Annotated in this window: 112 protein-coding genes, 1 tRNA gene and 2 riboswitches (2 of these 115 only partly in view); of the genes, 67 read left to right on the top strand and 46 right to left on the bottom strand. The window is 67.2% G+C overall.

What is annotated here, in order from left to right:
• From JSQ98_RS05800 to JSQ98_RS05780, 5 genes are all read right to left on the bottom strand, one after another.
• Positions 1–206 carry the beginning of a FadR/GntR family transcriptional regulator gene (locus JSQ98_RS05800; protein ID WP_211648751.1) on the bottom strand. It extends 523 nt beyond the left edge of the window, so only the first 206 of its 729 coding nucleotides appear in the window; it begins with the start codon at positions 204–206; the stop codon falls past the left edge of the window.
• Between the two features lie 10 nt (positions 207–216).
• Positions 217–1008 (bottom strand): 3-oxoacyl-ACP reductase, encoded by a 792-nt coding sequence (locus tag JSQ98_RS05795; RefSeq protein WP_211648750.1) that lies wholly within the window; start codon positions 1006–1008, stop codon positions 217–219.
• A 64-nt stretch (positions 1009–1072) separates the two neighbouring features.
• Entirely contained in the window at positions 1073–2428 is a 1356-nt protein-coding gene (locus JSQ98_RS05790) for an aldehyde dehydrogenase family protein (RefSeq protein ID WP_211648748.1), read from the bottom strand.
• Positions 2425–3234 carry a gamma-glutamyl-gamma-aminobutyrate hydrolase family protein gene (locus JSQ98_RS05785; protein ID WP_211648747.1) on the bottom strand — a complete coding sequence of 270 codons (810 nt, stop codon included), beginning with the start codon at positions 3232–3234 and terminating at the stop codon, positions 2425–2427. Before JSQ98_RS05785 ends, JSQ98_RS05790 begins: the two co-directional genes overlap by 4 nt.
• Positions 3215–4585 carry a glutamine synthetase family protein gene (locus tag JSQ98_RS05780; RefSeq protein WP_211648746.1) on the bottom strand — a complete coding sequence of 457 codons (1371 nt, stop codon included), beginning with the start codon at positions 4583–4585 and terminating at the stop codon, positions 3215–3217. The genes JSQ98_RS05785 and JSQ98_RS05780 overlap by 20 nt, the downstream gene beginning before the upstream one ends.
• A 266-nt stretch (positions 4586–4851) precedes the next feature.
• Here JSQ98_RS05780 and JSQ98_RS05775 point away from each other — a divergent pair, with 266 nt between their 5' ends.
• The 7 genes from JSQ98_RS05775 to JSQ98_RS05745 all read left to right on the top strand — a co-directional run bounded on the left by JSQ98_RS05775 (position 4852) and on the right by JSQ98_RS05745 (position 15853).
• A complete protein-coding gene (locus JSQ98_RS05775) occupies positions 4852–6402 on the top strand; it encodes an amino acid permease (protein WP_211648745.1) in 1551 nt (516 codons plus the stop codon).
• Positions 6403–6531: 129 nt separating this feature from the next.
• Positions 6532–6633, top strand: a riboswitch (glycine riboswitch).
• A gap of 1 nt (position 6634) precedes the next feature.
• Positions 6635–6736, top strand: a riboswitch (glycine riboswitch).
• 48 nt (positions 6737–6784) lie between these two features.
• Positions 6785–9640: an aminomethyl-transferring glycine dehydrogenase gene (gene gcvP / locus JSQ98_RS05770; RefSeq protein WP_211648744.1), complete on the top strand. Its 2856-nt coding sequence runs from the start codon at positions 6785–6787 to the stop codon at positions 9638–9640.
• A gap of 11 nt (positions 9641–9651) precedes the next feature.
• Positions 9652–10764: a glycine cleavage system aminomethyltransferase GcvT gene (gene gcvT / locus JSQ98_RS05765; RefSeq protein WP_211648743.1), complete on the top strand. Its 1113-nt coding sequence runs from the start codon at positions 9652–9654 to the stop codon at positions 10762–10764.
• Positions 10765–10860: 96 nt separating this feature from the next.
• Complete coding sequence (gene gcvH / locus JSQ98_RS05760; RefSeq protein ID WP_090150606.1) at positions 10861–11247, top strand: glycine cleavage system protein GcvH; 387 nt, start codon at positions 10861–10863, stop codon at positions 11245–11247.
• Positions 11248–11266: 19 nt separating this feature from the next.
• The gene (locus tag JSQ98_RS05755; RefSeq protein WP_211648741.1) at positions 11267–12694 is read left to right on the top strand and encodes an L-serine ammonia-lyase; all 1428 of its coding nucleotides are present in this window, start codon (positions 11267–11269) and stop codon (positions 12692–12694) included.
• Positions 12695–12774: 80 nt separating this feature from the next.
• On the top strand, positions 12775–14328 hold the full coding sequence (locus JSQ98_RS05750) for an HNH endonuclease signature motif containing protein (RefSeq protein ID WP_211648740.1): 1554 nt from the start codon (positions 12775–12777) through the stop codon (positions 14326–14328).
• A gap of 127 nt (positions 14329–14455) precedes the next feature.
• Complete coding sequence (locus JSQ98_RS05745) at positions 14456–15853, top strand: MFS transporter (protein ID WP_200331512.1); 1398 nt, start codon at positions 14456–14458, stop codon at positions 15851–15853.
• Between the two features lie 7 nt (positions 15854–15860).
• On the opposite strand, the gene JSQ98_RS05740 is transcribed toward JSQ98_RS05745, so the two are convergent.
• Genes JSQ98_RS05740 through JSQ98_RS05730 form a run of 3 tightly spaced genes read right to left on the bottom strand, consistent with a single transcriptional unit; the run spans position 15861 to position 18870 of the window.
• Positions 15861–16811: a TAXI family TRAP transporter solute-binding subunit gene (locus tag JSQ98_RS05740; protein WP_211648739.1), complete on the bottom strand. Its 951-nt coding sequence runs from the start codon at positions 16809–16811 to the stop codon at positions 15861–15863.
• Positions 16808–18220, bottom strand: a complete 1413-nt coding sequence (locus tag JSQ98_RS05735) for a sensor histidine kinase (protein WP_211648738.1) — start codon at positions 18218–18220, stop codon at positions 16808–16810. The genes JSQ98_RS05740 and JSQ98_RS05735 overlap by 4 nt, the downstream gene beginning before the upstream one ends.
• The gene (locus tag JSQ98_RS05730; protein WP_211648737.1) at positions 18220–18870 is read right to left on the bottom strand and encodes a response regulator transcription factor; all 651 of its coding nucleotides are present in this window, start codon (positions 18868–18870) and stop codon (positions 18220–18222) included. Before JSQ98_RS05730 ends, JSQ98_RS05735 begins: the two co-directional genes overlap by 1 nt.
• Positions 18871–19016: 146 nt before the next feature.
• Between JSQ98_RS05730 and JSQ98_RS05725 the strand changes: the two genes are divergently transcribed.
• Together JSQ98_RS05725 and JSQ98_RS05720 are read left to right on the top strand one after the other, a co-directional pair.
• Positions 19017–20405, top strand: coding sequence for an MFS transporter (locus tag JSQ98_RS05725; protein ID WP_090150585.1), 1389 nt, complete (start codon positions 19017–19019; stop codon positions 20403–20405).
• A gap of 35 nt (positions 20406–20440) precedes the next feature.
• Positions 20441–21106 (top strand): dihydrofolate reductase family protein, encoded by a 666-nt coding sequence (locus JSQ98_RS05720; RefSeq protein WP_211648736.1) that lies wholly within the window; start codon positions 20441–20443, stop codon positions 21104–21106.
• A gap of 69 nt (positions 21107–21175) precedes the next feature.
• Here JSQ98_RS05720 and JSQ98_RS05715 read toward each other — a convergent pair whose 3' ends face one another.
• On the bottom strand, positions 21176–23221 hold the full coding sequence (locus JSQ98_RS05715; protein ID WP_211648734.1) for an NAD-dependent epimerase/dehydratase family protein: 2046 nt from the start codon (positions 23219–23221) through the stop codon (positions 21176–21178).
• A 171-nt stretch (positions 23222–23392) separates the two neighbouring features.
• Between JSQ98_RS05715 and JSQ98_RS05710 the strand changes: the two genes are divergently transcribed.
• Together JSQ98_RS05710 and JSQ98_RS05705 are read left to right on the top strand one after the other, a co-directional pair.
• Positions 23393–23884: a CinA family protein gene (locus JSQ98_RS05710; protein ID WP_211648732.1), complete on the top strand. Its 492-nt coding sequence runs from the start codon at positions 23393–23395 to the stop codon at positions 23882–23884.
• A 95-nt stretch (positions 23885–23979) separates the two neighbouring features.
• Positions 23980–25191 carry a zinc-dependent alcohol dehydrogenase gene (locus JSQ98_RS05705; protein ID WP_200331909.1) on the top strand — a complete coding sequence of 404 codons (1212 nt, stop codon included), beginning with the start codon at positions 23980–23982 and terminating at the stop codon, positions 25189–25191.
• On the opposite strand, the gene JSQ98_RS05700 is transcribed toward JSQ98_RS05705, so the two are convergent.
• Complete coding sequence (locus JSQ98_RS05700) at positions 25188–25916, bottom strand: DUF1206 domain-containing protein (RefSeq protein WP_346728723.1); 729 nt, start codon at positions 25914–25916, stop codon at positions 25188–25190. The two genes, JSQ98_RS05705 and JSQ98_RS05700, sit on opposite strands and share 4 nt — an antisense overlap.
• A gap of 146 nt (positions 25917–26062) precedes the next feature.
• Between JSQ98_RS05700 and JSQ98_RS05695 the strand changes: the two genes are divergently transcribed.
• The 4 genes from JSQ98_RS05695 (at position 26063) to JSQ98_RS05680 (ending at position 29073) form a co-directional block, all read left to right on the top strand.
• Positions 26063–26482: a GNAT family N-acetyltransferase gene (locus JSQ98_RS05695; protein WP_211648728.1), complete on the top strand. Its 420-nt coding sequence runs from the start codon at positions 26063–26065 to the stop codon at positions 26480–26482.
• A gap of 49 nt (positions 26483–26531) precedes the next feature.
• Positions 26532–26939 (top strand): hypothetical protein, encoded by a 408-nt coding sequence (locus JSQ98_RS05690; protein ID WP_211648726.1) that lies wholly within the window; start codon positions 26532–26534, stop codon positions 26937–26939.
• Between the two features lie 64 nt (positions 26940–27003).
• Entirely contained in the window at positions 27004–28362 is a 1359-nt protein-coding gene (locus tag JSQ98_RS05685) for an APC family permease (protein ID WP_211648725.1), read from the top strand.
• A 36-nt stretch (positions 28363–28398) separates the two neighbouring features.
• Positions 28399–29073, top strand: coding sequence for a Pr6Pr family membrane protein (locus JSQ98_RS05680; protein WP_211648724.1), 675 nt, complete (start codon positions 28399–28401; stop codon positions 29071–29073).
• A 23-nt stretch (positions 29074–29096) separates the two neighbouring features.
• Here JSQ98_RS05680 and JSQ98_RS05675 read toward each other — a convergent pair whose 3' ends face one another.
• The 6 genes from JSQ98_RS05675 to JSQ98_RS05650 form a co-directional block, all read right to left on the bottom strand.
• Positions 29097–29978: a manganese catalase gene (locus tag JSQ98_RS05675; RefSeq protein ID WP_090150559.1), complete on the bottom strand. Its 882-nt coding sequence runs from the start codon at positions 29976–29978 to the stop codon at positions 29097–29099.
• Positions 29979–30118: 140 nt separating this feature from the next.
• Positions 30119–31054 (bottom strand): glutaminase A, encoded by a 936-nt coding sequence (gene glsA, locus JSQ98_RS05670; RefSeq protein ID WP_090150556.1) that lies wholly within the window; start codon positions 31052–31054, stop codon positions 30119–30121.
• A gap of 148 nt (positions 31055–31202) precedes the next feature.
• On the bottom strand, positions 31203–31532 hold the full coding sequence (locus JSQ98_RS05665) for a DUF7882 family protein (RefSeq protein WP_090150553.1): 330 nt from the start codon (positions 31530–31532) through the stop codon (positions 31203–31205).
• An 84-nt stretch (positions 31533–31616) separates the two neighbouring features.
• A complete protein-coding gene (locus tag JSQ98_RS05660) occupies positions 31617–31976 on the bottom strand; it encodes a DUF7882 family protein (RefSeq protein WP_211648723.1) in 360 nt (119 codons plus the stop codon).
• 100 nt (positions 31977–32076) lie between these two features.
• Positions 32077–32730, bottom strand: coding sequence for a TetR/AcrR family transcriptional regulator (locus JSQ98_RS05655; protein ID WP_211648722.1), 654 nt, complete (start codon positions 32728–32730; stop codon positions 32077–32079).
• The gene (locus JSQ98_RS05650) at positions 32708–33283 is read right to left on the bottom strand and encodes a hypothetical protein (protein ID WP_090150544.1); all 576 of its coding nucleotides are present in this window, start codon (positions 33281–33283) and stop codon (positions 32708–32710) included. Before JSQ98_RS05650 ends, JSQ98_RS05655 begins: the two co-directional genes overlap by 23 nt.
• Positions 33284–33465: 182 nt before the next feature.
• On the opposite strand from JSQ98_RS05650, the gene JSQ98_RS05645 reads away from it, so the two are divergent.
• The 5 genes from JSQ98_RS05645 to JSQ98_RS05625 all read left to right on the top strand — a co-directional run bounded on the left by JSQ98_RS05645 (position 33466) and on the right by JSQ98_RS05625 (position 37344).
• Positions 33466–33882 (top strand): DUF6098 family protein, encoded by a 417-nt coding sequence (locus JSQ98_RS05645; protein ID WP_249290757.1) that lies wholly within the window; start codon positions 33466–33468, stop codon positions 33880–33882.
• Between the two features lie 60 nt (positions 33883–33942).
• A complete protein-coding gene (locus tag JSQ98_RS05640; protein WP_211648721.1) occupies positions 33943–34569 on the top strand; it encodes a hypothetical protein in 627 nt (208 codons plus the stop codon).
• Between the two features lie 248 nt (positions 34570–34817).
• Positions 34818–35516: a copper resistance CopC family protein gene (locus tag JSQ98_RS05635; RefSeq protein ID WP_211648719.1), complete on the top strand. Its 699-nt coding sequence runs from the start codon at positions 34818–34820 to the stop codon at positions 35514–35516.
• Between the two features lie 11 nt (positions 35517–35527).
• On the top strand, positions 35528–36100 hold the full coding sequence (locus JSQ98_RS05630) for a copper chaperone PCu(A)C (protein ID WP_211648718.1): 573 nt from the start codon (positions 35528–35530) through the stop codon (positions 36098–36100).
• A complete protein-coding gene (locus JSQ98_RS05625) occupies positions 36097–37344 on the top strand; it encodes a Dyp-type peroxidase (protein ID WP_211648717.1) in 1248 nt (415 codons plus the stop codon). Before JSQ98_RS05630 ends, JSQ98_RS05625 begins: the two co-directional genes overlap by 4 nt.
• A gap of 112 nt (positions 37345–37456) precedes the next feature.
• Here JSQ98_RS05625 and JSQ98_RS05620 read toward each other — a convergent pair whose 3' ends face one another.
• Positions 37457–37912: a VOC family protein gene (locus tag JSQ98_RS05620; protein ID WP_211648716.1), complete on the bottom strand. Its 456-nt coding sequence runs from the start codon at positions 37910–37912 to the stop codon at positions 37457–37459.
• A 143-nt stretch (positions 37913–38055) separates the two neighbouring features.
• Here JSQ98_RS05620 and JSQ98_RS05615 point away from each other — a divergent pair, with 143 nt between their 5' ends.
• Positions 38056–38265 carry an antitoxin gene (locus JSQ98_RS05615; RefSeq protein WP_090150513.1) on the top strand — a complete coding sequence of 70 codons (210 nt, stop codon included), beginning with the start codon at positions 38056–38058 and terminating at the stop codon, positions 38263–38265.
• A 79-nt stretch (positions 38266–38344) separates the two neighbouring features.
• Here the strand turns inward: JSQ98_RS05615 and JSQ98_RS05610 are convergent, their stop codons facing one another.
• From JSQ98_RS05610 to JSQ98_RS05580, 7 genes are all read right to left on the bottom strand, one after another.
• Positions 38345–38554 carry a helix-turn-helix transcriptional regulator gene (locus JSQ98_RS05610; protein WP_090150509.1) on the bottom strand — a complete coding sequence of 70 codons (210 nt, stop codon included), beginning with the start codon at positions 38552–38554 and terminating at the stop codon, positions 38345–38347.
• A complete protein-coding gene (locus JSQ98_RS05605; RefSeq protein ID WP_211648715.1) occupies positions 38551–39030 on the bottom strand; it encodes a hypothetical protein in 480 nt (159 codons plus the stop codon). The genes JSQ98_RS05610 and JSQ98_RS05605 overlap by 4 nt, the downstream gene beginning before the upstream one ends.
• Before the next feature lie 126 nt (positions 39031–39156).
• The gene (locus JSQ98_RS05600) at positions 39157–39417 is read right to left on the bottom strand and encodes a hypothetical protein (RefSeq protein WP_090150503.1); all 261 of its coding nucleotides are present in this window, start codon (positions 39415–39417) and stop codon (positions 39157–39159) included.
• A 114-nt stretch (positions 39418–39531) separates the two neighbouring features.
• Entirely contained in the window at positions 39532–39879 is a 348-nt protein-coding gene (locus JSQ98_RS05595) for an antibiotic biosynthesis monooxygenase family protein (RefSeq protein WP_211648714.1), read from the bottom strand.
• On the bottom strand, positions 39876–40781 hold the full coding sequence (locus JSQ98_RS05590; protein WP_249290756.1) for an EamA family transporter: 906 nt from the start codon (positions 40779–40781) through the stop codon (positions 39876–39878). The genes JSQ98_RS05595 and JSQ98_RS05590 overlap by 4 nt, the downstream gene beginning before the upstream one ends.
• Positions 40778–41503: a B3/B4 domain-containing protein gene (locus JSQ98_RS05585; protein WP_249290754.1), complete on the bottom strand. Its 726-nt coding sequence runs from the start codon at positions 41501–41503 to the stop codon at positions 40778–40780. Before JSQ98_RS05585 ends, JSQ98_RS05590 begins: the two co-directional genes overlap by 4 nt.
• Positions 41496–42101 (bottom strand): helix-turn-helix domain-containing protein, encoded by a 606-nt coding sequence (locus tag JSQ98_RS05580; protein WP_211648713.1) that lies wholly within the window; start codon positions 42099–42101, stop codon positions 41496–41498. Before JSQ98_RS05580 ends, JSQ98_RS05585 begins: the two co-directional genes overlap by 8 nt.
• Positions 42102–42258: 157 nt before the next feature.
• On the opposite strand from JSQ98_RS05580, the gene JSQ98_RS05575 reads away from it, so the two are divergent.
• The 3 genes from JSQ98_RS05575 (at position 42259) to JSQ98_RS05565 (ending at position 44331) form a co-directional block, all read left to right on the top strand.
• Positions 42259–42732, top strand: coding sequence for a transporter substrate-binding domain-containing protein (locus tag JSQ98_RS05575; protein WP_211648711.1), 474 nt, complete (start codon positions 42259–42261; stop codon positions 42730–42732).
• Entirely contained in the window at positions 42729–43727 is a 999-nt protein-coding gene (locus JSQ98_RS05570; RefSeq protein ID WP_211648709.1) for a cation efflux transmembrane domain-containing protein, read from the top strand. Before JSQ98_RS05575 ends, JSQ98_RS05570 begins: the two co-directional genes overlap by 4 nt.
• A 70-nt stretch (positions 43728–43797) precedes the next feature.
• Complete coding sequence (locus JSQ98_RS05565) at positions 43798–44331, top strand: GNAT family N-acetyltransferase (protein ID WP_211648708.1); 534 nt, start codon at positions 43798–43800, stop codon at positions 44329–44331.
• Here the strand turns inward: JSQ98_RS05565 and JSQ98_RS05560 are convergent.
• The gene (locus tag JSQ98_RS05560) at positions 44328–45080 is read right to left on the bottom strand and encodes an SDR family NAD(P)-dependent oxidoreductase (protein ID WP_211648707.1); all 753 of its coding nucleotides are present in this window, start codon (positions 45078–45080) and stop codon (positions 44328–44330) included. The genes JSQ98_RS05565 and JSQ98_RS05560 overlap by 4 nt on opposite strands.
• A 148-nt stretch (positions 45081–45228) precedes the next feature.
• Between JSQ98_RS05560 and JSQ98_RS05555 the strand changes: the two genes are divergently transcribed.
• Entirely contained in the window at positions 45229–46326 is a 1098-nt protein-coding gene (locus tag JSQ98_RS05555; RefSeq protein ID WP_211648706.1) for an N-formylglutamate amidohydrolase, read from the top strand.
• Between the two features lie 24 nt (positions 46327–46350).
• Here the strand turns inward: JSQ98_RS05555 and JSQ98_RS05550 are convergent, their stop codons facing one another.
• The 4 genes from JSQ98_RS05550 to JSQ98_RS05535 all read right to left on the bottom strand — a co-directional run bounded on the left by JSQ98_RS05550 (position 46351) and on the right by JSQ98_RS05535 (position 49666).
• Positions 46351–47694, bottom strand: a complete 1344-nt coding sequence (locus tag JSQ98_RS05550; RefSeq protein ID WP_211648705.1) for an anaerobic C4-dicarboxylate transporter — start codon at positions 47692–47694, stop codon at positions 46351–46353.
• Positions 47695–47848: 154 nt separating this feature from the next.
• A complete protein-coding gene (locus JSQ98_RS05545; protein ID WP_211648704.1) occupies positions 47849–48253 on the bottom strand; it encodes a hypothetical protein in 405 nt (134 codons plus the stop codon).
• 69 nt (positions 48254–48322) lie between these two features.
• Complete coding sequence (locus tag JSQ98_RS05540; RefSeq protein WP_211648703.1) at positions 48323–48733, bottom strand: hypothetical protein; 411 nt, start codon at positions 48731–48733, stop codon at positions 48323–48325.
• Between the two features lie 483 nt (positions 48734–49216).
• On the bottom strand, positions 49217–49666 hold the full coding sequence (locus JSQ98_RS05535; RefSeq protein WP_211648702.1) for an SRPBCC family protein: 450 nt from the start codon (positions 49664–49666) through the stop codon (positions 49217–49219).
• Between the two features lie 105 nt (positions 49667–49771).
• On the opposite strand from JSQ98_RS05535, the gene JSQ98_RS05530 reads away from it, so the two are divergent.
• Positions 49772–50236 carry a hypothetical protein gene (locus JSQ98_RS05530; protein WP_211648700.1) on the top strand — a complete coding sequence of 155 codons (465 nt, stop codon included), beginning with the start codon at positions 49772–49774 and terminating at the stop codon, positions 50234–50236.
• Between the two features lie 97 nt (positions 50237–50333).
• Here JSQ98_RS05530 and JSQ98_RS05525 read toward each other — a convergent pair whose 3' ends face one another.
• Both JSQ98_RS05525 and JSQ98_RS05520 read right to left on the bottom strand, forming a co-directional pair.
• Positions 50334–50603, bottom strand: a complete 270-nt coding sequence (locus JSQ98_RS05525) for a cysteine hydrolase family protein (protein WP_346728722.1) — start codon at positions 50601–50603, stop codon at positions 50334–50336.
• 161 nt (positions 50604–50764) lie between these two features.
• Positions 50765–50837 (bottom strand) — tRNA-Arg (locus JSQ98_RS05520).
• Between the two features lie 98 nt (positions 50838–50935).
• Here JSQ98_RS05520 and argS point away from each other — a divergent pair.
• Both argS and JSQ98_RS05510 read left to right on the top strand, forming a co-directional pair.
• Positions 50936–52606: an arginine--tRNA ligase gene (gene argS / locus JSQ98_RS05515; RefSeq protein ID WP_200331581.1), complete on the top strand. Its 1671-nt coding sequence runs from the start codon at positions 50936–50938 to the stop codon at positions 52604–52606.
• A 13-nt stretch (positions 52607–52619) separates the two neighbouring features.
• On the top strand, positions 52620–53387 hold the full coding sequence (locus tag JSQ98_RS05510) for an LmeA family phospholipid-binding protein (protein WP_211648699.1): 768 nt from the start codon (positions 52620–52622) through the stop codon (positions 53385–53387).
• A 1-nt stretch (position 53388) separates the two neighbouring features.
• On the opposite strand, the gene JSQ98_RS05505 is transcribed toward JSQ98_RS05510, so the two are convergent.
• Positions 53389–54825 (bottom strand): PucR family transcriptional regulator, encoded by a 1437-nt coding sequence (locus JSQ98_RS05505; RefSeq protein WP_211648698.1) that lies wholly within the window; start codon positions 54823–54825, stop codon positions 53389–53391.
• A gap of 162 nt (positions 54826–54987) precedes the next feature.
• Between JSQ98_RS05505 and JSQ98_RS05500 the strand changes: the two genes are divergently transcribed.
• From JSQ98_RS05500 to JSQ98_RS05490, 3 genes are all read left to right on the top strand, one after another.
• The gene (locus tag JSQ98_RS05500; protein WP_090150441.1) at positions 54988–56091 is read left to right on the top strand and encodes an alcohol dehydrogenase catalytic domain-containing protein; all 1104 of its coding nucleotides are present in this window, start codon (positions 54988–54990) and stop codon (positions 56089–56091) included.
• Positions 56092–56135: 44 nt separating this feature from the next.
• Positions 56136–57560 carry an APC family permease gene (locus JSQ98_RS05495; protein ID WP_090150438.1) on the top strand — a complete coding sequence of 475 codons (1425 nt, stop codon included), beginning with the start codon at positions 56136–56138 and terminating at the stop codon, positions 57558–57560.
• Positions 57561–57690: 130 nt separating this feature from the next.
• The gene (locus JSQ98_RS05490; RefSeq protein WP_249290750.1) at positions 57691–59049 is read left to right on the top strand and encodes a C1 family peptidase; all 1359 of its coding nucleotides are present in this window, start codon (positions 57691–57693) and stop codon (positions 59047–59049) included.
• A gap of 47 nt (positions 59050–59096) precedes the next feature.
• Here the strand turns inward: JSQ98_RS05490 and JSQ98_RS05485 are convergent, their stop codons facing one another.
• The 8 genes from JSQ98_RS05485 to JSQ98_RS05450 all read right to left on the bottom strand — a co-directional run bounded on the left by JSQ98_RS05485 (position 59097) and on the right by JSQ98_RS05450 (position 68568).
• Positions 59097–59900 (bottom strand): serine hydrolase, encoded by an 804-nt coding sequence (locus tag JSQ98_RS05485; protein WP_249290748.1) that lies wholly within the window; start codon positions 59898–59900, stop codon positions 59097–59099.
• Positions 59897–60739, bottom strand: a complete 843-nt coding sequence (locus tag JSQ98_RS05480; RefSeq protein WP_211648696.1) for a serine hydrolase — start codon at positions 60737–60739, stop codon at positions 59897–59899. Before JSQ98_RS05480 ends, JSQ98_RS05485 begins: the two co-directional genes overlap by 4 nt.
• Positions 60736–61692, bottom strand: a complete 957-nt coding sequence (locus tag JSQ98_RS05475) for a S66 peptidase family protein (RefSeq protein ID WP_211648695.1) — start codon at positions 61690–61692, stop codon at positions 60736–60738. Before JSQ98_RS05475 ends, JSQ98_RS05480 begins: the two co-directional genes overlap by 4 nt.
• On the bottom strand, positions 61689–63335 hold the full coding sequence (locus JSQ98_RS05470; RefSeq protein WP_211648694.1) for an ATP-binding cassette domain-containing protein: 1647 nt from the start codon (positions 63333–63335) through the stop codon (positions 61689–61691). Before JSQ98_RS05470 ends, JSQ98_RS05475 begins: the two co-directional genes overlap by 4 nt.
• A 3-nt stretch (positions 63336–63338) precedes the next feature.
• Positions 63339–64262 (bottom strand): ABC transporter permease, encoded by a 924-nt coding sequence (locus JSQ98_RS05465; protein ID WP_200331595.1) that lies wholly within the window; start codon positions 64260–64262, stop codon positions 63339–63341.
• A complete protein-coding gene (locus JSQ98_RS05460) occupies positions 64259–65302 on the bottom strand; it encodes an ABC transporter permease (protein ID WP_200331597.1) in 1044 nt (347 codons plus the stop codon). The genes JSQ98_RS05465 and JSQ98_RS05460 overlap by 4 nt, the downstream gene beginning before the upstream one ends.
• Positions 65303–65376: 74 nt before the next feature.
• Positions 65377–67221: an ABC transporter substrate-binding protein gene (locus tag JSQ98_RS05455; RefSeq protein ID WP_249290747.1), complete on the bottom strand. Its 1845-nt coding sequence runs from the start codon at positions 67219–67221 to the stop codon at positions 65377–65379.
• 222 nt (positions 67222–67443) lie between these two features.
• Entirely contained in the window at positions 67444–68568 is a 1125-nt protein-coding gene (locus tag JSQ98_RS05450) for a M20/M25/M40 family metallo-hydrolase (protein WP_211648693.1), read from the bottom strand.
• Between the two features lie 90 nt (positions 68569–68658).
• On the opposite strand from JSQ98_RS05450, the gene JSQ98_RS05445 reads away from it, so the two are divergent.
• The 14 genes from JSQ98_RS05445 (at position 68659) to JSQ98_RS05380 (ending at position 85599) form a co-directional block, all read left to right on the top strand.
• Positions 68659–69483, top strand: coding sequence for a GNAT family N-acetyltransferase (locus JSQ98_RS05445; protein WP_211648691.1), 825 nt, complete (start codon positions 68659–68661; stop codon positions 69481–69483).
• Positions 69480–70172, top strand: coding sequence for a MurR/RpiR family transcriptional regulator (locus JSQ98_RS05440; protein ID WP_200331603.1), 693 nt, complete (start codon positions 69480–69482; stop codon positions 70170–70172). Before JSQ98_RS05445 ends, JSQ98_RS05440 begins: the two co-directional genes overlap by 4 nt.
• Positions 70169–71308, top strand: coding sequence for an o-succinylbenzoate synthase (gene menC, locus JSQ98_RS05435; RefSeq protein ID WP_234037438.1), 1140 nt, complete (start codon positions 70169–70171; stop codon positions 71306–71308). Before JSQ98_RS05440 ends, menC begins: the two co-directional genes overlap by 4 nt.
• Positions 71305–72399, top strand: coding sequence for a dipeptidase (locus JSQ98_RS05430; RefSeq protein WP_211648689.1), 1095 nt, complete (start codon positions 71305–71307; stop codon positions 72397–72399). Before menC ends, JSQ98_RS05430 begins: the two co-directional genes overlap by 4 nt.
• 89 nt (positions 72400–72488) lie before the next feature.
• The gene (locus tag JSQ98_RS05425) at positions 72489–73124 is read left to right on the top strand and encodes a type 1 glutamine amidotransferase (protein ID WP_346728721.1); all 636 of its coding nucleotides are present in this window, start codon (positions 72489–72491) and stop codon (positions 73122–73124) included.
• Positions 73121–74629, top strand: coding sequence for a serine hydrolase domain-containing protein (locus JSQ98_RS05420; protein ID WP_211648688.1), 1509 nt, complete (start codon positions 73121–73123; stop codon positions 74627–74629). Before JSQ98_RS05425 ends, JSQ98_RS05420 begins: the two co-directional genes overlap by 4 nt.
• Entirely contained in the window at positions 74626–75897 is a 1272-nt protein-coding gene (locus JSQ98_RS05415; RefSeq protein ID WP_211648687.1) for an NAD(P)/FAD-dependent oxidoreductase, read from the top strand. Before JSQ98_RS05420 ends, JSQ98_RS05415 begins: the two co-directional genes overlap by 4 nt.
• A gap of 191 nt (positions 75898–76088) precedes the next feature.
• Positions 76089–77540: a diaminopimelate decarboxylase gene (gene lysA / locus JSQ98_RS05410; protein WP_211648686.1), complete on the top strand. Its 1452-nt coding sequence runs from the start codon at positions 76089–76091 to the stop codon at positions 77538–77540.
• A 70-nt stretch (positions 77541–77610) separates the two neighbouring features.
• Positions 77611–78930, top strand: a complete 1320-nt coding sequence (locus tag JSQ98_RS05405; RefSeq protein ID WP_090150432.1) for a homoserine dehydrogenase — start codon at positions 77611–77613, stop codon at positions 78928–78930.
• A complete protein-coding gene (gene thrB, locus JSQ98_RS05400; RefSeq protein ID WP_211648685.1) occupies positions 78927–79883 on the top strand; it encodes a homoserine kinase in 957 nt (318 codons plus the stop codon). The genes JSQ98_RS05405 and thrB overlap by 4 nt, the downstream gene beginning before the upstream one ends.
• Positions 79884–80035: 152 nt before the next feature.
• The gene (locus tag JSQ98_RS05395) at positions 80036–82243 is read left to right on the top strand and encodes a hypothetical protein (RefSeq protein ID WP_211648684.1); all 2208 of its coding nucleotides are present in this window, start codon (positions 80036–80038) and stop codon (positions 82241–82243) included.
• A gap of 108 nt (positions 82244–82351) precedes the next feature.
• Positions 82352–83428 (top strand): peptide chain release factor 1, encoded by a 1077-nt coding sequence (prfA, locus tag JSQ98_RS05390; RefSeq protein ID WP_211648682.1) that lies wholly within the window; start codon positions 82352–82354, stop codon positions 83426–83428.
• Between the two features lie 211 nt (positions 83429–83639).
• A complete protein-coding gene (locus tag JSQ98_RS05385) occupies positions 83640–84179 on the top strand; it encodes a GNAT family N-acetyltransferase (RefSeq protein ID WP_211648680.1) in 540 nt (179 codons plus the stop codon).
• A 28-nt stretch (positions 84180–84207) separates the two neighbouring features.
• Entirely contained in the window at positions 84208–85599 is a 1392-nt protein-coding gene (locus JSQ98_RS05380; protein WP_211648679.1) for an MFS transporter, read from the top strand.
• A gap of 16 nt (positions 85600–85615) precedes the next feature.
• On the opposite strand, the gene cysE is transcribed toward JSQ98_RS05380, so the two are convergent.
• Complete coding sequence (gene cysE / locus JSQ98_RS05375) at positions 85616–86182, bottom strand: serine O-acetyltransferase (protein ID WP_090150415.1); 567 nt, start codon at positions 86180–86182, stop codon at positions 85616–85618.
• Between the two features lie 38 nt (positions 86183–86220).
• Positions 86221–87156: a cysteine synthase A gene (cysK, locus tag JSQ98_RS05370; RefSeq protein ID WP_090150411.1), complete on the bottom strand. Its 936-nt coding sequence runs from the start codon at positions 87154–87156 to the stop codon at positions 86221–86223.
• A gap of 189 nt (positions 87157–87345) precedes the next feature.
• Between cysK and prmC the strand changes: the two genes are divergently transcribed.
• From prmC to JSQ98_RS05300, 14 genes are all read left to right on the top strand, one after another.
• The gene (prmC, locus tag JSQ98_RS05365; RefSeq protein WP_211648678.1) at positions 87346–88251 is read left to right on the top strand and encodes a peptide chain release factor N(5)-glutamine methyltransferase; all 906 of its coding nucleotides are present in this window, start codon (positions 87346–87348) and stop codon (positions 88249–88251) included.
• Between the two features lie 57 nt (positions 88252–88308).
• On the top strand, positions 88309–88974 hold the full coding sequence (locus tag JSQ98_RS05360) for an L-threonylcarbamoyladenylate synthase (RefSeq protein ID WP_211648677.1): 666 nt from the start codon (positions 88309–88311) through the stop codon (positions 88972–88974).
• A 1-nt stretch (position 88975) separates the two neighbouring features.
• Positions 88976–90184 (top strand): MraY family glycosyltransferase, encoded by a 1209-nt coding sequence (locus JSQ98_RS05355; RefSeq protein WP_090150403.1) that lies wholly within the window; start codon positions 88976–88978, stop codon positions 90182–90184.
• A complete protein-coding gene (locus JSQ98_RS05350; protein WP_211648676.1) occupies positions 90177–90647 on the top strand; it encodes a Cg1360 family ATP-synthase-associated protein in 471 nt (156 codons plus the stop codon). The genes JSQ98_RS05355 and JSQ98_RS05350 overlap by 8 nt, the downstream gene beginning before the upstream one ends.
• Positions 90648–90825: 178 nt before the next feature.
• Positions 90826–91629 (top strand): F0F1 ATP synthase subunit A, encoded by an 804-nt coding sequence (gene atpB / locus JSQ98_RS05345; protein ID WP_211648675.1) that lies wholly within the window; start codon positions 90826–90828, stop codon positions 91627–91629.
• A gap of 51 nt (positions 91630–91680) precedes the next feature.
• Positions 91681–91908, top strand: coding sequence for an ATP synthase F0 subunit C (atpE, locus tag JSQ98_RS05340; protein WP_010157574.1), 228 nt, complete (start codon positions 91681–91683; stop codon positions 91906–91908).
• A 39-nt stretch (positions 91909–91947) separates the two neighbouring features.
• Positions 91948–92499 carry a F0F1 ATP synthase subunit B gene (locus tag JSQ98_RS05335; protein WP_090150394.1) on the top strand — a complete coding sequence of 184 codons (552 nt, stop codon included), beginning with the start codon at positions 91948–91950 and terminating at the stop codon, positions 92497–92499.
• The gene (locus JSQ98_RS05330) at positions 92499–93275 is read left to right on the top strand and encodes a F0F1 ATP synthase subunit delta (protein ID WP_211648674.1); all 777 of its coding nucleotides are present in this window, start codon (positions 92499–92501) and stop codon (positions 93273–93275) included. The genes JSQ98_RS05335 and JSQ98_RS05330 overlap by 1 nt, the downstream gene beginning before the upstream one ends.
• Before the next feature lie 54 nt (positions 93276–93329).
• A complete protein-coding gene (gene atpA / locus JSQ98_RS05325; RefSeq protein ID WP_090150388.1) occupies positions 93330–94958 on the top strand; it encodes a F0F1 ATP synthase subunit alpha in 1629 nt (542 codons plus the stop codon).
• A gap of 79 nt (positions 94959–95037) precedes the next feature.
• Positions 95038–95928: a F0F1 ATP synthase subunit gamma gene (locus tag JSQ98_RS05320; protein ID WP_090150385.1), complete on the top strand. Its 891-nt coding sequence runs from the start codon at positions 95038–95040 to the stop codon at positions 95926–95928.
• A gap of 22 nt (positions 95929–95950) precedes the next feature.
• On the top strand, positions 95951–97411 hold the full coding sequence (gene atpD / locus JSQ98_RS05315) for a F0F1 ATP synthase subunit beta (protein WP_090150382.1): 1461 nt from the start codon (positions 95951–95953) through the stop codon (positions 97409–97411).
• A gap of 3 nt (positions 97412–97414) precedes the next feature.
• A complete protein-coding gene (locus tag JSQ98_RS05310) occupies positions 97415–97672 on the top strand; it encodes a F0F1 ATP synthase subunit epsilon (RefSeq protein WP_090150378.1) in 258 nt (85 codons plus the stop codon).
• Positions 97673–97755: 83 nt separating this feature from the next.
• A complete protein-coding gene (locus tag JSQ98_RS05305; protein WP_211648672.1) occupies positions 97756–98556 on the top strand; it encodes a YaaA family protein in 801 nt (266 codons plus the stop codon).
• A 30-nt stretch (positions 98557–98586) separates the two neighbouring features.
• Entirely contained in the window at positions 98587–99588 is a 1002-nt protein-coding gene (locus tag JSQ98_RS05300; RefSeq protein ID WP_090150372.1) for a protein phosphatase 2C domain-containing protein, read from the top strand.
• Between the two features lie 43 nt (positions 99589–99631).
• Here JSQ98_RS05300 and JSQ98_RS05295 read toward each other — a convergent pair whose 3' ends face one another.
• Entirely contained in the window at positions 99632–101002 is a 1371-nt protein-coding gene (locus JSQ98_RS05295) for an aminotransferase class III-fold pyridoxal phosphate-dependent enzyme (protein ID WP_211648671.1), read from the bottom strand.
• 49 nt (positions 101003–101051) lie between these two features.
• On the opposite strand from JSQ98_RS05295, the gene JSQ98_RS05290 reads away from it, so the two are divergent.
• From JSQ98_RS05290 to rsmA, 4 genes are read left to right on the top strand one after another with little or no spacing between them, the layout of a single operon-like run.
• Positions 101052–101528: an OsmC family protein gene (locus JSQ98_RS05290; RefSeq protein WP_211648670.1), complete on the top strand. Its 477-nt coding sequence runs from the start codon at positions 101052–101054 to the stop codon at positions 101526–101528.
• A 56-nt stretch (positions 101529–101584) separates the two neighbouring features.
• A complete protein-coding gene (gene metG, locus JSQ98_RS05285) occupies positions 101585–103171 on the top strand; it encodes a methionine--tRNA ligase (RefSeq protein WP_211648669.1) in 1587 nt (528 codons plus the stop codon).
• Positions 103168–104085, top strand: a complete 918-nt coding sequence (locus JSQ98_RS05280) for a TatD family hydrolase (protein ID WP_211648668.1) — start codon at positions 103168–103170, stop codon at positions 104083–104085. The genes metG and JSQ98_RS05280 overlap by 4 nt, the downstream gene beginning before the upstream one ends.
• On the top strand, positions 104082–104993 hold the full coding sequence (gene rsmA / locus JSQ98_RS05275; protein ID WP_211648667.1) for a 16S rRNA (adenine(1518)-N(6)/adenine(1519)-N(6))-dimethyltransferase RsmA: 912 nt from the start codon (positions 104082–104084) through the stop codon (positions 104991–104993). Before JSQ98_RS05280 ends, rsmA begins: the two co-directional genes overlap by 4 nt.
• On the opposite strand, the gene JSQ98_RS05270 is transcribed toward rsmA, so the two are convergent.
• Together JSQ98_RS05270 and JSQ98_RS05265 are read right to left on the bottom strand one after the other, a co-directional pair.
• Positions 104974–105510 carry a MarR family winged helix-turn-helix transcriptional regulator gene (locus JSQ98_RS05270; protein WP_211648666.1) on the bottom strand — a complete coding sequence of 179 codons (537 nt, stop codon included), beginning with the start codon at positions 105508–105510 and terminating at the stop codon, positions 104974–104976. The genes rsmA and JSQ98_RS05270 overlap by 20 nt on opposite strands.
• Positions 105511–105514: 4 nt before the next feature.
• Positions 105515–107212, bottom strand: coding sequence for an MDR family MFS transporter (locus JSQ98_RS05265; protein ID WP_211648665.1), 1698 nt, complete (start codon positions 107210–107212; stop codon positions 105515–105517).
• Between the two features lie 169 nt (positions 107213–107381).
• On the opposite strand from JSQ98_RS05265, the gene JSQ98_RS05260 reads away from it, so the two are divergent.
• From JSQ98_RS05260 to JSQ98_RS05250, 3 genes are all read left to right on the top strand, one after another.
• Positions 107382–108308: a 4-(cytidine 5'-diphospho)-2-C-methyl-D-erythritol kinase gene (locus JSQ98_RS05260; protein WP_211648663.1), complete on the top strand. Its 927-nt coding sequence runs from the start codon at positions 107382–107384 to the stop codon at positions 108306–108308.
• Between the two features lie 77 nt (positions 108309–108385).
• Complete coding sequence (locus JSQ98_RS05255) at positions 108386–109087, top strand: DsbA family oxidoreductase (RefSeq protein ID WP_211648662.1); 702 nt, start codon at positions 108386–108388, stop codon at positions 109085–109087.
• A 28-nt stretch (positions 109088–109115) separates the two neighbouring features.
• Complete coding sequence (locus JSQ98_RS05250; RefSeq protein ID WP_211648661.1) at positions 109116–109292, top strand: hypothetical protein; 177 nt, start codon at positions 109116–109118, stop codon at positions 109290–109292.
• Positions 109293–109321: 29 nt separating this feature from the next.
• On the opposite strand, the gene JSQ98_RS05245 is transcribed toward JSQ98_RS05250, so the two are convergent.
• Positions 109322–111187 (bottom strand): lipase family protein, encoded by a 1866-nt coding sequence (locus JSQ98_RS05245; protein WP_346728720.1) that lies wholly within the window; start codon positions 111185–111187, stop codon positions 109322–109324.
• A 113-nt stretch (positions 111188–111300) separates the two neighbouring features.
• Here JSQ98_RS05245 and JSQ98_RS05240 point away from each other — a divergent pair, with 113 nt between their 5' ends.
• Positions 111301–112469, top strand: the 5' portion of a protein-coding gene (locus tag JSQ98_RS05240; protein WP_211648659.1) for an ABC-F family ATP-binding cassette domain-containing protein. 664 nt of this gene lie beyond the right edge of the window; 1169 of the gene's 1833 nt are visible here — the first part of the coding sequence; the start codon lies at positions 111301–111303; the stop codon falls past the right edge of the window.

Genomic DNA, 112469 nt, shown 5'->3' with positions numbered 1-112469 from the left:
GCGTCGGCGAGCGTCGCGAGCGCCTCGCGCACCGTGTCGCGGCTCACCTTGAGCATCGTCGCCAGGTCGCGCTCCGCCGGGAGCCGCTCGCCCGGACCGATCATGCCGAGGCGGATCGATTGCAGCAGCCGCTGCATCGTCTCCTCGTACGCGTTGGTGGGCCGCGCCGCCCTGATGAGCAGCTCGATGCCCTCTGCCGCTTCCATCGTGCGGCGCTCAGAGCGGCGTCGTGTACGCGCTCGTCAGCCCGCCGTCGACGAGGAAGGTGGAGGCGGTGATGAAGGAGGCGTCGTCGCTCGCCAGGAAGGCGACGGATGCGGCGAGCTCCTCCGGCTGAGCGAAGCGGCCGACGGGAACGTGCACGAGACGTCGGGCGGCGCGCTCCGGATCCTTCGCGAAGAGCTCCTGCAGCAGCGGAGTGTTCACCGGCCCAGGGCAGAGCGCGTTCACGCGGATGCCCTGCCGCGCGAACTGCACGCCGAGCTCGCGCGTCATGGCGAGCACGCCGCCCTTCGACGCGGTGTACGAGATCTGCGAGGTGGCCGAACCCATGATCGCGACGAACGAGGCCGTGTTGATGATCGATCCGGATCCCTGCGCCGTCATGTGGCGGAGCGCCGCCCGCGAGCACAGGTAGACGCTCTTGAGATTCACATCCTGCACCTTCTCCCACGCGGGCAGTTCGGTGATCTCGATCGAGTCGTCGTCATCCGGGGAGATGCCGGCGTTGTTGAAGGCGATGTCGACCGCACCGTACTCGCGCGCTGCCGTGTCGAAGAGATGGTTGACCTGCGCTTCGTCGGTGACGTTCACCTTGACGAAGAGGCCGTCGACTGCGGCGGCGGCGGCTGCGCCGCTCGTCTCGTCCATGTCGCCGATGACGATGCGCGCCCCTTCGGCGCGCATGCGGCGGGCAGTGGCGAGACCGATGCCGCTTCCGCCGCCGGTAATGACGGCGACCTTGCCGGCGAGGCGCTGCGTGAGGTCGATGGGGGTGATGTCGCTCATGACGGATCCTTCCTGAGGAAAGCAGGGTACAGCGTGGGAGATGCGGGGACGGGCGGGCCCGGGGTTACTCGCTCGCGAAGAACACGTTCTTCGTCTCGGTGAAGTGCTCTGCCGCGTCAGGGCCGAGCTCCCGCCCGAGCCCCGACTGCTTGAAGCCGCCGAAGGGCGTCGTGTATCGCACCGAGGAGTGCGAGTTGACCGAGAGGTTGCCGCCCTCGACGCCTCGGGCGACGCGGATGCCGCGGCCGAGGTCGGACGTCCAGATCGAACCGCTCAGCCCGAAATCGGAGTCGTTCGCGAGGTGCAGCGCGTCGGCCTCGTCTTCGAAGGGCAGGACCGAGACGACCGGCCCGAACACCTCCTCAGTGGCGATGCGCGAGCCTCGCTCGGGAGTGACCACCGTGGGAGCGAACCACGCGCCCGGCCCGTCCGGGCAGGAACCCCGGAACGCGACGGGCACGTCGTCGGTGAGGAAGCCGGCGACGCTCTCGCGGTGCGCCTGCGAGACGAGGGGCCCGACCTCCGTCGATTCGAGCGTCGGATCGCCGACCCGCACACCCTGCACAGCCCGTTCGAAGTGCTCCATGAAGCGGTCGTAGACGCTGCGCTGCACGAGCAGTCGGCTTCGGGCGCAGCAATCCTGGCCGGCGTTGTCGAACACCGAGTACGGCGCGGTCGCTGCGGCCCGCTCGATGTCGGCGTCGGCGAACACGATGTTCGCGCTCTTGCCGCCGAGTTCGAGCGTGACCCGCTTCACCTGATCGGCGCACCCAGCCATGATGCGTTTGCCGACCTCGGTCGACCCCGTGAAGACGACCTTGCGCACCGACGGATTCGTCACGAAGCGTTCGCCGACGACCGAACCGCGCCCGGCCAGCACCTGGAAGAGGCCCTCCGGCAGCCCCGCTTCGAGCGCGAGCTCGCCGAGCCGCAGGCTCGTGAGCGGCGTCCACTCGGCCGGCTTCAGCACGACGGCGTTGCCCGCGGCGAGCGCCGGGGCGAAGCCCCACGAGGCGATGGTCATCGGGAAGTTCCAGGGCGTGATGACGCTCACGACGCCGAGCGGTTCGTGGAACGTGACGTTCATGCCTCCCGCGACGGGAATCTGCTGGCCGATCAGGCGCTCGGGCGAGCCGGAGTAGTACTCCAGCACGTCGCGCACGTGCCCGGCCTCCCACCGCGACTGGGTGATGGGGTGACCGGAATTGACGGTCTCGAGTTGTGCGAGGTGCTCGACGTCGGCATCCACCGCGTCGGCGAATCGTCGGAGCACGCGAGCGCGGTCGGCGGGTGCGACGGACGCCCAGTCGCGCTGAGCTCGGACCGCGTGCGCGATCGCGGCGTCGGTGGCGTCGACGTCGAGGTGGGCCACCTCGGTGACCGGGGCTCCGGTCGCGGGGTTGATGACGGTGTAGCTCACGGCTGCTCCTTCGATGCGTGCTCGGATGACGGGACGGGTGACGGGATGACGCTCTCGCGCCGGGAACGGTACGTCGCCGCGGCTGAGACGAGGCCGGCGAAGAGCCGGCGATCCTCACGGTTCTCCTCTGGATGCCACTGCACGGCGACCCCGAAGGGCAGGGCGTCGATCTCGATCGATTCGATGATGCCGTCGACGGTGCGACTGGTCGCGGTGAGCCCGTCGGCGAGCGCATCGATCGCCTGGTGGTGATACAGGTGCGCGCGGGCGTTGCGGTCATCGCCGAGCAGCTCTCCGATGCGCGACCCGGCGTCGACCTCGACATCGATCTCCGTGAACACCCCCTGGCCGGCCTGGTACCGGTCGTCGCCGACGATGTCGGGGAGATGCTGGATCAGCGTGCCCCCGAGCTCGACGTTGATGACCTGCGCTCCCCGGCAGATGCCGAGAAGCGGGAGCTGCGCGTCGATGGCCGCATCGAGCAGTGCTGCCTCGAACGCGTCGCGGTCGGTGCGCGGAGCTCCGGTGCGCTCGTGGGGGTCGGCCCGGTAGCGCGCAGGATCGACGTCGGCGCCGCCCGAGAGGATGAGCCCGTCGAGCCGAGAGACGATGCCCCGAGCGACACCGGGCTCGACCGGTTGCGGGGGCAGCACGATCGCGACGCCGCCGACGTCGGTCACCGCATCGAGATACACCTGCGGGAGGAAGGAGGCCGGGACATCCCAGACCCCCGTTTGGGCCTGCTCGAGGTAGCTCGTGATGCCGATGAGCGGCGGAGCCGGCGCGTCAGAGTCGTTCGAAGCCACGGACCCGCTCCCAATCGGTGACGGCGGCGTCGTAGGCTCGCACTTCCACGCGAGCCGCATGGGTGTAGTGCTCGACCACCTCGTCGCCGAAGATGTCGCGTGCGAGCGAGGACTGCTCGAAGAGGTCGGCCGCCTCGCGCAGGGTGGTGGGAACCCGGGCGACGTCGCTCGTGTAGGCGTTGCCCCGGAGCGGCTCACCGAGTTCGAGCTGCTGCTCGATGCCCGCGAGGCCGGAGCCGAGCATGCCTGCGACGGCGAGGTACTGATTCACATCGCCCCCTGGCACGCGGTTCTCCACGCGCATGCCCTGGCCGTGCCCGACGACGCGGAGCGCGCAGGTGCGGTTGTCGTGGCCCCACGCGACCGCGGTGGGCGCGAAGCTGCCGTCGACGTAGCGCTTGTACGAGTTGATGTTGGGTGCGTAGAGCAGCGTGAACTCGCGCATCGCCGCGAGCTGCCCCGCGATGAAGTGGCGGAACGTCTGCGACATGCCGTCGGGAGCGTTCTCGTCCGCGAAGACCGGGTCTCCTGCGGTGTTGCGCAGGCTCGCGTGCACGTGGCAGCTGTTGCCCTCGCGCTCGTTGAACTTCGCCATGAACGTGATGCTCTTGCCGTGCTTCTCGGCGATCTCCTTCGATCCGCTCTTGTAGATCGAGTGGTTGTCGCACGTCGGCAGTGCGTGCGTGTAGCGGAAGGCGATCTCCTGCTGCCCGAGGTTGCACTCGCCCTTGACGCCCTCGCAGTACATGCCCGCGGCGTCCATCGAATTGCGGATGTCGCGCAGCAGCGGCTCGATGCGGGTGGAGCCCTGCAGAGCGTAGTCCGTGTTGTAGTCGCTCGCCGGAGTGAGGTCGCGGTAGCCGCTGCGCCACGCGCTGCGGTAGTCGTCGTCGAAGACGAGGAACTCGAGCTCGGTGCCGATGAAGGGCACGAGGTCGTGCGCGGCGAGGCGATCGATCTGGTGCTTCAGGATCTGGCGCGGAGACACGGAGATGGGGGAGTGGTCGCTCGCGAGCGTGAGATCGGCCATGACGAGGGCGGTTCCGGGCAACCACGGGATGCGTCGCAGCGTGTCGAGGTCGGGGATCATCGCCATGTCGCCGTAGCCGCTCTCCCAACTGGTCAGGGCGTAGCCATCGACGGTGTTGAGCTCGACGTCGACCGCGAGCAGATAGTTGCAGCACTCGGCGCCGTGCGCCATGACGTCTTCGAGGAAGAGCCGGGCCGAGACGCGCTTGCCGACGAGGCGTCCCTGCATGTCGGTGAACGCGACGATGACGGTGTCGATCTCGCCGGCGGCGACCGCTCCGCGAAGTTCTTCGGGGGTGAGATTGCCGCTCGCGGGAATCATGTGCTCTCCTTGTGCTCGTCGTCGAGGTGAGAATGCGTGCTCCACCTGCCTGGCGCCGCAGCGCTGAAAAGGTAGGTTTCAAGACCATTACATCATGAAGCCCGGGGCTTGATGCAAGCTTCCCGCCGCAGCCAGCACACAAAGGTGGTTGCAAACGACCAATAGCTCGCTATAGTCGGCAGTGGCGCACCGCTCAGCCGATTCCCAGCGACGGGCATCGCAACGCAGCATCTCGTATCCATCACACCGTAGTGAAAGAGGTCGACATGGCCAAGGACACCCTGAAGGTTTCAGGTGCCACGTACACCACCGCAGAGTCGGGGTACTTCGAGAAACGCAAGCTCAAGCGATCGGCCGGCGTGTGGGGGCTCTGGGGTCTCGCCGTCGGCGCCGTGATCTCCGGCAACTTCTCCGGATGGAACTTCGGCATCGAGGCCGCCGGATTCGGCGGCATGCTCATCGCCTTCGCCATCCTCGTGGTCATGTACTACGGGCTCATCTTCTCGATCGGCGAGATGGCGGCCGCGATGCCGCACACCGGCGGCGCGTACTCCTTCGGCCGGGCGGCGCTCGGCCCGTGGGGCGGGTTCGTCACCGGCCTGGCCGAGACGATCGAGTACGTCGCCACAACCGCGGTGATCGTCTACTTCTCCGCGGGGTACGCGAACGGCGTCACCGAGGGGCTCATGGGCTTCAGCCTGCCGACGTGGCTCTGGTGGATCATCCTCTACGCCGCCTTCGTCGGCCTGAACACGGCCGGCGCGGCCATCTCACTGAAGTTCGCCATCGTCGTCTCGCTCATCTCCATCGGAGTGCTCGTGCTCTTCGCCGTCATGGCACTCGCGAGCGGGGCCATGAACTGGGGCAGCCTCTTCGACATCGAGCCCGACCCGGGCCAGAGCCTCTTCCTGCCGCACGGGGTGCTGCCGATCCTCTTCGCCATGCCGTTCGCGATGTGGCTCTTCCTCGGCATCGAGGAGCTGCCGCTCGCCGCCGAAGAATCGCACAATCCCGTGCGGGACATCCCGCGAGCCGGGCTGTGGGCTCGCGGCACGCTGATCGTCACCGGCCTCCTCGTGCTGGTGCTGAACACCGGCGTCCTGGGATCCGAGACGACGGGAGTCGCCGGCGAACCGTTGCTCGACGGCTTCCGCGCGATCCTCGGCGACGACCTCGCGTGGGTCGCCGGCCTCCTCGCACTTTTCGCGCTCTTCGGCCTCCTCGCCTCACTGCAGGGCATCATGTTCGCCTACGGGCGCAACATGTACTCCCTGTCGCGCGCGGGCTACTATCCGCGATTCCTGTCCCTCACCGGCAAGCGCCAGACCCCGTGGGTGGCGCTGATCGCCGGCGCGCTGATCGGTCTGGCCGCGCTGATCATCGTCGAGCTCACGGGTGGAGACAGCGGCGTGGGCGGCGCGATCGTGCTCAACATCGCCGTCTGGGGCGCGGTGCTCGCGTACTTCATGCAGATGCTCTCCTTCGTCATCCTTCGACGCAAGTATCCGAACGTGAAGCGCCCGTACCTGAGCCCGTGGGGTGTGCCAGGCGCCATCATCGCCGCCGTCATCTCGGCGCTCATCTTCGTCGGCTTCCTGCTGAACGAGACCTTCCGGCCCGCCATCATCGCCATCGTCGTCGTCTACGTTCTGGGTCTGATCATCTTCGGCGTCTATACGCGCCACCGGCTCGTGCTCTCCCCAGAGGAGGAGTACGCGGTCTCGGGGGGCCTGCACGGCGATCCGCAGAGCGACGGGTACGGCGGAACGGTTGAGGATCAACTGCTCGCGATGGACGGGAGAGACGAGGATCGCTGATGCGCCGCTCGGGGCGGGCGCTCACCCGCCCCGAGCGGTTTCGACGGCGACCGCGATTCGGCGCTGGAACGTCCGCGCCGCGATCCCGCCCCGATGCTAGAGTGAGCACACATTGTGAATACCGGCCATCAAGTTGTGGCGGGAGAGTTCAGGGCAGAACGAACCGACCCTGGCGCCGTAGGAGCAATCCCTCCCCGGGAATCTCTCAGGCCCCCGTACCGCCCCAGCACGGCAACTCTGGAAAGCAGCTGACGCGTGCGTCGGCTCACCGACGGTGCAAGGGACCCGCTCTGGCGGCGACCGAATCTCTCAGGTCCCATACAGAGCGGGGAGGATCCCAATACATCCGCGCGTTCGCGCGCGACAGCCCTCGGAGATCCTCGTGACAGCCCTTTCCGCACCCCGCACCTTCCCCGATCGACACATCGGGGTCACCGACCCGACGCATGTCGCGACAATGCTCGCCGAGCTCGGCTACGAGTCGCTCGACGCACTCGTCGACGATGCGGTGCCTGCCTCGATTCGCAAGTCCGAACCCCTCGACCTGCCCCAGGGTCGCAGCGAAGAAGAGATTCTCGCCGACCTCCGGGCGCTCGCCGCGAAGAACGTCGTCAAGACCCAGATGATCGGACAGGGATTCTCCGGAACGCACACTCCGCCCGTCATCCGGCGCAACGTGCTCGAGAGCCCGGCCTGGTACACCGCCTACACGCCGTACCAGCCCGAGATCTCGCAGGGGCGTCTCGAGGCGCTCCTGAACTTCCAGACGATGGTCTCCGATCTCACCGCTCTCGAGATCGCGAACGCCTCCATGCTCGACGAGTCGTCGGCCGCGGCCGAGGCCGTGCTGCTGATGCGGCGCGCCAATCGCGCTCCTGCCGCCGCACGCGCCGTGATCGACGCGAATCTCTTCCCGCAGACCATCGCGGTGATCCGCGGCCGCGCGGAAGCGCTCGACTTCGAGGTCGAAGTCGCCGACCTGTCGCAGGGGCTGCCCGAGGGTGACATCTTCGGCATCGTGCTGCAGCAGCCGGGCGACGACGGTGCCGTCGTCGATCATGCCGCAGTGATCGCAGCGGCGAAGGAGCGCGGCGCGATGGTCACGGTGATCGCCGACCTGCTCGCACTGACCCTCATCGTGCCGCCAGGGGAGCAGGGGGCCGACGTCGCCGTCGGCAACACGCAGCGTTTCGGAGTACCGCTCTTCTACGGCGGACCGCACGCGGCGTATCTCGCGGTGCGCTCAGGGCTCGAGCGGGCGCTGCCGGGCCGGCTCGTCGGCGTATCGAAAGACGCGGCCGGCCGCACCGCCTACCGTCTCGCACTGCAGACCCGAGAGCAGCACATCCGCCGTGAGAAGGCCACGAGCAACATCTGCACCGCGCAGGCACTCCTCGCCATCACCGCATCGATGTACGCCGTCTACCACGGCGCCGACGGACTGACCGAGATCGCGATCCGAGCGCATCGACACGCGCGCACGCTCGCCGCCTCGCTCGCCGCGGCGGGCATCCCGCTCGCCGCGGAGTCCTTTTTCGACACGGTGCGGGCGAGCGTGCCGGGACGGGCTGACGAGATCATCGCGTCTGCGGCGGAGCACGGCGTCAATCTGCGTCGGGTCGACGCGGACACGGTGAGCGTCTCCACCGACGAGACGACCACTCCCGAGCATGTCGCGGCCGTGGTGCGCGCCTTCGGGGCCGAGATCGTCGAGGCCCCCGAGGCCGAATCGGAGCGCTTCGGCTTCGCCGCGGAACTCACGCGCACGAGCGACTTCCTGACGCACCCGATCTTCACGACCATCAACTCCGAGACCCAGATGCTGCGCTACCTGCGTCGGCTCGCAGACCGCGACCTCGCGCTCGACCGCACCATGATCCCGCTCGGTTCGTGCACGATGAAGCTCAACTCCACCGCCGAGATGGAGGCGATCTCCTGGCCCGAATTCGCCGGAGTTCACCCGTACGCGCCCGAAGACCAGACGCGCGGCTGGCGCGAGCTCATCGCCGACCTCGAAGGGCGACTCGTCGAGATCACCGGCTACGCGGGCATCTCGTTGCAGCCGAACTCGGGCGCACAGGGCGAGTACGCGGGTCTCCTCGCGATCCGCGGATACCATCGCTCGCGCGGCGACGACCAGCGCACCGTGTGCCTCATCCCCGCTTCGGCGCACGGCACCAACGCTGCCTCCGCGGTGCTTGCCGGAATGCGCGTCGTCGTCGTGCAGAACACCGAGACGGGGCACATCGACCTCGCCGACCTCTCGGCGAAGATCGACGCGCACCGCGACGAACTCGCCGCCATCATGATCACGTACCCCTCAACCTACGGCGTGTACGACGACGACGTGCGCGAGGTGTGCGACCAGGTGCACGAGGCGGGCGGCCAGGTCTACATCGACGGCGCCAACATGAACGCGCTCGTCGGCCTGGCCCAGCCGGGGCGATTCGGGGGCGACGTGTCTCACCTGAATCTGCACAAGACCTTCGCGATTCCGCACGGCGGCGGCGGGCCCGGCGTCGGGCCCATCGGGGTGGCCGAGCACTTGCTGCCGTTCGTGCCGAACGACCCGACGGGCACGTACTCGGTGAGCGGCGGCGTTCCCGTGGTCGCAACGCTCTTCGGCTCGGCCGGCGTGCTTCCCATCTCCTACGCCTACATCTCGATGATGGGCGCTGAGGGGCTCACCCTCGCGACGAAGACGGCGCTGCTCAGCGCCAACTACATCGCCGCGAGGCTCACCGAGCATTTCCCGGTGCTCTTCACCGGGGCGACCGGGCTCGTCGCGCACGAGTGCATCCTGGACCTGCGCGCGCTCACCGCTCAGTCTGGAGTGACGGCGGAGGACGTCGCGAAGCGGCTGATCGACTTCGGATTCCACGCCCCGACGCTGGCGTTCCCCGTCCCCGGCACACTCATGGTGGAACCGACCGAGTCCGAGGACCTCGCCGAGATCGACCGGTTCATCGAGGCGATGGTGACGATCCGCGCGGAGATCGACGCGGTCATCGCAGGCAGGATCGCGGTCGCCGAATCGCCGCTCCGTCTGGCGCCGCACACCGCGGAAGCGCTGATCTCCGGTGAATGGGACCGCGCCTACGGCCGGGAGCAGGGCGCCTACCCGGTCGAGGCGCTCCGCGTCGACAAGTACTTCCCGCCGGTCGGGCGCATCGACGGCGCCTACGGCGATCGGAACCTGATCTGCGCGTGCCCCGCGCCCGAAGCCTTCGAGAACTGAGGATGATGACCATGAGCTCCCCGAAGCGGACCGCCCTGCACGCCGAGCACGCTGAGCTCGGCGCGGCATTCACCGATTTCGGCGGTTGGGACATGCCGCTCAAGTACGGATCCGAACTCGCCGAGCACCGCGCCGTGCGCAGCGCAGCCGGGCTCTTCGACCTCTCCCACATGGGGGAGATCCGCGTCGCCGGGCCCGATGCCGCCGTCTTTCTGAACACCGCCCTCGTCGGCAACCTCGGCGCCGTCAAGGTCGGACGGGCGAAGTACTCGCTGATCTGCGATGCTGACGGAGGGATCATCGACGATCTCATCAGCTACCGGCTCGCAGAAGACGTGTACCTCGTGGTGCCGAACGCCGGAAACACCGGCACCGTCGCGGCGGCCTTCGCCGAACGGGCGGACGGCTTCGACGTCGAGATCGAGGATCAGTCGGACGAACTCAGCCTCATTGCAGTGCAGGGTCCGAACGCCGCCGCGATCGTGCAGGCGCTCGTGCCGGAGGAACAGCGCGAGCTCGTGACGGGCATGAAGTACTACGCTGCCGAGCAGGCGGTCGTGGCCGGTCACCCCGTGCTGCTGGCCCGCACCGGGTACACCGGGGAGGACGGGTTCGAGCTCTACCTCCCCAACGCTGAGGCGGCGGATCTCTGGAACGCACTGCTCACCGCAGGGGAGCCGCAGGGTCTGATCCCCGCCGGTCTCGCCTCGCGCGACTCACTGCGCCTCGAAGCCGGTATGCCGCTCTACGGCAACGAGCTCAGCCGCGAGGTGACGCCCTTCGAAGCGGGTCTCGGCCCGGTCGTCTCGTTCGTCAAGCCCGAGGCGTTCGTCGGCCGCGCCGCGCTCGAGACGCGCCGGGAGCAGACCCCCGAGTTGCAGCTCGTCGGTCTGCGCGGCGACGGCCGCCGCGCGGCGCGCTCCGGGTACGCAGTGCTCGCGGGTGACGACGCGGTCGGGCGCGTGACCAGCGGCCAGCCGAGCCCCACGCTCGGGTACCCCGTCGCCCTTGCCTACGTCGCACCTGAGCACGCCGCTGCCGGAACGCGCCTGCAGGTCGATCTGCGCGGCAAGGCCGAGCCGTTCACCGTTGTGGACCTGCCGTTCTACCGCCGTGGCCAGTAGCGCGCGAGCGCATTCCGCAGCAGCATCCCGCATCATCCCGCATCATCCCGCATCATCCCGATTCCACCCGCACCCGATAGATAGGAACTTCGCATCATGAGCAACGTCAAGGCCGGACTCCGGTACTCCGCAGAGCACGAGTGGGTCACGAGCGACAGCCCGGCCGTCGTCGGCATCTCCGAGGTCGCCGCCGACGCGCTCGGCGAGATCGTGTACGTCGAGCTGCCCGAGGTCGGCGCCTCGATCACCGTGGGAGCCGTCGTCGGCGAGGTCGAATCGACGAAGTCGGTCTCCGAGATCTTCTCGCCGGTCGCCGGCGAGGTCGTCGAGGTGAACGAGGCCCTCGTCGCCGACCCGGCGCAGCTGAACGCCGATCCCTACGGCGCAGCGTGGCTGTTCAAGGTCGCCGTCACGGAGGAAGGTCCACTGCTCGACGCCGAGCAGTACGCTGCCGACAACGACGCCGAGGTCTCCGGCGCCTAGGCGCACACGGAGCGCGCTCGTGGCCGTCAGCGTCTTCGACCTCTTCACGGTGGGCATCGGGCCGTCGAGTTCGCACACCGTCGGGCCGATGCGCGCCGCGAAGGAGTTCGTCGAGCGCATCGCGCGGAGCAGCGACACCGGCAGCCGCGAAATCGGCCGCATCGCCTCGCTGCGGGTCGACCTCTACGGCTCGCTCGCGGCGACCGGCCACGGGCACGGCACGTTCACCGCGGTGCTCCTCGGGCTCGAAGGGTTCGACCCGGAGACGGTGCTCCCCGAGCAGGTGGACGCCGCGCTCGACCGCTTGGAGCGCACTGGCGAGCTGCGGGTGGGCGAGCGGCTGGGCGGAGCCCCGGCGATCCTGCGCTTCGCCGTCGGCGACATCGTGCTGCACCCCCTGACGCTGCTGCCACGGCACACCAACGGGATGCGCTTCGCCGCGGACGACGCCGCAGGCGCATCAATCGCCGACGAGACGTACTTCTCGGTGGGCGGAGGGTTCATCGTGCGCGACGGCGCCGAAGCATCGCTGCACGACCGCCTCGAGGAGCGATCGGCGCAGCAGCCGTACCCCTTCACGACGGCGGCCGAACTGCTCGCGCACGCGGAACGCGCCGGCCTCACCATCGCCGAGGTGATGCTCGCGAATGAGCGGGTGCAGCGGCCGGAAGCTGAGATCTACGCGGGCCTCGCGCACATCTGGGACGTGATGGAGGCCTGCAAGAACTCGGCGCTCGAGCGCACGGGAGTGCTCCCGGGAGGACTCGAAGTGCGACGCCGTGCGCCGGAGTGGCATCGTCGTCTCACCGAACGCGATCCGCATCGCGACCCCGTGTACTGGCAGGAGTGGATCAACCTCGTCGCGCTCGCCGTCAACGAGGAGAACGCGACCGGCGGGCGCGTCGTCACCGCCCCGACGAACGGGGCTGCGGGGATCATCCCGGCCGTGCTCTTCTACGCCACGCACTACGCGCCGGGGGCTCAGACCTGGTCCGAAGCTGAACGCCAGGGCGCAGTGGCCGACTTCTTGCTCGCTGCCGGCGCGGTCGGGGTGCTCTACAAGGAGCAGGCATCGATCTCGGGAGCCGAGGTGGGGTGCCAGGGCGAGGTCGGTTCTGCCTCGTCGATGGCTGCGGCTGGCCTCGCCCAGGTGCTCGGCGGAACGCCAGAGCAGGTGGAGAACGCCGCTGAGATCGCGATGGAGCACAACCTCGGTCTCACCTGCGATCCGATCGGCGGGCTCGTGCAGATTCCGTGCATCGAGCGCAATGCGATCGCCGCATCGAAGGCCGTCAACGCGGCGAAGATGGCGCTCATGGGCGACGGCGACCATCACGTCAGCCTCGACCAGGTCATCGCGACGATGCGCGAGACCGGGCGCGACATGAGTGACAAGTACAAGGAAACATCGATGGGCGGGCTCGCGGTCAACGTCATCGAGTGCTGAGGCCGGCGCCCGGGAGCGGCGTCGCTCGACGGGTGCGCGAAGGGGGCGTGAATGTCGGTGGTTGCCGGTTGACTGGGGGCATGTTCTCCCTCACGATCGGCACCGTCCCGGCGGAGGTGCCAGACGCTCCCGCTGATGCGGAGGCTGATGCGAGTCTGTCGCTTGGACAGGTCGTGAACTTGCTCGAGCAGATGGAGTATCGGCAGCGCGCCCTCGACGCGTTCAGGTACGAGCTCATGGCGGTCGCGGTGCAGATGGCGACCGGTGCCGCGCGTTCCGGCTCCGCGCGTTCCGGCGCCGCGCCCGCAGGCGAGAACGAGCTCGCCTACCGCTCGGTGCGGGCGGAGCTCGCGACCGCGTTGAACGTGAGCGAGCGCGCGGCGGAAGCCCAGATGGGCGCGGCGTGGTCGCTGCGATACGACTACGGGATGACGCATCAGATTCTCGCCGCTGGCGAGATCTCGGCCTCGCACGCGCGCGTGATCGCGGAGGCCGGGCGACGTCTCGGCGTCGGGGCTGCTCCCGAAGTCGTCGCGAGGCGGGAGGCGTATCAGGCGGAGGTGCTCGAGTACGCGCGTCGGGAGTCGGTGAACCGGCTTCGTCCGATCGCGCGCAGGATCGCCGAGCAGTACGCCGGTGACACCCTCGACGAGCGGCACTACAAGGAGGTGCGCAGGCGTCGAGTAGTCGTGCAGGAGCGCGAGGACGGGATGTCCGATCTGCTGGCGTATCTGCCCACCGCAGAGGCGTACGCGATACACGACCGGTTGACTCGGATCGCCCGCGAAGTCGAGCGCAGCGAGCGGGCTGAGTCGGCCGAGCGGGCTGAGTCGGCCGAGCGGGCTGGGTCGGCCGAGCGGGCTGGACTGCATGAGCGTGACGGGGGCGCCGAGCGGGGCCAGCGGGCGGCGGCGGAATCTTCGGCGCGACGCTCGCGCGATGAGATTCGGGCCGACGCATTCGCCGAACTTCTCCTCGGCTCAGACGCGAGCGCTGTGGCCTCGTGTGCGAGCAGCGAAGCGATACGGGCTCGGGTGCAGGTCATCGTGCCCGTCACGGCACTCGCCCCCTCCCGCCGGAGCGCTGCTCCTGTGGCAGAGCTCGTCGGGGCGGGGCCGATCCCGCTCGCAGCCGCCAGGAACCTCGCAGCGGCGACGCCGGTGTGGGAGCGGGTGACGGTGGATGCGGAATCGGGTTCGGTGCTCCAGGTCGATCGCTACCGTCCGAGCGAAGCGATGAAGCGCCGACTCGGGGCACGCGATCAGCACTGCCGGTTCCCGGGGTGCCGTGTGCCGGTCGCGCGGTGCGATCTCGACCACACCGTCGACGCGGCCTTCGGCGGCCCGACCTCGACGGCGAACCTCGCGCACCTGTGCCGTGGCCATCACGTGCTCAAGCACCACTCCGAATGGGCCGTACGCCAGAAGAACGATGGTGAACTGCACTGGACCAGCCCCACGGGCAGGCGCTACGTCGACCGACCGCCGAGCCGCGTGAGGTTCGCGCAGACCGGCCCGCCGGTCCAGACAGTCCAGCCGGTCCGGACAGTCCAGTCGGTTTCGCCACGCTCGCAGGACCCGCCTCGGAATATCGAGCGCAGCGGCCGCGATACACCTGACCGGCAGCCGTTCTGACCATCGATCCGCCCGGGCACAACAGGCGGTGGCGCCGATGCACGCAGCAACCATGCGCACTGTCGCGCCCTGTACGCCCTGTCGAACACTGTCGCGCCCTGTCGCGCCCTGCCTTTACGATGAGTCCATGCATGGAACTCCGACCGCCGAGCGGCGCTCGCTCTCGCAGCGCCTCGACGCGCTGCCCTTCACCCGCAAGCACGGCAAGGTGCTCGGCGGATCGGGCATCGGGTGGGCACTCGATGCGATGGACGTCGGACTCATCTCGTTCATCATCGCCGCGCTGGCCCAGCAGTGGGGCATCGACAAGGGCCAGAGTGGGCTGATCGCATCGATCGGGTTCGCAGGCATGGCGATCGGCGCCAGCCTCGGCGGCCTGCTCGCCGACCGCTTCGGACGTCGTCAGGTGTTCGCCGTCACACTGCTCGTCTACGGCGTCGCGACCGGCGCGAGCGCCCTGGTCGGCGGCATCGGATTGCTGCTGGTGCTCCGGTTCTTCGTCGGACTGGGCCTGGGGGCCGAGCTCCCGGTGGCGTCGACGTACGTGAGCGAGTTCGCTCCGGCGCGCATCCGCGGTCGCATCATCGTGATTCTCGAAGCGTTCTGGGCCGTGGGGTGGACGGCTGCCGCGCTCATCGGCTACTTCGTGGTTCCCGCCTCCGACGACGGATGGCGCTGGGCGTTCGCCCTCGGCGCCGTTCCCGCGGTGTACGCGCTCATCGTGCGCTGGGGGCTTCCGGAATCCCCGCGCTGGCTCGCCGGCCGCGGGCGCACGGAGCAGGCCGAGACGATCGTTGCATCGTTCGAGAGCGCTGCGGCCTCCCGGGGCGGCAGAACCGCCGCGTCCGAGCCGGCACCTGCTCCGGCTCCCGCAGCGACACCCGATGCCGGCGGTCCCGCCGCCGCGCCGATCGCGATCTCCAGCGGCGGCCGCCTCGCGGCGCTGTGGTCGGCGGAGTTCCGCGGCCGTACGCTGTCGATCTGGGTCGTCTGGTTCTGCGTCAACTTCGCCTACTACGGCGCGTTCATCTGGATTCCGAGCATCCTCGTCGATGCGGGATTCAGTCTCGTGCGCTCGTTCGGCTTCACCCTCATCATCACGCTCGCGCAGCTTCCCGGCTACGCCGTCGCCGCATGGCTCATCGAGGTCTGGGGTCGGCGGCTCACACTGTCGGTCTTCCTCGTCGGCTCAGCCGTTTCGGCGATCGTGTTCGGCACCGTGCACGCCGAAGCGGCGATCATCGCCTCAGGCATGGCGCTCTCGTTCTTCAACCTCGGCGCATGGGGCGCGCTGTACGCGGTGACGCCGGAGATCTACCCCACATCGCTGCGGGCGACGGGCGCGGGCTGGGCCGCTGGCGTGGGACGGATCGCGTCCATCGTCGCTCCGCTGCTCGTGCCAGTGCTGCTCATCGCGGGCGGCTCGGGGCTGACATTCTCCGTGTTCGCCGTCTTCTTCGTCATCGCCGCGGGCGCCGCCTGGGGTCTCGTCGATCGCAGAGGCACAGCGCTCGACGACCGGTAGACCCGGCTCACCGATAGCGTTCGCGGTAGCGAGCCCGTGCATCGCGGTGCAGGGGCACCTCGCCCGTGTCGATGAGAGTGTCGAGGGCCAGATACTGCAGCCCGACCGACCCGGTGGGCACGAGCCTCCTGGCATCATCCACGAGCACGTCGACGAGCGCACGCGCTGCATCGCGTGCGAGGTCCGCGCGACACATCAGCAGGTTCGAGATCCCGATGGTCGCGGTCGACCCCTCCGTGCCGTACACGCCAGCAGGAATGCGGGCGTCGAGGTACTCCTGCGGGTGCGCCGCGCGGAGCGGGGCGACCACATCCCCGAGATCGATCACCCGAAGCGGAGTGACCGCCGCGACGTCGGTGATCTCCGGAGTCGGAATCCCGCCCGACCAGAACAGTGCGTCGATGTCGCCCGCCGCGAGAGCGGTCAGCGCGTCGGAGAGCTCGAGTTCCGTCGCCGCCGGAGCACCGCTGCCCGATGCCCGACCGGTCGCTTCGAGCAACCGTCGTGTGGTGCGCGTGCTCCCCGAACCCGGGGCGCCGATCGACACCCGTCGTCCGGCGAGATCCGCGAACGATCGGATATCGCCGGCGTCGCGCACGAGGCACTGCAGGTAATTCTGATACACCCGCCCGATGGCCGTGAAGTCGTGCGATGCCGCGGTCTCGTTCGCCGAGTCCGCGAGCGAGAGCGCGAGATCGACATCGCCGCGCGCGAGCATCTCGAGATTCTCCCCGCTGCCATGCGTCACGCGGAGCTCGAGCGCTACCCCCGAGCGATCCTGCAGCGCGGCACCGAGCAGCTCCCCGAATTGCAGGTAGGCGCCGCCGGGCTCGCCGCACGCCAGCGCGATCCGCTCAGTCCGGGCGGGCGCGCACCCGGCAAGCGCGAGAGTCCACGCGGCCGCGCCTCCGATGAGCACGTTCCGGCGGCTAAGGCCCGCCTCACGACGCCCGGTCACGCCGCACCCGCGATGATCATGATGCGCAGACCGCCCTCGGGTGCACGATCGACGGCGACCTCTGCGTCGTTCGCCCGCGCGAGCTGCTCGACGATCGCGAGCCCGAGACCGCTGCCAGGCAATTGCGCGTGAACGGCAGCGCGCCAGAATCGCCTGCCGACGAGCGGGATATCCGAAGAGGCGAGCCCGGGGCCGGAGTCGCTCATGACGAGCACCGTGCGCGTCCCATCGCCCTGCCCCCGCAGTTCGATGCGAAACGTCGAACCGGCGGCGTACTTCGCGGCATTGTCGGTCACGAGCTCGACCACTTCCTCGAGATCGCTCCGGCGGAAACGGACGGGGCGCGAGTCATCGTCGGCGACCACGGAGATGCGGGCGTCGGCGAGCTGCTCGCGGTGCGGGGCAATGAGGCGTGCAGCCGACGTCGTCACCAGCGCATCATTGTTCGGCCGCGGCGATGCGTCGTTCGCCGCCCCTCCGTGCCCGCTGCCGGCGGCCGTCGCACGATGCTCGGCGTTCGCGAGCGCGAGCATGCGGGCGACGGTGTGCTCCAGGCGATTCAGATCTCGTTCGATCGCCGCCACCTCGGCATCGCTGCCCGGGTCGCCGAGGCCGCGCGGCAGGCCGTCGATGCGCAACCGGATGGCTGCGAGTGGATTTCGCAACTGATGCGATGCGTCGGCGACGAGACCGTGCTGCTGGTCGAGCGCGAGCTCCACGCTGCGCGCCATGCGCGCGAATGAGCGGGAGAGCCGGCGAAGTTCGGGCGGTCCAGCATCGGCGTCGAGGGCGTACTCGCGGTTCTCTGCGAGTGCGTTCGCCGCGGCGTCCAGCGAGGAGACCGGGCGCAGCACCCATCGCGTCCAGAACACCGAAGCGAGGAGCACCGCGAACAGGAGTGCCGCTCCGATGGCCACGATCGACGCCCATCCCGCTCCGACATCGCGCTGCGCGACCTGTTGATCGATGCGGAGCGCCACCGCTCCTTCGGGCGTGCGGCCGTCGAGTGTCACCGGTGCGGCGAGCGTCGCGGTTCGGGAGCTCCACGGCGTGACGATGGCGAGATCCCGCTGCGGCACTCCGCGAAGTGCGCTGGAGATGACGGCGAAGGTCTCCGGGTCGCTCGCGAAGTCGCCCGAAGCCGCGATGCGCTCGCCGGCGCCGTCGACCACGATCGCGGTTTCGCCGAACGTCTCGGTGAAGCGATCGAGGTAGCTCTCGAGCTCGCGCGCGTCTCCCGATTCGAACGCCGGGGTCGCTCGCTGCACGATCTGCTGCAGCGCAGCGCCGCGTTGGAGCTGCAGTTCCTGCGTGCGCGACTGCGCGATCGCGGCGCCGACGGGGATGAGGATGGCCGTGACGGCCAGCACTCCGAAGAGGAACAGGGGGAGCAGCACGCGAAATCGCATCAGGGCCTCTCGAGGCGGAACCCGCGGCCTCGGATCGTGGTGATCCGAAGCATCGGCACCTTCTGCCGGAGGCCCGCGAGGTGCACATCGAAGGCGCGAGAGGTTGCCGAATACGCTTCGCCCCACACGGCGTCGAGCAATCGCTGGCGGCTGACGACCGCACCGACGTGTCGCGCGAGCATGGCGAGCAGTGCGCACTCCGTCGGGGTCAGCGCGATGGTGGCGCCGTCGTGCAGCACCTGCCGCTCCGTCTCGTCGATGATGCAGTCGCCGAGCTCGATGCGATCGACGGCGAGTCCCGCGTAGCGGCGTGCAACGGCGGCGAGCCTGGCGAGGAGTTCGTGCAGGCGCACGGGCTTCACGAGGTAGTCGTCGGCGCCGAGCCTGAGCGCTTGCACCGTCGAGCGCTCATCTCCGCGAGCCGTGACGACGATCACGGGGATCTCGCTCAGCGCGCGCAGCTGTTCGAGGGCGGTGAGACCGTCCATGTCTTCCAGGCCGAGATCGAGCAGCACGATGTCGGCGCTCCGGTACTGCTGCAGCAGCGCGGCACCGCTCGCCACCCGGTCGCACGTGTGCCCGGCTCGGGTGAGGGCGCCGGCGAGTGCAGCGGAGACCGAGGGGTCGTCTTCGGTCACCAGTACGCGCATGCCATCCAGTATGCCGCTGCCGATACCAGCCGCGAGTGTTAAGGCAGTGTTAAGAGTTTCGCTCGCGGAGGTGTCGCCGCTCGCAGAATGGGTCTGCTGCTCGAACTGAGCTTCCCCCGTTTCCTCCCATGATGATTGGACTGTCAATGTCAACGTCGACTGCGACCTCACCGACCCTGCGCAGGTCGATCTCGAACACCCTCAAGGGCTCGGCGGGCAACCTCGTCGAGTGGTACGACGTCTACGTCTACTCGGTATTCGCAACGTACTTCGAGTCGCAGTTCTTCGCGGCGGACGAGAAGAACTCGTCGATCTACATCTGGGCGATCTTCGCCGTCACCTTCCTCATGCGCCCGATCGGCTCGTGGTTCTTCGGCCGCTTCGCCGATCGCCACGGGCGCCGTCTGTCGCTCACCGTCTCGGTCTCGCTCATGGCTGCGTGCTCGATCCTGATCGCGCTCGCCCCGACAGCCGAATCGATCGGCGTCGGCGCGGTCGTGATCCTCGTCTTCGCACGTCTGCTGCAGGGCTTCGCGACCGGTGGGGAATACGGCACGAGCGCGACGTACATGTCCGAAACCGCCATCTCCGGTCACCGCGGGTTCCTGTCGTCCTTCCACTACGTCACGCTCGTCGGCGGGCACGTGCTCGCGCAGCTCACGCTCATGATCATGGTGCTCACGCTGCCCGAAGCAGCGATCGCCTCATGGGGATGGCGCGTCGCCTTCGTGATCGGCGGTGCGGGAGCGCTCGTGGTGATCTGGCTGCGTCGCACCATGGACGAGACCCTGGAGACCGCGACGCTCGAAGCGGTGCGCTCGGGAGCGTCCCGTGAATCCGGCTCCATGCGCGAACTGCTCGTGCACCAGTGGCGTCCGCTGCTCACCTGCTTCCTCGTCACCGCTGGCGGTACGGTGGCGTTCTACACCTACTCCGTGACCGGCCCGTCGATCGTGAAGAGCGCGTTCGCGGGGAGCGACGTGCTGGCCGGAACCGTCATCAATCTCATCGCCCTCACGATCCTCATGCTGCTCCAGCCCCTCGGCGGCTGGATCTCGGACCGCGTCGGCCGCAAGTCGCTGCTCGTCTTCTTCGGGATCGGGGGAGTGCTCTACACCTGGGTGCTCCTCACCCAGCTGCCGCAGCAGCAGAACCCGATCATCGCGTTCACGCTCCTCGTCGTCGGCTTCATCATTCTGACGGGGTACACCTCAATCAATGCCGTGGTGAAGGCGGAGCTCTTCCCGACGCACATTCGCGCGCTCGGCGTCGGGTTCGGGTACGCCCTCGCCAACTCGGCATTCGGCGGGACCGCGCCGCTGCTGTACCAGGCGGCCGGCGAGACGGATCGCGTGACCTGGTTCATCGTGTACGTGACCGCGGTGATCGCCGTGTCGCTGCTCGTGTACATCTTCGTGCTGAAGAACAAGAGCTCGAACTGGCTGGACGACGAGGCCGGGATGCGCTCTCGGGTCCGCGGTGCATCCGCCGCTCGCGCGGGCGAGATCGCAGACACCGCTTCCGCCCGCGCGTAGACTGGCCGCCTCACTCGCTGGGGAAGGAGTCGCTCATGCAGCTGGCGCGCGTGCACAATCTCGCCGTCTCGCTCGACGGGTTCGGTGCGGGGGCGGACCCTTCACTGGACGCGCCGTTCGGCCATGCGGGGATGCGACTGATGGAGTGGTTCTTTCCGACGCAGACCTTCCAGGCGCAGACCGGGCAGCGGGAACGCGTGGACGTGCAGGGGGCGAGCGATCCCGATGATCGGTATGCGAGGCTATCGTTCGTCGGAATCGGCTCCGAGATCATGGGCGCCGGCAAATTCGGCCCGCCCGGCTGGCAGCACGACCCGGCCTGGACGGGGTGGTGGGGCGATGAGCCGCCCTTCCACTCACCGGTCTTCGTCTTGACGCACACGCCTCGGCCGTCCGTGACCCGCGGCGACACCACGTTTCACTTCATGAGCGCTTCGCCCGCCGAGGCTCTGGAAGCCGCACGCCAGGCCGCCGCCGGCCTCGACGTGCGCATCGGCGGCGGCCCCACGACGGTGCGCGAGTTCCTCTCCGCCGGCCTCATCGACCACCTGCACGTGGTCCAGGTGCCGATCCTGCTCGGGCGAGGGGCGCATCTCTGGCGCGGCCTCGAGGGGTGGGAGCGCGAGTACGATGCTGTCTCGGAGACCACGCCGAGCGGGGTCACGCACCTCACGTTCACGCGGAAAGACGCCGCTCGTTAGCTATCGCCTGCGTCCCTGTCTCTCACCGCTCGCGCGCGGGGAGAGACAGGGAACCCAGAGCAGGTCTCGTCAGTAGTTGGAGGGCGGATCGCTTCCCGGGAACGACTCCTCGCCCCATTCGTCGGCCAGAGCGTCGTCATGCTCCCCGCGCAACCGCCGCGCCGCGCTCGAGGCGCTCTCAGGCGCCTCGGAACCGCCCTCCGCTGCGGCATCGGGATCGGCGGGAATGGCCGGCGTCTCGTCGACGGCATCCGCGTCGGCGCCGAGCGGTGTAGCGCCGGACGGGACTGCGGCGTCCGCATCGCTGTCCTCGCCGAACACATCCCGGTCCTCCCGGAACGCGCGACTGCGGGCATAGGCGTGCGCGGCACCGAGCATTTCGGCTTGCGCCAGCGCGCGCTCCCCGAGCTCGTCGAACACCGCGGCGTCGAGGTCGAGGTCGGCGGCGTGCTCGCTGAGCACCTGCCACAGGCCGAGCTTCCCGATCACCGCACTGCGCAGCAGTTCGAGCTCCAAGATGAGGGAAAGCGGCGAGCGCGTGAACGTGCGTCCGTTCAGCTTCAGCCTCCCGACGCGCTCACCCACCCACGACGCGGCCTGACGGTAGAAACGGCGCCGCACCTCGAGGTCGTCGATCAGGTGAGCGAGGAAGGCGCGCTCGAGCCGGAGCTCTTCGGCGAGTTCTGAGAGCCCGGCGTAGACGGGAGTGTCGATGTACGCAGCAGACATGCGCTCCATGCGCTCAGCCCCTGCGGTCGCCCCGGTCAGATGGTCGGAGAGGTAGAGGCCGAACAACTCCCAGTCGAGGTCGCCGGCCTCGTTCGAGACGCCTGCGGAGGGGGCGTCCGCGGTCGCCGACGGCTCGTCGGACGTCGAGGCAGCCTCGGCGCCTGCTCCCACACGTCCGTCGAGTGACGAGAGACGCGCCTCGTCGACATCCCGAGCTCGAAGCGGCAGCGATCCCGTCCCTCGACCGTCGATCATGCCCTCGAGCAGCTCTCGCAGGGCATCCGCGGCCGAGTGCTTCGGCTGCCAGCCGAGCTCGCTCTTGGCGCGACCGTTGTCCATGTGCGGCGCCCCCAGCGCGAGGTCGAACCAGCCCGCGTCGACCGACACGATTCCGGCGCGGTGCGCAGCAGTGACGAACCCGCGCACCACCGCTGTCGGAAGCTCGAAGAAGCGTCCGTGGTCGATGATGTCGGCCAGTTGTTGCGCTCCGAGCACGTCGTCGGCGCAGATGTTGAAGGCCCCAGGAGCGCGCTGCACGATCGCGGCGACGTACGCGTCCGCCGCGTCATCGGCGTGGATCGCCTGGACGCCGCGCAAGCCCTTCGGCAATGGGAGGGCTGGAGGTTTCGCACGACCGAGTGCCTGCACCGGGACGGCGCTTCCGAGGAAGTACCTCTGAATGGACGATGCAGCATCGCCTTGGAAGGTGAGCGCCGGTCGCATCCGCGTGATGGTGAGAGCAGGGAACTCGCGGGCGAACTCGTCGAGCACCTCCTCCTGCGCGGCCTTGTCGACGCTGTACTGCGACGACTCGATCCCGCCCCGTTCCCAATCCTCGGTGCGGAGGGACCGTGACGGATCGGCGGCATAGACGCCGACCGACGACGCGACCACGACGTGGCCGACCCCCGCCTCAGCCGCCGCGCGCAGCACGCGGCGGGTCCCCTCGACGTTCACGCGGCGCAGGAGTTCGCGTTCGGCGATGGGTTGGATGAGCCATGCCAGGTGGACGACGGTGTCGACTCCGGAGAACGCCTCCCGGAGGGCTTCGACAGCCGACTCCTCTGACGAGGCCGCAGCGATGTCGATGGAAGACCATTCGCACGACGCATACGGATCCACCGTGAGATCGGGCATACGCCGAGCGATGGCGAGCACCGACCCGACGTCCGGGGAAGCGGCGAGTGCGCGCAGCAGAGCGGTACCCGCGTTGCCCGTGGCTCCGACGACCGCTACGCGGAGCGGCGCGCTCGCGTCATCCGCGCGGCCGGCATCGGCGGCGCCCGCCTTCGAGGGTCGCGCTCCGTTGACGGGTACTGCAGGAGTGGCCGGCACCGCGTGCGCGGCTCCGGCCGATGCATCTTGAGACTGGGGTCGTTCGGGCATTGCTGTCCTCCTCGAATCGCTCGTGTCTTCAGAATGCCTCGTCGACGACGCGGTTGACAGGGGGTTGCGTGCTCTCGTCGGAGGCGTCAAGGCCCCTGCGGCGACGATTCTCCCCCCGTAACGTCGGCAATTGCGCCGTAGATCTCATCGGCGCGGAAGGAGCGAAACTCGATGGTTGAATCCGCTATTCAGGGCCGCGTCGACGACCTCGTCGAGCGCATCGCCGAGCGTGCGTCGGATGCAGATCGGTCTGTCGCAGTCGCCGAGTCGTTGACGGGGGGTCAACTGAGCGCGGCGTTGGCCGCGGCGCCCGACTCCGGCACCTGGTTCCACGGAGGGATCACGGCATACCATCCGGAGGTGAAGTACTCCCTCCTGGGGGCTCCGAGGGGGCCGGTGGTGACGGAACCGACGGCGGTGGCGATGGCGGAATCCGCCGCGCGTCTGCTGCTGGCCGATGTCGTGGTCGCAGTGACCGGAGTCGGGGGACCGGAACCCGACGAGGGCAAGCCGGCGGGGACGGTCGTGCTCGCGATCACCGGAGGGGACTCGCCGACGGGCGTCGAGCATCTCTCGTTCTCGGGCGATCCGATCGAGGTGATGCAGAAGACCGTCGAGGCCGCCCTCGAAGCGGTACTCGGACGCCTCGCCCCGACCGACTGAATCCGGGGTCTCGCCCGTCTCGGTGCGTCGGGCACGCAGACCGCACGAGCACCGATCCAGAGCAAGAGCAAGAGCGATGAGCAGAGGAGCACATGATGCGCGCAGTGACGTGGCAGGGCAAGCGGAAGATCTCGGTCGAGCAGGTGCCCGATCCGGTGATCCAGGAACCAGGGGACGCGATCGTTCGAGTGACTTCGACGGCGATCTGCGGTTCGGACCTCCACCTCTATGAGCTGTTCGGGCCGTTTCTCGACGCTGGTGACATTCTGGGCCACGAGACGATGGGCGTCGTCGAGGAGGTGGGCCCGGGCGTGACCTCGTTGCAGGTGGGGCAACGGGTGGTGATCCCGTTCAACATCTCGTGCGGAGCATGCTGGATGTGCACGCGCGGCCTGCAGTCGCAGTGCGAGCGCACGCAGGTGACCGAGTACGGTTCGGGGGCGGCGCTCTTCGGCTACACGAAACTCTACGGCCAGGTGCCTGGCGGGCAGGCCGAGCTGCTTCGGGTGCCCATCGCGGATTACAACACCATCCCCGTCGGCGAGACCCTCCCGGATGAGCGCTATCTCTTCCTCAGCGACATCCTCCCGACAGCTGCGCAGGGCGTGGCCTACGCAGGAGTCGGGCGCGGAGACACGGCACTGGTGCTCGGACTCGGCCCGGTCGGTCAGTTCGCAGCGCGTCTCGCCGCGCATCGCGGGGCGCGGGTGCTCGCCGTCGACCCGGTGCCGGAACGCCGGGAGATGGCTGCACGCCACGGCATCGCCGTATGCGAGCCCGGTGACGTCGACGAGGCCGCCGTCGACTTCTCCGACGGGCGCGGGCCCGACGCCGTGATCGATGCCGTCGGCATGGAGGCGCACGGGAGCCCAGGCGTGCACGCAGCGCACACGGCCATCGGTGCACTGCCCGACGTGCTCGCGAAGCCGATGATGGAGCACGCCGGCGTCGATCGCACAGCCGCCCTGCTGCAGGGGATCGATCTGGTGCGCCGCGGCGGGACCGTCTCCATCAGCGGAGTCTACGTCGGCAACGCCGACCCGCTGCCCATGAAGACGCTGTTCGACAAGCAGATCACGATCAAGATGGGCCAGTGCAACGTGAAGCGGTGGATCGACGATCTACTGCCCCTCGTCGAACAGCACGACGACCCGCTCGGCACGGCCGATCTCACCACCCATCGGGTTCCGCTCGCGAGTGCCCCGGAGATGTACGAGCTCTTCCAGAAGAAGGAGGACGGGTGCATCAAGGTCGTGCTCGATCCGGCGGCGGACTCCGCCGATACCGGCTCGGCGCCGGGTCGTTAGAGCTTCGCGAACCGCGCGCGGAAGAAGCAGAACACCCCGTATGCCAGGAACCCTGCACCGATGAGCACGATCCAGACGGGCCCGCCCGGCAGGTCGTAGAGCGAGGTGATGGCCGAGTCGAGGGCTCCGGCCGAGCTCGAATCTCCCCGGACGCCGGCGGCGGCCAGGAGCACGGCGACGACGAGCAGGGCTCCGCCCTTCGACACGAACCCCACCGCGCCCAGGGCAGCGATCGCGTGACCGACGCGATCGGACGGGAGCTCCATCTGCTTCCGGAAGCTCCGGGACACGCCCATCCAGATCCAGGCGATTCCGACACCGGCCACCCCGAGGCCGACCAGGACGAGCAGGACCGTTCCGCCCGGAAGGGTGAGCAGCCCGCGGCTCGCATCGCGAGTGGTGCGGTCGGGATCGGGGCGTGCGCCGACGGCGATCGCCGTCGCGATCCCGCCCATGACGCAGAACGCGATTCCCTGCCCCCACTCGGCGAGCCGGCGCCCCCAGCGCTGCTTCCGAGAGCTGCGGCTGAGGGCGAAGCCGTCGACGATGTGGAAGATGCCGAGGGCGAAGAGGAGCAGTGCGACCGCCCAGAGGCCCGCGAGACCGAACGGCGCCTCGGCGATGGATGTGAGAGCTCCCACCTGATCGGCTTCCGCGCGGCCCTGGCGCACGACGAGGGCGATTGCGAGGACCCCGATCAGCCCGTGCACGATGCCGGTCGCCACGTACCCTCCCCGCGCCAGTGCGCGAAAGGTCGTGGTGCTCTCGGTTCTGCGAGCAGCAGATTGCAATCGGTCGTCCATGGGTCGAGGCTAACGGATCAGAGCGCCCGGACCTGCGCTGCGCCGTTCGCCGCGCGTATCGTGGTCTCATGGACCATCGCATACTCGATCGCGTACCCACCGCTGCCGAACACGCTGCCCTCGCAGCTGCGGTCGGATGGCAGTCCCACTTCGATGACGAGGTGCGCGGTGCCTCGCTCGCCGCGTCCCTGGCCGGTGTTGTGTGCGTCGACGAGCACGGGTCGGTGATCGGCATGGCGCGGGCCGTGGGCGACGGACTGCAGTACGCGTACGTGCAAGACGTCGTCGTCGATCCGGAGCACGAGGGAGCGGGGATCGCGACCGATCTCGTCTCGCGTCTGATCGAACTGCTGCGGCCGGAGGGTGACATCGAGCTATTCGTCGGCCTCTTCGCGAGCGATGCCGCGGTCGGCGTGTACGAATCACTCGGATTCACCACCGATGACGCGACCGGCATGCATCGGAAGCTCCGAGGCTCCGGTTCGTGAGGAGCGCAACCCCCTCGTCCGAAATGGAAGCATTTCCTAGGCTCGACGCATGTCAGTGAACAAGCTCAAGCTCGTAGCCACCGGTGCCATCTCGCTCGCGCTCCTCGGCGGAACCGCCGGGTGCGGTGGAGTCTCCCCGACCGAGGGCTCAGGGGAAGTGCGCGACCAGCACGACGCACCGAACGGACTCGCGGACGAAGTCGAGGAGCAGATCGATGATCGCCTTGCGAACGGCGACCCCGAAGGCGTCAGCGCGGACGAGACCGACCTTCTCGAGCAGATCGACGAGTACGAGAACGTCTCGACGGACACCATTCGCGTGCTCGTCGAGGGCGAGCTCAGCGAGGCCCAACGCGACGACCTCGCCTCCGCCGTGTTCGCCGCGACGGAGAACGACGCGCTCGGCACCGTGCTGATCGTGGATGCGACCGGGGATGAGACGGAGCACACGAGCTAACGAACAGGGACCGCGGGTGTCAAGGGGCGTGCGGGTGACTTCTGCGCGACTCTAGGCTGGCGGGATGACGCGTGAACCCGAGGCTGCCTCGCAGCCCCTCGATACGAAGCTGCGCCGCTCGGTCTCCGGCCTGCTCCTCTTCGCCTTCATCCTCGGAGATGTGCTCGGGGCCGGCATCTACGCACTCATGGGGGTGCTGTCTGCAGAGGTCGGCGGCATGCTGTGGGCACCGCTCCTGCTGGCGCTGCTGCTCGCGCTCCTCACGGCGGGCTCGTACGCGGAACTCGTCACGAAGTATCCGAAAGCGGGAGGCGCTGCCGTCTTCGCGGAGCGGGCCTTCAAGAAGCCCGTCATCTCATTCCTCGTCGGGTTCTGCATGCTCGCGGCTGGCGTCACGAGCGCTGCCGGCCTGTCCATCGCCTTCGCAGGGGAGTACCTGCACACGTTCGTGGAACTGCCGACGACGCTCGTCGCGATCCTGTTCCTGGTCGTCGTGGCCCTGCTCAACGCTCGAGGCATTCGCGAGTCCCTCGGCGCCAACCTCGTGATGACGGCGATCGAGGTCAGCGGCCTCGTCATCGTCATCGTGGTGGTCGGCCTGCTCGTCGGGAACGGCGGAGGCGATCTCTCGCGAGTGGTCGAAGGGCCGGAGGGCGTCGGCACGGCGGCCGCGGTGCTCGGTGGTGCAATCATCGCGTTCTACTCCTTCGTGGGTTTCGAGACCTCGGCGAACATGATCGAGGAGGTGCGCAACCCATCTCGCACCTACCCGAGGGCGCTCTTCGCCTCCCTCGCAGTCGCCGGGGTCGTCTATGTGCTCGTCGGGCTCGCGAGCGCGATCGCGCTGCCCGCCGATGAGCTCGCCGAGTCGAGCGGCCCCCTGCTCGACGTGGTGGAAGCCTCCGGCTCGCACGTGCCGTCGTGGGTGTTCAGCGCGATCGCGCTGATCGCTGTAGCGAATGGTGCCTTGCTGACGATGATCATGACGAGCCGACTCGCCTTCGGGATGGCCGAGCAGGGGCTGCTCCCCGCCCAGTTGGGGCGGGTGCTGCCGAAGCGGAAGACGCCGTGGGTGGCGATCATGGCGACCACCCTCGTCGCGGCGCTGCTCACGCTGGTCGGTGACCTCGCCACGCTTGCGGAGACGGTCGTGCTGCTGCTGCTCTTCGTGTTCTTGAGCGCCAACGTGTCGGTGCTCGTCCTGCGCCGCGACCGCGTCGAGCATCAGCATTTCCGCGTGTGGACCTTCGTGCCCGTGCTCGGCATCGCCTCGTGCATCATGCTGATGACGCAGCAGAGCGGAACGGTCTGGCTCTTCGGGGCCGCCCTCGTCGGGGTCGGCGTCGTACTGCACCTGTTCGCACGCTGGAACGCACGTCGGAACGCGAGTCGGAGCGACGAAACTCCTGAGGTCAAGGCATGATGGGGTGACCGCGAACGCCGATGGAGGGGGCCGAAGATGACGTCGACGAAGAGCGCGGCTCGCGCCCCAGCCGTATCGGTGGGCCGCAGATTCGCCGTATGCGCCGCCTCCGCGGCAGTGCTGATCGCCGCCGCTGTGATCGGACAACTGGTGTTCAGTCTGAGTTTCGAACCCGATGAGCCGCTGTTCTTCTTCACGAACTTCTTCAGTTTCTTCACGATCCTGTCGAATGTGCTCGCGGTCATCGTCCTGACGGCGTCGGCCGTTGTCATATCCCTCGGGAAACGTCCGCCGCTCTGGTTCTGGGCGGTGTTCACGGCGATGTCCACCTACATGGTGACGACGGGAATCGTGTACAACGCCTTGTTGCGGGGCGTGTCGCTCGACCAGGAGTCGACACTCGGATGGTCGAACGAGGTGCTGCACCTCATCGGGCCGCTCCTCGTTGCAGCGCTGTGGTGGTTCGCGCCAGCGCGCGCGGGGCTCTCTTGGAGGCATCTGCGCCTCGCGGCCGTATTCCCCCTCGCGTGGGGGGTCTACACGGTGCTGCGCGGCGCCGTCGTCGGATGGTATCCCTACCCATTCATGAATCCTGCTCAGCCCGGCGGGTACGGCGCCGTACTCGGTTACATGGCTGCCATCGCCGCGGTGATCATCGGCGTCGATGCGCTGCTCGTCGGACTGAGCCGCAGGACGCGCGAGCGCGCCTGAAGCTCAGCCCGACGACGGAGCAGTTACTCCTTCCGCAGGACATCCTGAGCCCGGCCGGCGATCTTCTCGGCCAGGTTCGGCACGTCGGTCGTGCCATAGAAGCGCGCGTCCGGGTGCGTGGGCGGCGGCATCGGCACTCCGGCCTCCGGGGCCTCGTGGTAGCTGAACTCACCGAGTCCATCGGGAGTCGGCCCCGATGCCCAGCTGCCCTCGCTCGCGGCCGCTCCGTCGGAGAAGTTGATGTACTGGTACGACACGTCGCGCTCCTCCTTGCTGATCGGGAAGTTGCTCGGAACCGGAAGCGATTCCACACCCTCTTCCTGCAGTTCAGCGGCTGCCGCGAGCCACTGATTCTGGTGCATGGTGTCGCGGGCGAGCAGGAAGCCGAGCAAATCGCGCACTCCGTGGTCATCGGTCATGTGATAGAGCCGAGCGACCTGCACGCGCCCCTGCATCTCGGCGTTCGCATTGGCCTGGAAATCAGCGAGCAGGTTGCCGCTGCTCGTGATGAAACTGCCCTGCCACGGATTCCCGTTGCTGTCGACCGGGCGCGCGCCTGCGCCGGCGACGATGCCCTGCTGCACGTCGGTGCCGCCGATGATCGCGGCCACGGTCGGATCGCTCTGCACCGCCTCATCCGTGATGCCGAGAGGCGACTTCTCGAGGAGCTGCGCGATCATCACCGCGAGCATCTCGACGTGTCCCATCTCCTCCGCGCCGATGCCGAAGACCAGGTCGCGGTACTTCCCCGGGATGTGCATGTTCCATGCCTGGAATTGATACTGCAGAGCGACCGTGATCTCGCCGTACTGCCCGCCGAGCACCTCCTGCAGCTTGCGCGCGTACACCGCGTCCGGCTTGTCCGGGCTGGCCTTGTGCTGGAGTTCCTGCCGGTGAAAATACATCGTCCGTTTCCTCTCCGTCGCCGGTCGGAGGGCCGCGGTTCGACATCTGCTGCGACCGACGATGCCACCCAGCCCACACCGGATGCGGCGTGACCACGACGGGGTTGCAATCGGGAGAAGCGTGACGTAAACGCGGGGGCTCAGGGCGAGACGTCGAAGGCGTGCAGCCGGAGATCGTCGCTCAGGCGCGCACTCGCCAGGTGGCCGCGGACGCTCGTCCCCTGCTCGTCGAGCGGCGGGCTGAAGACTGCGGCGCCGAGGGCGCCGGGCGCCGAGAGCACGATGGCGCCCGAGACGCTCGACTTCGCCGGAACACCCACTTCGCGCATCCAGCGCCCCGAACCGTCGTACACGCCGCACGTCGCCATGACGGAGATGACGTCGCGCGCGACCTCTCGGGAGATGACGCGTTCGCCGGTGCACGGATTGACGCCTCCCGCCGCGAGTGTCGCTCCCATGACCGCGAGGGCTTCTGCGTCGACGAGCGTGGCGCACGCGCGGGCGTACACGGTGATCGCATCGTCCGCTTCGACGCGCAGCGTCCCCTCCGAGCGCATGAGATGCGCCAGGGCGAGATTGCGGTCCCCGAGTCGCTGCTCCGCCTCGGCGATCTCCTCGTCGACGCGCAGCGACCGCCCCGCGAAGGCCGAGAGCCCCGCGGCAATGCGCTCGGCGCGGGCAGCGGCATCGTCGCCGTCCACGATCGAGCTCGTGAGGAGCGCACCGGCGTTCACCATCGGATTCGGCGGTCGGCCCGTGCCGCTCTCGAGTTTGATCGCATCGAAGGCCTCACCCGTCGGCTCGATGCCCACCCGCTCAAGGGCGGCGCGATTCGTGTCGTGCAGTGCCAGCGCGAACACGAACGGTTTCACCGCCGACTGGATGCTGAACACCACGTCGGACTGCGCGCTCGAGCGAAGGTCGCCGTCCAGGGTGACCAGGGCGACGCCGCAGAGCCCGGGGTCGGCTTCGGCGAGTTGGGGGATGCTCTCGGTCACGGCACCGCCCCGATGGGGAAGCATCTGCTCGCGCAGTGCGTCGAGGTCGTAGCTGCGGGCGTCCGGGGCTCGGTTCATTCCTCTAGCTTGCGGGAGAGCCGGGCACCGGAGGCTCGATCGTGCGGCGCGGCGTTGAAGCCGGTCACGGCGCCGGCGCCTGCATGCAGAAGCGTCGCTCCTCCCAAGAGAATCAGGAGGAGCGACGCTCCGGTGATGTGCGACCGCGTCAGAGCAGATCAGGATTCTTCTTGACGAACTTCTCCGCTTCTTCCTCCGTGATCGCGATGAGACCGCGCGGTGTATGCGCGAGCGAGTTGAGCGCCCGCACCCACGCTTTGCTGAGTTCCGGCTCGCGGCTCCCTGAGAAATGGAAACCGATGGAGACGTACGGCGACAACCAGACCGACAAGCGCCCATCGCCCTGGTCGTGCGGCTTGTGCCAGCTGAGGAAGAAGCACTCCTGCTTCTTCAGTTTCTGCCCGATGACGAACTGCAGGTGGGCCAGCAGTCGATCCTCGAACTCGTATTCCCGTTCCCCGTGTTTCAAATACCCCATGATCAGCAGTTTGCCAGTGGAAACAATTCACGGCAGGGCTGTCTTTGCGGCGCTGAATGTGGTACCCCGATTCGGTTGAGTCGGCTACTTCACGGGTTCTGCGCGGAGGTTTCCGGGATAGCTGTTTCCGGTGGCTTCGGCGACGGCCAGGGTGCCGTCCTCTTTCGTTACGATCAACCCTGTCGTCGAACTCGCCGATTCCCCGAGTCGCTGCAACCACTCTGTATTGATCTCCGGTACACGGCTCCCCAGGAACTTGAACGTGAGCGTCGTCTGGGGCGAGACCCAGATCGCCGTGCGACCGTCGCCCACGCTCATGCTGTCCTTCCACGACATCAAGAACGCCTCGTCGCGCATCAGCTTCTGCACGATGATGATCTGGAGGTGCGCGAGCAGTCGGTCTTCGAAGTGGGTGGTGAGGCCGTCGTATCGAATGAATCCCATGAGCTTCTGGTCCTTTCATCCCGCGACATTCGAGTGGTCGCGGGGAAGCTCGTCAAGTGTCTCAGGAAATCTGGTGCACGAAGAGCCGCGGGAGAGAAGATTACCGCTTCTCGTCAGACGACGCGCGCGTCTGCGATCGCTCGGCTGCTCCACCGGTTCGATGAGGCGGCGGCAGGGCGAGCTCGTCGAGATGATGCGTGACCGTGTCGAGGGCATGCTGCGGCGCTTCCGCATCTCCGTCCCAGAGCCCGAGCATTGCGACTCCGTCGAGGAGTGCCCGCAATCGCCGCGCTTCGAACGCGGCGTCGCGATGAGCGTGGAACAAGCGCGCACCGACGAGGATCCCGATGGCGGCGACGCACGCGCGGTCGACCGCGGCGCTGAGCCGTTGCGCCGCGGGACGCAGCGCCTGGTCGGTGAGCGCGAGCACGCCGAGTTGCACCTGCGCGACGAACTCGAGGCGGCGCACCCCGTCCAGGGGGAGGAGTTGCGCGAGCAGCGCCTCCGCGAGCTCACGGCCCGAGAGGTCGAGGGCGGCGATTCTGGCCGTCGCGCGCTCCTCGATCAGTTCGAAGCAGTACTCGCGGAGGTCTTGCTGCGTCGGGAAGATCCTGCGCAGCGACGCGGGTGCGAGTCCGGTTTCGGCGGCGACTCCTCGTACTGAGAGGCTCGCGAGACCGTCGCGCTCGAGGATTCGCAGTGCAGCTCCGGCGATCTCCGCGGTACGCGCCTCAGTGTCGATTCTGCGGGGCATGGGTGTCAGCGTAGTGCGGAGGCAGCGTTGCGGGCGCTTTCGGCCAGAACGTGTAGCTCACCGCCCACACGAGATCGATCGCGAAGATGATGCCGAGGATGCTGAAATACCCGGAGAGCGCCTCGGTGCGTCGAGGGTCGTCGACGAGCGCGATGATCGCTCCGAGGATCACGGCGGCGACGGTCACGGCTGCGGCGGTCGTCAGCACGTCTCTCCAGCATTTGAGCGTGTAACGCAGCCCGGTCAGCTTCTCGGGGGGCGGGCCGTCGGCGAACCGGTGCTTGAATCGCGCGTCGGCCCAGGCGACCATGCGCTTGCCGTAAGCGACCGAGATGCCGATGTAGATCGCTGCGAGCCCGTGCTGCCACGAGGCGGTGCCCCCGCCGAGGAGGTCGAAAGTGACCAGGGCGAGCAGGATCACGTCGATGACAGGAGCGACGATCAGCAACGCCGCACCGAGCCCCGGGCGGCGGAAGAGATAGCGTGCCGAGAGACCGGCGATGATCGCCAGCCAGAAAGCGACCTCGCAGATCACGATCGCGGTCAGGATCATTCGTCTCCTCCATCTATAGCGCTGTTCTTCGTTTGAGTACAACTGTACTCAAAAAAAGGCCATCGCGTCGGGCCCTATCGCAGGTGCTGAGAAACGGTCTGCGCGGCAGGCGCAACATGCACAGGGGAAGGCGCTCGAGGAGACCATTGCGAGGCGCTTCTCCGGCAGCTATGAATGAGCGCATGAACGACATGCACCTGCTCACATTGGCGAGCCTCACCGACCTCGTGCGTTCGCACCCGGGCCTGCACGTGCGCTACTCGGAAGGACCGGAGCATGACGCAGCGCAGCGCAGCATCGACACCGAGAGCGGGCTCGAACTCCCCGGCCTCTCAGTGAACCCGCTCGATGCCGAGCAGTGGTGGACCCGGCCCCTGGAGGACTGGCTGTCGAGGCAGCTCTGTCAGTACAGCCACCTCGCCGAGAAGAACCCCGACCGCTACGCCTGGATTCTGCGCGGAACCCACGTAGGGCGAGGCCCTGACTGCGAGCCGTTGATCCGCGACGTTCACGCGGTCGCCACCCTCGACGATGAGCTCATCAGAGAAGCTCACGCCCACTACCGCACCCGTTTCGATGCCGGTCACGGTCCGGAGTGAGGGCCGGGCGCACGGCGGCGTCTGCGCACCATCGCTTCGATGATCTGAGAGAATCGATGCATGTCGTCGACTCGCTCCCGCATCGCCGCGCGCGGCGTCGCGGCGGCGGCGGTGTCGACCTTGGTCGCCCTGCTCTCCCACGTCGTCGTCGGCGGTGGTGCCGTGCCTGGCGCGATGGGAATCCTCGCGCCGCTCGTGCTCTCCACGTTGGTCTGCGTCGCACTCGCGGGGCGCACGCTCTCCCTCCCGCGTCTCTCGCTTTCAGTCGCCGCGAGCCAATTCCTGTTCCACGCACTGTTCGTGCTGGGCGCATCGCGGACGAGTGAGACGACGACGAATGCACTGCCGCATCACGCCCACGGCTTGACGGGCTCCGCCGCTGCACCCGCGATGCCCAGCGCTCATCTGGCGCACGCGGGCACGAGCATGTGGATCGCGCACGTGTGCGCTGGAGCGCTCACGGTGGCAGCGTTGTACTGCGCGGAGTCGGTGCTCGCGTCGATGGCGGTGCTCACCCGTCTGATCGTGTCGCGACTGCTTCCCGTTGCTCCCGCCACCGGCAGCCGAATCTCCGCAGCTCCGTCGCCCGCCGTCGTTCCGGACATCGCGTCGACGCTGCTTCCGCTCGGCGTGTATCCCTCGGTGACCGCCCGTCGTGGCCCACCCGTTCCCGTGCTGTTCCGCTGATCCACTCCGCCGACGCTCCGTCGCTGTGCTTCGCGCGCCTCATCGCTGCGCTGGGAGACCGCAGCCGCAGCGAATCGGGGAGTACCGTGCACCCGGAATCGTCGCGCCCGCCGCTGTGACGGCTCGCCCTCGAACGAACCGGTGCACGCGTTCCTGAACGCGCTGCTGTCTCAGACCGCACCATCGTGCGGTCGAGAACGGTGCCGCCTTCTTCGATGACCCCTGCCATCACCCGATGAGGCTCAGCCATGACCCCTACACCGTCCACTCGCCCGCCGACCACCCCGGCCCGTTCACCCCGCCGAATGCTCACGCGCCTCACGACGCTGGCGTTCGCAGCGCTGGTGATGATGCTGGGGAGTGCGAACCCCGCGTGCGCGCACGACCAATTGCTCTCCAGCGAGCCCGCCCAAGCAGCCGTGCTCGCTTCGTCCCCCGCGCAGGTCGCGCTCGAGTTCTCGGACAACGTTCTGACCGTCGGCGCCGTCATTCTGGTCGTCGATCAGGGCGGCAAGGATTGGGCGGGCGGTGCGCCGACGTTGGTTGGGCCCATGGTGAGCGTGCCGATCAACGGCTCGCTCCCCGACGGCTCGTACGAAGCGCGCTGGCGAGTGGTGTCCTCCGACGGGCACCCGATCAGCGGCATCGTTCCGTTCACCGTCGGCGATGCGAAGACGGCGGAACAGACGCAGCCGGAAGAGCTTGACTCGCTCGATGCGCGCGAACCTGCGCTTCCAGCCGGCTCGGATGCGTCGGCTTCGACGAGTCTTCCGAGCGAGGCATCCGAACCATCGGACTTCGGGCGGACCATCGCAATCGGAGCGGCGGGAGCCGCAATCGCGCTGCTCGTCTTCATCGTCTGGTCACTCAGGAAACGCGGCAAGAACGCTCCGTCGGATCCGTCCTCGCGACGATCCGAATCTGCAGAAACACATGAAGCACTGTGAAAGGCACTCGTATGTATACATGCACCACTCAGAACTCTCTTCTCGCACTCACTGCCGTCGCGCTCGTCGCGCTCACCGGGTGCAGTACCGCCGCATCCAACGCTCCAGAGACCTCGGCTCCTCCGGCCGGCGAGGCCGTCGTCATGGAGGACGGCTGGGTCAAAGCCGCCGACAGCGGCATGTCGGCCGCGTTCGGCGAGCTGGAGAACACCGGCTCCGATGACGTCACCATCGTTTCGGCGAGCACGGAAGCCTCGAGCGCTCTCGAACTGCACGAAACCATCGAGAACGAGGCCGGAGAGATGATCATGCGCGAGAAGACCGACGGCTTCACCATCGAAGCAGGAGACAGCCTGTCGCTCGAACCCGGCGGCAACCATCTGATGCTCATGGATCTCACCGACCCCATCGCGGCCGGAGACGAGATCACGTTCACGCTCACCTTCTCCGACGAGTCGACGTACGAGTTCACCGTTCCGGCGAAGGACTACGCGGGCGCCAACGAGAACTACGAGGGCGACGATGCGGGCGAGCACGACATGGAGATGAGCGGGGACATGGAGATGGGCGGACACTCGGAATGACCTCGGACCGTACCCCCGACACCGGGCGGACGGGCGTCAGCCGGCGGGGGCTCCTCTTCGGAGGAGCCGTCGCCGGCCTCGGCGCGGCCGCCGCCGTCGGCGCCGACGCACTGCTCAGCCGGGCGAGGCCCGGCCGCGCGCCCGGGGTCGCGAGCGATACTGCGGCGTCGATCCACGGAGGCCACACAGTCGATTTCCATGGCGCTCACCAAGCAGGGATCACGACGACGCCTCAAGCGCACGCCACCTTCGTGGCGCTCGACCTGCACGACGGGACCGACCGGGATGCACTGCGACGGATGATGCAGATTCTCACCGAGGACGCGGCCAGGCTCACCCAGGGTGAGCCTGCTCTCGCTGACTCCGAACCGGAGCTCGGTGCAGTGCCGGCACGGCTCACGGTCACCTTCGGATTCGGGCCGGCGCTCGTCGCACGCGCAGCGGGACCGTCCGCGATTCCCGAGTGGCTCCGCCCCCTGCCGGCATTCACCATTGACCGTCTCGAACCGGGTTGGAGTGACGGGGACCTCCTCCTGCAGATCGCTTCCGACGATGCATTCACCGTCGCCCACGCAACGCGCATGCTCCTGAAAGACGCGCGGAGCTTCGCGTCAGTGCGGTGGACGCAAGTCGGCTTCCGTCGAGCGTTCGGTGCCGAGAAGCCGGGTACCACGATGCGGAACCTCTTCGGCCAGGTCGACGGCACCGCCAACCCTTCGCCCGAAGATCAAGACTTCGACCGTCTCGTATGGGCGACCGACGGATGGTTGGCGGGCGGTACCGGATTCGTGCTGCGGCGCACGCACATGGATCTCGACAAGTGGGATCGTCTCGATCGGAGCGGGCGAGAGCAATCGATGGGTCGCACGCTCGCGAACGGAGCGCCACTGACGGGCGTGCACGAACACGATGAGCCCGATTTCGACGCGAAGACGAACGTCGGGTTCCCCGTGATCCCGGAGTTCTCGCACATCCGACGAGCGCGCTCGGAGAACGCGGATGAACGGATCTTTCGTCGCGCCTACAACTACGATCATGCTCCATCCGGCGGCGAGATATCGGACAGCGGGTTGCTCTTCGTCTCGTTCCAAGCCGACGTGACCAAGCAGTTCGTGCCCATTCAGCGTCGTCTCGACGAACTCGACCTGTTGAACGAATGGACCACCCCAGTGGGTTCAGCCGTGTTCGCGATTCCTCCAGGGTGCAGCGGAGGAGGATATATCGGTGAGACGCTCCTCGGGTGAGGGGAGCCTGGACGCGTTGCAAGTTCGTTCGGGCCGGAGCCCGCGGCGTAGGTATACGTCGGGTGTCATCACAGCTGTAACGGTCCCCGGAGCGCGGCTTGTCGTAGCGCGCTCATGCAGCGGGGGTGTCGGAGCCGCGATGCAGCTCCTGGGCGAGCATGACGATGATGCCGCTCGGGCCCCGCACGTATGCCAACTTGTAGATATCGGCGTAGTTCGCGACACCTCTGAGCGGATAGCAGTCATGCGTCGCCGCGATGGCCAGGGCTTCATCGATGTCGTCGACGGCGAAGGCGACGCGATGCATCCCGACCTCATTCGGCAGCGTCGGCTCTGTCTCGATCGCCTGCGGGTGCAGATACTCGAAGAGTTCGAGTTTCCCGTGTCCGTCGGGCACGTCGAGGACCGCGATGCGTGCGCGGTTCCCGTCGAGGCCGACGGCAGTGTCGGCCCAGTCTCCGCTGATCGTGTCGCGACCGGCGAGCACCAGGCCGAGGTCCGTGAAGAACGAGATCGCCTCCTCGATGTCACGCACCGCGATCCCGATGTTCGCCAGTGTGATCGCCATGAACCGCAGTCTACGGAGAAGGATCGCGAGCGGAAAGCATGTCCTCCGAATTGAAGCCGCTGTGCGTCTGTACGTGAGCGAACCGAGCGGGCATGATGGGAAAACACCCATGGCGCTTGCCGCGGGCTCACGAAGGAGGACTCATGGGCATCGAAGATCTCACCGCGAAGGCAAAGGAATTCCTCGGTGACAGCCGCGTTTCGGAGGCGCTGCAGAGCGAGCAGGCCGAGAACGCGAGCGATAAGTTGCTCGAAAGCGTTGCCGATGCAGCGAACAAGGTCACGGGAGGCAAGTTCGAAGACCAGATCGAGAGCGCTCGCGAGTCGGCGGACAAAGCAATCGGCAACGAGTAGAGGCTCTTTCAGGCGGTCCGCTCTGCGAACCGGGCGGACCCCTGAACTGAGACGTGTCTCGCCTGCCTCGACGCGTTCGTCAGTCGTGTGAGGTGTCGGGGCCGGGGGAGAAGACATCCTCAATCGCGCACTCGAATGTCTCTGCGATTCGAAAGGCGAGAGGAAGGGACGGATCGAAGCGCCCCTTCTCGATCGAGATCACGGTCTGTCGCGACACCCCCAAGGCTTCGGCGAGGGTGTGCTGCGACCAGCCGCGATCAGAGCGGAGTGCTGACAGCCGGTTCTTCATGCGCGTCCGCGACTCCGGGCGACGGTGTAGCGGATACTCGTGCTGAGGAAGGCGAGGATCAGCACGCCGGTAAGTGCCAGTACACCGTCGATGTGCGTTCCGGTGATCGCAAGGAACGTCAGTGCGAGTCCAGTGATGGCAATGGTGTCGTGGAATGCGCCGCGCGCCGCCTCGTCGTACCACTGCGACTCCACGGACTCCTCTGGCCGCTCCAGTGCCCCCGAGAGGGTGGTGCGATCGATGATGAGCGCCCACACGAGCAGAACGTTCGGTACGAGCACGCACGCCGAGAAGATGGTCGCGAGAAGCGGCGCGGGCAGAGGGCCGCCCACGAAGCGTGCGAAGAGGAGCGCTTCGGCGACCGCCATGACGAGCCCGATCGGGGTGGCGACTGCGAGCGCCGGAAGGCGACCCGAGCCGAACCTCGTTCTGCCCCATGTGGTGCGACGGGTGGTCGAGGACGTGCTCTCGCTCATGGGGCTCCTTCGTGGCGCGTGACCTGATGTAAAGTAAGTTTTACAGGTAAAGCTCACTTGACACAAGTGGAGTGCCTACGCGGGCGCCGTCGAACTGACACGCTCTGAGCGCTGTACCGGCGGGGGTCAGTAACCCCGCACAGAGACAGAGAACTTCCAGTCGATGACTCCGCGATCCGTCATGATGAAGCACTGACTTGCGCGGGTCCACGAGGAGTTCATCGTGACGCGCTTCGTGTCGCACGCCGCCTTCGAGGTGAAGTTCGTCGGGTACAGGTACGAGTACCCCGCTGCCTGTGCGGGTGTGGCGGCGGCGAACAGGCCTCCGGCCGCGAGTGCGATTGTGGCCGCAACACCGGCCAGAGTCTTCCGAGGCTTCGTAGTCATGTGATCCAGCTCCTTCGCTCGAGTACGGTGGACAGCCAGTGTATGCAGGTCGATCGCATTGGCACCAGCGCGCGAGTGCGGAACCGGGGTGCAGCGGGGGACGATGGCTGCGACTTAGTGGCGCTGCGACTCGGGCTGATGCTCGAGGGCGAGCGCGGGGTTTCCGTAGATCGACTGCACCTCGGAGATCACGACGCGGTACTCGCCGAGCCACTCGCCGTAGCGCTGCTTCGCGAGGCGGTGCGTGTCCATGCCCATGAGCTGCTTGAGCGCATCCATGTCCGTCCAGTAATAGACCTCGGCGTGCAGTCCGGTGTCCTGGTTGTGCCAGGTCTCCTCTCCGAGAAATCCGGGGATCTCGCGGGCCCGGGAGGCGATCTCGCTGTCGATGCGGTGGAATTCATCGGTCAGGTTGGTCGTCTCGAAGATGAAGGTGGAACTGTATTTCGGTGTGACGGTCATGGTGTCTCCTGAGCAGTCGTCGGGGAATGATGGGTCGCAACCGGTGCCGTGTCTCGTCGGCCGTTCCGCTGCGATGCGGCGCCCGCGATGATGACGATCGCGATGCCGACCAGCTGCATGGGCGTCGGCGATTGCGCCAGCACGAGGAGGCCGATGAGAATGCCGAACGCGGGCTCGATGGAGAGCAGCGTGCCGAATGCGGTGTGGGTCATGCGTTTGAGGGCGAGCATTTCGAGACCGAATGCGATGACCGGTGTGATGAGCGCGATCCCGGCCGCTGCTGCCAGCACCCACCAGGAGAACTCGCCACCGACCACCTGCGGGAGACCGATCGGCAGTGTCGCGAGTGCCGCGATCGGAATGGTGAGCGACAGCCCGGAGATTCCGGAGAAACGGTCCCCGACGTGCTGAGTGAGCACGTTGTACAGTGCCCAGCATGCTCCGGCTGCCGCGGCGAAACCGACACCGGCGAGGTCGATGCTTCCGTGCCAGGGCTCAGTCAGCAGCACCACGCCGATGAGCGCCAAGAGTGGCCAGGCGAGGGCCTTGCGCTGCGTGCTCATGACGCCGGCGACAGTGAGCGGTCCGAGGAACTCGATGGCGACGGCGGTGCCGAGGGGAATGCGGTCGACGGCGGCGAGGAAGAACGCAGTCATGAACCCGGTCACCACACCGAGGGCGACGAGGGCGGGAAGATCGCGGGCGCGGAGCGAACGGATCGCCGGGCGGGCGATCATCCAGAGGAATGCCGCACCGAAACACATGCGGAGCCACGCGGTGCCGGCCGGGCCGACCTGATCGATCACCGGCACGGACAGAGCATTCGACAGCTGCACGGCCAGCATAGCTGCGACGGCCATCGACCACGCCGGAATGCCCTTGGGTGTGCGCGGCGCATTCATGCAGCCACCAGCCGTTTCGAGACCTGTACGTTCCCCGTACCGCTCGACAGGGCCTCGACGAGAGCGTCGCCGGCGGCATGCAGCGCCTCGTCGGAGACGGGCGCGAGGGCGTCGAGGATGAAGAGTGCCGTGCGGGTGTCGTTGGAGAGGCTCGTGCGTCGGCCCTGTCGCCAGTTCCAGCGACGGCAGGTCACACCAGCGGCGTCGCACCACACGACTTCGCCCGGCTCCGGGTGTTCGAGGATCGTCTCGCCATTCACGACGGTGTCGAACGTTTCCGTGCCCGCGGCGCGCATCAGCCTCGCCGGACCCTGGTAGCGGTCGAGATCCTCTCCGCCGAGCGGAATCTGATGCAAGACCGAGATCGCGTTGGAGATGTCGGTGAGTGCATTCACGCGAGGCAGGGCGAGCTCGGCGCGGCGTGTGAGTGCCTCGAGGCTGTTTCTGGTGCGCTGCGGTTTCGCACCGAAGGCGCGGTACGCGTCTCTCCAGGACGCGACGTGCGGCAGCTCATCTGCCGAGCGTTCTGCGAGCAGACCCTGCGCACGCGTCTCGGCCGCAGACACGAGTGCGTCGACGGCATCAGCGTTGTGGTCGAACGCGTCTGCGGCACTGCCGTCGACCACGAGCAGCAGCGCACGGTAGTCCGGCCGCAGGAGAAGCACGTCGGGATCGACGGCGCACGCGTCCAGGAATGCGGCGGCGTTCATCGTCTCAGTCATGAGCGGACTCCTCTCGGTGTGCGGATCCGACACCCGGTTCGAATACCGTGAGCGAGAACCGGGTGGTAGCGCTCGTCGAATTCACGTAGGCGTGGACCACGTCACCTCGGAAGGTCAGAGCATCCCCGGTCGCCAGGTCGTACGTGATCCCATCCGCTTCGACGGCGAGTGCACCTTCTTGCACGTGCAGCAACTCGCGGGTTCCCGCCGTGTGGGCTTCGCTGTCGTGGCGCTCATGCGGCGCCAGCGTCCAATCCCAGAGTTCGACGACGTCCGGCGGCTCCGTGCCGGCGACGAGCACCGCCCGTCCGCCGGATTCGCCGTTCCACAGCACCGCGCCCTGGCCGTTGCGCGTGTGTCTCGCCGTGCGCGGAGACGGGGGTTCGACGAGGTCTGGCAGACCAACGCCGAGCGCGTCCGACAAGCGCAACAGTGTGCCGATACTGGGGTTCACCGCACCCTGTTCGACGTTCACGAGCATACGACGGCTCACTCCGGCGAACTCGGCGAGTTGATCGAGCGTCCAACTCCGACCGTTTCGCTCCTGCTTGACGCGCGCACCGATCACCCGCGCCAAGGACTCTGCAGTCACATCCATACAGTGCATCTTAGTGCCCTAGTCGGGCAAAGATGCGACCTGGGCCCATCAGTGTCCCGGATCAGTCGACCTCGGCGTATCGGACGCATCGACTAGGCCGAACCGGCGCGCGGCGCAACGAGTTGAGACCGCGGGATGAATCTGAATATGGTCGGGTATGCGCAGATTTCTGAGCCTGGCGGCGGTCGCCTGCCTGGCACTCCTCACGGGCTGTTCATCCACGGTTCCCGCCGATCCGGAGGGGACGCTCGAGCGCGCCACCAACGGAACGCTCCGCGTCGGCGTCTCCGACAGTCCGCCCTGGGTCGAGACGTTCGACGATGCGAGCCCGGCCGGCACCGAACCGGAGCTCGTGCAGACGTTCGCCGAGCGCATCGATGCCGATATCGAATGGACGGAGAATGGCGAGGAGCAGCTGTTCAAGGCCCTCGAACGCGGCGAACTCGATATCGTCATCGGTGGACTGACCGACGAGACTCCGTGGATCGATTACGGGGCTCTGACGGTTCCCTATGCTGAGCAAGAGCGCGACGGCATCGTTGAGAAGCACGTGATGGCCGTTCGCATGGGAGAGAACGCGCTGCTCGTGGCCCTCGAAGAGTTCCTGCTGGCCGAGGGGGCGACACCGTGACGACGCACTTCGGGCGCACCGAACTTCCTCCGGCGCAGGAGGCCGCACTTCGTCGTGCGATCCGCTTCGAGTGGTACACGCTCGCATTCCTCGCGGTCGCGATCACCCTCGTGTTCCTCGTCATGGGGAGCTCGCAGGCGATGAAGGCGGCCTGGATCGAAGACCTCCTATCGCTCGCTCCACCCATCGCGTTTCTGCTCGCAGTGCGCATGGTGAACAAGCGCCCGAGGGAGAAGTACCCGTACGGATTCCACCGAAGCGTCGGCGTCGCCCATCTCGTCGCCGGCGTCGCGCTGTTCGCGATGGGAGCCTTTCTCATCGTCGACTCGCTGACCGGCCTGGTCAGCGGGGAGCATCCTCCCATCGGCACGATCGTGCTGTTCGGTCAGCCGATCTGGCTCGGATGGCTCATGATTGCCGTGATGGCGCTCACCATTCCGCTCCCCATCTACTTCGGTCGCGTGAAGATGCAGCTCGCCCGAGAACTGCACGACAAAGTGCTCTACGCCGACGCCGACATGAACAAGGCGGATTGGATGACCGCCGCGGGTTCGATCGTGGGTGTCGCCGGCATCGGGATCGGTCTGTGGTGGGCGGACGCGGCGGCCGCGCTCTTCATCGCCGGCAGCATTCTCTGGGACGGCATGAAGAACATGCGGGCCGCGATCACCGACTTGATGGACACGCGGGCGACCACCTTCGACGACGACGAGCCGCATCCGGTCGCCCAGAAAGTCGACGCGTACCTGCGAGGCCTTCCGTGGACGAGCGAGGTGGGATCCCGAGTGCGCGATCAGGGACATGTGTTCCACGTCGAAGCATTCATCGTGCCCCAGCCGGACGAGTCGCCCACGCTGCGCCAGCTGATGGAGGCGCGGGACGGGTGCATCGACATCGACTGGAAGGTGCAAGACATCGTGCTCGTTCCCATCGACGAGCTCCCCGAAGAGGTCGGCGGTTCGCGCGACGTGCGCCAATCCGAGCGCAACAAGTGAGCGCGCGTCGAGGGCTGGGTGAGCGCCTCGGCATCACCGTCGCAGACTGAAGAAGCCGTACGCTGGGCACATGGTCCTCAGTATCCGCTTCGCGCATTCTCCGGATCTGTCTGAGATCGAGAAGGTCGAGAACGCGGCGGATCAGCTCCTCATCGATCTGCTGCGACCCGAACGCTGGGAACCGGCGCCAACGGGGGAGAGCCGGATTCGCGAGCCGGGGTACATACTGGTGGCCGAAACCGGACACGCAGCGGTCGCCGGGTTCGTGCACGTGCTGGAGATCGAGGACGGCTGCCATCTGGAGCAGCTCTCAGTCGCTCCTGCGTACACGAGGCAGGGCATCGGGCGTGCGCTCGTCGCCGCTGCGATGCGCGAGGCGGCCGAACGGGGCTACCCCACGATGTCGCTGCGCACGTACGCCGGCGTACCCTGGAACGCGCCGTTCTACCAAACGATGGGATTCGCCGAGCGAGATCCCGCGACACCGTTCCAGCGGGCACTTGTCGCCGTCGAAGAGTCGCTCGACCTCGACCGCTACGGTCGGCGGGTGCTCATGATCGCGGTGCCCTCCGAAGACTCGGAGGGCACCGCGCATCGAACTTAGACGGCCGTGTATCCGCCGTCGATGAGGTAGTAGGCCCCGGTGACGAACGAGGCGTCGTCTGAGAGCAGGAACCGCACGACCTTCGCGATCTCCTCGGAGCGACCGAGGCGTCCGAGGGGGTGCTTGGCGATGAGGCCGTCCTTCACCTCGGACGGGGCTCCGGCGAGGAGCGGCGTGTCGATGTAGCCGGGGCCGACGGCATTGATGCGGAGGCCGGCCTGGCCGTACTCGGCTGCAGCGTTCTTCGTCAGTCCGACAACCGCATGCTTCGTAGCGGTGTACGCGGAGTTGCCGGGTGCCGCGACGGCGCCGTGGATGGACGCCATGTTGACGATCGCACCCTCGCTCGCTCCCGCCTCCAGAATGGCCGGGATCTGGTAGCGGAGACCGTACGCGACTCCGCTGAGGTTGATCCCCACCACGGTGTCCCACCCGTCGATGTCGAGTTCGCCAGTCGGTGCCGAGGGTCCGCCGATGCCAGCGTTGTTGAATGCGTAGTTGAGCTTGCCGTATGTCTCGACGGCGAACTCCACCGCCTTGCGGCTGTCCTCAGAGTTCGCGGTGTCGCCCTGGATCGCCACCGCGGTCCCGTCGGCGGCCGTGATCTCGTCGGCGACGCGCTGAGCCGCGTCGAGCTTGATGTCCGTGATGACGACCTTCACGCCGTGCGCGGCAAGCTCCTTCGCGGTGGCCTCTCCAATGCCGGATCCGCCACCCGTAACGATCGCAACCTTGTCTGCAAATGCCATGTGTTGCTCCTCTACGTCCCGATCCACGGACCGCCTGCGCGTCGGATCGCGAGACTGTGTTCGCCCGCGTGGATCGCTGCCTCCAGCTTAACCGCGATCCCGCACCCCCCATCTAGTCAGCGAACAACCGCGGGGATACCCTGGGCAGATGACCGCCAGTGACCTCGATCTCATCCCGGCCGGCACCGTGTACACGCCGGAGCAGATCACCCACTACGCCGACCCCGACACCCGAACCCTGGAACAGGCGGTCGTCGAAGCCGATGTGCTGGTGAGCGCTCCGCATGCGGGTGCGGCGATCCCCGAGGAGGTCGCCGAGTTCCTCTCACCGGAGCTCACGCGTCGCCTCCAGTACGATTTCAGCGACGTGTCGACGGCGGCGGTGGTGCGGCGATGGGCCGAGATCGATCCGCGAATCGTCGCTGTGGTGAACCCGCATCCGAGACTCGTGCGGGATCCGAATCGCCCGAAGCCCTCAGACATCCGCGCCGACCTCACGACGGCGATCGAGCGCGTGCGCAAGGCGGGACCGTGGCAGCGGGTCGACCTCACGGGTGTCGACGCGATACGACCCGTCACCTTCTCGTTCTTTCCGATTCTTCAGATTCCCGAGACCGATGCCGAGGTGCAGCGGCTGGTCGAGGCGTTCGACTCGGCTGCTGAGCAGGGACTCGGCGTCTACGAGCGCACCCGCGACGAGCTCACCGACCTCTTCCTGGCCCACGGGCTCGCGCACGGCGGATCCTTCACCCGATTGTCGTTCCACGACACGATGAACACGACGACGACGCGGGAGGGCGCCGTGTCGGTGCCGCGCGCCGAGCAGGACCGCCTCCCGGCCATCGTCGCCCTCTCGAATCGGGGCGACCATGACGGAGAGGAGCGCGATCCTGAAGATCCGCCCACGATGCGGCCCGAGGCGCTGCGAGATCTCGCTGCTGCCCATCGCGAAGGCTTCGAGAGTGCTGACCCGGCTGCCGTGCTCTTGAATCAGCCGTACCTCGGCAGCCAGGAGATCCGTGCCGACGGTGCGAAGTTCCGTCTGCTCGCGCAGGATGCGGGGGAGGCGGGCTTGCAGTTGGGAGCGGTGCAGGCGGAGTTTCTGCGGGAGTTCTTACTCGGCACCGCGGCGACGGAGATCTTGCACGAGCCGGGAACCGAGTGGGTCACCGAGAACCGGGAGCACATCGACGCCCTCGCCTACGCGTGCAAGCGCTCCTGGGACGCGTTCCGAGACGTGCAATAGCGCGCTCTGGTCATTGAATCGCCGCTACCCACCCCACAGCGCCCCGAAGGCGGCTCCCGCAGCGATCGTCGTGGCCGCGAGCACGAGTGTCGGGACGAAGAACGAGTGGTCGACCAGCTTTGAGCCGAGCTTCGTGCTGCCGGAAGCATCGAAGTTCGCAGCCGCGATCTGCGAACCGTTCGTCGGGAGCAGATAGATGCCGGCAAATGCTCCTGCCCACATGCCTGAGAGCAGCCCCAGTGGAATGCCGGCTGCGAGGCCGATCGGCACGATGGTCCGTGTCGCCGTCGACTGGCTCGTCGTGAGGACGCACACGAGGAAGACGCCGAGCGCGAAGATCCAGGGGACGGCCGTCACAAGACCGCCGACCCCACCGGCGATGAGCTCGGTGTGCGCTCCGAGGAATGTGTCCGTCAGCCACGCGAGACCGAACAGAGCGATCGCCGACACCATGCCCGCCTTGAAGACCGTCATCGTCGGAATCTCCGACACCTTCGGGCGTGAGATCAGCAGGATCAACGTGCCAGCGACGAACATGACGATCTCGATGATCGGTGTCATCGCGATCGGATCACCCGCCGCGTCGAGCGGGCGAAGTCCTTTGAAGAGGCCGAAGACGACGATCGCTGCGACTCCCAGCAGGAAGATGGTCGCCGCGTTGCGGCCGGCGGTGGTCACCGTCACCTCGGCGCGCACCGCCTGAGCGTTGGCCTGGGGAGCCGCGATGTCGCCCGCTGCAATCTTCGCCTGGATCTCGGGATCGTCGGCGATGTCCTTGCCGAGTCGATTCACCACGATGCTGGAGAGCACGATGCCCACGACAGCAGCGGGAATGGTCACCTTCAGGATGTCGACGAGTTCGAAGTTCCAAGGCGCAGTATCGGTGAGGGTGACCATCGCCGCCATCGCCGCGGAGACCGGGCTGCAGGCGAGTGCCACGCCAGTGGCTACCACCGACAACGACAACGGCCGTGATGGCCGAATCCCGTTGCGATATGCGAGATCCTGAATCACCGGAAGCAACGGGTAGAGGATGTTCGATGTGCCGGCGCCCACTGAGAAGAGGAATGAGACGAGTGGTGCGACGAGCGTGATTTGCTTCGGGTTCTTCTCGATGAGTTTCGCCGCGATGGAGACCATCCAGTCGATGCCGCCCGCCGACTGCATCATGGATGACGCGAGCACGACGACGAGCACGATCAGCAATGCATCGACGGGCGGGTTGCCGGGTGCGAGCCGGAAGACGAAGACGAGGATCGCGACCCCCGTGCCACCCCACAGTCCGAGACCGACGCCGCTGGAGCGGGTGCCCATCACGATGCAGCCGAGCACCACCAAGAGTTGGGAGATGAACAGCACGGTTTCCATCGCAACCCCTACCTCGGCGCGCGGGTACGCGCCCTTGTGGGTCAGCGTACTGAGCGGAGAGGGAGTCTGGCCAGACTCTCATCAGAATTGGGCGACCAGAATCCATCGAGCCGGTGCCCCATGCTCTGTCGGCCGATGCATGAACGGCCGGACGCTAGTCGTTGAAGACTGCGTACCAGTCCGCCTCGTTGCTCGCCGTGACGTACACGTCGGCGCCTGGGAGTAGGTCGACCTCGGCGAACGCGCGCTCACCGCATGAGACCTCGACGTCAGCGACGACCTGCCACCCGGAAGACACCTCCAGGACCACCGAGTCCGCGTTTCGACACGCGGCACCCATCGAATACGAGCCTCCTGCGTCGAGCACGAACTGGACGGCTTTCCCCTCACGGCCTGATACGGCAGGGGCTCCGGGTGTTCTCGTGAGCTCGGGCCGGACGTCGTCTCCCCAGAGCTCGAAGGAGGCCTGGTCAGAACCTGCGGTGCATCCGGCGAGTATGAGCAGCATGCTCATACTCGCCGCAGCGGTGAGGATCGGGCGGCGCCGGGTTCGCTGCATGAGCCTATTGTCCCATGCGTGCCGTCACGCGAGCGCCTGGATATCGGTACTGCCGATCTCGTCGTATATTCAGTCGGGCAGGATCGGAGTGATCTGGACGGCGATCTCCTCGGCGATCTGGTCGACCGAATGCGAGACGTTGGCGGCGGCGGACATGGTGAGAAACATGATGGCCGAGATGATACGGGCGAGAGCCCTGGCACGGTCGATGGTGATGCCTGAGTTGCTCGCGATGACCTCCATGACGAGTTCTTCAGTCTGAGCGGTGAGAGCGAGCGCCTCGCGATGGTGCGGTTCGTCGGGATCGCCGAAGACGATCTCTCGGAGGTAGGTCCAGTTTCGTGCTTCGCCCGGGGATGCCGACAGTTCACGACCGATTCCAGACGTGCAGACAAGTAGCACGCCGATCGACGACCATAATAACCCCATCAGGTTTGCGTTTCGCGATGGGCGCGGTTTGCCTGTTCCCTCGTCGGTCATGATCCCACCGTACGCACATGCGATGGTTTTTGGTGGGTGTCCAAGCTCTATCGGGCCCCTGGTGCAATCGCGAGTTCAGTGCGATGCATGACCGCAAACTTGCTGCAGCACCTGTGCCCGAACCGACTGAGGCAGCACGCCCACGAGGGGACTGACCTGCGGAGATCATTGCCTCGTTCACCGGCTGTCAATGCACCGGCTGCGACCGCCTCCGGTCCTCGATCGACCGCACATTCCCACTCACGGACCCAGCCCTGAGCGAGCTTCGCCCGAGGACGACGGTTGAACCGGTTGATATTCGTGCGGATCTTCTCTTCTGCCGCGGGCCAATCACGCCGCAGATAGGGCAGGACAGCGCGGTGGAGCTCATAGCTCAGCTCCACTTCTCGGCGCATTGCCGCGTCTGCCATGACGTCATAATACGATCTGGTTCATACATTTCGCACAAACCATTGGAAACGAGACGCGCAGGTTTCGAGCCACTTATCGGTCGATGCTCTGAAGAAACGAATTCCGCTGTTCGATGAGTTTGCGCATGTACTTGGCGAGAACAAGATGCTCGACTACCTGGCCGAGAAAACCCAGAGGTGCCGCGAACGACACCCGGTCAATCATAATTGTGCCTTTTCCGTGCGGGCGGAATTCGTGCTCGTGGGTGAAGTAGCGGAACGGCCCGCGGGTTTGTTCATCTGTGAAACTTCGCGGTGGGCTCATCGCGGTGATTCGACTCGTCATTTGCAGGGGAAGCCCAAAGTGCCATGCGCGCCAGGTGACGTCCTCGTGGAGGCCGATGAGGCCACTTCGGACGCCACCGACTACCGTCTCCCGGAACACTGACATCGAATCCGTGTGAGCGCTGACGTCCCGTGCGAGATCAAACAGTCGTTCCGGCGCCAACACCGAATCGGTGGCGCATTCGAAGGAGACCGACATGTCGCACAACTTATCAGCGTGACACCGGCTGGCCCGTACCGCACGTTCGATCCCCAGACTACGAGGTGCTTTCGCGCAATGCCGTTGAGCGTATCGGATGCGCCTATGGGCGGCAACAGATTGCGTGAGTACCCCGTGCACTGGAGCCTGCTGGCCATCGTGTTGCTTCTCGTTCTCTCGATGATCGGCACATATGTCGCGGTGCACAACGTGAACAACGCCTCAGCACAGCAGCTTGAAGCACGGTTGCAGGAGATTCCGCTTCCTCCCGACACTAAGCTGGTCGACTCGGGATGGGCCGCGCAGCGGCTTGCCGGCGCCGGAAACGGGATGCAATATGCCGGAGCGCTTCTCATTCGCAGTGAACTCGGCCCTGCCGAGCTTGAAGAGTTCTACGATGAGCACGGAAGTGATGGGTACGTCATCGCGACGAACGATGAACGTCTCGGACGTGTCTCCCTGATTTTCGACGCAGAACACGACCTGGCTCAACCCGGCCTCTTCATGATCGTTTCCTCAGATGAACCCCAGGGTGGGTCGATCCGGCAGCTCGATCTCCGAGGTCATTGAGCTTTGCGAGTGCCGATAATCCCCGGACCCGATGCAAGGTTATGCACTCAAAGTTGCATGGCGAGGTGTGTCATGCAACTTTACGAGAGCAGACGGGTTACCTGCCGTGCCGGCCAGAAAGCCAGCCGCGCTTCTTCTTCGTCAGTTTCGCCGCAATCTGGTCGAGGCAGGGGAGGATCTCTTCGGGGCTCTCCGAATTCGTGTACCGCTTCCGAATGCTCTGCAGCGCGTTCTGATGCCACTCGGGGCTCATCGCCCCCATCGCGTCGTCGACCAGGGTGAGCCGGGAGCCGAGATCAGTGAGATCTCGAGCTGATGCGCTCACGCACTGGTCCGTGTAGAAACCCGTCATGATGACGTTCTGCACTCCGAGATTTCAGGGCCTCGATGACATGAAGGCCGTCGCCGCTGCCTGAGATACGACAGTCGGTTACCTGATCGGTGAGACCGACGACGATCGTCGCCCCGAGCATCTCCGGAGCATGAAAAAGGCTCCCACCGCTGATGCGATGGAAGCCAGTGTTGCAGTGCCCCCGGAGGGAATCGAACCCCCGACCTACGGTACCGGAAACCGGCGCTCTATCCCCTGAGCTACGGAGGCGAGCATGTGCAACCCCACCAGCCTAGCGCAATTATCGGGCCGCTTCGCACCCGTGCCGTGGACCGGGCACCTCGGTGCGCCGAGTAGAATCGATCTCTGTGACGCCTCAAGAACTCTCCCAAGCTCTCGCTGATATTCTCGCCGACCTCGTCGCCGCTCGCGGTTCCGACATCTCGGTCACGGTGCAAGACACGCAGGTGGAGCGACCGAAGAATCGGGACCACGGAGACTGGGCGTCGAACGTCGCGATGAAGTTCGCGAAGCGCGTTGGGGCGAACCCGCGCGAGCTCGCTGAGGAGATCGTGGGGCGCGCCCTCGAGATCGACGGCATCGCGAAGGCCGAGGTCGCAGGCCCCGGTTTCATCAACCTCACGCTGGACGCGGCGAGCGCGGGCGAGACGGCTCGCCGCGTCGTCGAGCAGGGCGAGAACTACGGCCGCACCGATACCCTCGCGGGTCAGAACATCAATCTCGAGTTCGTCTCGGCGAATCCGACCGGCCCCCTCCATATGGGCCATACCCGCTGGGCGGCACTCGGCGATTCGACCGCTCGCGTGCTGCGCGCGGCCGGTGCACGGGTGACGAGCGAGTACTACATCAACGATGCCGGATCGCAGATGAATAAGTTCGGGCGTTCCGTCTTCGCTGCGGTGCTCGGCGAGCCGGCCCCGGAAGACGCGTACCCCGGCGCCTACATCCAGGAGCTCGGGCGCAAGGTGCGCGAGCAGCTGCCGCACATCGTGGAGCTCGCCACGAGCGATCGCGCGCGCGCTCTCGAGGAAGTGCAGGAGGCCGCCTACCAGATTCAGCTCGCGGAGATCAAGGATTCGCTCGAGCGCTTCAACGTGCACTTCGACGTCTTCTTCTCGGAGCGGTCGCTGCACGAGGACGGGCCTGACGGATCGCCGAGCCCGATCTCCTCCGCCGTCGACCGGCTGCGCGAGCAGGGGTACGTCTTCGAGGAAGACGATGCGATCTGGGTGCGCACGACCGCCTTCGGCGATGACAAGGACCGAGTCTTCACGCGCGGCAACGGGATCTACACGTACTTCGCCGCCGACGCCGCCTACTACCTGTCGAAGATGGACCGCGGGTTCGGCGAGAAGATCTATCTGCTCGGCGCAGATCACCACGGGTACATCGGTCGCTTGACCGCGATCGCGGGTGCGGCGGGCGACAACATCGAGACCGACATCTCGGTGCTCATCGGCCAGCTGGTCAACCTCGACGGAGCCCGGCTCTCGAAGCGAGCCGGCAACATCATCGAACTCGACGACCTGCTCGAGTGGCTCGGCTCCGACGCCCTGCGCTACTGGCTCGCGCGATACCCGGCTGATTCGCCACTGTCGCTCGACGGCGAGAAGGTGCGGAGCCGCACGAACGACAACCCCGTGTTCTACGTGCAGTACGCCCATGCGCGCACGTGCGCCGTCGATCGCAACGCCGAAGCGGCGGGCATCGACCGGAGCGCCTTCGCGCCGGAGCTCCTGACGCACGCGACCGAGACCGACCTGCTCGGCAAGCTGCAGCAGTACCCGGGCATCGTCGCCGGTGCCGCAGAGCTGCGCGAACCGCATCGCGTCGCCCGCTACCTCGAAGAGCTCGCCGCCGCCTACCACCGCTGGTACGACAACTGCCGCGTGATCCCGCTCGGAGACGAGCCGGTCGAAGATCTGCACCGCACCCGTCTGTGGCTGAACGATGCCGCCGGCCAGGTGCTCCGCAACGGCCTCGACCTCTTGGGCGTCTCTGCGCCCGAGCGGCTCTGACCCAGGAGCCGTCGTGAGTGCGGAGCGGAACGGGTCCCGCTGGTGGACCAAGCTGATCATCGTGATCGTCGTCGTCGGGCTGCTCGCAGGTGCGGCCGAGCTGGCGCTCCGGCTGATCATTCCGGGAGTGGTCGCCGGCGCAGTGCGCTCGCAGCTGGACCTCACCGACGACCATCCGGTCGACGTGGCGCTGGGGGGATCCGCCCTGCTCAACGCGTTCCGCGGCGGAGTGGGTGATGTGACCGTCGACGTGCCGGACGCCCCGCTCGTCGAAGGGGTGCAGGCCGATGCCGCGCTGCACGCAGATCTGGTGCCGTTCAACCCGACTTCGGGTGAGATCTCGGATGGGGTGGTTGAGCTTCGCCTCGACAAGGAGCAGCTCGGACCGGTCATCGAGACCGTCACTCAGGGGGTCGCTCAGTCGGGCGAGGTCCGCGACGGCGAACTCGTCGTCGGGCGTGCGCTCGAAGCATTCGGGCAGCAGGTCAACCTCTCCGCGCGATTGAGCGTTGAGGCCGTGGACGGTGCGGTCGAGATCAACCCACTCGGGCTGCAGGCGGCGGGATTCGATTTCTCGGCGGAGCAACTCGCGCAGGCGACGGGAACACTGCTCGACCCGATTCTGCAGCCGCAGACCGTTTGCATCGCCGACCAACTCCCAGCCGGAGTCACGCTGACCGATATCGTGCTCTCGAGCACGGGAATGGTGACGATACGAGCGGACCTCGCGCCCGGCATCCTGTCGGATCCCGATCAGCGGGAGAAGGGCACCTGCGGCTGAGTCAGAGCCCGTATTCGCGCAGCGCGAGCCACGCGACGGCGCGATCGTCGGCGCGTTCGAGCGCGAGGCCGGTGAGAGCCTCGACGCGCCGAATGCGCGCGACCAGCGTCTGTCGGTGAATGCCGAGACGTGCAGCGCTGGCGCGGTGGGCGCCGTTCTCTGCGAGGAATACGCGGAGGGTGCGGGCGAGATCGCCGCTCGCGCCCGAGGGCTGGACGAGCGGTTCGAGGAGTCCGGCGAGCTGCCCCTGTGCTGCGGCTCCGAGCGCGGAGAGGACGAGTTCGACGGATGGCAGTTCGGCGTATCTCACCCCGGGCCGGCCGTCTTCGAGCGCGGCATCGAGCGCTTGATGAGCTTGCGTCGCGGTGCGCGACAGCGCGCCAACCGGAGCGGGGTCGCCGACGCCGATGTGCACGCGCATCCCCGCCACCGGGCTGAACGAACGAACTCGGTCGAGCAGTCCGGCCGCGAGATCATCGCGCACGAACCCGCGAATGTGCCCGTGGTCGGCTGCGAACACGTGTTCGGCGCCCAGCTCGTCGAACCAGCGGCGGAGCAGTCGCTCGAGGTCGATCGTGCGCGTTCGTGTACCCACCTCGAACGCTGTGAGCGTGCGCTCGTGCACGCCCCATCGATGGAGCAGCGCCTCGGCGCGCTGGCCGCCGTCGACGAGGATGTCGATGAGCGCGCCGCGGCCCAGGTGCTCGGTCAGCGTGGGATCGTGGCTGCGCAACAGCAGATCGAAGAGCGCCGCTGCGAGCGACGAGAGATCGCGTGCGTGGCTCGTTCGGCTCGAGCGGGTCGCGATCACGAGCGATCCCGCGAGATCCTGCTCCGAACCCACGCGGTGCAGTTGCAGCCCGTCGTGACGCACGCGTACGGGGCGCCCGAGCGCGAACGCCGCCGCGTCCGACACGTGGAGTCTTCCGGCTCCGGCACTCGCGATGACCTGGCCGTGCGCATCGAGGAGCACCGCCCACCCGTCGATGCGGCGCGCGAGTTCGGCGATGACCGCGGTCACGCCGCCACGCCGGGCGACCTGCGTGAGTACGTTCATTCCCGCCGTCACGAGACGGTCGGCTGCAGCGCGGTCATCCGCGATGAGCGCGAGCAGGCTGCTGTGCAGTGCGGTGCCGGAGAGGCGGGTCCCGAGGATCGCCGTCATGCCGTGACGAGCGAGGGTCGACCGGAGCTCGGCGTCGTCCTCCGGTGAGACGAACACCGCGCCCGGCAGCGCGTTCGAGGCCGGACCCGGTGTCGTGAGCGCGGTGAGGAGGACCTCGCGGTCACCCGTCACGAGTGTCGCGTAATCGGGATTGCCGATCACGACCAACGCCTCGACATGGGCGACGCCGTCGACGGGGGTGCGCTCCGGCAGGCGGGCCGTCACGCAGGTGCCGCCGACGGCGCGCCTGACGGCGGAGAGATCAAGAGCCACAGGAGGAGCGTACCAAGTGTCGATGACGCGATCGAGAAATCGACACCTGGTGCGATGACAGGCACCCGATCGGGTCCGTAGCATCCTTACGTCGCCGGCGTGGTCGAACCTGTGCACCGCGCCCCGGCGATCCGACGAAGCGAACGAACGAAGGAGTGCAGCATGCAGGCTGTCGTGTTCCGTAACCCCGAGACCCGCGCAGAGGTCACCGAAGTCACCCTGGACGCCCCCAAGCAGGGCGAGGTCCGCGTGAAGATCGCCGCCGCAGGCGTATGCCATTCCGATCTCCACGTGAAGCGCGGTGAATGGGATGCGCCCGCGCCGATGGTCATGGGGCACGAGGGCGCTGGCACCGTCGTCGAGCTCGGAGAGGGCGTCACATCGCTCGCCGTGGGAGACCACGTCGTGCTCAGCTGGGTGCCGCCGTGCGGAGAGTGCCGGTACTGCCTGCAGGGGCATGAGGCCCGCTGCCAGAAGGTGGTCGAGATCAACAACGCGCACGGGTCGCTGTTCGACGGCACCTCTCGCCTCAGCCGCACCGAGGACGGCGAGCCACTGCGCCACTACCTGAGCGTCTCCTCGTTCGCCGAAGAGGTCGTCGTGCCCGTCTCCGGAGCCATCAAGGTGCGCGACGACGCGCCGCTCGACGTCATCGCGGTCGTCGGGTGCGCGGTCGCCACCGGTGTGGGCGCGGTGCTCAACACCGCTGGCGTCGAGCCGGGCGCGACCGTCGCCGTCATCGGGTGCGGAGGCGTCGGCCTGAACGTCGTGCAGGGTGCGAAACTGGCGGGGGCAGAACGAATCATCGCGATCGACATCGTTCCAGAGAAGACCGCGATGGCCCTGCAATTCGGTGCAACGGACCGCATCGACGGATCCCAGCGCGACGCCGTCGAGCAGCTCTTCGAGCTCCTTCCGGACGGCGCCGACTACGTGTTCGACGCGATCGGCCGCACCTCGACGACAGAGCAGGCGATCCGCATGCTCGGCCTCGGCGGCGCCGCCGTGATCGTCGGACTGCCGCCGACCGGTGCGAAAGCCTCGTTCGAGCCGCTCGTGCTCGCCGAAGCCGATCAGCGCATCCTCGGTTCGAACTACGGGTCGGTGCGCCCCTCGATCGACATCCCGGCACTCGTCGACCGGTACATGGACGGCCAGCTGAAGCTCGATCCGCTGATCTCGGGCCGTCGCCCCCTGGCCGAAGCGGCCGAGGCGCTCGACGACCTCGAGACCGGCGGCGTGCTGCGCACACTGCTCATTCCGTAAGCACCTGTTCACCCTTCGCACCACGCACTCATAGGAGAGTACTCATGACCCAAACCGCAGCACGGAAGGCCGACGCCGGCCTTCGAGAAGGGGTGATGTCTGGGCCCGAACTGGCGGCACAAGCCATCGCCAGCATCGCCCCGAGCGCCGTCATCGCATTCACCGCCGCCTCCATTTTCCTCGGAGCCGGCAGCGGCACGATCTTCGCATTCCTGCTCGCCACCATCGTCATTCTGTGCGTGGGCTACATCGTGTCGATGTTCGCCCGCCAGCACGCTTCCGCCGGCTCGCTCTACACCTACGTGGCGAAGGGGCTCGGGCCCACTGGCGCCTTCGCAGCCGGCGTCGCCCTGCTCATCGGATCCTGGGGCATCGCCGCCGGTTCGCTCGGCGGCGCGGTCTCGTACGCCTCCGACCTGCTCCAGCTGTTCGGCGTTCCCGCGACCGGCACCGTCTGGCTGGTCGCGCTCGCCGTCGTGATCGGCGGCCTCGCGACGTTCTTCACGATCCGCGGCATTCGCATCTCGGCACGCATCTCTCTCGTGCTCGAACTGCTCTCGGTCTTCATCATTCTGGTGCTGCTCATCGCCGCGCTCGTCTGGCTCGGTCCCGAGGCGTGGGATCCGACGCAGTTCTCGTTCGAGGGCGTGCCGTTCCAGGGCGTCGCAGCCGGCATGGTGCTCGGCATTCTGGGGTTCGTCGGCTTCTCCTCCGCCGATGCGCTCGGGCGCGAGGCGCGCAATCCGCACACCGCAATTCCCCGTGCCATCATGTGGAGCGCCGTCGCCGTCGGCGTGCTCTACGTGTTCGCGGCGTACACCCAGATCGCCGTCCTCGGCGACGAGCTCGGTGAGGTCGCCAGCCCGTTGCAGGCGATCAACGATCGCATCGGAATGCCCGTCTGGTTCGCACCCGTGCTCGTGTTCGGCGTCGCGGCATCGTTCTTCGCGGTCGTCGTCGCGCCGCTGAACGTCGTCGGCCGCATCCTGTACGTGATGGGGAAGGAGGGCGTCGTCGCCGAGCGGTTCGGCCGCACCCACGAGACGCATCTCACCCCGCACCGCGTCCTGCTGATCGCGGGCCCCGCGGCGATCGCGCTCGACGTCATTCTGCTCATCTCGGGCACCCATCCGATGGACATCGTGGTGTGGGTCGACACCTATGCGACCTACGGCTACATGGTGGCGTACGCGCTCGTCGCCGTCGCGGGCGTCGTCTACACCCGTCGCCGCGGAATGCGGAGCGGAATGATCACGGTGACGGCGGTCGTCGCCGTCGTCGCCATGGCGTACGTGTTCTTCGCGAACGTGTGGCCGATCCCGGCGTTCCCGATCAACGTGCTGCCATATCTGTTCGCTGCGACGATGCTGCTCGCGTTCATCCGCTTCTGGTGGCTGCGCGCGAAGCGCCCCGAGGTGCTGCAGCGGATCGGGAACACGCACACCGACATGCTCGAGGGCGTCGGCTGAGCACGTATCCCGGGATGGTGCTCCAGCGAGAGTGGCCGGGCACCATCCCCGGTTCGCGTTCCCGGCATTCGACGACGTGGATACGTTTCAAATAGTGGATGAAAATCACCCCCACGGGTAGCATTCTCGTATGAGTACCAGTGTTGATACGAAACGTATGCGTCAGTCCTTGACTTCCGAGCAGCTGCGAGCGTGGTCCGGCGCGCTCGCAGCCGATCCCGCAGCCCGACTGGCGATGAATGCGGTGGCGCGAACATCGGTCGAAGAGGTCGCCGTCGACCGAGCTCGGCTGCTCGCGGTGCAGCCGAGCATGTCGAATCGGCTCGACGACTGGGACGCGGCAGATCAGAAGCGGTCGGGTCGGTGCTGGCTGTTTGCGGCCCTCAACCTCCTCCGAGCCGATGCCCGCAAGCACCTTGGCGTGAAGAACTTCGAATTCAGCCAGAATCACGCGATGTACTGGGACAAGATCGAGCGCGCGAATTACTTCCTCGAAGACATGATCGAGCTCGCCGGATCGGAACCGGACGACCGCGTGACCGCGTTCCTTCTCAGTAACGTGCTCGATGACGGCGGCCAGTGGAATATGGAGGTGGCGATCTTCGAGAAGCACGGCGTGGTGCCGAAGACGCTCATGCCAGAGACTGAGTCCTCCTCGAACACCTCGCGCATGAATGCGTCGCTCCGCACGCTGCTGCGCAAGGGCGCACGCCTCATCCGAGAAGCGATCGCCGACGGCTCGGCGCTTGACGACACCGATGAGCTCAAGCGCTCGATCCTGGCAGATGCGCACCGCATCCTGACCATCCACCTGGGCGTGCCGCCCGAGCGGTTCGAATGGCGCTGGAACGACGACGACGGCGCCTTCCACGACGGCGGTCACTTCACGCCCCGGGAGTTCCTCGCGAAGTACACCGACGTCTCCCTCGCCGACTACGTATGCCTCGTGGACGATCCCCGGTCAGAGCATCCCAAGAACCACGCGCTGACCGTCGCGCATCTCGGCAACGTCGTCGGCGGCGAACCCGTGCTCTATCTCAACACCGACACCGCGACGATGAAGCGCCTCGCGGCCGAGGCGATCGTCGAGGAGGAGCCGGTGTGGTTCGGCTGCGATGTCGATCCTCATATGGAGGACAAGCAGGGCATCTGGTCGGCGGATCTCATCGACTACTCGGCGGTCTACGGTGTAGATCTCGCTACGACGAAAGAAGAGCGTGTGCGCTACGGCGATTCCGCGATGACGCACGCGATGCTCTTCACCGGTGTCGATCTCGTGGCCGGTGCACCGCGTCGTTGGCGCGTCGAGAACAGCTGGGGTACCGAGAAGTTCGACAAGGGCTTCTGCACCATGGACGACTCGTGGTTCGACGAGTACGTCTTCGAGGTCGTGGTGAGGAAAGACCGGCTTCCCGAGGAGCTGCGGGCCGCGCTCTCAGCGGCACCCATCGTGCTCGATCCATGGGACCCGATGGGCGCGCTGGCATAAACGGGCCGGATCGGGCGGGGCTCGCGGAAGCCGCGAGCCCCGCCCGATCAAGCTTGCAGCGACGCCCGGATGCGGTCGCCCACCTCGCGCATCGAGGCCAGCACCCCGTCGCGCGCATCTGCCCCGCGTCGCCAGTTCGCGAGGACGGCGTAGGCGATCCTGCGTTCCCCGCTCATGACGAGACCCGCATCGGCGCGCACGTTGGAGATAGTGCCCGTCTTGTTCCACAGCCAGATTCCGCGATCGAAGAAGTAATGGGCGAGCGGGTCGAGGCCGAACGCGGAGGCGACCATCGAGAGATCCATCCCGGCCCCGAGCCAGCGCTGCAGCGTGTCGGCGGAGGCGGGGGAGAGGTCCTCGGCACGGGCGGTGCGCATGACGAACCGCACGAGTTCTTCGGCGCTCGCGTGTGAGAGCGTTCGAGGCGCCCCTGGCGGAAGCGGCCAGCGCACGACGTCGTCGAGCGCTGAGTCCACGTATCCGAGCGATCTGGTGTGCTCCTGCACCGTGTCGAGTCCGATCACCCGGCAGAGGGTGTTCGTCGCGGCGTTGTCGCTCACTGCACCGACGAGTGCGGCTGCGTCGTAGAGCGAGAGCGAATCGGCCTGGAGCAGATACCAGAGGCCGGAGTTGTCCATCCATTCGACCGGACGTCTCGTCACACGGTCCTCGAGTGACCGCGTGCCGGCGTCGGCCTCGGCGAGAAGACGATGCAGCAGGAAGACCTTGCCGATGCTTGCGGTGTCGAGCACGCGCGCCGCGTCGTGCCGGAGGAGTTCCTCTCCGGAGTCGACGTCGACTGCGAGCACCGACCATCTCGTGCCATGGGCATCAGGAAACAGGCCGCTCATCGCTTCCATTCCTCTCGGGGAAGACCTGTGACGAGCAGCCGGATCTGCTCGCCGATGTCACGCATCGCATCGAGCACCGGCGCGCGCAGATCGGAGCGCACGCCCTTCCAGTTCGCTGCAACCGCATAGGAGACCGAGCCGGCCGCGCCGCGCGCGTGACCGACGTCGACGCGCGCGAAGTCGGTGGTGCCGGTCTTGTGTCTGAGCACGATGCCCTGGTACTCCGCGTCCACATGGGCGAGCGGATCGAGCAGGAACGAGTCGGCGACCATGGAGGTGTCCGCGTTCGAAGCCAGCCAACCGAGCACCCGTTCGCTGACGGCCGCCGAATGCACGTCGCCAGCGTCGAGGCGTCGCATCACGTCGGAGAGCTCGCGCGCCGTGCCGAAGGAGGGCGTCCACGGCATCTCCGGCGAGCGGTGATCGCGGATGTAATCGTGGAGGGAGGTCCGCTCGTACCCGAGAGCGGGCGCGACCGCCCGAACTCTGTCGAGTCCGCACAGGTGGATGAGCGCGTTCGTCGCCAGATTGTCACTGTAAGCGCCGACGAGGAGGGCCAAATCCTCGACTCCCAACCGTTGCGCGCGCATGCGATAGAGGATTCCCGAGTCCGCCACCGCGAGGTGCGGAGGAATCTCCACAGACTCGTCGGGATCGAGAACCGCGGATTCGATGCGCCGCGCGACCTCGATGAGGAGGAAGATCTTTCCGATGCTCGCGGTTTCGCACTGCACATCGGGATCGTGCTCGAGCAGGGGGTCACCAGTAGAGGCGTCGACCACGCGGATACTCCACGTCGCCCGCGGGTCCAGTCGGGGCAGCCGCAGGGACGGGGTCATCGTTCTCGTCCGTCGACGACGAGCCGAGCAGTAGCTCCCGTCGCGTCGAGGGTGGCGTCGACGTTCAGCGGAACACTCAGTGCTTCGGGGTCGTGCCCGAACCCCTGCTCCCAGAGCACAGGAACGCCGAGGCCGCCGAGATACTCGTGCATGAGGTCGCGCACTTCATCGGGGTCGCCGCACTCGTGCCAGGAGCCGAGCACGATCCCTTTAGCCGCAGCGAGGCGCCCCGCACGCTGCAGCTGCAGCAGAAGATTATCGAGACGGTACAGGTCTTCATCGATGTCTTCGAGGAACAGAATGCCGCCTGGAGAACGTTCTGTTTCCGGCGATCCCAGCGCTGCCGCGAGCAGGCTCAGATTTCCGCCGGTGCAGCGTCCCGATGCCGCGCCAGCGACGAGCACGTCGGTCTTCGGACCCGTGAGTTCGCGATCGGCCCACGGCTCGAAGAGCCAGCGGCGGACGTCCGACCGAATGAACTCCGAATCGCGGAAGACGCCGTTGCCCGGCATCGGGCAGAAGAGACTCGGAACATCGAGGTGGACCCTGAACGCCTCGTGGAGGGCGGTGATGTCGGACGAGCCGGTGAGCAGTTTCGGTCGGCCATCGGCTCGCGCTCTGGCGGCTCGCATCTGCGTCCAGTCGATGCCGTCGAGCAGGCGCATGGCGCCGTATCCGCCGCGGAGGCAGACGACAGCGTCGACCTCTGGGTCGCACCATCCGTTGACGAGATCATCGCGGCGCGCATCGTCTTCTCCCGCGAGGTATCGGGATCGCGAGTGCCTGTCGAGCACGTGCTCGCCGACGCGAACGGTGAGCCCCCACGCCTCGTAGTAGGAGACGGCTCGTGCAAGGCTGGTTCTCGTGCTCGGCCCTGCGGGTGCGACGATCGCGACGGTGTCGCCCGGGGCGAGGGGAGCCCTGTCGAGATACGCGGTGCGAAGTTCGGTCATGCGGTTTTCTCCCTGACACTCGGCGCTGCCGCGAGCAGTTCCTTCGTGTACTCGTGCTTCGGGCGCAGGAGTACCTCCTCAGTGGGTCCTTGCTCGACGATCTCGCCGTGGTACATCACGGCGACGCGATCGGCGATGTTCCACGCCAAGCCGAGATCGTGAGTGATGACGAGAGCGGAGAGTCCGAGCCGTTGCTTCAGCGAAAGCATGAGTCCGAGGATCTCGCCGCGCACCGAGGCGTCGAGCGAAGCAACCGGCTCGTCGGCGATGAGCATCTCCGGGTGCAGAGCGAGTGCGCCGGCGATGACGACCCGCTGACGTTGACCCCCCGAGAGTTCCTGCGGGATCGCGCCGAAGAACCGCTCGGGAGGCGAGAGCTCGGCATCCACGAGGCTCTGGGCCACGCGCTCCCGTTCGTCACCCGAGATGCCCTGCACACGCAGTCCTTCCGCCACAGATTCGTACACGCTGAGCTTCGGGTTCAGCGCTGCGGATGGATCCTGCAGCACGAGCTGCACCCGTCTGCGGAAGCGTCGCAGTTGCTTTCCCTTGTCGGGCAGGGGCTCACCCGCAAAGCGAATGTCGCTTCCCTCGTCCGTCGGTTGCAGCCCCATGAGCGCTCGAGCAAGAGTGGTCTTGCCCGATCCCGATTGCCCGACAAGGGCGACGATCTCGCCGCGGTGTACGTCGAGGTCGACATCTCGTACTGCGCGCGTACCTCCGGCGCCGTGGTACGTCACATTGACTCCGCGCGCCGAGAGGAGCACCTCGTTGCTCGGCTCCGAACGGCCCGGCTCATGCGCTCCGGCGCCGTGACGAGTAACCGGTCGCATGCGCGATGCCGGGTCACCGATGACCGGGAACGCATCTGCGAGCTTGCGGGTGTACGGCTCGTTGGGCTCGGAGCAGATCATGCGCGCTTCGCCGATTTCGACGAGCTCACCATTGCGCATGATCGCGATCCGCTCGCATGCGGTTGCGAGAACCGACAGGTCGTGGCTGATCATGAGCAGTGAGATGCCACGCTCCGAGACGAGTCGGGAGATCATGTCGAGGATCTGCTTCTGCACAATCACGTCGAGAGCGGTCGTCGGTTCATCAGCGATGATGATGTCGGGCTCGCATGCGAGGGCCATCGCGATCATGACGCGCTGCTTCTGACCACCCGAGAGTTCGTGCGGAAATGCTCCCGCCTTCTCTGGCGGCAGGTCGACGATTTCGAGCAGTTCGAGCACGCGCGTCTCCCGCGCTTTGGCTGTCTTCCAGCGTTCGGTCACGTGGATCTGCAGCGCCTCGGTGATCTGAGCGCCGACCGTGTGCACCGGATTGAGCGAGTGCATCGCCCCCTGGAACACGATCGAGGCCTGAGCCCACCGCAGCGCACGCAGCTCCCCGAACCTCAGCGAAGCGACGTCGGTCTCTCCGATGAGGACTCGGCCGTCCAGACGTGCGTTCTTCGGGAGGAGACGGAGTGCGCTCATGGCGAGCGTCGATTTCCCGGATCCTGATTCTCCGGCGATGCCGAGCGTGCCCCCAGCGGGGAGTTCGAGTGACACCGACCGTACGGCCGCGATCTCTCCGCGGTCGTTGCGGCCAGAGGTGCGATAGGTGATCGATACGTTATCGAATGTCAGACCGGGCATGGCTCATCTGCTCCTGAGGGTGGGATTGACGATGTTCTCGACGGCGCGCCCCATGAGCGTGAATGCCAGCACGACCAGCACGATCGCGATGCCCGGGGTGATGACGTACCACCAGTAGCCGCTCGTGGCGGCTGAGACGTCCATGGAGTTCTTGAGGATCGTGCCCCAGGACTGAACGCGGGGGTCCCCGAGTCCGAGGAAGGCGAGCGTCGACTCGGAGATGATCGCTGAACCCACGGTGAGCGTCGTGTTCGCAAGCACGAGCGGCAGTACCCCGGGCAGCAGGTGCTTCGTGATGATGTGCCAGTGGCTTGCGCCGAGTGCCCGGGAGCGCTCGATGTAGCCGCGCGATTCGACGGTGAGGGTCTGCGAGCGCACGACTCGCGCCGTACCGGCCCACGACGTGAGACCGATCGCGATGATGATCGTGAGTACGCCGCGGCTGAGTACCGAGGAGAGCACGATCGCGAGGATGAGCGCCGGCAGAACGAGGAAGAAATCGATGAGTCGCATCAGTACGTTGCCCGCTGCGCCGGTGAAGTGGCCGGCTGCGATGCCGACGAGCGTGCCGATGACCATGGACATCGCAGTCGCTGCGAGTCCCACGAGCAGGGAGACGCGCGCGCCCCAGACCATGCGGACCCATAGTTCACGGCCCTGATGGTCCGTGCCGAGCGGATGGTCGAGCGATGGTGGGGCGAAGCGCTCCTGATCGACGAGAGTCGTTACATCGAGCATGTGCGCCGGCGCAAGGACCGGGGCGAGCACCGCGACGACTGCGATGAGCACGAGGAATCCGAGGCCGACCATTCCGGCGCGATGATGTCGGAACTGATCCCAGAAATCGTGCAGCGCGGCGCGGCGGCGCGCCCAGGCGTAGTACCGCGGAGAACGCTGTTGCTTCGGATCTGCGGTGAGCGTGGTCATGCGCGCCTCACTCTCGGGTCGAGTTGACGGTAGATGAGGTCGGCGATGAGGTTCATCGCGATGATGATCGCGGAGAACACCACGAAGGTGCCCTGCAAGAGCGGGAGGTCTGGACCCTTGATCGCCTCGAAGGTCAGCTTTCCGAGGCCGGGCCAGGAGAATACCGTCTCGACGGTCACGGCGCCCGCGATGAGTCCGCCGAGATGCATGAAGATGAGCGTGACGGTCGGGAGCAGCGCGTTCGGGACCGCGTGACGCCTGCGCACGAGGTCGTCCCGCAGCCCCTTGGCGCGGGCAGTGGTGAGGTAGTCGGCGCTCATCTCCTCGATGAGCGAGCTGCGCATCACCATGAGGTACTGCGCGTAGACCACGGCGACCATGGTGATGACCGGGAGCACCATGTGCGAGGCGATGTCGAGCGTCGCACCGAGCGCATCCGTCGGCGGGTTCGGGGAGCGCATGCCGCCCGTCGGGAACCAGTGCAATGTCCCGCCGAAGATCATCAGCAGGATGAGGCCGAGCCAGAAGGTCGGCACTGACCAGAGCACGAGCGAGGATGACGAGGCGAGACGATCGAATCGCGAGCCGTGCTTCCAGGCGGCCTTCTGGCCGAGCCACAACCCGAGGGCGATTGCGAGAATGGCGGCGGTGCCGGTGAGTAGGATCGTCGGCCAGAAGTACTGGCCGATGAGACTCGACACCGACGTCTTGTAGACGTAGCTCTCGCCGAAGTTGAGGGTGAACACGTTGACGAGGTAGTCGAAGAACTGCTGCCAGAGCGGCTTGTTCAGGCCGAACTGCTCGCGGAGCAGTTCCATCTGCTCCGGCGTCATCTGCCGTTCGCGCGCCATCGAGGCGACGGGGTCTCCGGGCAGGATCTTGAACGCGAAAAAGCCGAGCACGATCACCATGCCAAGGCTGATCGCAGCTCCGCCGAGCTTGGAGAGGACGTACTGTATCGCTGAGGTATCGCGCGGGCGTTCCTCTGCGCTCGCGCTGGTCGCTATTGCCGATGTGGACGGTGGCACCGAGTTGGTCATGAGAACTCCTGTGGATCGATCCTGGAGTGCTGCGGAGGACGCGGAGGCCGAGGCCTCCGCAGCACGAGCCGGGCCTATTCGACGTCGGCGAGGTTCTTTCGACGCATGACCATGTAGACGACGCCTCCGATGATGACGAGCAGTACGACGCCTCCGGCGATCAAGAGACCGGTGTTCGCGCCTTGATCGGACGAAGCGTCCGTTCCTTCGACGGGGGCGACTGTCAGGTAGCCCCAGTAGCCGGCCTGGTTCGCGATGATGCCGCCGTCCTCCGGCTGCAGCGTGAACCCATCGAAGCGGTCGGAGCGGTACGCTTCGAGGCCGTTGGCGTACCAGTTCGCGATCTGCGCAGTGTCCGTGTAATTCATCGCGAGCATCTCCTGCACGATCTCCTGACGCTTCCCCTCATCGAGCTCCGAGCGCTGCTCCGCGTACAGCTTGTCGAATTCGGGGTTGCAGTAGCCGTCCTGCGAGGTGCCGCCGGTGCCGTCTTCACTCGTGGGAAGGTTCGCACAGGTATTGATGCCGAGTTGGTAGTCGGGGTCCGGGTTCACCGACCAGCCCGTGAAGTAGATGTCGTAATCGCCCTTCACGGAAGCCGCGCTGACGGTATCGGCATCGGACGACTCGACGTTGATCTTGATCCCGATGTCTTGCATCCATGGGACGAAGAACTCGGAGATCGATTGCTCGTTCGGTTCGCCCGCGTCAACGAGGAGACGGAGCTCGAGCTTTTGACCATCCTTCTCACGGATGCCGTCGGTGCCTTCGACCCAGCCCGCCGCATCGAGCTTCTCCTTTGCGGCTTCCGGATCGAATTCGACGATGGCCGAATCGTCGTCGGACAGGTGCCATTTGGGAAATGACGCCGGAATGAAGCTCGTGGCTGGCACGCCCTCGCCCTCGAGCACCTTGTCGAGCAGGGTCTTCGTGTCGGTGCCGAGACGGATCGCCTGTCGCACTTCGACGTCCTTGAGGGCTTCGGCACCGGTGCCGTACGGCGTGCCTTCGCGGGTCTGCATGCCCGGGTTGAGACTGAACGACTGGTAGCGGCGGCCGATGCCGGAGTGCGTCGTCACTCCTTCGACTCCCTCGAGAGCCTTGAACTGGGTCGGTGTGAGGCCAGTGACCATGTCGACGTCGCCCGCCTTCAGCGCCTGCACCTGTGCGTCTGAGTTCGTGTAGTAGACGTACTGCAGCTTGTCGACCTTCGGTGCGCCTCTCCAGAAATTCGGGTTGGCCTTGAACGCGATGGATTCGTTGGCCTGATAGCTCTCCAGCACGAAGGGGCCGGAGCCCACGACATCGGCGTCATTCTGAAATTCGGCTGGATTGTCGATCTGCTCCCAGATGTGCTTCGGCACGACCGGAATCTCTGACCCGGGGTTCGGCGCTTGTGGGGCCTTCAAATTGATCACGACCGTGAGATCGTCGGGGGCTTCGACCGACTCGAAGCCCGAGACCAGGTTGCCGTTCGCGGTGCCGAGTTCGGGAACCGACATCATCTGGTCGTACGTGTATTTCACGTCGGCCGACGTGATCGGTTCACCGTCGGACCACTGCATGCCCTCACGGAGTGTGAACACCCACTGCGCACCGTCTTTCTCCGTGGTCCACGACTCCGCGAGACCTTCAGTGGGTGAGCCGTCCTCTGAGCTGTTCTGCACGAGCGACTCGTACATGTAGCGGATCGTGTTCGTGGGGAGCAGGTAGATCGAGATGAACGGATTGAAGTTGTCGACGAACCCCGAGGTCGCGATGCGCAACGTGCTCGCGTCTGCTGCCTCGTCAGCCGGGGCCTCGGCTAACGCGGGCGCGGCAAACGCGGTCGCTGGCGCCACGGTGAGTGCGGCGCATGCAACCGCAGCTCCCGCTGCGAGCGCGCGGAGCCGGTGTCTGCGTGGAGGAGTGTGCATCATTGCTTGGCATCCCTTCGATTTCGACCACATTCAACGCTGATGTGGGGTCGGTGCTCACCATCGAACCTCAAAACGGCATGGTGGTCAATAGATTCGTGACGTATCTTCTAAAAAGTTGTGCATCCGTATTACTCCATCATTGGGGAACGCCTGCGGCTGCGTGCCGATATGCGTAACGTATCGTTCATGGATCCGGACCGGTGTACGTTTCGGGGAGCGTGCTCACGCGGATGAGAGCAGTGCCGTGAGCAGGTCGATTCGCTCCCGGAGCGACTCCACGATGACGTGCTCCTCGAGCGCATGGGCACCGCCTCCCCGCGGACCGAAACCGTCCACCGTCGGAATGCGGAGACTCCCGAGCAGGTTCGTGTCACCCGCACCCGCTGCCGGGCGCCCGTCGATCCGTTGGCCAAGGCTTGCAGCCGTGGATGCAATGGTCGCTGTCAAAGCGGCATCGGGTGCCGTGGCACGCCATGCTGGCCGACTGCTCAGCGTCTCGACCTCGAGGCGGGAGCCGTGCCGGATCGGAGCGAGGCCGTCCAGGGCGTTCAGCACCGCAGTTTCGGACTCTCCGTCGATGAACCTCAGTCCGATTTCGGCCTCGGCGACGTCCGGAACGACGTTCGCACGGGTTCCCCCGGCAACGGTGCCGATGTTGCAGAGTACTGGCGCGGAAAGCGCGGGGTCCTCGACCAGCATGCGCACGCGCATGAGCTGATCGACGAGCTCGTCAATGGCCGAAATCCCGAGCTCGGGATCGAGCGCGGCGTGGGCGGATCGACCGACGGCTCGGATGATCACCCTCGTACTCCCGCGGCGTCCGACCTTGAGTGCCCCGTCGGGGTGCGGCGATTCAAAGCCGATGGCCGCACGTGCCCCGACCGCCTCCTGCGTGATGAGTGAGGCGGTGGTCGGGGATCCGACTTCCTCATCGCACGTGAGGATCACTCTCACCGGCATCGCCGGGGCTCCGCCGATGCGCTCGAGTGCCTCGCACATGACGGCTATGCCGCTCTTCATGTCGTAGGCGCCCGGCCCTCGGATGACGGTACCGTCGTGCGACCACGGCAACGCCTGATCGAGTGTGCCGCGCGGCCAGACGGTATCGGTGTGCCCCACGAGGAGGAGTGGATCGGGCCCGGCGCCGAAGTCGGCGAGGATGCTCGTGCCGGCATCGGTGCGAATGCGTCGAACGGCGCCGCCGATGGCGGCGAGTCGCTCGCTGAGGGGAGTCGCGATGCGCTCACTCGCTTCGGTGTCGAAGGACGGCGATTCGATTTCTACGAGCATGCGAAGAAAATCCACGACCGGATCGGTCTGGCGCGACATCCACGGCGCTGCGTTCATGTTTATGAAACGTATCCTAGGGTTGCAAGGGCCGCAAGACCCTTATAGCATCGAGCCATTCACTGATGAATCTCGTTGCATAGGAAACGTATGATGGCGCCCGGGTTGCTGACACTCACGTTCGAAACGCCCACAGCTGGCGATGCCTCTGCGACGCTTTCCGGGCGAGAGCTGCGTGGGTACGAGGAATTCAGGGCCGCAGCAGCGCTCTATGTGGACGTGTTCCAGTATCGCGCTCCTGAGTTCGCTCTCAACCCGAACCTGCTCAGCGCGCTCGCCCAAAACGGAGGATCGTCCGTCGGCGTATTCACGAGCCACGAGGAACTCGTCGGTTTCGCATACGGTTTCGCAGGGCGGGACACCGACGGAACCGAGTTCCACTACTCCCAGGCGGCGACCGTCGATCCACGGTTCCAGGGCCGTGGAGTGGGGCGCATGCTCAAGCATCTGCAAGCCGAGGTCGCCGAGCACTGGGGCCATCGCACGATGCGGTGGACATTCGATCCGCTCCTCGCGAGAAACGCGCACTTCAACTTCGATTCGCTCGGCGCATCGGGCATCGCGTACCTGCCCGATTACTACGCCCGAGCCGGCACCGATCGCATCCTGGTCGAGTGGGTGCTCGATGACCGCGGAGACCGCGAACAGACCCGGACGAGCCCCTCGAAACGTCGTGCTCCAGCCCTCGGGGTGCACGAGTGGGGCGAGATCGAAGCGGTCGACGACGCACTGTGGATCGCCTTTCCCGCGGTACCGCCAGTGCGCACCGAAGTGGCGAGCGAAATGCGGTCGCACCTCGCGGCCTCCCTCACCACGGCGATCGATTCCGGGCGTGTGCTCGTCGGATGTACGAGGATCAACGACGAGACCGCCGCCTATCTTGCGGTCCCCGATATCCGGATGGAGCAGCGATGACGAAAGAGACGCCGGCGCGTAGCGAGAGCGACCTCGACCGCACCCTGAGGTCGCCGGGAGACCGCTTCGGAGAGCGGATCCGTTCAAACCTCTCGGCCGAGAACATCCAAACACGAGTCATCGAGAGCGAGAAGCGATCGCTCCAGCGCACCCTCGACGAACTCGCAGCGAGCGGTGAGGTGCCGCAGGCCGCGGCGCTCATTCTTGGAGCCAGACGCCGTTTCATCGGCGGCGAGGGCAAGGGAGCCGCGTATGCGCAACTTTTGAACGCCGATCTCTCCGCGACCCTTTCGAACGTATTCCTGGTCGATGGGCGAGCGCTCTCTCCGATCACCGTGCTCACCGATGTGCGCGCGAGCGACGTGCTCATCGTGTTTTCGATGCGCCGGTATCGAGCTGAAACGGTGCGGCTCGGCGAGCTCTTCCATGAGGCCGGAGGTCAGCTGGTGGTCATCACCGACAGCGACGATGCGCCGCTCGCGCGCCTCGCGAGCGCGCTGATCAAAGTGCACACGGAGTCGGCCTCTTACGCGGACTCGCCCACCGCGGTGGCCGCGGTCTGCCACCTCCTCAGCACACTGACGACTGCAAGCGCAAAGGGGGCCAGACGGCGCCTCACGGTTCGCGACCAGTACGCCGCCGAACTCGCTCTCTACCTCCCCGAACACGAGCAGGAGAACGAGCGATGAAGATCGAGCGCGTGAGACTCTTCGCGCTCCGTCTGCCGCTGCTCCACAGCTTCGAGACGAGTTCGCACCGGAAGTCCGGCATCGAGCACGTGCTCGTGGAGCTCACGAGCGACTCAGGAACGACCGGTTGGGGTGAAATCGCTTCACCGAGCGACCCCTACTACTGTGCAGAGAACACGGATACTGCGTGGTACATCGCCACCAACTATCTGGTGCCGCGAGTGCTGGATACCGAATGGGACCGGCCGGAGGAGGTCGAGCGCGCGTGGTCTAACATTCGAGGGCACGAGTTCGCGAAGGCCGGATTCTCGGCGGCGGCCTGGGACCTGACCGCGAAGCACGACGGCATCTCACTCGCGCGAGCGCTCGGAGGCACACGGGATGAGATCGAGTCGGGAGTCTCGCTCGGCATCGAACGGTCGGAGCAGGATCTCCTCGCACAGGTAGGTCAGCAGCTCGACGCCGGGTACGGTCGTGTGAAGCTCAAGATCGCGCCCGGCTGGGATGTTTCCCCCGTCGCCGCCGTGCGCGACGCCTTTCCGGATATCGATCTGCATGTCGACGCGAACGGGGCGTATCCGCGCACGAGCGAGGCGCTCGAGGTGCTGCAGCGACTGGACCGGTTCTCGCTGACCATGCTCGAGCAACCTTTCGCCGCGCGTGATTTCATGGCCCATGCCGAACTGCAGCAGCGGATCGAGACGCCCATCTGCCTCGATGAGTCCGTGGTGACCGTCGCCGACCTCGAGACGATGATCCGGCTCGACGCGGGGCGCATCCTCAACATCAAGGTGTCCAGGATGGGCGGTCTCACCGAAGCGCAGAACGCGCATCGCGTCGCTGAGCAAGCCGGTATCCCGGTGTGGTGCGGGGGCATGCATGAGTTCGGGATCGGTCGCGCAGCGAACGTCGCGCTGGCATCACTGCCGAACTTCCATCTTCCCTCTGATGTCTCGGGATCGGACAAGTACTACGCGAACGATCTCATCGAGCCGCCAATTCGGGCGCGTGAAGGTCGCGTTGCGGTTCCAACGGCGGTGGGCATCGGGCACGAGGTGGATGTCGCTCGGGTCTCGGTCGACGCGAATCGCACGTTCGATTCTGCTTCGAGGGAGCTCGCGGGGGTGCCAGGGTGAATCTCCATCCAGTGATCGACGGGCACAACGATCTTGCCTGGGCTTGCAGGGAGACGCGTGCCTACTCAGTGAACGGGCTTGAGAGCGGAGCGACAGGTCTGCACACGGACCTCGCGCGCCTCGAAACAGGCGGCGTCGCGGGGCAGTTCTGGTCGGTCTGGGTTGATCCTGCACTGCAGGGAGCCGAGCAAGTCGTCGCCACCCTGGAGCAGATCGATTTCGTCCATCGATTCGTGGAGCGCTACCCCGAGCGGGCTCGTCTGACGCGCACGGCAGCCGAAGCGCGAACCGCGATGGCCGAGGGGCGCATCGCCTCCTTCATCGGCGTCGAAGGGGGTGCGCAGTTCGGCGGGTCTCTTGCGGCGCTGCGGCAGTTCGCGAGGCTCGGATCTCGGTATGTCACGCTCACCTGGTCCCGCACGACCGACTGGGCCGATTCGGCGACCGATGACGCGCGGCACGGCGGCCTCACGGAATTCGGCCGAGAAGTGGTGCGCGAGATGCAACGCATCGGCCTGCTCGTCGATCTCGCGCATGTCGCACCAACGACGATGCGCGATGCGCTTGCTGTCAGCGAGCGGCCTGTGATGGTGAGTCATTCCGGTTCGCGGGCAGTGTGCGATCACCCTCGCAACGTGCCAGACGACGTACTTGCCGAGATCGGATCGAGCGACGGTGTGATCATGGTGGCGTTCGTCCCCTCATTCCTGTCGGAGGACCGGCACGCGTGGGTGCGGGCCGGAGAGGAGGGTGATCCGCCACCGGTGGGAGTTGGAGATGTCGCCGACCATCTCGACCACATGCGAGATGTCGCGGGTGTGCATGCGGTGGGAATCGGCGCGGACTACGACGGAACCGACGCGATGCCCATCGGCCTGGGGGACGTCTCGGGCTACCCCCGGCTCTTCGAAGAGCTCGAACGACGCGGGTGGTCGGATGATGAACTCCGGGGTCTCGGTACCGACAATGTGCTCCGGGTGCTCGAAGCCTCCGACGGCGACTACCTCGACTTCCTCGCGGGCCGCGCCCCGCAGCCTCCGGCCTCCGCAATCGCCCCGGCGGTCGACCTCTCCAAGAAGAAAGCAGGATGATCTTGGTCGTGATTCCCCGTGTGCTGGTGGTAGTGAATTCTCCCGGCTCTGGACCTCGACGGCTTGCCGATTGGCTCGCGGATCGCGGCGTGGACGTCGTAGAGCGACTGGGACAGCACGGCCTCCCCAGAACGCTCGAGGGCTACCACGGACTGGTGCTGCTCGGAGGAGGATTGATGCCAGACGACTACGAACAGGCGCCATGGTTGGGCGACGAGCGCCACCTCACCGAAGAGGCCATCGAGCGTGACGTTCCGACGCTCGGAATCTGTTTGGGCGCGCAGGTGATCGCCGACGTGGCAGGGGGAGAGGTGCGCGAGAACTTCGGGCCGAAGGAACGAGGAAGCACCGTGATCCGCTCGACCCGAGCGGGTCGTGCCGACGCCGTGCTCTCCGCGATCGGCTCAGCCGCCCCCATGATCGAGAACCATCGGGACATGATCACGAGGCTTCCCGCGGGTGCGACGCTGCTCGCGTCGAGCGATGCCGTCGAGCACCAGGCGTTCCGCATCGGGGAACACGTGCGAGGCGTGCAGTTCCACCCCGAGGCGAGCGCCGCGAACCTTGCCGGTTGGGATGATGCAGCACTCACCGGTGAGGGGTACGACATCGGCATCCTGCTGGCGGCCGCCCAGCGGGACGACGCTGAGAACACCCGTGCGAGCCATGCGCTCGTCGACGCGTTCGCTGAGGAGATCCTCGAGCGCGCTCGGGCCGAAGCATGAATCGCGTCATCGACCGCACGGGCTTCGCGGAGATTCCCGCGACGTGCGCCGAGTCCGCGCTGCAGCGCGCTTTCGATCGGCACGATCTCGCGCTCGCTCCTGCCGCGCTCGCCGCAATCTTCGACCCCGAGGGCGTGATCTCGTGGAAGGCCACCGGTGAACCTCGGAGGGATGGGCGGCCTGTGACGCGCGGCTCGGTGTTCCGAATCGCGTCGATGACGAAGAGCTTTCTCGCCGCAGCGGCATTGGAGCTGCGCGACCGAGGCGAGTTCGATCTCGACCGCCCGATCGACGCGTACGTACCGGGCGTGCGGTTCGACTTCGCCGGCGAGGCGGTACCCGTGACCGTCCGGCAGTTGTTGACGAACCGGTCCGGCCTCCCCGAAGACAACGCTTGGGCGGACCGTCTGCTCGGGGCTGATCCCGGGGCCATCGACGCACTCGGAGCGGCCGGCCTGCGGCTCACGGCAGAACCGGATGATCGCTACCAGTACTCCAATCTCGGAATGTCGTACGTAGGACGCGCGATCGAGGCAGTGACGGGCCACGCGGTCGAGGACGAGATCACCGAGCGCCTGCTCGAACCGCTCGGTCTCGCGCACACTCGATTCGAGCCGGCAGCGTACTCTGCGGATCGGACGCTCGCCGCCGGGTTCCGCACCTTCGACGGGGGACGCAGCTTCTTGGATGAGCCGTATGTCGGCGCGGGCGCGCTCTCGTGCATCGGAGGCCTGTTCAGCACGGTGGATGACGTTGCCCGTTGGGCCGCTTTCCTGCAATCCGCGTTCTCCGATGCCCCTCTGCACCCCGAGGTGCTCAGCGCTCGGAGCAGAAGGGAGATGCAACGCATTTCCACAGCAATACCGCTCGATGCGGAGCCGTCGGCCGAGCCGCAGCTGCCGAAACTGCAGGCGATCGGGTACGGCATGGGGCTCGTCGTGGAGCAGGATCGCCGGTTCGGGCGCATCGTGCAGCACGCGGGCGGGCTGCCTGGGTTCTCGTCTCATATGCGGTGGCATGTCCCCAGCGGTTGCGGCGTGGTCGCTTTCGGTAACTCGGATGTCTTCGGGGCGGGCGGACTCGCGACCCGTGCGCTCGCCGAAGTGCTCGAGGCGGTCGATGCGCCATCGGAGCACCTCCCCCCATGGCCGGAGACGCTCGATGCCGGGAAGCGCATCGATGATGCAGTGCGGACGGGCGAACCCCTGGACGGTCTTGCCGGCCTCTTCTCAGCAAACGTCATGCACGACCTGCCCGCAGCAGTGCGGGAGCAGAGACTCGTGCACGCACGCAGCGACGCTGGCCCGGTGTCGCTGCGGCAGCAACCGTTCGAGGAACGCGTGCTCGCGCCGCGGGGGCCCGCGGAGCTGCGCTGGCGCATCGCGTGCGCTCGCGGTTCGCTCGTTTGCGAGATCCGGCTCGTGGGTCTGCGCGGTCCCCTCGTGCAGTCATTGGCCATCGAGTGCCGCGACGTCGGCGCAGCAGCGGGAGGGAGCACCATATGATCCGACATCACGTGGTCGTCGTCGGCGGCGGCCTCATTGGACTGAGCACGGCGCACGCGCTGCTGCGCGAGGGCCACAAGGTCACGATCGTCGAGAAGCGGGCACTGGGCAGCGGTGCGGCGACCGGCAACGCCGGGGAGCTGACCCCCCAGCAGGTCGCCCCGCTCGCATCGGCGAACACCGCGCGCGATGTCTTCCGCGGCGTGCTCAGCCGAAATTCGTATCTTTCGATCGATCCGCTGCAGCTGCCCCGTCTCGCCCGCTTCGGGCTCGGCTTCCTTCGCGCTGCCCGCACTGCGAATGCGAGCAGGGGAGCCGCCGCCCTCGCACAGTTCTCCGGAGGCATTCGCGCGGCCTTGCAGCGCATGGCTGACGATGGCGTCGACATCTCGGGCGGGGGCGACGGGTTCCTCATGACGTCGTCCGACGAGACGGAGTTGGATGCTGCGCATGCCGCATACCGGTCACGAGCGGAACGCGGATGGGGTGCCGGTCCGGGACCCGTACTGCGGGGCGACGAACTCCGCGCTGCGGAACCAGCGCTCCAACCGACGGTGGTGGGCGGGTTCATGCTGCCCGGAGAGTTCTCGCTCGATCCCGTGACCTTCGTCGCCAGTCTCGTCGAACGCGTGCGGGCGGGCGGCGCAGACATCCGCGAAGGACTCGCTGCAATGCGCATTGGAACGGGTCCGAGCGCGAGCATTGTCTGCGCGGACGAGAACGGCGCCGAGGTGACCGTCCGCGGTGACCGACTTGTGATTGCGGCGGGCGCGTGGACGACCTCGATCCTGCGCCGATCTCGGATTCGTTCCGCCCCCGTTGTCTCCGGCAAGGGATACAGCTTCACCGTGCCCGTCGACCGCATGCCGTCTTCGCTCGTGCACGCCATGGACCTCCACTGCGTCGCGATCCCGATGCACGGCCGCCTGCGCATCGTGGGCATGATGGAATTCGACGGCCACCCGGAGCGGGCGAATCCGCACCGGTTTGAGGTGCTCACCCGTGCCGCATCCCGGCTCATCGCCGACGCCGATTGGTCGGCGCGCACCGATGATTGGGTCGGAGCACGGCCCATGACCGCCGATGGGCTCCCTCTGCTCGGACGCGTTCCACGGCGGCCGGATGTCATCGTCGCGGCGGGGCACAATATGCACGGACTCTCGCTCGGACCCATCACGGGTGAGATCGTCGCGGCGCTCGTCGCTGACCGGGAACCGTTCGTCGAGGGACGTCGACTCGACCTCGCGCCCTTCGCAGTGCGACGCTGACCACACGGGCGCATGCGCATCGGCGCGTCCGTCCCGCTAAACTGGAGCGGTTCGTTCAGAGACAGGGTCTCCGTGCGCACGGCTTCAGGGGCCAATCCGGGTCCGCTCGCCATCGGCTGCCCGTTCGCGGCCCGCGAGCACGACGGACACCAGGCAGACCGACCCGAGGCAGACCGAACCCAGGAGCGACGATGGCACAGGTGAACCCCGCTGGTGCGACACCAGCCGCCGACCCGAACAGCATCGACCCGCGCGTCTTCCCCCCGTCTGCGCGTCGCGGGAGCGAGTGCCGAGAGTTGCATCTCGGCGGTGCGCGCGCGACCGAGCTCGTCGAGCAGTACGGCTCGCCGCTGTACGTGATCGACGAGGCGGCCGCCCGCGATCGGGCCCGCGAGGTCCGAGTCGCCCTCGAATCCGAGGCTGAGCGCATCGGGACGAGTGCGACCGTGTACTACGCGGGCAAGGCGTTCCTGTGCGTCGAGGTGGCGCAGTGGATGGCCGAAGAGGGCCTCGCGATCGACGTCGCGAGCGGGGGAGAGCTCGCCGTCGCGCTCGCCGCCGGAGTGGACCCGGCGCGCATCGGCTTCCACGGCAACAACAAATCGGAACGCGAGATCGCGCGTGCGGTCGAGGCGGGCGTCGGCACGATCATCATCGACAGCGAGGTCGAGACCGAGCGCATCGCGCGTGCGGCAGCGGCGGCGGATCGCCGCCAGCGCGTGCGGCTGCGCGTCAATAGCGGCGTGCACGCATCGACGCACGACTTCCTCGCGACGTCGCACGAAGATCAGAAGTTCGGTCAGCCGCTCAGCGAGGCGCCGCGACTGGTCGAGGCGATCCTCGCTCATGACAGCCTCGAGTTCGTGGGGCTCCACTGCCACATCGGCTCCCAGATCTTCGCGACCGACGGTTTCCGCGAGTCCGCCAGGCGCCTGGTGGGCGTGTACCCGGAGCTCGAGCGGATCGCCGGCCGGCCGATTCCCGAGCTGAACCTCGGCGGTGGTTTCGGCATCGCCTATACATCGGCGCAGGCGGAGCAGGCTCCCGAGGTCGCTGCCATCGCACGACAGCTCGCCGACATCGTCGCGGAGACCTGCGCTGAAGCCGGCGTATCGGTTCCGCAACTCGCGTTCGAACCGGGTCGCGCCGTCATCGGGCAGGCCGGGGTCACCCTCTACACGGTGGGAACCACGAAGCCCGTGCTGCTCGCCGGCTCCGATGCGGCGGCCGACCCAGCCGACCTGGGGTTCGCCGAACGCCTCTACGTGAGCGTCGACGGCGGCATGAGCGACAACGCCAGACCTGCCCTGTACGGCGCCGACTACCAGGTCCGCATCGCGAACCGCGAGAGCGACGCCGACCCGGCGCTCGTACGGGTGGTGGGCAAGCACTGCGAGTCGGGCGACATCGTCGTGCAGCGCGACGTGATCCCGGGCGATGTGCGCGCAGGCGACACGCTCGCCGTCGCGGTCACCGGAGCCTACTGCTGGTCCCTCTCCAGCAACTACAACTACGTGCCGCGACCGCCGGTCATCGCCGTGTCGAACGGCTCCTCGCGCGTCATCGTGCGGGGCGAAACCGAGGACGAGTTGCTCGCGAAGTCCGTGATTCCGGCGCCGGTGGCCCCGGCGAACGCCGGCTGAGGATCGCCGGCCCAGAATTCTCCCGCCGTTCTCGGCGGATCGAACACGACGCACTATCAAGGAGACGAACATGAATGGTTATCGTGACCTCCGCATCGGGCTGCTCGGCTGCGGCTCGGTCGGCGCACAGGTGGCCCGGCTGATCCTGGAACACGGAGACGAGCTGGCCGCGCGCATCGGGGCGCGTCTGACGCTCGCAGGCATCGCGGTCCGCAACGTCGACGCGCCGCGCGATGTCGAGCTGCCGAGGGAGCTGTTCACGACCGACGCCGAACGTCTCGTCCAGGGCTCCGATATCGTCATCGAGCTCATGGGCGGCATCGAACCGGCCCGCACGCTGATCACGCAGGCACTGCAGGGCGGCGCCGACGTCGTCACCGCGAACAAGGCGCTCATCGCGGCGCACGGTCCCGAGCTCTCGGAAGCGGCCGAACAGGTCGGCGCACAGCTCTCGTACGAGGCGGCCGTCGCCGCGGCGATCCCGATCCTGCGCCCTCTGCGCGAAAGCCTGGCCGGTGACCACATCACCCGCGTGCTCGGGATCGTGAACGGCTCGACCAATTACATCCTCGACCGCATGGACCGATTCGGCGACAGCGCCGAAGACGCATCGCGGGTGGCGAGCGAACTGGGCTTCCTCGAAGCCGATCCGACCCTCGACGTCGAGGGCTACGACGCCGCGCAGAAAGCGACCATCCTCGCGAGCATCGCCTTCCACACCGAGGTGCCCGTCGACGCGGTGCACCGAGAGGGCATCACGCAGATCACGGCGGAGCAGATCGAAGCGGCGAAGAGCGCTGGGTACGTCATCAAGCTCCTCGCGATCGCCGAGCGGTTGCAGGCCGCTGACGGCACCGACGGAGTCTCGGCGCGCGTCTACCCCGCGCTGATCCGCCGCGACCACCCGCTCGCAGCGGTGCACGAGGGCAAGAACGCCGTGTTCGTCGAGGCGGAGGCCGCCGGCGAATTGATGTTCTACGGCGCCGGAGCCGGCGGAGCGGAAACCGCTTCGGCGGTGCTCGGAGACCTCGTCTCCGCAGCGCGCAGGCACGTCGTCGGCGGCCCGGGCATTCCGGGGTCGCTGCATGCCGAGCTGCCGATCCTTCCCGTCGGCGAAGTGATGACGGCTTACCAGATCATGCTCGAAGTGCGCGACCAGCCAGGCGTGCTCGCGAGCATCGCGGGCATCCTCGCCGAGCGGGGCGTATCTGCCGCGAGCGTCGAGCAGACCGTCGCTCGAGGCGGGGCAGGCGACGAGCCGAGCGCGGCTCTGGTCATCGGCACGCACCGCGCGCGCGAAGCCGATCTCGCTGCGACGGTCGAAGCCCTGCGGGCCGCCGAGGTCGTGACCGCCGTGACGAGCGTGCTGCGCCTCGAGGGTCAGGCGTGAGCGCGACCGTGAGCGGGATCGGTCGCACCGTCAAGGTGCGCGTGCCCGCGACGAGCGCGAACCTGGGCCCCGGATTCGACACGCTCGGCATCGCACTCGCGTACGGAGACGAGCTGACGGTCGTCGTGCGCGACGCGCCCGGCGCGACCGTCGAAGTCACGGGCGTCGGAGCCGGCGAGGTTCCCACCGACGAGACGAACCTCGTGGTCCGTTCCGCCGCCCACGTCTTCGCGCAACTCGGACGCCGCATGCCCGGCATCGATGTCGCCGCCACGAACCGCATTCCGCACGGGCGCGGCATGGGATCCTCCGGATCGGCCATCGTCGCCGGCGTGATGATCGCCGCCGGCCTGCTGCAGAGCGACCCCGAAGCTCCTGTCGCGCTCACCGAGGAGCAGCTGCTCGCGTTCGCGACCGAACTCGAGGGGCACCCCGACAATGTCGCACCCGCGCTGTTCGGCGGATTGACCATCGCGTGGACGACGGAGCAGGGCCCGCGCTTCAAACGGTTGATGGTGCACCGCGGCGTGGCGCCGCTCGTGCTCGTGCCGAGCTTCACCATGTCGACCGAGCTCGCCCGAAGCCTGCAGCCGAAGCAGGTGCCGCATGAGGACGCCGTCTTCAACGTCTCGCGGTCGGCGCTGCTCATCGCCGCACTCACGCAGAGCCCCGAGCTCCTGCTCGAGGCGACCGAGGATCGGCTGCATCAGAACTATCGCGGTGCCGCCATGCCGGCAACGCGCGACCTCATCGGCGAGCTGCGCTCAGCGGGGCATGCAGCAGTGGTCTCCGGTGCCGGCCCGTCGGTGCTCGTGCTCTCGAACGGGCCCTTGGATCGCATGCAGGCAGCGGATTTCGTGGCTGCCCATCACCCGGATTGGCGCGTGCTCACCCTGGCCGTCGATACCAAGGGTGCTACAGTTGAAACGACCCCTGCGGGAGCGGCGCTCTAGCCTCGCCCGTCGATGTCCGTTCATGCGGAACCGTGGGTCGTTATCGCACCGTGAACACATCGCACGGTGATCCCGAAGCACACATGTGCACTACCGCGGGAATGCGCGCCCACTTGCGCGTGCAGTCCCGTCGGCGTTCCGAAAGGAAGAACGTGGAATCCAACGTTGAAGACAACACCACTCCCGCACCCGAGGAAGCCGCCGCGCCGACGCGTCGCCGTGCTTCTCGTCGCGTGAGCGCCGCCGCTGGGGCTGCCGCTCCCGAGGCCGCTCCGGCTGCTGAGGCGCCTGCTGCAGCAGCGCCGGCTGCTGAGGCGCCTGCTGCAGCAGCGCCTGCTGCTGAGGCTCCGGCCCCTGACGCAGCGGAAGCACCCGCCGCCGCTGCGCCGAAGAAGCGCGCGACGCGCAGCCGGAAGAAGGTCGATGCGCCCGCCGATGCGACGGCGCAGGATCCGGCAGCCGAGTCGGATGCCACGGCAACGACTGCATCCTCGAGCACCGAGGCGGGCGACGCATCGAGCGCGCCGGATGAGCAGCCAGCTGCTGCTCCGAAGAAGCGCGCGACGCGCAGCCGCAAGAAGGCTGAAGCGCCCGCCGAGCCTGCGACCGCTGCATCCGCAGACGCGAATGCCTCCGTCGATGCCGCCGCTGCCGCGACTGACGCGGCTCCGGCGCAGTCGACCGATACGGCAGCCGAAGCTCCGGCTCAGGAGGCTCCTGCCAAGCGCACGCGCAGCCGCCGGGCCTCGTCAGCGACGGCCGCGGCCCAGACCGCTGCAGCAGAGACGGGCACGGGGGAGACCGGCACGCCGGAATCGCTCGAGGGCGCCGCGTCGAACGCCGATGCCGCTCAGAGCAACGGCCAGCAGGCCGATGCCTCGGAGCAGTCGGATCGCGGTGAGAAGTCGGATCGCGGCGAGCAGTCGGATCGCGCTTCGGATCGCGGCGAGAAGTCGGAGAACTCCGATGGTGAGCGCTCGGGTCGCAACCGCCGCGGCCGCGGTCGAGGCCAGAAGAACGAGAACGCGGAGTCGAACGAGCAGACCGATGCTGCCGCCTCCTCCGACGACGAGGGCAAGCAGCGCGGTTCCGGCCAGAGCGGCAACGGGCCGCAGAACGGCCAGAAGAACGGCGACGCGAAGAACGGCGACAACTCGAGCCGGTCGAGCCGCACCCGGCAGCGCGACCGCAAGCGTCGCGGTCAGGGCGACGACCTCGAGCCGGAGATCACCGAAGACGACGTGCTGCTGCCGATCGCGGGCATTCTCGACGTGCTCGACAACTACGCGTTCGTGCGCACGAGCGGTTACCTCCCCGGCACGAGCGATGTCTACGTGTCGCTCGGGCAGGTCAAGAAGTACGGCCTGCGACGCGGCGACGCGGTTGTCGGAGCGATCCGTCAACCCCGTGACAACGACAGCGCGAGCCGTCAGAAGTACAACGCGATCGTGAAGATCGATACCGTCAATGGTCGACCGGTCGATGAGCAGCCGGAGGAGCGCGTCGACATCGCCGACCTCACGGCCATCTACCCCGAAGAGCGGCTGCGCTTCGAGACGACGCAGCAGGGCGTGCTCGGTCGTGCCATCGACCTCGTGGCACCGACCGGCCTGGGTCAGCGCGCAGCGCTCGTGCTTCCCGCGCACTCCGACGGCACTGCGGTGCTCGGCGAGCTCGCCGAGGCGATCAGCACGAACCGACCCGATGCGCACCTCGTGCTGCTGCTCGCGAATGCGCAGCCGGAGGAGATCACCCGGCTGCAGCGATCGGTGCGCGGTGAGGTCGTCGCCGCGAGCTTCGACCGCGGCGCCGAGGATCAGGCGATCATCGCCGAACTCGCGATCGATCGCGCGAAGCGACTCGTCGAGCTCGGCCACGACGTCGTCGTACTCGTCGACTCGTTGAACCGATTCGCGCGTGCCTACGCTCAGGCCCAGCACGCGCAGAGCCGCCCGGCCCTGGACGAGATCGACGAGCTCGCGCTCGCCCAGATCAAGCGTCTGCTCGCCTCGGCTCGCAACGTGGAGAACGGCGGCTCGCTCACCGTGCTCGCGACGGTGCACTCGAAGACCGGTCTCGCAGCCGACAAGCTGCTGCTGCGCGAGGTGCGCGCAGTCGTCAACAGCGAGGTGCGATTCGCGAAGTCGGCCGCCGGCCTTCCTCCGGTCGTCAAGCTCGCCGCGTCGCGTACGCGCAACCCCGAGTCGGTACTCGGTGCTGATGAGACGGCGGCGCTGGCAACGCTTCGTGCGGATCTCGGTTCCGACGGCGCGGAGGACCGACTCCGCGAGCGCCTGAGCGCGACGGCGTCGAACGCCGCGCTTCTCGCAGAGGTGCAGCGTTCGGGCGGTCTGGCCTAGTACGCACGAGCCCGCCCCGGTGATCCGGGGCGGGCTCAGTCGTCGCCGGATGCGGCGCTAGATTGGGGGCGGCGACACCATCGCAGCCGCGAGACGTTAGGAAGATACATGTTCGAACAGGTCGAAGGGCTGATCGCGGAGCACGCGCGGCTGCAGGAAGAACTCGCGGATCCCGCACTGCACGCCGACGCGTCCCGTGCGAAGAAGGTCAATCGGCGATACGCCGAGCTCAGCAAGATCAAATCGGCTCACGAGCACTGGCAGCAGGTGGGCGACGACCTCGAGGCGGCGCGCGAGCTCGCGAAAGAAGATGAGGCGTTCGCCGAGGAGGTCCCGGAGCTCGAGGCCAGCCTGGCGGAGGCTCAGGAGCGCGTGCGGCGCCTGCTCATTCCGCGCGACCCCGACGACGCCAGAGACGTCATCCTCGAGATCAAGGGCGGTGAGGGCGGCGCCGAGTCGGCCCTCTTCGGCGCCGACCTGCTGCGCATGTACATGCACTACGCGGAGTCCAAGGGCTGGAAGACGGAGATGATCGAGGCCGACGAGAGCGACCTCGGCGGGTACAAGAACGTGCAGATCGCCATCAAGGCGAACGCGGCGGATCCATCGCAGGGCGCCTGGGCGCACCTCAAGTACGAGGGAGGCGTGCACCGCGTGCAGCGCGTTCCCGTGACCGAATCGCAGGGACGCATCCATACGTCGACGACCGGTGTGCTCGTGTACCCCGAAGTGGACGAGCCGGAGGAGGTCGGGATCAACCAGAACGATCTCAAGATCGACGTGTACCGGTCGTCGGGCCCCGGCGGTCAGTCGGTGAACACGACCGATTCGGCCGTGCGCATCACGCACCTCCCGACGGGCATCGTGGTGGCGATGCAGAACGAGAAGAGCCAGTTGCAGAACCGCGAGGCCGCGATGCGCGTGCTGCGAGCGCGACTGCTCGCGCGTCAGCAGGAGGAGGCCGCGGCAGAGGCCAGCGCGCACCGGTCGAGCCAGATCCGCACGATGGATCGGTCGGAGCGCATCCGCACGTACAACTTCCCCGAGAACCGCATCGCCGACCATCGCACCGGATACAAGGCCTACAACCTCGACCACGTGATGAACGGCGCGCTCGACGCCGTTATCGAGTCGTGCATCCGTGCCGATGAGGAGGCGCGCCTGGCCGACCTCGGACAGGCCTAGGCGCGCCAGGCCCTGGCCGTGGCCCAGGGCCAGGTGCTAGTCCTGGTTCTGGTTCTTGCCCTGGGCTTGGCCCTGCCTCTCACCGAAGCGCACCCGGGGCCACCCGCCGAGCCGCGACCCCGCAACCCGAACCGCGAACCGCGACCCTGCACCCTGGAGAAATCGCGCACCACAGGCCCGGGGAAGGGCCGGAGGCCGGTACGCTGAACCCATGTCAGATGCCGTGCTGCCGCTCGTCGGTCCCCTGGTCACTCTCCGCGCCCCCGGCCCGGCGGATCTCGAGCCGCTCGTCGCGATTCTCGACGAGCCGGAGGTCTCGCTCTGGTGGGTGGGCTACAGCCCGCAGCGCGTGCGCGCCGAGTTCATCGACGCCCCGGACGTCGCGCGCATCATCGAGGTGGAGGGGCAGACCGCGGGGGCGATGTTCGTGCTGCGCGGGGAAGATCCCGAGTATCCGACGACGGTGATGCACCTGTTCATCGGCACCGTGTTTCGCGGGCGGCGCATCGGCGAGGAGGCGCTGGCGCTCGCCATCCGCTCTGAGTTCGCGGAGGGGATCACGCGCGTGACTCTGGACCCGAACGTGAACAACCCGGGCGCGATCCGGAGCTACGAGCGCCTGGGGTTCCAGCGCGTCGGCATGCTCCGCGATTACCAGGTGCGACCCGGTGGGGCGCTCGAAGACGCGCTGCTGCTCGACCTCACGCGATCCGACTTTCCCGACGGCCCGCCGCTCCCGTCGCGCGATTGAGCTCTGCCCGCGGCGGTAGCATGGCACTATGCGCTCTGCCCGTCCGATCCTTCCCTGGGTCGTCTGGGGAACCGCGGCGCTCGCCTACGCGATAGCGATCATCAACCGCTCGTCGCTCTCCGCCCTCGGTCCGGCGGCGCAGGAACACTTCGGCATCGATGCGACGACGCTGGCCTCGTTTCCGGTGATCCAGTTGCTGGTGTACGCCGGCCTGCAGATCCCGGTGGGAGTGCTGCTCGATCGCATCGGGCCGCGCGCGATGATCCTCATCGGGGGCGTGCTGATGATCGTCGGGCAGGCGGCCATGGCGACCGTACCCGAGGTGGGGCTCGCCATCGTCGCGCGCGTGCTCGTGGGCGCCGGTGACGCCTGCACGTTCATCAGCGTCATGCGCATGCTGCCCGAATGGTTCTCGTTGCGGCAACTGCCGACCATCAGCCAGGCCACCGGCCTCATCGGCCAGTCGGGTCAGCTCGTCTCGGTCGTGCCGCTCGCCGTGCTCGTCGGAACCGCCGGTTGGATGGGCGGGTTTCTCGGCCTCGCCGCCGTCGGGTTGCTGGTCGTGATTCTCGGCGTCGTCGTGCTGCGAGATGCGCCCGGCCAGGAGACACTGCTCGAGCGGGTCACGGGGAGGCGGGGTCGCACGACCGAGAACGCGCGGTCGTTCGCCGACACGCGCACGGCCGCGATGGCCGCGGTGCAGCCGCCCGCGACTGAGATGATCCCCGTGATCTCCGAGGTTCGGGTGCGCGGATTGGGGTTCTGGAATCGCGCGCGGCGGCTGCTTCGACTGCCCGGCGTCAGGCTCGCGTACTGGGTGCACTTCGCCTCGCCGTTCGCAGCGAACGTGTTTCTGCTGCTCTGGGGAACCCCGTTCCTCGTCGGCGGCCTCGGGCTCGATGAGGCGGACGCGCGCGGTCTGCTCAGCCTCACCGTCATCTCTTCGATGGTGGCGAGCGTGGTGCTCGGCCCGTTGAGCTCTCGCTTCATCGAGCGCCGCGTCTGGTTCAATCTCGGCATCACCGTTGCGATCGCGCTCGTCTGGACATCGGTGATCGTCTGGCCGGGCACGCCGCCGCTCGGTCTCGTACTGGTGCTCCTGCTGATCCTGCCGCTCGGGGGGCCGGCTTCGATGATCGCGTTCGAGGTGGCCCGGTCGCACACGCCTCGGAGCTACGCGGGGTTCGGCACGGGGCTCGTGAACACGGGCGGGTTCACGGCGTCGCTGCTCGTGATCCTGCTCATCGGTCTGGTGCTCGACGTGCAGGGCGCCGGATCGCCCGAGAACTACTCGCTCCACGCCTTCCAGGTGGCGTTCGCCGTGCAGATCCCGTTCTGGGCGCTGGGCATCGTCATGATCATCGTGGAGCAGCGGCGCACGAAGCGCTGGATGGACGAGAACGGACGCACGCTGCGCTGATGGCGCCGCGTCCCGCTCAGATCACGTAGAAGTCGGCCATGTCCGGCTGCTCGATCGGAGCGCCTCGCCGCGGTCGCCCCTGCGCGGGGATTCCGGTGAGCGTGGTCCACGGCGGGGCCGACCGCACGACCACGGCGTTCGAGCCGATCGCGCTGTCGTGCTGGATCTCGATGTCGCCGAGCAGTTTCGCCCCGGCGCCGATGATGACCCGGTTGCCCACGGTCGGGTGCCGCTTGCCGCGGTCATGCCCGGTGCCTCCGAGGGTGACGCCGTGGTAGATGAGCACGTCGTCGCCGATGACGGCGGTCTCGCCGATGACGACTCCCATGCCGTGGTCGATGAACAGTCGGCGGCCGATCGTGGCCCCGGGGTGGATCTCGATACCGGAGCAGAATCGGGATACCTGAGAGATGGCGCGCGGCACGAACCGCATGCCGCGCCGCCACAGCGCATGCGACACGCGATGCCACCAGACGGCATGGAGGCCTGAATACACGAAGAACACCTCCGCCGCACTGCGCGCTGCTGGATCGTGCGCGCGGGCGGCGGAGATGTCTTCACGAATGCGGGAGAACACGCTCATCTCGTAGCGGGTGTCTGCGTCGTCAGATTCCTGCAGCCTCAGGCATCGAGGTCCTCGAAGAGCACCGTCGAGAAGTAGCGTTCACCGAAATCAGGGACGACGACGACGATCTTCTTGCCGGCGTTCTCGGGGCGCTTGGCGACCTCGGTGGCGGCCCAGACGGCGGAGCCGCCGGAGATGCCGGCGAGAATGCCCTCGTCCGTTGCGAGCGCGCGCGCCTTCGCGATGGAATCGGCGAGCGTGACGTCGATGACCTCGTCGTAGACCTCGCGGTCGAGGATCGGGGGAACGAAGTTCGCGCCGAGTCCCTGGATCTTGTGGGGACCAGCGTTGCCCTCGGTGAGCAGCGGTGAGTCGATCGGCTCGACGGCGATGACCTGCACGTTCGGGTTCTGCTCCTTCAGGTACCCGCCGGCGCCGGTGATGGTGCCCCCGGTGCCGATTCCCGCGATGAAGATGTCGACCGAGCCATCGGTGTCGTTCCAGACCTCCGGCCCCGTGGTGGCGCGATGGACTGCCGGGTTCGCGGGGTTCGCGAACTGCTTCGCGAGCACAGCGCCCGGCGTGTTCGACGCGATCTCCTCGGCCTTCGCGACGGCGCCCTTCATGCCGAGGGGGCCCTCGGTGAGCACGATCTCGGCGCCGTAGGCGCGCAGCATCTTGCGGCGCTCGATGCTCATGGTCTCCGGCATGGTCAGGATCACGCGGTAGCCGCGGGCCGCGCCGACGAAGGCGAGTGCGATCCCGGTGTTGCCGCTCGTGCCTTCGACGATGGTGCCGCCGGGCTGCAGATCGCCCGACTGCTCTGCGGCGTCGATGATGGCGATGCCGATGCGATCCTTCACCGAGCCGGCCGGGTTGTAGAACTCGAGCTTCGCGAACACCTCGGCGCCCGCATTCTCAGTAACGCGGTTCAGTCGGACGAGGGGCGTGTTGCCGAACGCCTGCGTGATGTTGTCGTAGGTCCGTGCCATGGTGCTGCATCCTCCTGGGGTCGAATCGTTGCGGGCCGCTGGGGCGGCGAGGCCTCCTCAAACTATATCGATCGGTTATCCCTCGCGTTCGCAGACGTTATGCAGCAAGTCGCAGTGTGACGCCGAGCGCCAGATGGCGTCGAACGTGCGCCGCACGACGGCTCGCGACCGATGTGGGAGGGTGGAGTCATGCTTGATGAACAGGGCGCTGCCCCGACGGCGACCGCACGGGTCGATGTGCTGCTGGACGCGATGCGGCAGCGGATGCTCGCCGGGGGAATCGAGGATCCGTCGGCCGATGCCGAGCTCATCCTCGGGCACGTGCTCGGCGAGTCGCGCGGCCGGGTGCAGGCGCTGGCCGTGATGCGGGCAGAGATCACGTCTGCTGACGCGGCAGCGGCGGTGGAACTCACGGAGGAGCGCGCTCGGCGGGTCCCGCTGCAGCACCTGACCGGCCGCGCGCCGTTCCGATCCATCGAGCTCGCGGTCGGTCCTGGAGTCTTCGTGCCGCGCCCCGAAACGGAGGTCGTCGCCCAGTTCGCGATCGATGCGCTGCAGCTGGTCCCGGATCCCGAACCGATCGCCGTCGACCTCTGCACGGGGAGCGGCGCGCTCGCCCTGGCGATGGCGCACGAAGTCCCGAGGGCCCGCATCTGGGCGGTCGAGATGAGTCGCGAGGCCTTCGCCTGGGCGGAGCGGAACGTCGCAGAGTGGGGCGACGGTCGCGTGTCGCTGGTGCAGGGGGACGTGACCGCTCTGGAGGAGATCGCCGACCTCGCGCCGCTCGCGGGGCGCGTGCACGTACTGGTGTCGAATCCTCCATACGTGCCGAGCGGCATGGTGCCCCGCGATCCGGAAGTGCGGGATCACGATCCGCAGCTCGCGCTGTACGGGGGAGAGGACGGCCTCGACATCGTTCGGAGCATCAGTCGGTCGGCGCGCGCACTCGTCGTCTCCGGGGGAACCCTCGTGATCGAGCACGCGGAGTCGCAAGGGCGCGCGATCCGGGAGCTGCTGACCGCGGACGGCTGGCGCGCAGCTGCGACCCATCCGGATCTCACCGGGCGGGACCGGGCGACGACCGCCCTGCGATGAGAGGCCGGGCGGGCGATCCCGTCGGTCCCGTGCGCGACAGGAGTAGACTGGCGAGCTATGGCCGAGTTCTTCGATTGCTCCGATAGTTCGCAACTGCTCGCCGGTACGCGCACCGCACGGCAGGCGATCGGCCGGGGTGAACTCGTCGTCGTTCCGACCGACACGGTCTACGGCGTCGCCGCCGATGCCTTCAACCCCGATGCGGTGCAGCGCCTGCTCGACGCGAAGGGTCGCGACCGGCAGTCTCCGCCCCCGGTGCTGATTCCGAACACGGATACGCTCGCGGCCCTCGCCGCTGAGGTCGTCGCCCCCGTTCGCGCCCTGGCCGATGCGTTCTGGCCGGGCGCGCTCACGATCATCACGCAAGCCAACCCGCTCCTCAGCTGGGATCTCGGCGAGACCGGGGGCACCGTCGCGCTCCGCATCCCGCATCAGCCGCTCGCGCTCGAGTTGCTCCGTGAAACCGGGCCCCTCGCCGTCTCCTCGGCCAATCTGACCGGTCGGCCGGCGGCGCGCACGGCGGCCGAAGCGCAGGAGATGCTCGGGGACTCCGTTTCGGTCTACCTCGACGCTGGCCCGGCGGCCGGCGACGGCGTCGCGTCGACGATCGTCGATGCCACGCGCCTGACCGAGGACGGCGGCGAGATCCGCATCCTGCGCGAAGGCGGCGTCTCCCGCGATCTGATCGCGGAACTGCTGCCGCAGGTCGTGTTCGGGGAGTAGCGTGCTTGCCTACGTGACGGTCGTCGCGGTCGCGGCTCTCGTCACTGCGGTCGCCTCCTGGGGAGTGCTTCGGCTGAGCCGCCGCTTCCACTGGACGCCGGAAGTGCGCGCCCGCGATGTGCACACCGCCCCGACGCCACGACTCGGCGGGGTCGCGATGTTCCTCGGGATCGTCGCAGCCTTCGCGGTCGCGAGCACCCAGCACGAGTTCGCGTCCCTCTTCGCCCAGCGCAACCAGATGTGGGCCCTGCTCGGTGCCTGCGGCATCATCGCCGTGGTCGGCGTGCTCGACGACCTGCTGGACCTCGACTGGATGATCAAGCTCGCCGCGCAGCTCGTCGCGTCCGGCATTCTCGCGTGGAGCGGCATCCAGATCGTCTCCCTGCCGTTCGGGGACACGCTGATCATCGGCTCCCCGGTGGTGAACTTCCTCCTCACCGTGTTCTTGATGACGCTGGTGATGAACGCCGTCAACTTCGTCGACGGCCTCGACGGCCTGGTCGCTGGTGTCGCGATCATCGCGAACTCGCTGTTCTTCATCTACACGCGTCTGCTCAACGACCAGATCGGGCGCGTCGACTCGGTCATCCTCGCGAGCCTCATCGCCATCGTCATCGTCGGCATCTGCGTCGGATTCCTGCCGTTCAACTGGCACCGCGCGCGGATGTTCATGGGGGACACGGGAGCGCTGCTCGTCGGGCTGCTGATGGCGACGTCGACCGTGTCGGTGACCGGGCAACTGAATCCGGCCTCCCTCGATCAGAAGCTCGTGCTCGCGAGCTACATCCCGATCATCCTTCCGATCGCCGTGCTGGCCCTGCCGCTCGCCGACTTCTCGCTCGCGGTCGCACGACGGCTGCGCGCGGGGAAGAGCCCGTTCACCGCGGACCGACTCCATCTGCACCATCGCCTGCTGGACATGGGCCACTCGCCGCTCCAAGCGGTCTGCATCTTCTACGCCGGCACGGCAGTGCTCTCGGTCGCGGTGCTGCTCGTCTTCACGACTCAGAGCTTCGTACTGCCTGCGGTCGTGCTGGGCATCGGGGGAGCGGCGACGTTCGCGCTCCTGATGTACCCGGCCCGACGCGTCCGTGCAGCTGCGGCACGGAAGGGCTTGGTACCGTTGACGCGACGGCCCACCCGAGCCGACGCCGCCGGCGTCGATCCGCTCGCCGAGCAGGCGCCGCCGAAAGGATCCCAGAGTGAGTGATCTCGCGCAGCCGAACGAGACCGACCCTCGGCCGATGCCGTCCTCCCAGCCCGTGCTGCTGCGCGCGCTGCGGTGGGGCCTGGTCGTCACCGCGGCCCTGATCGTGATCTTCGCGGTGATCGGGTACCTCGCGTCCGGTCAGCCGGGCCTCTGGGGCGGCGTCATCGGAACCGCGCTGGGCGGCCTCTTCCTGATGATGACAGTGGGCAGCATCGCGTTCGCGAATCGGTTCATCGAGCGCGACTTCTACATCACGGCCTTCTTCGGCATCGTGCTCGGAAGCTGGGTCTTCAAGTTCATCGTCTTCATCGTCGCCGTCGTCCTGCTGCGCGACGCCGAATGGCTCGATACGCGGGTCATGTTCTTCGGCGTGATCGCGAGCGTCATCGCCTCTCTGGTGCTCGACGTCGTGGTCATCTCGCGCTCGCGCATCCCGATCATCTCGGATATCCGGCGATCCTGAACCTGTGATCACACCGTTCCGAGTTTCTTCTGGAGCGGAAAGGTTGATACACTCAAGTATGTTCCCTGCTGGGCTGGTTGCGCTGTGCCACCGCCGCCCCGGGGGCACGACCACCGTTCGACACCGTGCTGGCTGATGCCGCACCGAAGTCAGGAGAATGGCGCTGTTCGCTAACGCTATGCACCTCGTGGCCCCCGTACTTTTCGCGGCCGAAGAGGGTGAATTCCACGCGCCGACGATGGCCGAGTTCTTCCCCGACATCGTGCTCTTCGAAGGTACGCCGTTCGCGATGAACCGGATCATGCTGATCCGTGTCCTCATGATGGTCGTACTGCTGCTCCTCTTCTGGCTCGGCACTCGCCGGATGCGTGTCATCCCGACGCGCGGGCAGTCCCTTGCAGAGATGGCGCTCGATTTCGTGCGCGTCAACATCGCTGAGGACCTGCTCGGAAAGAAAGACGGACGCCGCTTCCTTCCCATCCTCACCGCCATCTTCTTCACCGTTCTGGCGTTCAACATCACGGGCATCGTCCCAGGATTGAACATCGCGGCCAGCTCGGTCATCGGCTTCCCGCTGACGCTCGCGGTGGTCTCGTACGTGACCTTCATCTACGCGGGCATCAAGAAGAGCCCGGGCAACTTCTTCAAGAACGCGCTCTTCCCGTCAGGCGTGCCGAAGGCCATCTACATCATCGTGACGCCGATCGAGTTCGTCTCGACGTTCATCATCCGTCCGGTCACGCTCACGCTCCGACTGCTGATGAACATGCTCGTAGGCCACCTGCTCCTGGTCCTGCTCTTCGCAGCGACGCAGTTCTTCCTCTTCTCGGGCGAGGGCTTCTTCAAGCTCTTCGGCGTCGGCACGTTCGCATTCGGCGCGGCGTTCACGCTCTTCGAGATCCTCGTGGCCGTTCTGCAGGCCTACGTCTTCGCACTTCTCACCGCCGTCTACATCCAGCTCGCGCTGGCTGAAGAGCACTAACCAATCGGGTTCGGCAACCGCCGCACTCACATACGGAAGGAAACACATACCGTGTCTGTTCTCGCTGAAATCTCGGGCAACATCGCAACCGTCGGTTACGGCCTCGCTGCCATCGGACCCGCCATTGGCGTGGGTATCGTCGTCGGCAAGACCATCGAGGGTGTCGCCCGCCAGCCCGAGCTCGCCGGCCGCCTCCAGGTCCTCATGTGGATCGGTATCGCGTTCACCGAGGCGCTCGCGTTCATCGCGATCGCGACGCCGTTCATCTTCGCTGCGTAAGCCGCTTTCACCTTTCCCTAGTCTCGAAAGGGAGGCTCGATGAATAACGCAGTCTTCGTTGCAGCGGAGGAGGGCGCGAACCTCAATCCGCTCTTCCCCGCAACGTACGACATCGTGTGGTCTGCGGTCGTCTTCGCCATCATCCTCGTCGCATTCTGGAAGGTCTTCCTTCCCAAGATGCAGACGATGCTCGATGCTCGCGCAGAGGCGATCGAAGGCAACATCGCCAAAGCCGACGAGGCTCAGGCGAAGGCCGAGGCCGCACTCCAGGAATACACCGCCCAGCTCGCGAGCGCTCGGCAGGAGGCCGGCGAGATCCGCGAGTCGGCTCGTCTCGACGCGAACAAGATCGTCGCAAAGGCGAAGGAGGATGCGGTGACCGAGCAGGCACGCATCACCCACGCCGCGCAGGCGCAGATCGAGGCCGAGCGCCAGAGCGCGGTCGTCTCGCTCCGCAAGGACGTGGGCTCGCTCGCCATCGACCTCGCTTCGAGCGTGGTCGGCGAGACGCTCACCGACGACCAGAAGGCTTCGGCGCTCGTCGATCGCTTCCTGGCCGACCTCGAAGCATCCGAGAAGGCGGCTCAGTAATGGGAAGCGCGTCACGCGAAGCACTGGCCCAGGCGCGAACCGCGCTCAGGTCCGGTCTCGACACGAACGCCGGCGGTGAGCTGCTGCAAGCGGCGAGCCGGGTTGCTGAGAGCCCCGCGCTCGCAGCGGCGCTCGGCGATGCTTCGGCTCCGGCCGAGGCGAAGTCGCAGCTGGTCGAGCGACTCTTCAGCGGTCTCTCCGCTGGCGCGCGCTCAGTACTCACCGCTGCCGTTCAGGCCCGGTGGTCGAATGTCGCCGAGTTCGTCTCGGGCGTCGAAGAGCTCGGCATTCGTGCGGAAGGCGCCGTGAACGCGGCGCTCTCCGATGAGCTCCTCGCTGCGGTCGATGTGATCGATCGCAACCACGAACTGCAACTCAGCCTCGGCAGCAAGCTGGCAGACCCTGCCGGCAAGCTCGCCCTCGTGCAGCGCCTCTTCCAGGGGAAGACATCGGCTTCGGCCCTGACCGTCCTCTCGCATCTCGTCGCAAGCCCGCGCGGTCGGCGTCTCGACGCCACGCTGCGTCAGGCAGCACGCCTCGCGGCGGATGAGGCCGGCAGCGAGCTCGCAACGGTCACCGTTGCGACGCCGCTCACGGCGGAGCAGCAGCAGCGTCTGGCACGCGCACTCGAGCAGTCGGCGGGGCGCCCCGTGCGCATCACGACCGTGGTCGACCCGACTCTGGTCGGTGGAATCCGGGTGCAGATCGCCGATGACGTGATCGACGGAAGCGTTCGCGCGCGGCTCGCCGATCTCCGACAGCAGCTCGCTGCATAGCGACAACTTTTCACCCCCGGGGGCTGCGCTTCCGGAACAGACAGAGGAAACGAAATGGCAGAACTCTCAATCAGCCCGGATGAGATCCGTAACGCGCTGAAGGACTTCGCAGCGTCGTACGAGCCCACCGAGGCTGGCAAGACCGAGGTCGGCACGGTCGTCGACGCCGCTGACGGCATCGCGCACGTCGAGGGACTCCCGGGCGTGATGGCGAACGAACTGATTCGCTTCGCGGACGGCACCCTGGGTCTCGCGCAGAACCTGGAAGAGAACGAAATCGGTGTGGTGGTGCTCGGTGAGTTCACCGGCATCGAAGAGGGCCAGCAGGTCACCCGCACCGGCGAGGTGCTCTCCGTTCCCGTTGGCGAGGGCTACCTCGGCCGCGTGGTCGACCCGCTCGGCAAGCCCATCGACGGACTCGGCGAGATCACCGGAATCGAAGGCCGTCGCGCCCTCGAGCTCCAGGCTCCCGGCGTCATGCAGCGCAAGTCGGTGCACGAGCCTCTGCAGACCGGCATCAAGGCGATCGACGCCATGATCCCCGTCGGCCGTGGCCAGCGCCAGCTCATCATCGGCGACCGTCAGACCGGCAAGACCGCCCTCGCGATCGACACGATCATCAACCAGAAGGCGAACTGGGAATCGGGCGACATCTCGAAGCAGGTGCGTTGCATCTACGTCGCGATCGGTCAGAAGGGCTCGACCATCGCTTCGGTGAAGGGCGCGCTCGAAGACGCCGGAGCGATGGAGTACACGACCATCGTGGCATCCCCGGCTTCGGATCCCGCTGGCTACAAGTACCTCGCCCCCTACACCGGCTCGGCCATCGGCCAGCACTGGATGTACGCGAGCAAGCACGTCCTCATCATCTTCGACGATCTGTCGAAGCAGGCTGAGGCCTACCGCGCGGTATCGCTGCTGCTGCGTCGTCCGCCGGGGCGCGAGGCATACCCGGGTGACGTCTTCTACCTCCACTCCCGTCTGCTGGAGCGGTGCGCGAAGCTCTCCGACGAGCTGGGCGCTGGTTCGATGACCGGTCTTCCGATCATCGAGACGAAGGCCAACGACGTCTCGGCCTACATCCCGACCAACGTGATCTCGATCACCGACGGCCAGATCTTCCTGCAGTCCGACCTGTTCAACTCGAACCAGCGGCCCGCGGTCGACGTCGGCATCTCGGTGTCGCGCGTGGGCGGCGACGCTCAGGTGAAGTCGATCAAGAAGGTCTCGGGTACGTTGAAGCTCGAGCTCGCTCAGTACCGTGCGCTCGAGGCGTTCGCGATGTTCGCGTCGGATCTCGATCCGACCAGCCGCAGGCAGCTCGCCCGCGGTGCTCGCCTCACCGAGCTCCTCAAGCAGCCCCAGTACACCCCGTACCCGGTCGAAGAGCAGACCGTGTCGATCTGGGCGGGTACCAAGGGCTTCATGGATGACGTTCCGGTGGAGGACATCCTCCGCTTCGAGCGCGAGTTCCTCGACTACCTCGGACGCAACTCCGAGGTGCTGGGCACGCTCCGCACGACGAACGTCCTCGCCGACGAAACCGTCGCCGAGCTCGAAAGCCAGATCGGCAAGTTCACGAGCGAGTTCCGCACGTCGAGCGGTCAGAGCCTGGCCGAGCAGTTCGACGCGATCGACGAAGCCGAGATCCAGCAGGAGCAGCTGGTCGTCAACAAGAAGTAGGGATCAGTGGGCGGGGGCGATCGTCCCCGCCCACCCCGAACCTTGATCACCAGCCAGCCCCAACCACTACAGGAGAGACATGGGAGCGCAACTTCGGGTCTACCGGCAGAAAATTCGTTCTGCCCAGACGACCAAGAAGATCACCCGTGCGATGGAGCTGATCGCGGCATCTCGCATCCAGAAGGCGAAGGCGCGCGTCGAAGCTTCGACGCCGTACACGACCGCGATCACACGCGCGGTTTCTGCCGTCGCCACGCACTCGAATTCCGACCATCCGCTGCTCACCGAGGCTGAGAAGGTCGAGCGCGCAGCGGTCGTCATCTTCACTTCGGACCGCGGCCTCGCAGGCGCCTTCAACTCGCAGGTGCTGCGCGAAGCCGAGGAGCTGAGCGAGCTGCTCCGCAGCGAGGGCAAGGACGTCGTGTACTACCTGATCGGCCGCAAGGCCCAGGGGTACTTCTCGTTCCGCCGCCGCGCCTCCGAGCGCGTGTGGACGGGCGACACCGAGAACCCGACGTTCGAGACCGGCAGCGAAGTCGCTGAAGCGCTGCTCGAGATCTTCGGGCGCCCCGCTGCTGAAGGCGGAGCGCAAGAGATCCACCTCGTCTACAACCGCCTCATCAGCATGGTCAGCCAGGTGCCGCAGGTGCACCGCCTGCTGCCCCTGCAGATCGTCGAGGGCGTAGCCGAGGCAACCGATGCACCGGAAGCCTTGTACGAGTTCGAGCCGGATGCAGACACCGTGCTCGACCGCCTGCTTCCCGCCTACATCGAGTCGCGCGTGTACAACGCGATGCTCGAATCGGCCGCAGCGAAGCATGCTGCGACGCAGAAGGCGATGAAGTCCGCAAGTGATAACGCCGACACGCTGATCCGGGATTACACCCGCCTCGCGAACAACGCGCGCCAGGCGGAGATCACCCAGCAGATTTCCGAGATCGTGGGCGGCGCTGACGCGCTGTCCGGTTAAAACAGCACGAAGAGAGAGAATCATGACCGAAACCGCCGCAGTGGCGACTGAGGCCACCAAGGTTGTCGGGCGGATCGCTCGAGTCACCGGGCCCGTCGTCGACATCGAGTTCCCCCACGATGCGATTCCCGCCGTTTACAACGCTCTCGAGACGAGCGTCGACTTCGGTGACGGCACCGCGTCCTCGAAGCTCGTTCTCGAGGTCGCACAGCACCTCGGAGACAACCTCGTCCGCGCCATCGCTCTGAAGCCCACCGACGGTCTCGTCCGTGGCCAGGAAGTGTTCGACACGGCAGGCCCCATCAGCGTGCCCGTCGGCGACATCACCAAGGGCAAGGTGTTCGACGTCTCGGGCAACGTGCTCAACCTCCCCGAGGGTGAGACCATCGAGATCACCGAGCGCTGGGGCATCCACCGCACCCCGCCGGCGTTCGACCAGCTCGAGTCGAAGACCGAGCTCTTCGAGACCGGCATCAAGTCGATCGACCTCCTCACGCCCTACGTGCAGGGTGGAAAGATCGGCCTGTTCGGCGGCGCGGGTGTCGGCAAGACCGTCCTCATCCAGGAGATGATTCAGCGCGTCGCGCAGGATCACGGCGGTGTGTCGGTGTTCGCCGGCGTCGGCGAGCGCACCCGTGAGGGCAACGACCTCATCCACGAGATGGAAGAAGCGGGCGTCTTCGACAAGACCGCGCTCGTGTTCGGCCAGATGGACGAGCCGCCGGGAACGCGTCTTCGCGTCGCCCTCTCGGCGCTGACCATGGCGGAGTACTTCCGCGATGTGCAGAAGCAGGACGTGCTGCTCTTCATCGACAACATCTTCCGCTTCACCCAGGCCGGTTCCGAGGTCTCGACGCTGCTCGGCCGTATGCCCTCCGCTGTGGGCTACCAGCCGAACCTCGCAGACGAGATGGGTGTGCTCCAGGAGCGCATCACCTCGACGCGCGGTCACTCGATCACCTCGCTGCAGGCGATCTACGTCCCCGCCGACGATTACACCGACCCGGCTCCGGCGACGACCTTCGCGCACCTCGACGCGACGACCGAGCTGTCGCGCGAGATCGCATCGAAGGGTCTCTACCCGGCGATCGATCCGCTGACGTCGACCTCGCGCATCCTCGACCCCCGCTACTTGGGCGAGGATCACTACCGCGTCGCCACCACGGTCAAGGCCATCCTGCAGAAGAACAAGGAACTCCAGGAGATCATCGCGATCCTGGGCGTCGACGAGCTCTCCGAGGAAGACAAGATCACCGTGTCGCGCGCACGTCGCATCCAGCAGTTCCTCTCGCAGAACACCTACATGGCGAAGAAGTTCACCGGTGTCGAGGGCTCGACGGTTCCGCTCAAGGAGACCATCGAGTCGTTCGATGCCATCGCCAAGGGCGAGTTCGACCACGTTGCAGAGCAGGCGTTCTTCAACGTCGGCGGCATCAACGATGTCGAGGAGAACTGGGCGAAGATGCAGAAGGATCTGGCCTAAACGATGGCGCTGAACGTGAGCGTCGTCTCGGCCGAGCGTCAGGTCTGGGCGGGTGAAGCCTCCCAGGTCATCGCGAAGACGGTCGAGGGCGAGATCGGTATCCTCAGCGGCCACGAGCCACTGCTCGCGCTTCTGGCGAAGGGCGAGGTGCGCGTGACCACCGCTGGCGGCGAGAAAGTCGCGGTCGAGGCGGAGGGCGGGTTCCTCTCGGTCGACCACGACACCATCACCATTGTCGCGGGACGCGCCACCGTAGCGTAGTCCCCAACACCAGCGAACGGCCGGTCATGCCCTCCACGGGGCATTGATCGGCCGTTCGTTCGTGCAGCGCACGAAAGGTACGCATGTTCCTCCTGCTTCCGCCGTCCGAGACGAAGCGGCCCGGCGGCGCCGGCGCGTTCGACCCGGCACGGCTCCGATTCGCTGACGAGCTCGCCGAGTTCCGACGACGCGTGCGCGAAGCGCTCGAATCGCTGAGCAGCGACGAGGCGGCGGCAGCGAAAGCGCTGAAGCTCGGGGTGAAGAACCGCTCCGAGCTCGCGCACAACCGCCGACTGGGTGAGAGCGGCGTGCTGCCGGCGATCGAGCGGTACACGGGCGTGCTGTACGACGCCCTCGGTGTCGCGACGCTCGATGCGGCGTCCCGGAAGTGGCTCGACGATCACGTCGCTGTGCAGTCCGCGCTCTTCGGCTTGATCGGTGCGGGGGATGAGATCCCCGCGTACAGACTCTCCGCGAGCTCGCGTCTGCCGGAGCTCGCCATGCCGCTGAAACGCCTGTGGAGCGGCGCACACGCTGCCATCTCGTGGGATGACGCCCCCGGCCTGGTGCTCGATCTCCGCTCACAGGATTACGCAGCTCTCGCCCCGCTCCCGGACGGTATCGGATGGTTCGTGCATGTGGCGCAGCGCAGCGCGGACGGCGAGGTACGCGCACTGAACCACTTCAACAAGGCGGCGAAAGGCGATCTGGTGCGGCGCCTCGCGAGCGACCAGGCCGCCGTTTCAGACATGGACGCGCTCCTCAGCTGGGGCTCTTCGGCAGGGCTCGAGCTGCACGCCGACCTCGACGAGCGGACCCTCACGCTCGTCACGCAGCTCGGTGCTCCGGGCATGACCGCATCGCGGCAAGCGGATGCAGGGTAATATGGCTCGGGTGTCTATGAGAGGGAAGCTGTGACGGCTCGCGGAGAGAACGGAGTTCGGCGACGGCTGAACTATCGTGCCGGAGGCGATCTCGAGCTCGAACTCTCGTGGTTCGCGATGACGGACGTCGGGCGCCGTCGAGAGAACAATCAGGACAGCTACGTGACGGCCCCGCCGGTGTTCGCGATCGCGGACGGGATGGGCGGTCACTCCGCCGGCGAGATCGCCTCGGCAGCGGTCGTTCGACGTCTCGCCGAACTCGGCGGCAAAGACCTGGTGAGCGAGCAGGACATCGACGAGACGCTCGGCGACGCCGTCGACGACATCGAGCTCGACGCCGGCGACACGGAGCTCGGAGCAGGCACAACGGTGACCGGAGTCGTGCTCGGCACGGATCCTGAGCCGACGTGGAAGGTCTTCAACATCGGCGACTCCCGCGTCTACCAGTACTTCAAGGGTGCGCTGAGCCAGATCACCGTGGATCACTCGGTCGTGCAGCACCTCATCGATACCGGCGCGATCACCGAGGAAGAGGCGGAGGTGCACCCGCACGCCAACGTCATCACGCGCGCCGTCGGGTTCAACGAGGCGCCCATTCCCGACTACACGTCGCTGGCGCTCATCGCGGGTCAGCGGCTGCTCATCTGCTCCGATGGCTTAACCAAGGAGCTGACCGATGTCGGCATCCAGCACTTCCTCGCGACGGAGGTCACTGCGGAGGCTGCCGCCCGCTCGCTCGTGCGGCACGCGCTCGAGAACGCGGGCCGCGACAATGTGACCGTCGTCGTCATCGATGTGCACGCGGTCGGAGATGTCGTCGACACCGGAAGCATCGAGGGATCCGGCATCGATCTCTCGGACCACACGGAGAGCGTGTGCTCCGAGGGCGACCGGAGCCGCGCTGCGGCGGCAGTGACATCGGCTCCGGTGCACACGCCGAGCCGGGATGGCCAGGACGAGGAGGACTGCGACGACGTCGAGCCAGTGATCCTCCCCGATGCGCCGAGCACGCCCCGCCCGGAAGAACGCTGAGCGCTGCGGCCCAGCGCTCAGCGAGGCGCGCCGCCGCGAGCCCCTACGAGCTCGCGACCGAGAACGACTCCTGCAGCACGGACATGACGTCGGCGATGAGTGCGTCACTCATCTTCAACGAGGGCAGGAAGCGAATCGCCTGATTGTGCACGCCGCTGCTCAGCAGCAGCACCCCCCGTTGCGCGGCCGCGTCGATGACTCGAGTGACGAGATCTGCGTCGGGTTCGAGCGTGCCGGGCTTCGTCACCTCGATGGCGAGCATCGCCCCCATGCCGCGCACCTCAGCGATCGCGGGGAAGCGTTCCTGAAGCTCGCGCAGGCCGGCCCCGAAGGAGGACTCGATGCGTCGGGCCTCGCCGAGCAGGCCGAGCGATTCGATCTGCTCGAAGACGGCCACGGCGGCCGCGCACGACACCGGATTGCCGCCGAAGGTTCCTCCGAGTCCGCCCGGCTGCGACTGGTCCATGATGTCGGCCCGGCCCGTGATCCCTGCGAGCGGCAGGCCGCCGGCGATGCCCTTGGCCGAGAGCACGATGTCGGGCACGACGCCGAACTGCTCGATCGAGAAGACCGTGCCGGTGCGCGCCATCCCCGCCTGCACCTCATCGGCGATGAAGACGATGCCGTTGGCGCGGCACCACTCGGCCAGCGCCGGGAGGAAGCCGTCGGCTGGCACGATGAAACCGCCTTCGCCCTGGACCGGCTCGACCACGAGGCATGCGAGGTCGGATGCCCCGGCCTGCTTCTCGAGGTAGGCGATCGTGCGCGCGGCGGCCTCTGCGCCGGTGAGTCCGTCGTGCAACGGGTAGGAGTTCGGCGCCTTGTAGATGTCGCCGACTCGCGGGCCGTACCCGAGCGCGTACGGCGCAGCCTTGTGATTCATGCTGCTCGTGAGGAGCGTGCGACCGTGGTAGGCGTGCTCGAGCACGGCGACCCCCGGCCGTCCCGTGAACTTCCGTGCGATCTTGACGCCGTTCTCGACTGCTTCGGCCCCCGAATTCATGAGCAGTGTCTTGTACGGAGCGCTCGCCGTCGACCCCGGTACGTGTTTCGCGAGATGCTCGGCGACCTGCACGTAGGGTTCGTACGGGGTCATCGTGAAGAGCGTGTGGGTGACGTTCTGCAGCTGGGCGGTCGCCGCCGCGACGACGCGATCATCAGTGTGCCCGATCGTGGTGACGCCGATGCCGCCGCAGACGTCGATGATCTGATTGCCGTCGACATCGATGAGGATCGAGTCGTGCGCGCGCTCGATGTACACGGGGAGCACGCTGTGCACGCCGGGAGGCACGACTGCGCGTCGCCGCTCGTGGATCTCCTTCGAACGGGGCCCGGGGATCTCGGTGCGTACGAGACGCTCCTGAGGAACTGAAGATTCGGTGCTGACGGCTACGGCGCTGGTCGCTGAACTCATGGTCTCGATCCTACTCTCGGGGCACTGCGACACCGTTTAGAGTGGGGTCATGAAGGATCTGCACGAGTACCGCGTCGGTGTCGAGTGGACGGGCAACCGCGGCACCGGCACGAGCGGGTATCGCGCGTACGGGCGCGAGCTGCTGATCCACGCCGAAGGGAAGGCTCCGCTCGAGGGCTCGGCGGATCCCACCTTTCACGGCGACCGCGACCGGTGGAACCCGGAGGAGCTCCTCGTCACCGCGCTCGCTCAGTGCCATATGCTCTCCTACCTGCACATGGCCGTGCGCGCCGGGGTCGTCGTCGTCGCGTACAGCGACGCCGCGACCGGCGTGATGCGGCAGCAGGGGATCGGCGGAGCCTTCGAAGAGGTCATCCTGCGTCCGCGCGTCACCGTTGCCGCGTCCGGCATGGTCGACGCGGCGCGGGCGGCGCACGCAGACGCCTTCGCAGCGTGCTTCATCGCGAACTCGGTGAACTTCCCGGTGCGGCACGAGCCGGAGATTGTGGTCGCCGCGGCGGCGTGAGGCCGGGCGACGTCGCGCGACCAGCTCAGCTCCCGGTTCCCAATACAATGGAACCCATGGCCAACCCCTCCTCGTTCTACTTGACGACCCCCATCTTCTACGTCAATGACGCCCCGCACATCGGGCACGCCTACACCGAAGTGGCCGCCGATGTGCTCGCTCGCTGGCACCGCCAGGGCGGGGACGACACCTGGTTCCTCACGGGCACGGACGAGCACGGTCAGAAGATCTTGCGCACCGCGACTGCGAACGGCGTCGCGCCGAAGGAGTGGGCGGACCGTCTGGTCGAGTCGGCCTGGAAGCCCCTGCTCGATCTGATCGACATCTCCAACGACGACTTCATCCGCACGACCGACGCGCGCCACGAGGCCGGCGTCGCGAAGTTCCTGCAGAAGCTGCACGACGACGGCCACGTCTACGCGGGGGAGTTCGAAGCGCTCTACTGCGTCGGGTGCGAGGAGTTCAAGCCCAAGAGCGAGATCGTCGACGGCACCGGCGAGTTCGCGGGTCAGAAGGTCTGCGCCATCCACTCCAAGCCCCTGGAGCTGCTGCAGGAGAAGAACTACTTCTTCAAGATGAGCGCCTTCCAGGATCGTCTGCTCGCGCTCTACGAGGAGCGGCCCGACTTCGTGCAACCGGCCAGCGCACGAAACGAGGTCATCGCGTTCGTGCAGCAGGGTCTCGAGGATCTCTCGATCTCCCGCACCTCGTTCGACTGGGGCATTCCGATCCCGTGGGACGCATCGCACGTCACCTACGTCTGGTTCGACGCGCTGCTGAACTACGTCACAGCCATCGGCTACGGCCAGGACGATGAGGAGTTCGCGCGCCGGTGGCCGGCGAACCATCTCGTGGGCAAAGACATCCTGCGTTTCCACGCGGTGATCTGGCCGGCGATGCTCATGGCAGCAGGGCTCGAGGTGCCCAACCACGTCTTCGCCCACGGCTGGCTCCTCGTGGGCGGCGAGAAGATGTCGAAGTCGAAGCTCACCGGCATCGCGCCGAACGAGATCACCGATACGTTCGGCTCGGACGCGTTCCGCTACTACTTCATGCGAGCGATCTCCTTCGGGCACGACGGTTCGTTCAGCTGGGAGGACCTCGCGGCACGCTACCAGGCCGAACTCGCGAACGGTTTCGGCAACCTCGCGAGCCGGGTACTCGCCATGAACGCGAAGTACTTCGAGTCCCGAGTGCCGGAGGCGGCGGACGAAGCGCCTGCGGACGAGGCGATTCGCGAACTCGCGGCATCGGCGGCAGCGCGAGCCGACGAGCGCATGGATGCGTTCGCGATCCACGAGGCGATCGCCGCGATCTGGGAGCTCGTCGACGCGCTGAACGGGTACATCACCGAGCAGGAGCCCTGGGTGCTCGCGAAGGATCCGGGGCAGCGCGCGCGTCTCGGCACCGTGCTCTACACGGCGACCGAAGGGCTGCGCGTGCTCGCCGAGCTCCTCGCTCCGGTGGTGCCGCTCGCGACCGACAAGCTGTGGGCAGCGCTTGGCGCCGAGTCCGCGCTCGGCGCACTCGACGAGCAGCCGCTCCGCGATGCGGCCGTCTGGGGCAAGCTTGCGCCGGGCACCGAGCAGCAGCCGCTCGCGGTGCTGTTCCCGCGGATCGAAGCCGACGAGACGGGCAAGTGAGTCAGGCTGCTGCAGCGGTTCCCGAGGGCGGGCTCCGCAAACGCAAGTCGGACGGGCGGGACCTCACGCGGCCTGCGGCTCCGGAGCCCCTGCCGCTGCCCGTATACGACAACCACACGCACCTCGAGTTCGAGGACGGTGTGGATCAGCTCGACCCGCTCGAGTCGCTGGCGCGTGCCGCTGCAGTCGGCGTGCAGGGAGTCGTGCAGGTCGGAACGGATCTCGAGACGAGCCGGTGGAGCGCGCAACTGGCGGCGAGCGACGCGCGCGTGCTGGCCGCGGTCGCACTCCACCCGAACGAGGCGCCGCGCGTCGCTGAGCTGGGGCTGCTGCACGCGCAGCTCTCCGAGATCGCCCGACTCGCAGCTCAGCCCCGCGTGCGCGCGATCGGCGAGACCGGGCTCGACTTCTTCAGAACGGGCGAGGACGGCCGGGACGCGCAGATCGAATCGTTCGAGGCGCACATCGAGATCGCCAAGGCGAACGGCATCGCGTTGCAGATCCACGATCGCGATGCCCACGACGAGGTCGTGGCCACCCTGATCCGCGTGGGCGCACCCGAGCGCACGGTGTTCCACTGCTTCTCGGGCGATGCGCGCCTCGCGAAGATCTGCAACGACCACGGCTGGTACGTGTCGGTGGCCGGACCCTCGACCTTCAAGAACGCGCCGGTGCTCCGCGAGGCGATCGCCGTTGCGAAGCCAGAGCTCCTGCTGATGGAGACCGACGCCCCGTTCTTGACGCCGGAACCCTATCGCGGGCGGCCGAACGCGCCGTACCTGCTGCCCTACACGGTGCGGCGCCTGGCGGAGACCCTCGAGCGCCCCCTCGATGAGGTGTGCGCGCTCATCGCCGCCAACACGGAACGCGTGTACGGATCGTGGCAGCTCGAATCAGCAGAGGCGACTTCGTGAGCGACGAGAACCGCGAAGCGCCTGCGCTGCTCGGTCCGGCGCAGGTGCGCGAGCTCGCCGAGCGACTCGGCGTGTCGCCGACGAAGAAGCTCGGGCAGAACTTCGTCATCGACCCGAACACGGTGCGCAAGATCGTGCGGCTCGCCGGCGTGCAGCGGGGGGAGCGCGTGGTGGAGATCGGACCCGGGCTCGGTTCTCTGACGCTCGGACTGACCGAAACCGGCGCAGGCGTCACCGCAGTGGAGATCGATCACCGGCTCGCCGCCGAGCTCCCTGCGACGGTGGCTGCGATGCAGCCGGAGGTCTTCGCGGATGCGGAACGCCCGCGTCTGAGTGTGGTGCGCAGTGATGCGCTCGACGTCACCGCCGAGGATTTCGCGGCCGACGCGGCACCCACGAAGCTCGTGGCGAATCTTCCGTACAACGTGTCGGTGCCGATCCTGATGCATCTGCTCGAATTGCTGCCCGACCTGCGCGGCGGCCTCGTGATGGTGCAGGCCGAAGTGGGGTACCGCATCGCCGCGCAGCCCGGCTCGAAGGAGTACGGATCGCCGAGCGCGAAAGCGGCCTGGTACGGTCCGTGGCGCATCGCCGGCACCGTGAGCCGCAAGATCTTCTGGCCCGTGCCCGGCGTCGACTCCGTGCTCGTGGGATACGAGCGTCGAGACGAGCCTCGCGGCACCGAGGCCGAGCGGCGTCTGACCTTCGAGCTCGTCAACGCGGCATTCGCGCAGCGCCGGAAGATGCTGCGTCAAGCCCTGCAGCCGGTGCTGGGAGGGTTCGATCGCACTGTGAGCGTGATCACGGCAGCAGGGTCGAACCCCGCAGCGCGGGCGGAGGAACTCGCGATCGACGAGTTCCTCGCGATCGCCCGCGCGGCAGCCAGTGCTAAGGAGTCCGGGGAGTAAGGCCGAGCGAGAGAGCGTGCAGGAGCTCGGTGAACCGCACGATGTCGCTGACGGTCCAACGTCCCATCGCGTCGCGGAGCTCGTGCTCCTTCTCGCCCCGAGTCATCGCGAGACGCTGCGTCCCGAACTCGCTCACTGAAATGCGGATCGACCGGCCGTCGCTCGGATCCGGCGCGCGGTCGATGAGGCCTCGCTCGTCGAGATCGCGGATCGTGCGGCTCATCTGCCCCTTGTCGGTGAGCAGTATCTCGGTGAGTTCGGAGAGCGTCGCACTCCCGACCCGGGAGATCGTCGTCAGCACCTTGTAGGCGCCGGGAAGCATCCCCTCGCTCACCTGCGACGCATTCGCCATCGCCGACCGGCGGAACTGAGTGAAGATGAGCTCGAACTCCCGCTCGAGCGCCTCGAAGGCCTGCGTGCGCGGGTCGCCCGCGGGGCTCCCACTGCGGTCCTCGTGCTCGGAAGCCGAGGAGGGCGCAGCGGGAGCCGCGGAAGCCGGACGCGTGGATGACGACATGTCGCTACTTCTCCGACGGCCGGTTCGGAGCGTCGTCGTCCTCGACCACGGGGATGCCACCGGTCGCGGTCAGCACCCCCATGCCCTCCGAGGTCGACACTGTGGCGAAGTCCGCCTCAGATGCGTGCGCACGCTCGCTGTTCGTCATGCTCGTGAGCGGGGTGTTCGGCAGGAAGATGATCGCGATGAGGCTGAGCACCGCGAACGGCACGGCGATGAGGAAGGAGTGCGAGATGCCCTGCGCGTAGACGTCTTCGACGATGATCCTGATCGCGTGCGGCATCGTCGAGACCTCTGGCAGAGCCCCCGACTTCAGCTGCTGCGCGACGGCGATGCCCTCTTCGCCGAGCGACTGGACCGCGGTGGCCATCTTGCGAAGGATGGATTCCGATCCCATGAGGTCGCTCACGCGGGCCGCCAGCGCTGCACCCATCACTGAGACGCCGATCGTGCCGCCGAGACTGCGGAAGAACGTGACACCCGAACTGGATACGCCGATCTGCGCGGGATCCGCGGTGTTCTGCACGACGAGCACCAGGTTCTGCATCGTCATGCCGACGCCGGCGCCGAGCAGGAACATGTACAGGGAAACCAAAGCGAAGTTCGTGTCGTAATGGATGGTCGAGAGCATCGTCGAGCCGGCGATCAGCAGCACGGCCCCGACGATCAGGTACGGCTTCCACTTGCCGTACTTCGTGATGAGACCGCCGACGCCGATCGAGGCGAGCAGGAGGCCGGCGATCATGGGGATCGTCATGACGCCCGCCTGCGTCGGGGTGGCCCCGCGCGAGAGCTGCATGTACTGGCTCAGGAACACGGACGAGCCGAACATGGCGATGCCGGTGGCGATCGAGGCGACGACGGCGAGCGTGAACGTGCGGCTGCGGAAGAGCGTCAGCGGCACGAGGGGTTCTTTGGAGCGCAGTTCGACGATGATGAACAGCGTCGCGGCGACGAGGGCGCCGCCGACCATCAGGATGGTCGTCAGGCTCCACCAGTCGTAGTCGCGCCCGGCATTGGTCACCCAGATGAGCAGCAGCGATACCGAAACGGAGAGGAGCACGATGCCGAAGTAGTCGATGCTGGTGCGCTTGCGCGGACGCTTGGGCATGTGCAGGGTCTTCTGCACGATGAACAGCGCTGCGACGGCGAACGGCAGTGCGACGAAGAAGTTCCATCGCCAGTTGATCGAATCGGTGATGACGCCGCCGAGCAGCGGACCGCCGACGGTCGAGAGCGCCATGACGGCCCCGAAGAGGCCCATGTAGCGTCCGCGCTCGCGCGGGCTGATGATGTCGGCCATGATGACCTGGCTGAGGGCCGCGAGTCCGCCAGCGCCGATGCCCTGCACCGCGCGGAAGGCGATCATCGTGCCGGGGTCCTGCGAGAACCCGGCCGCGGCCGTCGCGAGCACGAAGATGCCGATCGCGAGTTGGAACAGGAGCTTGCGATTGAAGAGATCGGAGAGCTTGCCCCAGATCGGCGTCGAGATCGCGGTGGTGAGCAGTGTCGCGGTGACGACCCAGGTGTACGCGGCCTGATCGCCCTTGAGGTCGTGGATGATGACGGGCAGCGAGCTCGACACGACGGTCGAGGCCAGCATGGAGACGAACATGCCGAGGAGGAGCCCTGAGAGCGCCTCGAGGACCTGGCGATGCGTCATCTTCGGCGGTTCCGTGGGCGCGGATGCGGGGAGAGACATTGGTTCCTGATTCTGTGTGCTGCGGAGTGCTGTGAGGGTGAGAGCATCGGTTGATGCAAGTCAACAGTTGACGAAGATCAACCATACCACTTGGTTGACCGTTGTCAACTAACGAACGAGTGTGACACGCACGTCCGATCGGCGCCCGAGCTTGCGCTAGCGTAGGACCATGGGTAGGAGCCGAGGGGGCCCGGTCACGGTGCGCGCGCCAGGGAAGATCAACGTGTTCTTCCGCGTGGGCGCGCTGCAGCACGACGGGTACCACGACGTGGCCTCGCTGTATCAGGCCGTGTCGCTCTTCGAAGAGGTCACCGCCGTCGCCGCCGACGACTTCTCGATCCAGTTCGTCGGCCCCGTCGACGCCTCCGGGCTCCCGCGAGACGATTCGAATCTCGCGATCGCGGCGGCGAAGCTCTTGGCGCAGCGCACGGGATACGCGGGCGGCGTCGCGCTCACCGTGCTCAAGCGCGTGCCCATCGCCGGCGGCATGGGCGGCGGCTCCGCCGATGCGGCTGCCACGCTCGTCGCCTGCGACGAACTGTGGGGCACGGGCCTCGGCCGCGCAGGCCTCCTCCCGCTCGCCGCTGAACTGGGAGCGGACGTGCCGTTCGCGCTCGAAGGCGGCACCGCCGTCGGCACCGGACGAGGCGATGAACTCAGTCCGGCCCTCGCGAAGGGCGACTTCCACTGGGTGCTCGCGCTCTCCGACTCGGGACTCAGCACGCCGGTCGTGTACCGGACGCTCGACGAGCACCGCGACCGTCACGCCAGCGCACTCGGCCCGCAACCCGATCTCGTGAAAGTGGAGACGGCGGTGCTGCAGGCGGTGCGCGTCGGCGATGCCGACTCCCTCGCGGACGCGATGCACAACGATCTGCAGGTCGCGGCGCTCAAGCTCGCCCCTGAGCTCACCGAGATCCTCGAACTGGGGGAGTCGCGGGGCGCCCTGGCGGGAATCGTGTCCGGATCCGGCCCGACCATCGCGTTCCTCGTCGGCACGCCGCAGGAGGCGGCCGAAGTGCGTGCGGTGCTCGGCCGGCGCGGCTTCCGGGCGCTCATCGTGTCGGGGCCAGTGCCCGGCGCGCGCGTCATCTGAGCGGGATCGCCGCGACGCTCGACATCCTGCTGATCCTCTGCGGGAATACGCGCGACCCGCTCGGCGCTGCACCGTGTGTGAATGAAACACTGCCAGCGGGCGAGACGATCCGCGTCGATATCTGGTCCGACATCGCCTGCCCCTGGTGCTATCTCGGCAAGCACCGCTTCGATGCCGCGGTGCGCGCGTTCCGCGAGCAGCACCCCGGCGTCGCCGTCGAGGTCGAGAGCCACAGCTTCGAACTCGCGCCCGACACCCCGTTGGACTTCTCCGGCAGCGAGATCGACTTCCTGGTGCGGCACAAGGGCATGCCAGCAGCGCAGGTCGAGCAGATGCTCGGGCAGATGACCGAGCTCGGCGCCACCGAGGATGTCGAGTTCCGGTTCCCAGACGTCAAGCACGCGAACACGCAGCGCGCCCACCGAGTACTGCACCTCGCTCGGGATCGCGGCGTGCAGGCGGAGGTGCAGGAGCGTCTGTTCCGCGCGTACTTCGCGGAGGGCGAGAACATGTCCGACGCCGATGGGCTCGCGCGGCTCGGCGCCGAGGCGGGGCTCGACGCCGATGAGGTGCGGGCAGCGCTCGACGACGAGGCGTACGGCGAGGCGGTGCAGCGCGACATCGTGCGGGCACGGCAGCTCGGCATCACCGGCGTTCCGTTCTTCCTGCTCGACGGGCAGTACGGGGTCTCGGGCGCGCAATCAGCAGAGGCGTTCGCGAACGTCTTCGACCAGGTGCTCGGGTTCCAGCGGGGCGACGCGCCCGCCGGCACGGTCTAGACTCGTCCACATTCAGAAGGAGCACATGATGACTGAACAGCACCGCACCGAGACCACCGCAGGAGATGCACTGTCGGTCGGATCGGAGACGGGCCTCGAAGGCGCCGCATCGTTCGCCGACGCCGAGACGCGAGAGATCCTGAACCTGCTGGGCGACAGCGAGTCGGGCGGATCATGCTGCGGCGGGTCGTGCTGCGCGGCCTAGAGCGATGAGGCGCGGGCTTCTGAGGCCTGCTACCCGGGCGTCTGCTCCGCATCGGGCGTCGAGGCCGGAAGGTCGTCGCAGTTCGGGGTCGCCGGCTTGCCTTCCCAGCGGTCGAGCGTCCACTGCACGATCTGCGGAGTGAGCGGCGAATCCGCCGCCACCAGGGTGTTGTGACTGAGGCCGGGGAACGTGCGGTAGTCGATGTCGACGCCGTCCGTGCAACGCGCCTCGACCCAGTCGCGCTGCATCTCCGGGCGGACGAGCGGATCCGCTCGACCCTGGGCGACGAGCACCGGGGCGGGGAACGGGCCGACAGGCGTCTGCGCCTTCAGGCGATCGCCGAACTCGCCGTTCAGCAGGCGGTCGGGGAAGATCTGGTTCGGGATCTGCGACCCCCTCAGGATCGCCGCGAGCACGTCGCTGCCGTTGAAGCACAGGGAGCGGATGTGCTCGACCGGGCCCTGTGATCCCGGCGTGAGCTGCGATCTCAGATCGAGGTCGGGGTACAGCCGCGCCCATGTCGTCGCGATGTACGCGGAGACGGTCTTGCCGGCGGCGTCGTTCTTGTCGACCTCGGCGAGCCCGAACAGGTCGGCTGCCGGCGCGAAGGCCGCGACCCCACGCACGGTGAGCTCCGGCGCGTAGTCCTCGGCGATCTGCCCGGTCCAGAGCGCGCCCTGCCCTCCCTGCGAGTGGCCCCAGACGACCGTCTCCGTGGTCGTCGTGACGGCGTCGAGCTGCTGCACGGCTCGCGAGGCGTCGAGCACATTCCGGGCCTCCGCGTCTCCGACGAGGTAGGGGTGCACGCCGCGGGTGCCGAGCCCGACGTAGTCGGACGTGACGGCGACCCAGCCGTGCTGCGCGACCATCTCGGCGAGAGCGGTACCGGCTCCGTCCGAGAACGGCGCGGCACTCATGGAGGGCGCGCACTGCGCTACGACGCCCGTCGTGCCGTGAGCGATGCTGAGCAGGGGCAGCGGACGTTTCGTCGGCTCGACCGGGGCGAGCACGGTGCCGCTCGAGACGGCGGGCGTGCCGTCGGGGTGCGTGGTCGTGTACAGGATCTTCCAGGCTCGCGCGCCCTCGGGCACCCCGGAGTCGAGCGGCTCAGAGCGCAGCAGCTGACCCGGGGCGCCCGGTACGTCCGCAGGCGGCGAGTAGAACGCGCCCGGCTGGGGCATCGGCGACCCTCCGAGCACGGTGCCGCTGCCCCAGGCGAGCAGCGCGGCGGCTGCGAGCGACGCGACGGCGCCCACGGTTCTGGCCCATCGACGCAGTCGCGAGGGCCGCGCACCGGTGCGGGATGATGCATCGCGAACCGGCGCGCCGACCTCGAGCGCACCTCCGACTCGGGCGGATCGCAGCCACACCACTGCATCCCAGATGGCGTGCAGGCCGACCGCGACCAGCCACAGTGCGAGTCCGAGCCTGAAGACTGTCAGCGTCAGCACCGGCCAGGAGAAGGCGACGACGCCGAGCACGATCGTCGCCGCACCCATGATCGCCGACGCGGCGCGGGCGTCGGCGTGCCACCCATCGCGGCCGGTGATCGCGTTCCACAGCGCGAGCGCGCCGTGCACGACGAGCGCGGCGCCGACGAGGAACGCGAGCCAGGGCGCACCCGCGTCGGGCCAGAGCGCCATCAGCGCGCCGAGCGCGACGAGCGCACCGCCGACCAGTCGCGTGAGCGAAGGGATCCGCGGCGCGCCCTCGGGTCCTCCGACCGCGGGCGAGGGGCGGAAGAACGACCCCGCCCCGACGCTGATGAGCCCGAGCCCCGTGATGATCGCGATGCCGTGCACGGCGACGGGAGCGAAGATCAGCGCCACTCCCAGCGCGACGGCAGCAGCACCGAACAGCACTCGCGACGCGGTGCGTGAGAACCTGGATGTCACCGGCGGCCTTCCCTGGCTGGATCCGCGAGGAGCGGGTCTGACTCGATCCATCGCGCGACCGCGACATCGCCAGTGTAGTGAGACTCCTGCGGCACGACTACGCTGGGAAACATATGGCGCATCTACTGGGAGCCGAGGCCCTGCACCTCGAAGTACCGACCAAGACCGTGTTCGACTCGGTCACGCTCGGCGTGGCCGAGGGGGACCGCATCGGCATCGTCGGGCGCAATGGCGACGGCAAGTCGAGCCTGCTGATGATGCTGGCCGGTCGGCGCGAGCCCGACGGCGGCAAAGTGACGCTGCGCGGCGGGACGACGATCGGCGTGCTCGATCAAGCGGACGTGTTCGAGGCGGGCCAGACGGTGGGCCGCACGGTCGTCGGCGACCGCGAGGAGTACGAGTGGGCGAGCGACCCGCAAGCGCGCGAGGTGATCGCCGGCCTCATCTCGGACCTCGACTGGGAGGCTCCGCTCGACGCGCTCTCCGGCGGTCAGCGCCGACGGGTGGCGCTCGCGCGGCTGCTCGTGCAGCAGTACGACATCGTCTTCCTCGACGAGCCGACGAACCACCTCGACGTCGAGGGCATCGCCTGGCTCGCGAATCACCTGCAGCGCCGCTGGCCGAAGGGCCAGGGCGCCCTGCTCGTCGTCACGCACGATCGGTGGTTCCTCGATGAGGTCTGCAATATGACCTGGGAGGTGCACGATCGCATCGTCGAACCGTTCGAGGGCGGGTACGCCGCGTACATCCTGCAGCGCGTCGAGCGGGACCGGCAGGCGGCGACCATCGAGCAGAAGCGGCAGAATCTCGCGCGCAAGGAGCTCGCCTGGCTGCGCCGCGGTGCGCCTGCTCGCACGTCGAAGCCCAAGTTCCGCATCGACGCGGCGAACGAGCTGATCGCAGACGTTCCCGAAATCCGGGATCGCGTGTCGCTGCAGTCGATGGCCGTCGCCCGTCTCGGGAAAGAGGTCGTCAACCTCGTCGAAGCGGGAGTCGCCTACGACGGCAGGGTGATCATCGAGGACGTCGACTGGTTGCTCGCCCCGGGTGAGCGCACGGGAATACTCGGCGTGAACGGAGCGGGCAAATCGACGCTGCTCGGCCTGATCTCCGGCACCGTCGAGCCGACGTCCGGGCGCGTCAAGCGCGGCAAGACCGTGCAGGTGGCGACCCTCACCCAGCGTCTCGACGAGCTCGAGGAGCATCTTCAGGATCCGGTGCGCAAGGTGATCGACGGCCTGCGCACGAGCTTCACCGTCGGCAGCGGATCGAAGGCCCAGGA

Source organism: Leucobacter manosquensis (assembly GCF_018304845.1).
GTDB lineage: Bacteria > Actinomycetota > Actinomycetes > Actinomycetales > Microbacteriaceae > Leucobacter > Leucobacter alluvii.
This window is presented reverse-complemented; position numbering and strand designations above follow the sequence as displayed.

Bases quoted from the DNA above. Each gene is read 5' to 3' on its own strand.
- JSQ98_RS05795 (WP_211648750.1), bottom strand. From the start codon at position 1,008: ATGAGCGACATCACCCCCATCGACCTCACGCAGCGCCTCGCCGGCAAG.
- JSQ98_RS05780 (WP_211648746.1), bottom strand. From the start codon at position 4,585: ATGATTCCCGCGAGCGGCAATCTCACCCCCGAAGAACTTCGCGGAGCG.
- JSQ98_RS05775 (WP_211648745.1), top strand. From the start codon at position 4,852: ATGGCCAAGGACACCCTGAAGGTTTCAGGTGCCACGTACACCACCGCA.
- gcvT (WP_211648743.1), top strand. From the start codon at position 9,652: ATGAGCTCCCCGAAGCGGACCGCCCTGCACGCCGAGCACGCTGAGCTC.
- gcvH (WP_090150606.1), top strand. From the start codon at position 10,861: ATGAGCAACGTCAAGGCCGGACTCCGGTACTCCGCAGAGCACGAGTGG.
- JSQ98_RS05750 (WP_211648740.1), top strand. From the start codon at position 12,775: ATGTTCTCCCTCACGATCGGCACCGTCCCGGCGGAGGTGCCAGACGCT.
- JSQ98_RS05745 (WP_200331512.1), top strand. From the start codon at position 14,456: ATGCATGGAACTCCGACCGCCGAGCGGCGCTCGCTCTCGCAGCGCCTC.
- JSQ98_RS05735 (WP_211648738.1), bottom strand. From the start codon at position 18,220: ATGCGATTTCGCGTGCTGCTCCCCCTGTTCCTCTTCGGAGTGCTGGCC.
- JSQ98_RS05730 (WP_211648737.1), bottom strand. From the start codon at position 18,870: ATGCGCGTACTGGTGACCGAAGACGACCCCTCGGTCTCCGCTGCACTC.
- JSQ98_RS05725 (WP_090150585.1), top strand. From the start codon at position 19,017: ATGTCAACGTCGACTGCGACCTCACCGACCCTGCGCAGGTCGATCTCG.
- JSQ98_RS05720 (WP_211648736.1), top strand. From the start codon at position 20,441: ATGCAGCTGGCGCGCGTGCACAATCTCGCCGTCTCGCTCGACGGGTTC.
- JSQ98_RS05715 (WP_211648734.1), bottom strand. From the start codon at position 23,221: ATGCCCGAACGACCCCAGTCTCAAGATGCATCGGCCGGAGCCGCGCAC.
- JSQ98_RS05710 (WP_211648732.1), top strand. From the start codon at position 23,393: ATGGTTGAATCCGCTATTCAGGGCCGCGTCGACGACCTCGTCGAGCGC.
- JSQ98_RS05705 (WP_200331909.1), top strand. From the start codon at position 23,980: ATGCGCGCAGTGACGTGGCAGGGCAAGCGGAAGATCTCGGTCGAGCAG.
- JSQ98_RS05695 (WP_211648728.1), top strand. From the start codon at position 26,063: ATGGACCATCGCATACTCGATCGCGTACCCACCGCTGCCGAACACGCT.
- JSQ98_RS05690 (WP_211648726.1), top strand. From the start codon at position 26,532: ATGTCAGTGAACAAGCTCAAGCTCGTAGCCACCGGTGCCATCTCGCTC.
- JSQ98_RS05685 (WP_211648725.1), top strand. From the start codon at position 27,004: ATGACGCGTGAACCCGAGGCTGCCTCGCAGCCCCTCGATACGAAGCTG.
- JSQ98_RS05680 (WP_211648724.1), top strand. From the start codon at position 28,399: ATGACGTCGACGAAGAGCGCGGCTCGCGCCCCAGCCGTATCGGTGGGC.
- JSQ98_RS05675 (WP_090150559.1), bottom strand. From the start codon at position 29,978: ATGTATTTTCACCGGCAGGAACTCCAGCACAAGGCCAGCCCGGACAAG.
- glsA (WP_090150556.1), bottom strand. From the start codon at position 31,054: ATGAACCGAGCCCCGGACGCCCGCAGCTACGACCTCGACGCACTGCGC.
- JSQ98_RS05665 (WP_090150553.1), bottom strand. From the start codon at position 31,532: ATGGGGTATTTGAAACACGGGGAACGGGAATACGAGTTCGAGGATCGA.
- JSQ98_RS05660 (WP_211648723.1), bottom strand. From the start codon at position 31,976: ATGGGATTCATTCGATACGACGGCCTCACCACCCACTTCGAAGACCGA.
- JSQ98_RS05655 (WP_211648722.1), bottom strand. From the start codon at position 32,730: ATGCCCCGCAGAATCGACACTGAGGCGCGTACCGCGGAGATCGCCGGA.
- JSQ98_RS05650 (WP_090150544.1), bottom strand. From the start codon at position 33,283: ATGATCCTGACCGCGATCGTGATCTGCGAGGTCGCTTTCTGGCTGGCG.
- JSQ98_RS05645 (WP_249290757.1), top strand. From the start codon at position 33,466: ATGAACGACATGCACCTGCTCACATTGGCGAGCCTCACCGACCTCGTG.
- JSQ98_RS05640 (WP_211648721.1), top strand. From the start codon at position 33,943: ATGTCGTCGACTCGCTCCCGCATCGCCGCGCGCGGCGTCGCGGCGGCG.
- JSQ98_RS05635 (WP_211648719.1), top strand. From the start codon at position 34,818: ATGACCCCTACACCGTCCACTCGCCCGCCGACCACCCCGGCCCGTTCA.
- JSQ98_RS05630 (WP_211648718.1), top strand. From the start codon at position 35,528: ATGTATACATGCACCACTCAGAACTCTCTTCTCGCACTCACTGCCGTC.
- JSQ98_RS05625 (WP_211648717.1), top strand. From the start codon at position 36,097: ATGACCTCGGACCGTACCCCCGACACCGGGCGGACGGGCGTCAGCCGG.
- JSQ98_RS05620 (WP_211648716.1), bottom strand. From the start codon at position 37,912: ATGGCGATCACACTGGCGAACATCGGGATCGCGGTGCGTGACATCGAG.
- JSQ98_RS05615 (WP_090150513.1), top strand. From the start codon at position 38,056: ATGGGCATCGAAGATCTCACCGCGAAGGCAAAGGAATTCCTCGGTGAC.
- JSQ98_RS05610 (WP_090150509.1), bottom strand. From the start codon at position 38,554: ATGAAGAACCGGCTGTCAGCACTCCGCTCTGATCGCGGCTGGTCGCAG.
- JSQ98_RS05605 (WP_211648715.1), bottom strand. From the start codon at position 39,030: ATGAGCGAGAGCACGTCCTCGACCACCCGTCGCACCACATGGGGCAGA.
- JSQ98_RS05600 (WP_090150503.1), bottom strand. From the start codon at position 39,417: ATGACTACGAAGCCTCGGAAGACTCTGGCCGGTGTTGCGGCCACAATC.
- JSQ98_RS05595 (WP_211648714.1), bottom strand. From the start codon at position 39,879: ATGACCGTCACACCGAAATACAGTTCCACCTTCATCTTCGAGACGACC.
- JSQ98_RS05590 (WP_249290756.1), bottom strand. From the start codon at position 40,781: ATGAATGCGCCGCGCACACCCAAGGGCATTCCGGCGTGGTCGATGGCC.
- JSQ98_RS05585 (WP_249290754.1), bottom strand. From the start codon at position 41,503: ATGACTGAGACGATGAACGCCGCCGCATTCCTGGACGCGTGCGCCGTC.
- JSQ98_RS05580 (WP_211648713.1), bottom strand. From the start codon at position 42,101: ATGGATGTGACTGCAGAGTCCTTGGCGCGGGTGATCGGTGCGCGCGTC.
- JSQ98_RS05575 (WP_211648711.1), top strand. From the start codon at position 42,259: ATGCGCAGATTTCTGAGCCTGGCGGCGGTCGCCTGCCTGGCACTCCTC.
- JSQ98_RS05565 (WP_211648708.1), top strand. From the start codon at position 43,798: ATGGTCCTCAGTATCCGCTTCGCGCATTCTCCGGATCTGTCTGAGATC.
- JSQ98_RS05560 (WP_211648707.1), bottom strand. From the start codon at position 45,080: ATGGCATTTGCAGACAAGGTTGCGATCGTTACGGGTGGCGGATCCGGC.
- JSQ98_RS05555 (WP_211648706.1), top strand. From the start codon at position 45,229: ATGACCGCCAGTGACCTCGATCTCATCCCGGCCGGCACCGTGTACACG.
- JSQ98_RS05550 (WP_211648705.1), bottom strand. From the start codon at position 47,694: ATGGAAACCGTGCTGTTCATCTCCCAACTCTTGGTGGTGCTCGGCTGC.
- JSQ98_RS05545 (WP_211648704.1), bottom strand. From the start codon at position 48,253: ATGCAGCGAACCCGGCGCCGCCCGATCCTCACCGCTGCGGCGAGTATG.
- JSQ98_RS05540 (WP_211648703.1), bottom strand. From the start codon at position 48,733: ATGACCGACGAGGGAACAGGCAAACCGCGCCCATCGCGAAACGCAAAC.
- JSQ98_RS05535 (WP_211648702.1), bottom strand. From the start codon at position 49,666: ATGTCGGTCTCCTTCGAATGCGCCACCGATTCGGTGTTGGCGCCGGAA.
- JSQ98_RS05530 (WP_211648700.1), top strand. From the start codon at position 49,772: ATGGGCGGCAACAGATTGCGTGAGTACCCCGTGCACTGGAGCCTGCTG.
- JSQ98_RS05500 (WP_090150441.1), top strand. From the start codon at position 54,988: ATGCAGGCTGTCGTGTTCCGTAACCCCGAGACCCGCGCAGAGGTCACC.
- JSQ98_RS05495 (WP_090150438.1), top strand. From the start codon at position 56,136: ATGACCCAAACCGCAGCACGGAAGGCCGACGCCGGCCTTCGAGAAGGG.
- JSQ98_RS05490 (WP_249290750.1), top strand. From the start codon at position 57,691: ATGAGTACCAGTGTTGATACGAAACGTATGCGTCAGTCCTTGACTTCC.
- JSQ98_RS05485 (WP_249290748.1), bottom strand. From the start codon at position 59,900: ATGAGCGGCCTGTTTCCTGATGCCCATGGCACGAGATGGTCGGTGCTC.
- JSQ98_RS05480 (WP_211648696.1), bottom strand. From the start codon at position 60,739: ATGACCCCGTCCCTGCGGCTGCCCCGACTGGACCCGCGGGCGACGTGG.
- JSQ98_RS05475 (WP_211648695.1), bottom strand. From the start codon at position 61,692: ATGACCGAACTTCGCACCGCGTATCTCGACAGGGCTCCCCTCGCCCCG.
- JSQ98_RS05470 (WP_211648694.1), bottom strand. From the start codon at position 63,335: ATGCCCGGTCTGACATTCGATAACGTATCGATCACCTATCGCACCTCT.
- JSQ98_RS05465 (WP_200331595.1), bottom strand. From the start codon at position 64,262: ATGACCACGCTCACCGCAGATCCGAAGCAACAGCGTTCTCCGCGGTAC.
- JSQ98_RS05460 (WP_200331597.1), bottom strand. From the start codon at position 65,302: ATGACCAACTCGGTGCCACCGTCCACATCGGCAATAGCGACCAGCGCG.
- JSQ98_RS05455 (WP_249290747.1), bottom strand. From the start codon at position 67,221: ATGATGCACACTCCTCCACGCAGACACCGGCTCCGCGCGCTCGCAGCG.
- JSQ98_RS05450 (WP_211648693.1), bottom strand. From the start codon at position 68,568: ATGAACGCAGCGCCGTGGATGTCGCGCCAGACCGATCCGGTCGTGGAT.
- JSQ98_RS05445 (WP_211648691.1), top strand. From the start codon at position 68,659: ATGATGGCGCCCGGGTTGCTGACACTCACGTTCGAAACGCCCACAGCT.
- JSQ98_RS05440 (WP_200331603.1), top strand. From the start codon at position 69,480: ATGACGAAAGAGACGCCGGCGCGTAGCGAGAGCGACCTCGACCGCACC.
- menC (WP_234037438.1), top strand. From the start codon at position 70,169: ATGAAGATCGAGCGCGTGAGACTCTTCGCGCTCCGTCTGCCGCTGCTC.
- JSQ98_RS05420 (WP_211648688.1), top strand. From the start codon at position 73,121: ATGAATCGCGTCATCGACCGCACGGGCTTCGCGGAGATTCCCGCGACG.
- JSQ98_RS05415 (WP_211648687.1), top strand. From the start codon at position 74,626: ATGATCCGACATCACGTGGTCGTCGTCGGCGGCGGCCTCATTGGACTG.
- lysA (WP_211648686.1), top strand. From the start codon at position 76,089: ATGGCACAGGTGAACCCCGCTGGTGCGACACCAGCCGCCGACCCGAAC.
- JSQ98_RS05405 (WP_090150432.1), top strand. From the start codon at position 77,611: ATGAATGGTTATCGTGACCTCCGCATCGGGCTGCTCGGCTGCGGCTCG.
- prfA (WP_211648682.1), top strand. From the start codon at position 82,352: ATGTTCGAACAGGTCGAAGGGCTGATCGCGGAGCACGCGCGGCTGCAG.
- JSQ98_RS05385 (WP_211648680.1), top strand. From the start codon at position 83,640: ATGTCAGATGCCGTGCTGCCGCTCGTCGGTCCCCTGGTCACTCTCCGC.
- JSQ98_RS05380 (WP_211648679.1), top strand. From the start codon at position 84,208: ATGCGCTCTGCCCGTCCGATCCTTCCCTGGGTCGTCTGGGGAACCGCG.
- cysE (WP_090150415.1), bottom strand. From the start codon at position 86,182: ATGAGCGTGTTCTCCCGCATTCGTGAAGACATCTCCGCCGCCCGCGCG.
- cysK (WP_090150411.1), bottom strand. From the start codon at position 87,156: ATGGCACGGACCTACGACAACATCACGCAGGCGTTCGGCAACACGCCC.
- prmC (WP_211648678.1), top strand. From the start codon at position 87,346: ATGCTTGATGAACAGGGCGCTGCCCCGACGGCGACCGCACGGGTCGAT.
- JSQ98_RS05360 (WP_211648677.1), top strand. From the start codon at position 88,309: ATGGCCGAGTTCTTCGATTGCTCCGATAGTTCGCAACTGCTCGCCGGT.
- atpB (WP_211648675.1), top strand. From the start codon at position 90,826: ATGCACCTCGTGGCCCCCGTACTTTTCGCGGCCGAAGAGGGTGAATTC.
- JSQ98_RS05335 (WP_090150394.1), top strand. From the start codon at position 91,948: ATGAATAACGCAGTCTTCGTTGCAGCGGAGGAGGGCGCGAACCTCAAT.
- JSQ98_RS05330 (WP_211648674.1), top strand. From the start codon at position 92,499: ATGGGAAGCGCGTCACGCGAAGCACTGGCCCAGGCGCGAACCGCGCTC.
- atpA (WP_090150388.1), top strand. From the start codon at position 93,330: ATGGCAGAACTCTCAATCAGCCCGGATGAGATCCGTAACGCGCTGAAG.
- JSQ98_RS05320 (WP_090150385.1), top strand. From the start codon at position 95,038: ATGGGAGCGCAACTTCGGGTCTACCGGCAGAAAATTCGTTCTGCCCAG.
- atpD (WP_090150382.1), top strand. From the start codon at position 95,951: ATGACCGAAACCGCCGCAGTGGCGACTGAGGCCACCAAGGTTGTCGGG.
- JSQ98_RS05310 (WP_090150378.1), top strand. From the start codon at position 97,415: ATGGCGCTGAACGTGAGCGTCGTCTCGGCCGAGCGTCAGGTCTGGGCG.
- JSQ98_RS05305 (WP_211648672.1), top strand. From the start codon at position 97,756: ATGTTCCTCCTGCTTCCGCCGTCCGAGACGAAGCGGCCCGGCGGCGCC.
- JSQ98_RS05295 (WP_211648671.1), bottom strand. From the start codon at position 101,002: ATGAGTTCAGCGACCAGCGCCGTAGCCGTCAGCACCGAATCTTCAGTT.
- JSQ98_RS05290 (WP_211648670.1), top strand. From the start codon at position 101,052: ATGAAGGATCTGCACGAGTACCGCGTCGGTGTCGAGTGGACGGGCAAC.
- metG (WP_211648669.1), top strand. From the start codon at position 101,585: ATGGCCAACCCCTCCTCGTTCTACTTGACGACCCCCATCTTCTACGTC.
- JSQ98_RS05270 (WP_211648666.1), bottom strand. From the start codon at position 105,510: ATGTCGTCATCCACGCGTCCGGCTTCCGCGGCTCCCGCTGCGCCCTCC.
- JSQ98_RS05265 (WP_211648665.1), bottom strand. From the start codon at position 107,212: ATGTCTCTCCCCGCATCCGCGCCCACGGAACCGCCGAAGATGACGCAT.
- JSQ98_RS05260 (WP_211648663.1), top strand. From the start codon at position 107,382: ATGGGTAGGAGCCGAGGGGGCCCGGTCACGGTGCGCGCGCCAGGGAAG.
- JSQ98_RS05250 (WP_211648661.1), top strand. From the start codon at position 109,116: ATGACTGAACAGCACCGCACCGAGACCACCGCAGGAGATGCACTGTCG.